Below are 115,343 nucleotides of genomic sequence, written 5' to 3' on the forward strand. Positions count from 1 at the left end.
TTCTCTATTTTCTCTTCATATTTTTTGATATCCGCATCACACTCATCAATGCTCTGCTTGGTTTCATTTAAACTCATTGTGATCTCCTAAGGCTGCAAACCGTCGCACGCGCTATCAACGCCACTTCTCTTGCAAATTTTCGTAATTGGGGGACTGGCTTGCTCGCATAATGATTTTAAAAGATAAGCAACCGCTCCTCTTGAAGGAACGCCATACTTTTCCCAACGCCATACTGTTGATTTGTTGACGCCTAATAACGCCGCCATTTCGTCCTGCGTGAGATTAAGGCGTTTTCTTAGTTCTTTTGCTTCTATCTTATTCATAAAGAAAAATATGCATTACGAGTACTTTAATGTCAAGTCGAAATGCATACCAATTTTATGCAATATGAGTAATATAGGAGATAAACATGCATGACAAAATAACAGACCAATCCTCTAGACTAATGAAAGCGCGTCTAGTACGTGGTTTTAGAAGTGCTAAAGAAGCTGCTAGGTATTTTGGATGGAACTATTCTAGTTATATACAACATGAACAAGGTCTTAGGGGGCTATCACGTGCATCTAAAAAATACGCAAAAGCATTTAGAATTAGTGAAGGATGGTTATTAACTGGAGAAGGAGAAGGTCCCTCCTTTCCAATATCTACAATAGAACAACCCATTGAAGAACAAATCATTGATCTGCTAAAGAAAACAAGTCAGACAGATAAAGAAACAATTCTTCACCTTTTAAGCCGCTTGAATAATGAAGAAAAAAAATGAATGCTTTTTGCCTTTCATAGCTAAAAGTAGAAATTAATTGTATGATTTCATTATTTAATTCTGCATCACTTTTTGTTTTTTTCATACCTTATTCCTCTCTCCTTACAGAGAAATATCAATTAATAGAAATCCAATAAAAGGATTTTTCTCTTGTTATACAAAAAATACTCGTAATGCATATTTTTTATTGACTGATATGCATAATGCGTATATATAGACACCATACCCCGAAAAAAAAAACCTATGTCAAGGCGTTTTTTTCAAAATGTATTTAAATATTTTGATATGGAGGCATTTGTGAATAAACCAGTGTTTATAAATTCTGATGAAATTCTCTTAGTCGTCTGTGAAGATGAAGAGCAAAATCTCGCTAAATACGGTACTTTCTTTGATGAAAAGGAAATTATCAAATTTATAGATCAAGCCGATAATGCTCTTCAAATCTTTCGTGTAGAACCAACCACTAACCGCTGCGAAAATATCTCTGAAGATATCGCAGAGTTATATCTTAAAGAATGTGAAGAACAATGTTTTGAAGGAAATATCCCTCACGACTTTGTTAAGCATAGCTCCGCATACGATTTTTTTTTAGAAGAAATCGAACAGCAGCGATATGAAGATGAAATGTACGGTACTTATGAACAACAGCACCGTTTAACTCTTTGGGATGTCATTCCAAACTACCCAAGCTATACGGTGCGCTTCTAATAGCACTCATTTTCTCAAAAATTATCACGCAAACCAATGCCGTTCTTTTCAAGAGCGGCAAAGGGGGAGTCTAACTTAAAGGAAATAAATCATGGGAAAAAAATACGAACTCACTGATGAGACAACCGAAGTTGGTGATCACACTCTCCACCGTATCCGCGCCTTAAGAGACTTTGGAAACGTTCAAGTTGGTGATCTAGGTGGCTTTATTGAATATGAAGGTAACCTATCTCATCTGGGGAATTGTTGGGTTTATGATGATGCTATGGTTGCTATGAATGCTGTCGTTTCTGAAAATGCCAAGGTTTTTGGGAAAGCCAATGTTTCTGGAAAAGCCGAAGTTTTTGGTGATGCCGATGTTTTTGGGAAAGCCAAGGTTTTTGGGAAAGCCAAGGTTTTTGGGAAAGCCAAGGTTTCTGGTGATGCCAAGATTTTTTATAAAGCGCGAGTTTTTGAAAATGCCAAGGTTTCTGGAAAAGCCATGGTTAATGGAAATGCCAAGGTTTATGGTGATGCATGGGTTTCTGGCAATGCCGAGGTTAATGAGTTTGCCGCGGTTTATGGTGATGCATGGGTTTGTGGCAATGCCAAGGTTTATGGCGATGCCGATGTTTATGGCAATGCTTGGGTTTCTGGTGATACCAAGGTTTATGGCGATGCCAATGTTTCTGGAAATGCCAATGTTTCTGGTGATGCATGGGTTTTTGGCAATGCACAAGTTTTTGGTGATGCACAAGTTTTTGAAAATGCCAATGTTTCTGGAAATGCCAAGGTTTATGGTGATGCGCGCGTTTATGGAAATGCACAAGTTTGTGGTGATGCATGGGTTTTTGGCAATGCCAAGGTTTATGGAAATGCACAAGTTTGTGGTGATGCATGGGTTTCTGGCAATGCCAAGGTTTATGAAAATGCACAAGTTTGTGGTTTTGCCAAGGTTTTTGGCAATGCCAAGGTTTATGGAAATGCACAAGTTTGTGGTGATGCCAATGTTTTTGGCAATGCACAAGTTTGTGGTGATGCCAAGATTTTAAGGTAGGGCGATAATCATGGAAAAAAAATACGAACTCACTGATGAGACAACCGAAGTTGGTGATCACACTCTCCACCGTATCCGCGCCTTAAGAGACTTTGGAAACGTTCAAGTTGGTGATCTAGGTGGCTTTATTGAACATGAAGGTAACCTATCTCATCTGGGGAATTGTTGGGTTTATGATGATGCTATGGTTGCTATGAATGCTGTCGTTTCTGAAAATGCTAAGGTTTTTGGTGATGCCAAGGTTTCTGGAAAAGCCGAAGTTTTTGGTGATGCCGATGTTTTTGGGAAAGCCAAGGTTTTTGGGAAAGCCAAGGTTTATGGTGATGCCAAGATTTTTTATAAAGCGCGAGTTTTTGAAAATGCCAAGGTTTCTGGAAATGCCAAGGTTTATGGCAATGCTTGGGTTTGTGGTGATACCAAGGTTTTTGGAAAAGCCATGGTTTATGGCGATGCCGATGTTTATGGTGATGCATGGGTTTGTGGCAAAGCCAAGGTTTCTGGAAATGCCAAGGTTTATGGTCATGCCCGTGTTTCTGAAAATGCCAAGGTTTATGGTGATGCCGAGGTTTATGGTTTTGCCAAGGTTTTTGGCGATGCCAAGGTTTATGAGTTTGCCAATGTTTCTGGAAAAGCCGAAGTTTTTGGTGATGCCAAGATTTTAAGGTAGGGCGATAATCATGTATAGCTATGAAATTAAACCTACTTGGTGTGTACAGACAGTTGTGAAAAGTGCTCAAAACCTTGGAGAACTTTGTATTACTATCTCTGGATATAAAGATGACCCCTATGTAGATACCATAATTCCTAAAGACGTCATGAAGGACCTTTTAGGTGAAGATAATTTTAAGAAAATGATATCAAATCACACACCTAGATGTACATATGCATCATACGCAAGCAAAGTATTTAGATGCATTGAATTTGATATAGGACGATGTTCTAATGCCAAAGAAAAAATCTTTATTGCACTTAAGTCTAATGATGGACGTAGATTTATATCAATATTAGAAACTGATGACATCATACCGCCTCTGAAATTCAATTTTTAACAACCAAACCAAACAATTTTTAACACATGCGTGATTCACGCCACGGGTGAGTTGCGCGTAAAATAAGGAAACAATAATGACCAATCCCACTTTTTTAACAACCATAGCAAATAAATATGGGTTCTCTCATGACGAGTTTCGAAAGACTATTATCAAAACTTGTATCAATCAGCACTTCTCTGATGAAGAATTCGCTGCTTTTATCTCTGTTGCTAACACTTATGGTCTTAATCCGCTAACAAAAGAAATATACGCACTCCCGAAGAGAGGCGGCGGCATTATACCTGTGGTCTCTATCGACGGGTGGATTAAGATCATTAAATCTAATCCTCAATTTGACGGCATGACATTTCAAGATCAACTCGATAAAGATGGCAATCTCATTGCTATCAAATGTGCTATACGTCTCAAAGGCGTTAAAGATCCTATCGAGGTCACCGAATATTTAAGTGAATGCTTACAAGAGAAAAGTGAACCTTGGAAAAAATATCCTGCTCGTATGTTACGCCATAAAGCTACCATACAATGTGCTCGCTATGCTTTCGGGTTTTCTGGCATTTATGAAGAAGACGAAGCAGCACGTATTAATGACACCACACCTGTACAACTTGTTTCTTATGAGATGCTTGAACAAATCAAAGGGTTAATTAAAGAAACTGGAACAAATGAAGATAATCTTCTCTTTTACGCAAAGGTAGAAAATCTAACAGATCTGTCTTGTGAAAAAGCACAAGAAGTTTTAGGGCTGTTGGAAAAAAAGAAAAATATTCAAAGAGAAAGAGCTCTACAATATCTCCCACAACAAGAGCAAACAGACACACCTATACAAGATGACGAATATATTCATATCCAAGATATTGAATATGCTCCAATGTCTCACGAACAACAAACGGCGGTGTGAAATGCAACAAAGAACTGCAGAATGGTTTCAAGCCCGTTTAGGTAAAGTCACCGCTTCAAATATTTATAACATTCTTAGTAAAACAGCAAAGGGAACGCCTACAAGCAAATATGAAGATTACAAAATTAAACTCATGACAGAGCGTTTAACTGGAGAGATAAGTCAATCTTATATAACACCCGTTATGCAATGGGGCATTGAACATGAAGAAGAGGCACTCAAAGAATATGCTTTCATTTATGATACACAAATCACTCAATGTGGCTTTATTCAACACCCTACAATTCAAATGGCGGGGGCTAGCCCTGATGGCTTTGTTGGAAATGACGGTTTAATTGAAATCAAATGCCCTCAATCAAGCAACCATTTGCGCTTCTTTATGGATAATGAGATCAAACCGGAATATCTTGCACAAATGCAATTCCAAATGGCTTGTACGGGACGCAAATGGTGTGATTTTATCAGTTATGACCCACGTTTTACGAGGGATGCATCTCATTTACGTATGAAAATCAAACGTATCCACCGTGATGACAAACAAATTGAACAAATCAATCAAGCGGTTGAAAGCTTTTTAGTAGAAATAGAACAAGAGATACAAAGAATCTCAACAAAAGCCGCCTGATAGCTTATGGGGGTGCTTTTCTTATGCCTCCTAGCACTCCCACCCTTTCATAAAAAATTTCAATCAATACGTGATTCACGACACGGGTAAATTGCATCTTAAATGTAAGGAGAAATATATGGCGCCTCGTCCAGCTACCATAACACAACCAGCCATTGCACGTGCTTTAAGAGAAGCTAAAAAGCAAGGGTGCGAACTCATAGAAATCAAGCCCACCGGCGAACTGCTTATCTATCTTAAAAACAATATCCCATTACCAAATTCAGCTAATCATCATGATAAATCATGGAATTTGTCACCTGATGATTATGATATCATCTTATAGGGTGTCACCATGCCAAAACCACGCCCCCCTCATCTTGTTAAACAAATTACACAACATGGTAAAATTGTATGGTATGTCCGTATTGGTCATGGACCACGTCGCAGAGTACGTGGAACTTATGGAACGCAGGAGTTTGTTGACAATTACAAAAATGCACTTGCCGAATTACAAGGCATAATCCCTCCTAAAACTAAAGTTGGTAAACTGATTGAAGGGACATTTGCATGGCTGCTAAAACAGTATTTTAACAGCTCTGATTGGTATCGTCTTGCTAAAGCCACCCAAAAACAAAAAGAACTCATTCTTATGAAGGTATGCGATAGCATAGGAAATGTTCCATACCAAGCAATTGATAAGAAACATATTATAGCTGGTGTTGAACGGCGTAAAGATACACCAGCAACAGCCAGGAATTTTTTGAAAGCACTCAATGGACTTTTTAATTGGGCGATTGAACAAGGTCTTTTGGAAAGTAATCCAACAGTAGGTGTTAAGAGACCTCCTCTCAAAAACAAAGAAGGCTTTCCTGCTTGGACAGAAGAAGATGTTGAGAAATATTATCAAAAATGGCATCATGGTACGCATGAACGCGTATGGATTGATGTCCTCTTATATACGGGCTTACGTCGTGGTGATGCTGTTCGCATTGGCTGGAAAGACGTTAAAGATAATATCATTCACCTCAAAACAGAGAAAAGCAAATTCCAAACAGATGTTTTTCTGCCTATTTTACCAGAACTAGCCAAAACTTTTGAAGCTGGTCCTATTGGTGATGAAACATTCATCTGTAGTAAAATTAATCAAAAGTTCACAAAAGAAAGTTTTGGCAATACATTTCGAGACGCTTGTAATGCGGCTGGAATTAAAAAATCAGCACACGGTTTGAGAAAATTAGCAGCAACCCGCGCAGCTAACTCTGGTGCAACTGTCTCACAACTCAAGGCAATTTTTGGCTGGACAGAAGACCAAATGGCATCTCTTTATACCAAGAGCGCAGATCGTAAAAGACTAGCTCTTGAAGCTATAAAAAAGCTCCAAAAAAGTTAGGGATAGAAGCAAAAAAACATAATAGAATCAAGACTCAACTATTCCCTCATTATTACAGTAACATATTAATTTTATTTGCATTCTATTTGCTCTCTGGGGGCACCATTTTTGTTTTTAGCATATTGGGATATGTGGTTTTTTCTTTAAACAGTTATTTTTAGACCACTTTAAGAGCACATCTTGTAGCTTATATAATTTTACCTAATTCTTTCTTATTGGCTCCGTATTTTTCTTTGGAGTGGAGGCTAGAATATCTTTTTTCTCCACCTTACTGTTCTCCCTAACTTATATGGCTCTGGAAATACCCCTTGAAGCACCCAATTGTGAATCTTTATTGTGGTACACTAAAAAGCTGTACACATTCACGGGTTGTTACACATCTATCGTTATCATCAAATATCATCTCATTACCTTTCTATTTTATATTACATAAATGGGCAGAGGTACTGGGAGGAAAGCACCTCCATAACATCAAGTAACTTGTATCAAGATATCCTTTATATCTTGCTCTATTTTCTTAAAAAAAACTTTGACTGCTTGATTGATCTATTTAATTTCTTTCTCATCATAGTTGAAGACGTATTTGAGTTTTTATGCGCAAGTGAAATGATCTGCCTACAAAATGCGAATTTTAGCTAACGAACTTGACCATTTACATCCAGCTCAAACCATTTAAACCAACTACAAAGACAGAGTTTTTTTGGTTTTTAAAATTTTTCCTGTATTGAAGTCTTTTTTCTAGAAACTTTGTCGCTATTTTGCGTTTTCACAGATTTGATGTTTCAGTTTTTATAAGTTTAGCGTTTTTAATAAATCTGGTCTGTATTTTAGTTAAGAGGACTAATTTTTTTTCACACTCTTCAGGAAAGATAGGCAGTCTAGCATTATACCTCAAAAAAATGCTATAAAAGACTATTCGCCCGCATGTTCCTTAATTCTTTTGTAGAGAAATTCATAAAAATTACTTGCATAATACTGAAAATCTTCAGAGGAAAACCTGAGATAGAGTGGGCATTCGCCATTTTGAAATTGAGTATAATCAAAATAAAACATTTCACCAAAATCAGTTGTGCAAACAATAAGCTGATTTGTGTTTATAAACCCATCTCTTCTATCGAGTAAGTTTCGGTAAACAATATCACCAGAAGGAATACCCGCACAGATCTCGTAAATGCTGAATATTTCTTCACCACCAATTTCTCCTCCTCCATAATTTTTCAAAAAACTCTTATAGGACGAAGTGAATTGCAGACCAAGAATTTCCTCAGCCTTTTTAATCCTTATATCATCAACCGCATTATCCGTAGTGCCAAAATTGGTAATATAATTATACACCTTAATGAATTGTGCAACGTCAGATAATGTGAAATTATCCATAAATTATACTCCAAAAATTGTAGAAAATCTTTACTTACGAAGTTTCTATTTATCAAATACTAATCTAGTGATACCCGATTGATAGGAGTAAAATTAATGGCATTGAGTTTAGAAAGAGCTCTTTTCTTGGTAAAATAACTGCATACTCCCTACCATAAACTTCACACTTGCAGCATGTGATAAAAAAATAACAGCTTGTACTATCAATTTCCATAGGAAGTTGTCTTGATATCATGCTTTAAATATTGGCATTAATCATTTTTTTCTTCTTGCTTTTTAGAAAAAAATTTTTGAAAAATCCAACAGTATGTTTTTCGGATAAAATTTGTGTTTGGATGAATATAAGCGACAGAATTCTTCTCTTGATAGAACGAGTAAAGAACCTCCCTTATAGAGCCATTTTGTTCTTGTGTTATAGGATACAACATTATAGGTCTGCAATCGACGCCAATAGGAGCTCTTCCTGATGCCATTCTCTCAATATTCGTACCATATACTATTTGTCCTTTTTCTTTCCAAGAAGAAATCGTCTCAGATTCAAAAAGCTTATCTTCCTGATAAACTTTTTTACCTTTAAATTCAAAAAGCTCAGTCAACTCACGTTTTTTTCTTCATCCATTTCATAATCTATAATCTCCTCAGTTCAATCTAAATAATTATAGATTTTTTGAATAGACTTAAGTTTTTTGAAAGAACATCGTAACTTTCCACTAAAGTATTCTAATTGATCGCTCCCCCCTTCTCAATCAAAGTAGAGCTGATTTATTTAGATTTTGTCACTTCCTTGGCTAAAGTCAGCGCGCTTTCAAGATGAACCTATTGAATATTATTGTTAAAGTCGAGATAATTCCTCGCTTCAAAGATTTTGTGATAAGATTCTAAGGTCTCAACATCGCCTAATAAAGCCAGCAGTATACAAACACGAAATATAGCTATTATGAAAAATCAGTTTTTTTGACTGTTTATTCTAAAAAGTCATTAAGCACATATTTTAAGCGATTTTCTCCCACTTCTGATTTAAACATAAACACTTTGCCTCAAAAATTAAGCTCCTAATCGAATAAATATTCAAAATATGTATAATAAATTACTTTATAAAAAGCAGTAAAATATAGATACTAGTTAAAAAGTAATTATTACATTGCAAAAAATTTTTGGCAATTTCACCGTTATTCGAGCAATTAATAGCGTGCTATATGCTCATCCCCAATCGATTTTGTTAATCGACCTGCTTAAAAATGCTATTATATTCTCCATAATCAATATTATAATTTGTTTCATCACCCCCCCTGTCACATCAACAGGTACTGTTTTAGGAATGGGAAATATTGTTGGAGAAACAATGAAAAAAAATTGAAGCATTTTGGAAAAAACAGTTCGATAATGCCAAGCGAAAGTATCTTCAGTTGTGTATCCACGGTACCGTCCACAAAACCTAGGCAGATCTTCTTAAAGCGCCCTTTGTAAAATTTGAGCTTTTCAACATCCAAATTAGAATAAGAGAAACAAGATGATGCATTACAAAGTCAAGTTTACTGTCTGTGTAGACAAAGGAGCATAATCACAGATGATTTTATTTATATTTTGGCTATGATTCCACTCAAAAGTATCTGTACAAATCTGTTTACTTTCACTCACTTCAACAGGAGAATCTGTATAAGTCTTTTCTGCCGTTTTGAAAGTAATATAAGAGTTATATAGTTGAAATAATTAAAGAAAATATCACAGTGAACAGTGAAAAACAAATGTCAAAAGCGAAGATTTGAAGGGAATTATTAGCCCTTTTCCTTTTGTATCAAGGCTGTACATTATAGTGACGAAATGCTCTTTACTTATAAAATAAGCAGTGTGATTGCAGTTTCTATCCTGATTGGCTGTTTAGCCAATCATTTATAACTTTTAAGAAACTGGATTAAGGAGAGCCAAATCTTGTAAATCAACGCGTACCTCTGTTGCCTCTCACTTCTTTAAAATCATCAGATATTCTTCAATAACTTGAATAGCATGGTTAATATATTTTCTCTCTTTGAAATAGTACTTGGAATGCTCTATGAACTGATATTGTAAAAAAAAAAAAGGAAGAAAAAATGTCATTATCAATGTGCTTGGCTTTAGAAAAGCTTTTTCCACTTTAACATTCTTTTTCAAAAAGATGCGGGCTTTCAACAATAAGCTTTTCTCGCGCTTTTTGTAACTGTTTAATGACTTCATCAATTTTTGATGGAGAATAAAGATATTCTTCGTTATTCAACAAATGCAACCTCTCCTTCTCCTCATATAAACATTGTATTTGAGATTGTAGTATTCTAATTTCTTGAAAGAAAAGACGTCCAGTTTCTTTAAAACCATTGTTAAGTAAAAAAAGTTGATCGGAAATGGAGAGCAGAATTTGTTTCAAAAAGCGCTCATTTTCTTGGCGTTTACGATATTCTAAAATAAGAGCATGGCTTATTTCATCTAATTGTTTTTTTGTAGAATCAATTTGACGCAATAAATTCGGTTTTTCCCCCATATCACCTTTTCTCACCTTCACAAGCATAGCATGAATTTCTAACAACTTAATTGCGGAATGAGATAAATAATCAACAATTGCAGGCCTATTGACATAACTTTTCCGTGCAATCATCATAAATCCATCTAATAATAGTTTTTTTACACCTCATCTCGCTATTTAGTTTTATTTTACAAAGCCATTCTAAAGAAAGTGCTAAAAAATATTCCTTCAATACATTATTTGATAGTTCCCGCTCATCTTTTTTCGCTATCGACCCGGAATCCGTGGAGAGAGAAAACGCAAAGGCGTATAAAGAATAAGATGTGTCGTTTTCTCTAATACAGTGCTACTATCAGCAAGAAGCGCTTGACTAGGTGATAACTCTGTACCCTGCATAATTGTTGAAGCCAATGACCCCTCTCGAGAAAGCGCCATCAACGTCGGTGAAGAAGCAAAAACATCATGCGTTCCACCATCAACATGAGAGAAATCAAGGACAGCTATACCATTTTTACGTAACATTTCAATGTCTGAACCATCTCCCACCCGATGATGTCCACCGGTAAGACGCCCTGAAACAGCGAGTGCTTTATCCGCACGAGATACTAAAATGGCGGTTGGTTGAGGTAATTTTTTAATATCTTTAAGTTGGCGTTCAAATACATCAATATCAATGTCTGGCGCTGCCATTAAAAGACTTGTAATATGACGAATAGGTTCATATTTTCCCTGTAATGCTAAAGTCCTAAATGCTTCCATGATAACGAAGTTGCCCATAGAATGGGCAATAACAGAAATTCGATCTGCCTTGGTTTTACTGATGAGTGTTAAAAGCTCTATGAGTCCATCACGAGCAAAATTGGCGCTATCACGATCATAAATATAAAGAGGTACAGATCCAGCAGAAGGCCAAGAATAATGTACAGTAACAACATCTAAAGAATAATCATATGTAAACTGAGCAGTACGAAATGTGCCATCTGCAAAATTGTTATTATAGCCATGGATAAAAAGAAAAATTTCTCTTTTTCCTTTCGGTTTTTTTTCTAAAGCAGCATTTAATTGTTGTTTAAATTGTTCTTTATTATCATATTTTTGCAATGAGACTGCTGCAAAATATTTATCATGGGTAGGTTTATACGCATTTATTTCAACAAGTCCCTTTACATGTTGCTGAGGAATTCCTACGTCGACGCGATTATAATGTACTTTATTCGATCGCTCTGAGCCATAAGGCTGAGCATAATTATTTTGCATCATACGACTTGTTGCAATATACACTGGAACAATGGCTTTCGGAAGAATTGGCTTGCTTTCAACTTCCTTTTGCACTGCAATCATAGATGGCGTTGCATGTATACCATGCCACAGGACGGCACGTGAATCACTACATGCTGATAATAAAGAAATACAAATAAGAAGTGTAAAATATCTTAGAATCACTCTACTTCTCACCGTAACTCCACCCCAACTATAAAAAATATAACATTTTAAATGTACAAATAAAGTAATAAAATATTAACAAACTATGAACAAAAAAACAAAAATAATACACAAAGAAATATTTTTTTATAATGGGAAAGATTTTTCTAATTTGCATAGACCACCTCTCTTTCTCATTAACAGAGAAATTAATTGCCGATGGTGCGGTCGAGAAGACTCGAACTTCCACGGGTTGCCCCACAGCGACCTCAACGCTGCGCGTCTACCAATTCCGCCACGACCGCACGTGGTTAAGCAAAACATTTTGGCCTTCAGCCTTTAACAAATCACAAAGAAAGGTACAAGCCAATTTTCTCTTTCCCATAATTTATTTTATTCGGACGATTTATAATTTAATAAAGATTACATAAAATATGGGCTTTACGATGATTTTTGAACCATCATCATAAAATGAGCTCGTGCAGCTTGATCTTTTTCATAATAACCATGAAATTTTTTTGTAATTGTTGTAGAGCCCTGCTTTTGGATTCCTCTCATAGCCATACACATGTGCTCAGCTTCGATCAATACGGCTACACCACGAGGTTTCAGGTGCACTTCTAAAGCATGAGCCACTTGTGCTGTCATCGCTTCTTGTGTTTGCAAACGACGAGAAAAAATATCTACAATACGCGCAATTTTTGAAAGACCAACAATTTTTGCATCAGGAAGATAGGCTATATGCGCTTTTCCAATAATCGGAATCATATGATGTTCACAATGCGAATAAAAAGGAATATTTTTTACGATTACCGATTCATTGTATCCTGAAACCTCTTCAAAAACTGTTCCTAAGGTTTCTTCAACTGATTGGCGATAACCATTAAAAAGCTCGCGATATGCCTTGGCTATACGTTTTGGAGTCTCTAAAAGCCCTTCTCTCCTTGGATTTTCCCCGACCCATAAGAGTAATGTACGAATCGCTTCTTCCACCTCTTCAATACTCGGACACTCTTCTTTAGATAAAAAAGAATCTTTTGCACCTTCTTTAACAACATTACGCATTCAAAAACTCCAACCTTACTCTATACAAAAACATTTGCGACAGACCTATTTCATTTTGTATAATCTCTATATAAGCGAATTAAAAGTTTAAACAATCACGTCTTTTAAAATTTCAGGCAATAGCGCATGAGTGGCAATATCTATAATGATAAAATACTTGAATATGCTGCGCATATAAGCAGAATTGGGCGTCTTAATAATCCCGATGCAACATCAAAAAAATATGCACATCCTTGCGGCTCAACAATCACTGTAGATTTAAAAGTGAAAGATTATATCGTGATAGATTTTGCTCACGAAATACATGCATGTGTTCTAGGGCAAGCCTCAGCGTCACTTTTAGCATCTCATATTATCGGACAAACAATACAAGATCTTAAAATATTACGTAAAGTTATCTATCAAATGCTAACGCAGAATGGTCCTTCTCCTCAAGCTCCCTTTGAAGATTTTTCTTGCTTACAGCCCATTAAAAACTATAAAATGCGCCATGCTGCAACACTACTACCCTTTGATGCGACAATAGACTGCATTCAACAAATTGAAGAAAAAAGAAGAAAATAAATGCTCAACTCACAGTTTCGACAAAAAAAAACGTCTCGAAACTACACAGGGACTTGGGAAAAAACACCTGGACGATTACTGGGCATTTTTTTAATACGTTTCTATCAAATAACACTTTCGAGTTTTATAGGCAACCAGTGTCGCCATGCCCCAACTTGTTCAGAATATATATATGAAGCAATCGCACGCCATGGGCTTTGGGCTGGTGGATGGATGGGCCTCTTTCGTATCATACGTTGTGGTCCCTTTGGAACAGATGGTTTTGATCCAGTACCTCCTTCACTTGGAAACTCTTGCTGTTTTTATAAACCTTGGCATTACTGGAAAATTTCTGAAAAACACAACAAATAATCCTTTTCTTTTTTCATATGTATTGATAAAAAATTAATCTATAAGCTTTTTGTTCAGTTTTCACGAAACCATCCGCAATCGTTGGCGGAATTGGATTAAAAGGGTGTTTTTATGTCTTGCTCTATTTCTCTTTCTTTTCCCGATGGTTCAAAACGTAATTACCCTGCCGAAATGACGGGCTTGGAATTAGCGGAATCCATTTCTAAATCACTCGCAAAAAAAGCAGTCGTCTATAGTCTTGATGGCATTATGCGAGATCTATCAGATCCATTAGGACAGTCTGGTCAAGTAGAGATCATTACCCGAGAAGATTCACGGGCTCTTGAACTCATAAGGCATGATTGCGCCCATGTCCTTGCTGAAGCAGTGCAAGAACTCTTTCCTGAAACGCAAGTGACAATAGGTCCTGTGATTGAAAACGGCTTCTATTATGATTTTGCACGCCAACAACCTTTTACGTTAGATGACCTCAGCGTCATTGAAAAGAAAATGCGTGAAATTATCCAACGCAATAAACCTTTTAGAAAAGAAATTTGGTCTCGTGAAAAAGCAAGAAAAGTTTTTTCTGAGAAAAAGGAGTTTTATAAAGTTGAACTTATTGATAGTATCCCTGACAATCAAGATTTAAAAATCTATTATCAAGGGGAATGGTTTGATCTTTGTCGCGGACCGCACATGCAATCTACAGGGCAAATTGGAAATGCTTTCAAATTAATGAAAGTCGCAGGAGCTTACTGGCGTGGCGATGCCAATAACCCAATGCTTACGAGAATTTATGGAACAGCATTTGCAAATGAAAATGACTTAAAAGCCTATCTTCATATGTTAGAAGAAGCTGAAAAACGTGATCATCGCCGCTTGGGACGTGAAATGAACTTATTTCATTTTCAAGAAGAAGGACCTGGAATGATTTTTTGGCATCAAAAGGGCTGGAAAATGTTCCAAAATTTGATCAATTATATGCGTAGACGCCTTGACGATCACCAATATGCCGAAGTAAATGCACCACAAGTTCTCGATAGATCACTTTGGGAAATATCGGGGCATTGGGGCTGGTATAAAGAAAATATGTTCAAAGCAATTCCAGCAGCAGAAGATTCAGACCATGGGAATGTTTATGCCCTTAAACCAATGAATTGTCCTGGTCATGTGCAAATTTTTAAACATGGCTTAAAATCTTATCGTGATTTGCCTATTAGACTTGCTGAATTTGGTCTTGTTCATCGTTATGAGCCTTCAGGATCTTTGCATGGCCTTATGCGTGTGCGTGGTTTTACACAAGATGACGCGCATATTTTTTGTACTGATGAACAATTAGCTGATGAATGTCTCAATATTAATGATCTTATTTTATCAACTTATGCTGATTTTGGTTTTAAAGAAATCAGTCTTAAGCTTTCAACACGTCCAGAAAAACGAGTTGGATCTGATGCATTATGGGATCATGCAGAAAGTATCATGGAATCTGTCCTTAAAAAAATTGAAACAAAGTTTGCGGGACAAATCAAAACAAGTATCCTTCCAGGTGAGGGAGCCTTTTATGGTCCAAAGTTTGAATATACATTAAAGGATGCTATCGGTCGTGAATGGCAATGTGGAACAACACAAATAGACTTTAATCTTCCTGAACGTTTTGGTGCATTCTATATTGATAAAAATTCAGAAAAACGCCAACCTGTTATGATCCATCGTGCCATTTTTGGATCAATGGAGCGTTTTCTTGGTATATTAATCGAAAATTTTGCTGGACACATGCCACTTTGGCTTGCTCCTGAACAAATTGTTGTCGCAACAATTACATCCGAAGCAAATGAATATGCACAGAAAATAACGGCAAGACTTAAAGCTGCTGGGCTTTCGGCAGCAACAGATCTTCGCAAAGAAAAAATTAACTATAAAATACGAGAACATTCTTTACAAAAAGTTCCCGTTATTTTGGTCTGTGGCAAACGTGAGTCTGAAACAAACAGCGTAAATATGCGTCGCTTAGGAAGTCCGAATCAAACCCTTTTATCTGTAGAAGATGCAATTAAGCAACTTTTAAATGAGGCCACGCCTCCAGATTTACAGCGTATAATAAATGCATAAAATCACAGAAGATGGTAAGATATTGTTTTTTTTATTATAAACCGTCAACTTTTGTACAAGATCAAATGTTTTGATAGTGTCGTGTTTTTTGTTTCATACATGATTACCGATTATCAGTAAAGCACGTGATAATATTTTACGAGGTCGGTTGAGGGAAGAGTTTAATGTAAGCACTATAAGCTATTTAAAGGCAATAATTATAACCCATTGAATTTAATGACTAATTTATACATTAATCTTTTATATAATAGGACGATGATGATACTATCCTAGATAGATCATTATGATGTTTAACATCAACATCAAGAAAAAACTAAAAACAAAATTATCATAAATTACTTAAATTAGTTGAATAATGATGTTTCTTATTCATTAAGATATAACTTCATCAAAAAAGGCAATAATTTGATTTATAATGATGACATACAGTTATTTATATTAAACAAGATTCTTAAATATCAGAGGATTCTCTCACTTTAAATCTTTTTATGTGCAGAAATCGAAATCATTCGTTTGCACGTGATAAGCGAGATAAGCCCGTGTGAATAAAAACTATTTAGAAAGAACTAAAAAATGTCTAAACCATTTCAAGTGCCAAGTTTTTATTGCAATATGAGTGCTGACAAAATGTGTAAAGGTACCCAACTTTTTCCTTCACAAACGTAAAATAGTGGTGCTCAATGAATTTAACGTTTTCATCCATGGGAGCTGTCGCAAAATGAGCTTGAGAGCCTTAAGAAAGAGCCCTTTAAAACAAGGACGTGAATGACAACCCAATAGTACTCCATAAAAGCACCTCGCAATCTACACTGATAAAATATCGCTTATAACTTCCCTTGAGAGTTATAAAGCTAAATCAAAGGAGAATGATAAATTTGGTATTCATTCTTTCCTCTCTCCAATATTTGACCAAATTAAAAATTATTTCTAAAAAAATAGCCAACTATGCACATAGAATATATGAGTTGCTCATTTTTATATAGTAATCTCAAACCACATTTATAAAGCGTCTAAATATCTACAAAATACCTTGCAGCGCTAAACACTACATATTGATTTATAAAAAACTTTTAAAACAGGTGTTTTACTAAAAATGGAAAATATTATTGTTATCGTGCTCTATCAAGAACACGCTTACATTCAATGAGTTCAAACAGGATTTCTTGCAATAATGCTTTATCAGTTTTATCTTTGTAAAGGTTCACAGAACCAACAGAGGTTTCCCCCTCATTTTTCATGAAACTCAAAAGCCCAAAAGAAGACTTTTTAGGTTTATTGCTCGTATTTTCAAAAGTTTGTCCTGCATGTTTTTTCTCTATGACAACATTCATAGCATCAAGATCGCCATTACCAAATGCAGACACAAAAGCAACACCATTTTCTTTCAAAAGGCGCTGCACACCTTTTATCGTATAACCCTGATCGTACAATAACTGCTTAATACCATTAAGCAAATCAACGTCGACAGGACGATAGTAACGCCTTCCTCCCCCACGTTTCATTGGTTTAATCTGCCTAAAACGTGTTTCCCAGAATCTTAAAACATGCTGCGGAAGCTCCAATAATTCGGCTACTTCGCTAATTGTGCGAAAAGCATCAGAGCTTTTATCCATTTTGCAACACCTTATCTAAAACACTACAAATGGTTTGATAATGATTCATTACGTCTCAATTTCTCAACAAGATTAGTCAAAAATAGGACCCTGACTACTTACTAAACAGTTTTTTTAAAAACATAAATCTTTATTCTATACATTTTTTAACAAATACCAAACATTACCATGGCATTTATTTATGAGAGATTATTTTTCTGTCTTGCACGATGCGAATCTAAAATTCTCTGTTTAAGGATATTTGCAGCCTTAAACGTCACAACACGTCGCGGCGGAATAGGTGCTTCAACACCTGTTTTGGGATTGCGTCCAATACGCTCATTCTTACTGCGAACCTGAAAAGTTGCAAAAGAAGATAATTTAACCGCTTCACCTCTTACAAGTGAGTTGCAAATCTCATCCAAAACCAATTCGACCAAAGCTGCTGATTCAGTATGTGACAAGCCCACTTTTTTACAAACTACGCTCGCTAAATCTGCACGCGTTACTGTCTTACTTGTCATTATAACCACCTATTAAAATATTAAAAATTACAAAATGACTTATACGTTTTATTCAAATATGGTCAAGTAACCATAATTTACCAACGAATAAGAACTGCTCCCCATGTAAATCCACCTCCCATGGCTTCTAACATAACAAGATCTCCTTTTTTTATTCTTCCATCGCAAAGAGCTGTGGTTAAAGCCAATGGAACTGATGCTGCAGACGTATTACCATGTTGATTAATGGTAATCACAACTTTATCTGGCGAAATTCTCAGTTTTTTAGCAGATGCTTCAATAATACGCTTATTAGCCTGATGAGGCACAAACCAATCGAGTTGTGAAGAATCCATACCTGCAGCGGCGAAACAATCATCAACCACATCCGTTATCATACCAACAGCATATTTAAAAACTTCTCGTCCTTCCATACGCAAATAACCTGTCGTTTGTGTTGTTGAAGGTCCACCATCGACATACAACTTATCGATATAAGCGCCATCAGAACGCAATTTTGAAGATAATATACCACGCTCAAAAGCACCTTGCCTCTCAACCTCTTGTGCTTCCAAAACAGCAGCCCCCGCACCATCACCAAACAAAACACATGTTGTACGGTCTTCCCAATCTAAAATTCGAGAAAATGTATCGGACCCAATCACTAAAATTCTTTTAGCGGCTCCACAGCGTAAATAAGCATCTCCTGTTGTTAAAGCAAAAATAAAACCAGAGCAAACAGCTTGAATATCAAAAGCAAATCCATGGCTCATTCCCAAAGCATTCTGAATTTCAACAGCAGAAGCAGGAAACGTACGATTTGGCGTTGAAGTTGCTAAAATAATACAATCAATATCTTTTATTGTAAGACCAGCATTTATAAGAGCTGCTTGCGCAGCTTCAACGCCTAAAGAAACGGTTGTTTCATTTTCATTGGCAATATAACGTTGATGTATTCCTGTACGTTGAACAATCCATGAATCTGACGTTTCAACAAACTTTGCAATCTCATCATTTGATAAACTTCTTTTCGGCAAAGCACTTCCTACACCACGTATAATTGATCGAATCATTCAGCTCTCACCTTTTCTTCAAACTTTTTATTTCCATTATAAGAGCTCATCATAAGGATTCTCCACTCATCACCACTTCATCTTCCTGATCAAAAAGTGTATCTTTATTCTCATGAAACCGCCGTAAATCAGCCGTTATTTTTTGTAAAAGCCCATTATTAACCATTTCATAACCAACACGGATAGCAGAAGCAAAGCCATTAGCATTTGCACTGCCATGACTTTTTATGACAACACCATTCAAACCTAAAAGAACGCCTCCATTCACCCTATCGGGATCCATTTTATTTTTCAGTGTACGAAAAGCCCCCCGCGATAAAAAATAACCAAGAGATGCTAAAAAAGAACTGCGCAGGGCAGAATTTAAAATCTCTGCTATCTGTCGTGCGGTCCCTTCTGCAGTTTTTAAAGCAATATTACCAGAAAACCCTTCTGTTACAACAACATCAACTGTTCCTTTTCCAATGTCATTGCCCTCAACAAATCCTTTATATTCCAATCCTTCTAATTGCACTTCACGCAGTATCATGCCTGCTTTTTTTATTTCATAAAGTCCCTTAACCTCTTCCACTCCCACATTTAAAAGTCCAACACTTGGTTTTTCCGTATGATATAAAGCGCGAAACATCCCCGCCCCCATAACCGCCAGATCGACTAACTGACGAGCAGATGCACCAATCGTTGCTCCAATATCTAAAACGATACTCTCCCTGCGAAGGGTTGGCCAGATACCCGCAATACCAGGACGTTCAGCCTCTGCCAACATTTTTAAACAAAAATAAGACATAGCCATAAGCGCCCCCGTATTACCAGCAGAAATGCAAGCATCAGCTTCACCATTTTTTACCGCTTCAATGGCATACCACATTGATGATTTACCACGTCCATTGCGAAGGGCTTGGCTTGGCTTTTCATCCATGCGTGTGTAGCTTTCTGTAGAATAAAAGCGCGATACAGAATCTAAACGGGGATATTTTTTTAAAACCGGCCGAACGACCTCTTCTATCCCATAAAATAAAAAATAAACATCTGATAAATATTTTTGGACAATTGCTGCTCCTGCAATAGCTGCTTCTGGACCGTAATCACCACCCATGACATCCACAGAAATTCTAATCACGCTTTCATATCCCACATCTTTTCATTTACATTTTTAAATGCATATTATGATTTTGGGTGACTAAACACTCATAAAACGTATCTTGCAAAAACAGCTCCGCAGAAAATACCGTTTTTATCATAGCATACAATAGATAATTTTTTTATGTTTTTACAATCACTTCCATTTTTTCAAAACAGAAAATGGCGAAAACTTTTTCTCTGCTTCTTCTAAATTTTTAACCACATGCATTTTTATCCCCTCTTTACGTGGATAATGATTAATAGACAACTCAAAAAACTCTTCCATGATTGCGCCAATATCAATTCGATCATTATAAAATACTTCCGGTATATCAAGCCCTTCCACATCTAAAAACAATTCTCGTGTATCTTCTGATATTTTAGGCTTCGTTAAATTTGAATCTTCGGGAACAAAAACAACCTCAATATTTTCACGGAGAATATTTTCTAATGGTTCTAATGTAACAACACATAACTGTACTATATGCGCTTGCAACAAACCTTTTATACGCACACCGCGTTTTTTCCACGGAAGAATATGGAATTTTCCCTCACAAGATTTTACTTCAACTAAATCATGATTTTGAGCTAAATGTGTACATTCTTTTTTGTTTGCACAAAGATGAACTCTTATCCCTTTAGCGGGAAGAGAACGGACGGATATTGGATAGGCCAAAGCAAATGCCATTTGAGAAACGTTTTGAACATCCATTGACAACTCCCAAATATAAAAAACTATAAAACACTGTGCTTTTATTTAGCTCAAGTATATTTCATTCATTTTTTTCTTTTCTAAAGAAATTCTATATGGCATAATTTGCCTTATAACAGGGAAACTCAATGTAAGCTACGGTAGATTAAGCTAAAATTAGAAAAACTTGAGGTTGCCTTCTTGTCGTACATCTCAGTATAAAAAGGAGATATCATTGTTTCAAATGCCTCACATAATGGCCTTAATCAGACGTAAATTGTTGGTTGGTCTATCAATAGCAAGTATCGTAACACTTGCGGGTTGTGGTCTTCTTGATTCTTCAGGGTCAAGCCAAATTTATAGAGAGGGTTATATTCTTGATAAAAATGCTCTAAGTTCTATTTCTATTGGCTCAAGTCAAGAGCAAGTTCTTTTAACTTTAGGAACACCTTCACTAAAAACAAAATATGATAATGAAGTTTTTTATTACATCTCACAAACACGTTATCGTGGGATGCAGTTTATGAAAACAAAGATTATTGACCGAAAAGTTTTAGCTATTTACTTCAATAAAAACAATCAGGTTACAAAAGTTGCTCACTATGGTCTACAGGACGGTCAAGTATTTGATTTCATTACGCAAACAACACCAACTATAACAAAAGAACACCCTTTCTTAATTCAAATTATAAAAGGTCCTGCGAATCCGCCAGCTCCTAATTAAAGTATATTGTCTATTTACTTTTTCGATCTTATTAGGCCTGATATTATCAGGCCTAATAAAGGAAGAACTTTTAAAAACGAACTTTTTTTGCCATACTGTCGAGAACTGCGTTAACAAGTTTTGGCTCATCACCTTCAAAAAATGCTTTGGCTATATCAACATATTCATTCATGACGACCGCAACAGGGACATCTTTACGGTTGATCAGCTCCCATAAAGCGGCTCGTAAAATTGCTCGCAATATAGAATCAAGACGTGAAAGAGACCATTCTGCAGAAAGCTGTTGATGAAGCAGAGGATCAAGCTGCTTTTGGTCTTTTACAACGCCCGTTATAATCGCCAAAAACCATTGAAAATCAGCTTCAAGATACTGGTCTCCATCAATATCTTTTCCCAAACGATAAGCCTCATACTCAGCAGCCGTTTCCATCACTCCCGATCCCACAATATCCATTTGATAGAGAGCCTGAACTGCAGCTAGCCTTGCTGCTCCACGTTTATTAGCTGAACGCGGAAAATCTCTGCTTTTTATATCAGGCATAGTTAATGATTATCTCCAAATCTCTTTTTTAGAGCGATCATGCATAAAGCAGCTTCAGCCGCAAAACCACCTTTATTTTTGTCATCTTGTTTTGCGCGTCTCCATGCTTGCTCTTCATTTTCAACAGTTAAAATACCATTTCCAATAGCTAAGTTCTTATGAACGGCTAAATCCATCAAGGCCCGACAAGAATCATTGGAAACAATTTCAAAATGATATGTTTCACCCCGAATAACACAACCCAGCGCAACATAACCATCATAAGATATCTTATTTTGTTCAGCAAAAGCTATTGCAGCTGGTATTTCTAAGGCTCCTGGAACTGTTATAATATCATAACTTGCTTCAGCTTTTTGCAAAGTACTTACAGCACCTTTCAAAAGTGCATCAGAAATCTGTTCATAAAAACGTGCTTCAACAATCAATACGTGAGGCCTTTTACGTATCTCTTTTACCATAATGGAATTCCAAAAAACGAATCAAAAAACTTAAAGCTATAGAGCATAAAACTCTAAAAACGATCAATAGAATTGTAGTTTATTCATCTTCTCTTTTAAAAGCAAAAAGCTTAGCAGCATAACGAGCAAGTTGGTCAATTTCCAAATTAACCCAATCTCCAATTTTAGCTTGTCCCCACGTTGTCATTTCAAGTGTATGGCGAATAATAAGAACATCAAAAACACAATCTTCAACACTATTAACAGTCAAAGATGTCCCATTAAGCGCAAGTGATCCCTTAGAAACAATAAAAGGCATAAATTTTCTTGAAGCTTTTAAATAAAAACGAATTGCATCCCCTTCATTTTTTTGTTCAACAATTTCAGCTAAGTCATCAATATGACCAGAAACTAAATGCCCTCCCATTTCATCACCCAATCGCAGAGAACGTTCTAAATTAATAAAAGTTCCTTTTTTCCATTGGGAAAGATTTGTTAACCGTAATGTTTCTTCCCACGCCTCAACAGCAAACCAATTGGAATCTCCTTGTTTAAAGCCTCGTTCCACAACTGTCAGACAAATTCCTGAGCACGCAATTGACGCACCAATTGCTAAGCTCTCTATAGGATAGCGTGTAGAAATCTTTACACGCATCCCCTGCTTTAAAGATTGAACATCTTCAACACAACCGATATCCGTTATAATTCCTGTGAACATAATGTCTTACGTCTCCATTTATAAAAACGGTCATTTCCAAACATTTTTGTCTCAACCTCATGAAATTGCGAGAGATAATTTTCAAAATGAGGGGCTTCAATACGTTTTTTTCCTAAAACAACGGGACTATAAAAACATATCAAATGATCAACACAACCAGCATTCAAAAACTTTTCCCCTGTCTTTACCCCCCCTTCCAGTAAAACACTATTAATTCCCTGTTTATAAAGCATCTGTAAAAGAGAAAAAGGCTCTACAAAACCATTATTCATCTCTACCGAATAAACAGACACACCATATTGCTCCAATGCATTTTTTTTATTTTTCTTTGAAAGATTCTCATTACAAATAACCCATGTAGGAATTTTTATGGCTGTTTGGACAACTTTCGCATCAAGGGGGATAGATAAGTCTGCATCCAAAATAATACGAACTGGTGAACGCATTTCCATTCCTGGCAAGCGGCAATTGAGTTGTGGATCATCGGCTAGTATAGTCCCAATACCAACCAGAATAGCGTTGTTTTGAGCCCGTAGAATATGCGTATGGGTACGAGAAAGCGTTCCACTAATTTTTATTCCCCCCTCCTCTCTTTTTCCCACACTATTATCAGCAGAAACTGCCATTTTAAAAGTGACAGCACAACGTTGCAACTTTCTTATACACCAATGCGTCCATACAGCTTCAAAAGCCTCTTCAGCTAAAATACCCTCAACGACTTCAATACCCGCCGCACGTAAAAGAGCAAGACCACGACCATCCATACGCTTGTCACAATCAGTCAGAGCAACAACAACTCGGGAAATACCTGAATCAATAAGTGCACTAACACACGGAGAAGTTTTTCCATAATGTGCGCAGGGTTCTAAAGTCACATAAGCCGTTGCTCCTTGAGCTAGAGAACCAGCCATGCGTAAAGCTTGCACTTCCGCATGAGGCCTTCCATGAAAAGCTGTTACGCCATAGCCAACAATAAATGGCTCCCCACCACCATCATTTTGCACAATTAGCGTACCCACGGAAGGATTCTCACCTGTAAGTCCCACATGACGCTCTGCTAAACGGATAGCGGCAGCCATAAACCGTTCATCTTGCACTTTTTTATTCATCAAAATGAGATTCTGTATCCGCTACACCCTTTGACAACTCATCAATAATATCGTGAAAATCGCTTGCATTACGAAAATCCCGATACACAGAAGCAAAACGGATATAAGCAATATCATCAATCCTTTTTAATGCTTCCATCACAAGATGCCCAATTTTTTCTGAAGAAATCTCTGGTTCCCCCAAACTCTCAAGCTGGCGTACAATGCCAGAGATTGCTCGTTCAATACGATTAGGATCAATATTGCGCTTACGTACTGCTACATCAACTGATCGCATTAATTTATCACGATCAAATGGCTCACATCGTCCACTTTTTTTAGTAACCAAAAGCTCACGCAATTGAACACGTTCAAAAGTTGTAAAACGACCACCGCAAACGGAACACACACGACGGCGCCGAATCACCGCCCCCTCTTCTGCTGGACGTGAATCTTTTACCTGTGTATCCTCATATTGACAGTAAGGACAGCGCATCTATTTTATATCCTTAACGCATGTTAAGATAAGAATAAAGAGGAAATTGATTTGTTATATCGTTCACCTTTTTCTTAACCGCCATTTCAATGGCATGGTTATCTTCATCACTTTTTGCATTTCGAAGACCATCAAGAACTTCTGAAATCAGATGACCAACTTGTGTAAACTCTTTTTCTAAAAAACCACGTGTTGTAGCAGCAGGTGATCCCAAACGAATTCCCGATGTTATAGATGGTGTTTCAGGATCAAAAGGAATGCCATTTTTATTGCAGGTCATATGAGCGCGTCCTAAAGCCAATTCGGCACGTTTCCCTGTTAGATTTTTCGAACGTAAATCAACCAACAATAAATGATTATCTGTACCGCCAGAAACAATATTAAAACCATTATTCTGTAATGTTTTTGCTAAAATTTTTGCATTAGCGACAACATTGGCAGTGTAACTTTTGAAAGAAGGCTGCAAAGCCTCTTCAAATGCCACAGCCTTTGCTGCAATCACATGCATTAAAGGCCCCCCTTGAAGACCAGGAAAAATAGCAGAATTAATTTTTTTGGATAAAGCCTCATCATTTGTCAATATCAAACCACCCCGAGGACCTCGAAGCGATTTATGTGTTGTGGTCGTTACAATATGTGCATGAGCAACAGGGGAAGGATGCACGCCACCAGCAACAAGACCAGCAATATGAGACATATCAACAAGGAGATAAGCACCGACCTCATCGGCAATTTCACGGAATCGTTCCCAATCCCAGAATCGAGGATAAGATGAGCCCCCTGCTATAATAAGTTTTGGCTTACGTTCTTTCGCAAGCCGCTCAACCTCATCCATATCAATAATCTGATCTTCTTGACGCACACCATAAGAAACAACATCAAACCATTTTCCCGACATATTGACAGATGAACCATGCGTAAGGTGACCACCAGCATTTAAATCCAATCCCATAAATGTATCACCAGGCTGGAGTAATGCCAGAAAGACAGCTTGATTCATTTGGCTACCAGAATTGGGTTGTACATTTGCAAAAGCAGCACCAAAAAGCTGTTTTGCTCGTTCAATTGCTAAATCTTCAACGACATCAACAAATTGACACCCCCCATAATAGCGTTTTCTTGGATAACCTTCTGCATATTTATTGGTTAAAACAGACCCTTGTGCTTCAAGAACCGCTCTTGAAACAATATTCTCTGAGGCAATCAGCTCAATCTCGTGTTGTTGCCGCTCAAATTCCCCTCTAATGGCCTTAAAAATTGCACCATCAACTGTCTGTAAATTATCATTAAAAAAGTGCTTTTGTGCGTCATTTTCTTGCTGAGTCATAGAATACATCCCTAACATTGAAAAATAAAGTCACTAAACGATAACACAGCAAATCATGCAAACCAAACATTTTAAACCACTTACACTCAAAAATACTGATACAAATGTCTATCTTATTCCTCGTCATAGAAACAGCAAAAAATTTCGCTCATAATTCGTTCATAAGAAGAGTAAAAAATGAAGTTAAGCTTTTTCTTTACGACCTTATTGATAGCTTTTATAAAAAATATCTATAATCTAAAGAAATTCAATAAGTTAGTGATTATTATTTAAGTTGGTAATGATTTAAAATAATTTATAATGTGAAGAGCTGGATATCATAGGCAAAATTAATATAAGGTAGATTAAGAATGGTAACCAAAGTTTTTATTGATGGTGAACACGGCACAACCGGTCTACAAATACAAAAACGCTTAGAGAAACGTACAGATTTAAAACTACTCTCTCTTGCTCATAAGGATCGCCATAATGTTCATCTGCGGCAAGACTATCTTACTCAAACGGATATTGCTATTTTATGTCTTCCAGATGATGCAGCACGTAAAACTGTTCATTGGCTTAAAAAAAATAAAAACATTAGGATTATTGATAGCTCAACAGCTCACCGTGTTGCACCAAACTGGGTCTACGGTTTTCCTGAAATGACAGCAGGCCAAAAAAAACGCATTCAAGCAGCCCATTACGTCTCTAATCCTGGATGTTATTCCACTGGTGCTATTAGCTTGATTCGCCCCCTTCGCGAAGCAGGAGTACTAGATGCCGATTATCCCATCTCGATTCATGCAATCTCCGGCTATACCGGTGGTGGAAGACAACTGATTACACAAATGGAAAATCAATCTCAAGAAAATATTCAGGAAAATTATTTTATCTATGGTCTCAATCTTGAACACAAACATGTGCCAGAAATTAAACTCCATGGACAAATTAATCAAACGCCACTTTTTATACCTAGTGTTGGTCGTTTTCCTCAAGGAATGATTGTGAATCTTCCACTACACCGTCATTTATTCACAAAATCAGCAAACTGTTCTGATCTGCGTGAAATTCTTACAAACCATTACGAAGGACAAAACATTATTTCAGTTGTATCACAAGATGAAATAGCTTCTCTTCAAAGACTAAATCCAGAATGTTTTGCCAATAAAGATGGTATGAAATTGTTCGTTTTTGGAAATGATCGCGAAGGAATTTTTAATCTCTGTGCGCTCTTCGATAATTTAGGAAAAGGCGCATCAGCTGCTGCTATCCAAAATCTCGATTTAATGCTTTCAGCCAATTAAATGCCATCTAGCTACACACTTTTATTCAACAACGCGATATGCCCCTTTTGTTGCTCGCCAGTGTGCAACCGAAAAACATAATACAGCTAATGCCATACTTTGATGAATGAGCCCTAAACTTATCGGAACCTCATGTAACAGTGTCAAGATACCTAAAAGTGCTTGGATAATGATCATAAAGCAGATAAGAAATGCCCGACGAGAATGGGTTGAATGCGGAACATGTTTTTGTACATAGAAAGCATGAAGAATCGAGATAATAAATAAAAAATAAGCGAAAAACCGATGAATAAATTGAACTGTTAAGGGATTTTCAAAGAAATTAAGCCAAAAAGGATGATGCTGTAATAACCCATCAGGAATAATCTGACCATCCATAAGGGGCCATGTATTATAGACTTTTCCAGCGTGAAGCCCTGCCACCAAAGCTCCTAAATAAATCTCTATCAAGACGAGAATAACGAGCCAAGCCGCAAAATATTGCACCTTTTGATTGGCTGATTTTTCTGAATACTCTGTAAGCCCGCGCGATAAATAAGTAACAAAAATAATAACCAAACATGCTGTTATAAGATGAAATGCCAAACGATATTGACTCACACTTGTTAAATTACTTTGCCCAATTCCTGAAGCAACCATCCACCAACCAATAAAGCCTTGAAAGGCGATAAGGATAGGCACAACAATAAGCGGAAGTAAAATATTTTTTTCAATACGCTTCGTCGCCCAAAACCAAATTAACCCCAATAAAGCGACAAGACCAACAAGACGCCCGAGAATACGGTGCGCCCATTCCCACCAAAAAATGATCTTAAAAGCACTTAAAGTCATATCAGAATTAAGCAACTTATACTGCGCTATTTGTTGATACTTTAAAAATTCCTCTTGCCATTGATCCACACCGATCGGTGGAATAACGCCATGTATTGGCTTCCATTCCGTTATTGATAACCCTGATCCCGTCAAACGGGTTGCACCCCCTACCAAAACAATTGCTAAGCAAAGCAATAAAATAGAATAAAGCCACACCTGAATTTGCTTTCGATTTCTCTTTTGCACAGGTGTTAAAAGGTTATCGTTTAATCTTTTTACTGCCATCTCTGATTGCCCCACGCTTCTCTCCAACTACAATGCATTTTTTAATTTAAAACACAAAATCTTCGTATTCTAGTATGTACTATAACTTTAGCAAAAAACAAGCGTAGCACTATAACATGCGATACATCTTTCTTTTTTACAAAATTCATAATGCAACAACACGATACACAGTCTTTGGAAAGCGACTGACCATCCGCATCATCCAGTCCAATTCATTAAGAACAGTATTAGAAATATAATAGTCCGTTAGCTCTGCAAATTGCTCAAATCCATATTTAGGTTCGCTTGCCATCTCTAAAACGATAAAATCATACTCTTTTTTAAATTCTTGTAATATATGAGAAATATTATTTGAAAAATCTTGTGCAGCAACAGCGCTTGTTAATCCTTGAGGGAGAATATCAACCCCCGTATCATAATCACGGTAAATAACGTCATGCAACTGAGCATTACCGGTTAAAATATCACTCAGCCCCCGATGTGGACCAATGACTTTCTCTATTTGTTGGCCAGAGATATCAACCAACAAAATTGTTTTGTTCTCTTTTGTAAGATGAAGTGAAAGTTTTGCCGCTGTCCGTGCAGCTTCTGGTCCAATGATTGAAATAACAGTTGAAGCACGCCATTTCAAAACATCAGATAATCCCTCTATCGTAATAAAGGCTTCAAGATTTTTCACTTCTTGAGAAACTGAAATATTCTCATTTTTCTTGAGGGCATTTTCTCCAGACTTCAAATCCTCTTCTGAGAGTTGATTTTTTTTGCTTCTAAAGCATGGATAAAATAATACTATTCCGAGCAAAAGAGTAAGGAAGCTCGCCAATGCACTCATGAGAATATTTTTTCCATAAAGAGCCATAAAAGAAATTGGCGCTAACGTTGTTGGCATAACCACTTGAATCTTTGTATTTTGCAAGAGAAGAGAATCATCATTCCCCCCCCGATATAAACCAATAACTTTTTCCTTCCCTTGAGCAGACTTACTCATCGCTTTATTTTGTACATCAATCTCTGCTTTTATTTTACTTTCAAACGCGTTAAAGATTTGATTCAAAGAATGTGATTGATCATTTACAAACAAGCTCACCTTTTTTTTGAGCTGTTTTTCTAACTCCGTTGCAATAATCTCATCTGAATGAATTTGGTCAACAATCTGTGAAATTTTATTTTTTAATTGATAAGAAACCGCCTCTAACTCCGCAGTCATGGCCTTAATTTGAGGATGTGTCCACCCCAATTGCGCAGCCATGTGTGCTCTTTGTGCTTCCAAGAGGTTACGTTTAGATTCCAGAGATACAATTGCTGAATTGCCTGCAATAAATGATAAAGACAGTAAAGACTGCCCTTTTTCACGCATCATGTTAATTGTTGAATTCAAACTTGTTAAATGAATACGCTTTAAAGTTGCTTGCGTTAATTGCAACGAAAGATCATGAAGCTCTGCTTGTTTGACATCATGCTGAATAAAAGAATCAACAGAAGCACGAAATTCCTGCATAACATTAACGATCGCAGTATTATCATATCGCTTGTCTTTTAATTTCTCATTTAACAAAGATTGTTTTTGTCTTACGATTACTTGTGAAAATGTAGAAAACCAAGCTTCCACCCCCCATTGAGCTGCTTCAGGTGTTTCAGCTTCGAAAGTAAGATTAATAAGATCACCATGACGCGATAAACGAATATTTTCCTGTTTTTTTTTCTTATAAGAAGCGCTTAAAGAAAAATGCGAATCATCTAAAAATATAGGCTGTGAAAACAAAAAGGTGATAATATTGTCTTGTTTTTCAATTGGAAGTGGCTTTCCTACAGAATCAGATAATGAAAAGACTATAGTTGCTTGATAACCACGAGGCTGAATAAAATAATAAAACCAAATCAAAGAGATACACAGAATTTGCAGCAGCAAAACAATCAAAGTGTTTCGCCATACTGTACGTACGAACAGTCTTTTATTGCATTTAAGACTCATCTTTATTTTAACCAGCAAAATACTTCTTCATACTGTTTTATTAAAAGAAAGTAGTAACTATCCTCTTAACTTGCTGTCATATTATTTTGAAATAAGAAAAACATAAAATTTGAGTAAAAAAGTTCAACTATAGCTTTTAAAAACTTAATTCATATTTTTTTTGATGTTCTCTAGTTGTTTTTTTGCTTCAGAAGTAAGAACGGCTCTAACGGTAACAGAGCCATCATCATGTCCTTCCTGCTTTATTTCTGCAGAGTTTTCATAAAACCAATCAATAAGCGACATTTCATGAGGTTTTAAAAGATATTCAATGCTTTGTACTTCTCCAAAAATTTTCTTTTCAATAGTTCTTAATAATTGGTCGAGTCCATCCCCTTTAAGAGCTGATACCATGAGAGCAGGATTTAATCGTGTTTTTGTGCTCGTTTGTAAAACATTCAATGCTTGCTCATCTAACATATCAATCTTATTCCAAACTTCTATGATATGCTCTGTATCATCAATATCGATATCAAGGCTTGAAAGCACTTTTAAGACATCTTGGGCATGGGCTCGATGATCAAGATCTGACATATCTCTTACATGCAGAATAAGGTCTGCCTCAACCACTTCTTCAAGGGTTGCTCTAAAAGCTGCAATCAAATTTGTTGGCAAATTAGAGATAAAACCTACGGTATCAGACAAAAGAACAGTTTTTCCATGGGGAAGAACAACTTTGCGCAAAGTCGGATCAAGCGTTGCAAATAACATATTCTTTGCTAAAACATCAGCACCGCTTAAACGGTTAAAAAGAGTTGACTTTCCTGTATTCGTATATCCAACCAAAGCAACAACAGGATAGGACGTTTTTTTTCTTTTTGCTCTATGAAGTGTACGCGTTTTAATAACCGTTTCCAATTCGCGGCGAATACGAATAATTTTTTCTTGTAAAAGACGCCTGTCTGCTTCAATTTGCGTTTCACCAGGTCCACCTAGGAACCCACGCCCTCCCCGCTGCCGTTCCAAGTGTGTCCAACTCCGCACAAGCCGCCCTTTTTGATAGGACAAATGCGCCAATTCTACTTGCAAAACCCCTTCTTTTGTTCGTGCACGATCACCAAAAATTTCAAGAATCAAAGCTGTTCTATCAATAACTTTACAATTCCATAATTTTTCTAAATTACGCTGCTGCACTGGCGTTAAAAAGTGATCTATAATCGCAAGCTCAATAGAATATTCATTGATATAATCGGTAAGAACATCTGCTTTACCTTTTCCAAAGAGCGTCCCAGGACGAGGTGTTGTAATATTAATCGTTTCATAATGAACAACTTCTAATCTTATAGCACGTGCTAACCCCAACGCCTCTTGAACACGAGAAGATATAGAGCACTCTCTCAAAGAGTTTTCAATTCTATTCTCTTGAAAAATCGGTATCAAAACAAGTGTGCGCACTTGTTTTATAATTTGCGAAAATACTCCTCCTAATATCTCATTTTTATTTACCATAGCAATCTAAGTACTTTATAAAATGGGATAAGAGGTTTATCTTAAAATGATGTGTTTACTCAGGACTTTCTCCTTCAAACATCTGTACGGGCTGTCCGGGCATAATTGTAGAAATAGCATGCTTATAAACCAATTGCGCGTGTCCATCTCGGCGCAAAAGGACACAAAAATTATCAAATGAAGTTACAATACCCGTAAGTTTGACGCCATTAACAAGAAAAATGGTAAGGGAAATTTTTTGCTTACGCACCGTATTTAAAAACACATCTTGTAGGTGTTGTGATCGCTCTGCCATTATTCTTACACCTTCATCTCGATTACATAAAACATTCGTGCATGCATATCGACTGAAAAATATCCAATTGTCAACGTAGAAGCTTCAAATTTTACCAACAAATAACTGAAATTAGAGAAAAAACCGCTCTTTAAAGCAATAAAAAAGTACGCCTTATGAAAATCTATCATTAAATTCAAAATCTTTTTCACGTTTACTTTTTATGAACTTAAAGTTAAGAAACAAATTTTTATACATCCTAATCTATATACAGATGATGCACGAGATGATGAATCTCTTTCCTTTAGAATCAGTAAAAGTAAGCAGACAACAACATTTATTATCTAATAACATTTATTATCGAGTATCGATACTCAAAAATGCATTCGCACCGCACGATTTTTTAACATTGACCTATAACTGCAATTTATAACTGCCATTAAATTGTCTTTATCTTAAAGAAAATAAGTTAATAAAGCTTTTTATAAACACAAGTTGTAAACAGTGTTTTTGTCTTTTTAAAAACCAAATAATAAATTGTTTTTATTACATTTTATAACCCTCTTAAACAGAGTATAAGATACCACGTTAACTTTATTTTGATAAGTTTTCAATTTTTTTTCCTCGGCATATTCCTTTCTAAATAATTAACAGCTAGTATGCGGAAATTATGTGGAAGAGCACGTATCCCTTTTTCCGTTTGTAAGAGTACGAGGCGAGTATGGCACGCAGAACCAAATTGCAAACATTTGAAGTTGAAGTTGAAGAAGCCCTCACCAAAGCGATGAACTTTGATTTGGATGACACAGCATTTGAAACAATATCATCCAATAATTCTGAAAATATTGTTAATGTTGATGATTTGATTCAAAAAATTGCAATGGCAGAAGAAGAGTTTTTTGCTGAAAATGGTCCTTCAACTTTTGTTTCTAATATTCATGATGATGCAGTTATTGACAAATCCGTTGTTGGACAGCTTTTTGCTCCAAAACCTTCATCTGATATTTCAGGGGGAACGGTTCACAATACGTTATTGTCAACGAAACTTCTTCCTGCAAATGATGATATAACAAGCCCTGTAAATTTTGGACACTTAAGGCAACGTTCTTCCTCTCGAATCTATTGGTATACAACAGCGCTTAGTGCTTTATGGGTAACAGGAGGAGCTTTTATTGCGCATAAGCTCGCCCCTGCCGGACTCAGTTCCTTGTCTAATATCGGCACTTTTTTGACATCCCCAACAGGACTTGCTGTAGCGGCCGGGACAGCAATTCCTATTCTTATATCTTGGGGCGTTGCTCAATTAACAAAACGTTCAAACGAATTGCATAATATTGCTCTTTTTATGACAAATGCTGCACAGCGCCTTAGTGAGCCACAACAATTATCTGAAAAACAAGCTATTGCTATCGGGCAAACCATTCGTGAAGAAGTCGCGGCAATGAATGAAGGTATTGAACGTACCCTTGGACGTGCTGTTGAACTTGAAGCAATCATACAAGGTGAAGTTCACAACCTAGAACAAGCCTATGCTGAAAATGAATCACGCATTCATACACTCATCAAAGAATTGAGTAATGAACGCATAGCCATTTTGAATCACGCCGATCGTGTACAATCAACAATTAAAGGAACTCAAGAACAACTGAGCGATGAATTTGGTTTGGTTACTTCTAAAATTGTAACCAATGTTGAAAAGCTTGCACAAACTCTTTCTCAAACTTTACAAAAACAAGGTGAAGACCTTGTTGAAAAACTTTCCTATGCTAGTGATGGTGTAACAAATCAGCTTATTGAAAAATTTAACAAAACAACAACAAAAATTCAGCAGAAAAACACAGAATTTTTCGATGAATTAGGAAAAAACTTTGATAGTTTTGCACAACAATTTGATCATAATGAAAAACAAATAGAAAAAACCTTTAATGAAACAGCAACAAAAGCAGAAGTGCATGCTGCCAAAATTGCAACACATATACAAGCAGTAGCAGATCAAACTTTGCACGTTGTCGATGAAAAGTTTAAAGCTTTAGATAAAGCTCTTCTTGATCGCAATAATCAATCTCTACAGAGTTTTGATGAGAAGATTTTAAAGCTTGACGACCAAGCACATAAACTCTCTTCTGAATTTGATAACGTAACCTCGCAAGCAATTGGAGCTTTTGAACAACGCTTAGCAACTGTTGATCTTTCTCTTAAAAAACACAGTAACTCCATTATTGATTCCTTTATAGAACGTAGTCAAGCTTTAGAAAATAATGCTGAAGAACTTGGTAAGTTCTTGGAAGATCATATCTTGAAAATAAATGAAAACCTCCAAGAAAAAACAGCAGACATTACCCATGCATTTACAAATGGACGTGAAACTATTTTGTCTGCAATTGATAAAAGTAAAGAAAATCTAAGAGAAGAAATTCGATATGTCGACAATGCCATTGTTGATATTATACAGGAGCGTTCACAAGATTTTAAATTGCAGCTTTCTGATCAACGAGCTGTCATGGCAGATATGCTTGATAACGAAAAGAATAAAATCGCTGATGCATTAAGAAATCAGATTGATATCTTGGTCCAAAATACTTCTCATATTGAAAAAGTTTTGACTGACAATGCTCAACTCGTTGATAAACAATCTGAAAATCACATTGAAAATATCATTCAATGCACGAACAAACTGCAAGAAGTCATTGTACAAAGCTGCAATACAACGCAAGATGCTTTAGAGGCTCAAGCGAGAAATATTGATATCCGTGCCGATGCTCTGCGTGACTCTTTAGCAATTAATAGCTTTTCTCTCAATGAAGTTCTCGCTGATCAAGCACGTACACTCGAGCAACGCATGGAAACAATCCATAACCTTATCGCAAAAAGTGATATACGGGTCGATGTTGCATTGAAACAACAAATAGATTTAGTTGAGAGTGCAATTATCGCCAATAATAAAAACATTACTGAAACCGTTCAAGATCATATCAAAAGCCTTGAAAGCCATACCGAAATTTTAAAGAATACTCTCTCTCAATCGAGTGGTGTTCTCTTTGAAACCCTTGAAACACGCATGGAATCATTTGATACAAATTTAGAAGGTTGTGCACATAAAATTTTTGAACGGACAACAACGCTAGAGGAAACATTATCTGAAAAATTTAGCCAAGTCTGTGAAGCTATTGATATACAAACATCTGTTATTGAGGAACGTTCTGATACGTTAAAAACGTCTCTCATGCTTAATAATGAGCAAAGTCAGATAATTCAACAAGCGCTGGAAAGCAGTGTTGACAATTTGCGCGTTAGCTTAGAAGATTCTGTTAATACAGTCACTGATAGTCTGCATAATAAGATTATAAAAGCTTCTGATATTCTTTCTTCTAAGGGTGAACAAATTCTCTCTTCTGTTACGAATGTTACCGTGCAAGCTGAAAATATTCTTTCAGAGTCAGGCAATCGCATTGTATCAAACGTTAAGAAAACAGTTTATGATACCAGTGAAAAAGTTCTGTCTGTTTTGTCTGAACAAACAGCGCATACTGTTGAAGCTTTCGCAACAGCCAGCCATAATGCACAAGCATTATTGAATGAGGCAATTCACACATCAACAACCACAATAGAGCAAGTCCTTAACGAACGTTGTGATGTTCTTCATCATTCTATGCAAAGTCTTAAAAATAATTTAGACTATCAGCTTTCTGATGTAACAAGTCGTCTGGAAGATGCGAAGAATCAGACAGTAACACAAATTTCAGAACATGTTGGAAGAATAACAGAGCTAACAAATCACTTAAATCAAGCAGCACAAAGTACAACAGAATCTATTGGTTCTTTAACACAGCATGTCGGTGAACAACTCTCTCTCTCCACACAAGATGCTGAACAAAGAATTTATGCACATAATGAATCTTTAGTGAATAGCTTGAACAAAGCGAACTCTGAAACACTTCAAACAGTAACAGCTATGAAGGAAGAGCTTGTTAATAATGTCTCATCCATCTTACAGCAGTTAAATCAATCAATTTACAACTTCCAAGAGAATAGTAATGTTTTATTATCAGCCGTTCAAAATATTGATGGTCAGTTTAATGAAACTACGAATAATTTTTTCCGCAATACGAACCAAGTAGCAGAGCGTTTATCAGCCTCAAATCAAGCTCTTAATAATAATGTTGAAATTCTACAAGGACTTTCAAACAACACCTTTGAACAAATTAATCATATAACGAACAGTTTTGGTGAACATGCGAAAACACTTTCCCAAACTATTCATGTTCTTGAACAGTCTGAAAATTCACTAAGTGCAACGCTTGAAGAAAAACATAATACACTTTCTGCATTAAGCGATGCTCTTGTTTCAAAGTCTCATGAAATTAATCAAATGATTGAGCATTATGAAAAAATCTTCAACTTAGCCCTTGAACGCTCTGATAAGAATGCGCGTAACGCCACAGATTCATTCCAACAATCCCTTAATAGGCTTATTAGTGAAGCATCAACGCGTTTTTCAGGAGCAGCAGAAGATATACGTCGCTCCGCGGATGAAGTTCGTTTAGAGCTTTCAAAGATTAATAATGATATTCATGAAAATACTAAAAAGCTTCCTGAAAAAACAAAAGAAACAACGCAAACAATTCGTACGGCTTTGAATGAGCAAATTACAGCATTAAAAGATCTCATCAGTGTTATACAAGATGATCAAAAGAACGTAAGAGAATCGTTAACGTCGGCATTTTCTACATCATCAGTGCTTAATGAGAGAAGTGAGAATTCTCCTAAGTTCATTAAAAAGATCATTCCTCCTAAACCTGTTTTACAACAAGATCAAAGTATAAAAAGACCAAATAAATGGGTGTCAAATCTCTTAGAAAGAGCTTCACGGGAAGAAACGTTTTATGATGAGACCCCCAATGATGCTGTTTTAACATCAGTGCAAACAAAACCACGTCCTACAAGCAGTTCTCTTAACGCGTTAGCATCAGGTATCGTGCAAGCGATTAATCACAATGCCATTGTTGAGTTATGGGATCATTATCAACGTGGACAAAAAAACATCGCTACAGAACGCCTTTATACCTTGAATGGAAAAACAATATTTGAAATGATTAAGAAAAAATATATGAGTGATTTTGAATTTAAACGTTCAGTGAATCAATATGTTTCGGATTTTGAAAAGCTCTTACGTGAGATATCGCGCAGTTCTGGTTCTTCCAACTCAGTTCGCAAATACCTGATATCAGATACAGGAAAAGTTTATACCATGCTTGCTCATGCAAGTGGACGAATCCAATAGACAATAAGAAAAGTGGAGAAAATATTTTTCCGCTTTTCTCTTTCCAGTTGTCTTAAGTGTTGATCATAGAGTACTTTGTGATTAGCTGGAGCTTTGTACTTCAAAGGCTGAGATAATTGGTATACAGTTTTTTATGATATTCTAAGCAATACCCCTAAAGAAACGTAAAGGCTATCAAATAACATATCATTCTAAAAATGAGAAAGCTTATAAGAAACACTTCTATCCCTTTATCCACATATTAATTTTGCTTTAAATATGTGAGTAAATATTTTTTATTATAATAGATAGAATTGAAATGAATAAATCTTATTGTATTCAAATTTTCCATTCAGCATACAAACGATTTATCATTAGAGCACCGTGTTATACGGAATATACGAATCTAGGGTAAAATGCGCAATTATAGACGACACAGTGATATCTTCTTTATTAAAGACTTACTTGTCAATATATAGGAAATACCGCTCTAAAAAATTAAGAATTTAATTGAACAATAAAAAACATAACTTCCATTTTCAACGTTCCAATCTCCTTATAAAACAATTTATAATTTTCAAATTGTTTATTCTACCTACGTATAGAAATTTATATAAAATATATATTTTATAAAAACTGGATGAAAATAATATGAAACACTCTTCTATTCTTTCCTTATTTTGTAAGCATTGCAAAAACAATAATGGCTTGGTAATATGAGCATTATTAAATATTTTATTTGTTTATAGACTAATCAATTTTTACGCGTTTGATTAAGGATAAGAAAAACAAATGTGCTACTGTCAATGAAATTATTCATGCGTACAAATGAAAAGAAACATCAAACTGGTTTTACGATCCAGAAAAATTTGCTCATGCTCATGCATTTTGATATTCAGAGGAATGAGGATCTATTAGTGGACAAAACCTTATCGTAGATGAAACACTCATAATAAACACACACTAACTTGGATATCATAAAAATGTCTAGAGAACGAAAGAGTAATTTCAGTTCACCAATAGCTGAACGTGACAGTGCTGCACTTTTTTATCACCAACACCCCAAACCTGGAAAATTAGAAATACAAGCAACAAAGCCTCTTGATAATCAACGTGATTTAGCTCTTGCTTATTCCCCAGGTGTTGCAGCACCATGTCTTGCAATTCATGAAGATCCCAATCTTGCTGCTCAATATACATCTCGTTCTAATTTAGTCGCTGTTATATCAAACGGAACGGCTGTTCTAGGTTTAGGAAACATTGGCCCCCTCGCTTCAAAGCCAGTTATGGAAGGCAAAGCTGTTTTATTCAAAAAATTTGCCAATATTGATGTTTTTGATATTGAGATTGATGCATCCGATATAGAACAAATGGTACAAACGGTATCTACCTTAGAACCTACATTTGGTGGTATTAATCTTGAAGATATTAAGGCGCCTGAATGTTTTGAAATCGAGGAAAAGCTGCGCGCTAAGATGAATATTCCAGTTTTTCATGATGACCAACACGGAACGGCCATTATTGTTTCTGCTGCTGTATTAAACGCCTTAAATCTTTCAGGAAAAAAAATTGAAAATGCAAAAATTGTTACTTCAGGTGCAGGTGCGGCCGCCCTCGCTTGTCTTAATCTTTTGGTCCGTCTTGGAGCAAAAGTTGAAAATATTTGGCTTAGCGACTTAGAAGGCGTTGTTTATGAAGGTCGCCAAACCCTCATGGATCGTTGGAAAGTCAATTATGCACAAAAAACTAAAGCGAGAACTTTATCTGATATTATTGATGATGCAGATATTTTTCTAGGCTTATCGGCGGGAGGAGTTTTAAAGCCTGAATATCTTAAAAGAATGGCTCAAAATCCACTCATTTTAGCGCTGGCTAATCCAGTACCAGAAATTATGCCCGAAGAAGCACATTCTATACGACCCGATGCGATGATCTGCACAGGTCGCTCTGATTATCCCAATCAAGTTAATAATGTCCTTTGTTTTCCCTATATCTTCCGTGGTGCATTAGACGTAGGTGCGACTGCAATTAATGAAGAAATGAAAATGGCTGCTGTTCATGCGATAGCTGCCCTTGCTCGTGAAGAAACTTCAGATGTTGCAGCACGTGCATACGCTAAAGAACCGCCCAGTTTTGGACCAAATTATCTGATCCCCTCTCCTTTTGATCCGCGTTTAATACTACGTATTGCTCCTGCTGTTGCTAAAGCAGCAATGACAACGGGTATTGCACTTCGTCCTATTGAAGATATGGAATCCTACCATGATATCCTCAATCGTTTTGTCTTTCTTTCTGGTTTAACAATGAAGCCTGTTTTTGCTGCTGCAAAAACAGCAAAACGTAAACGTGTCATCTATGCTAATGGTGAAGATGAACGCGTCCTTCGCGCAGCACAAGTTGTCATTGAAGAACAAACAGCAACACCTCTCCTTATCGGACGTCCACATGTCGTAGAAGCAAGATTAAAACGCTTTGGTTTGAAAATTCGCCCTAATATAGATTTTGAATTAACAAATCCTGAAGATGATCCACGTTTTCGTGATTATGTTAATTTATTTTTTCATTATACAGGAAGACGTGGTGTTACGCCTGAAATGGCAAAAACAATAGTGAGAACATCAACAACCGCTATTGCTGCCCTTGCCGTCATGCGTGAAGAAGCAGATGCGATGATTTGCGGTTTAGAGGGGCGTTTTGAACGTCAACTTGAATTGATCGAACAAATTATCGGTCTTGATCCTCATGTTCATCGTTTTTCTGCTATGAGTTTGCTTATCTCTCAACAGCGTACTCTTTTTCTCACAGACACTTACGTTAATGAAAATCCTTCTGCAGAAGAAATCGCTGAAATGACTGTATTAGCAGCTCAAGAAGTTGAAGCATTTGGAATAACACCTAAAGCAGCCTTACTATCACACTCAAACTTTGGTTCTAAAAACACAGAAAGTGCGTGTAAAATGCGCCGTGCAACGGAAATTCTTGCCAAAGAACACCCTCATTTAGAATCAGATGGTGAAATGCATGGTGATGCAGCCCTTTCCAAAGTTTTTCGTGATCGTGTTTTTCCTGATTCTCGTCTCAAAAGTGAAGCAAATTTGCTTGTTTTTCCAACACTTGATTCAGCCAACATCACGCTCAATACTGTTAAAAGCCTTACAAATGCACTTCATGTTGGTCCTATCTTAATAGGGGCAGCACGTCCCGCTCATATACTAACGCCTTCAGTAACGTCACGAGGCGTTGTTAATATAACAGCCCTTGCCGTTCATGCAGCAAATAGAAAAAATAAGCTCGTAAAATAAATGTGCAATAAAACTTCAAAGTTTTTTAAATATTGAGATATAGTATTTCACATACTGTAAAGCTCTTTTCTTTCTAGAAAAGACAGTTATATTCTGGATTAAGGCTTTTTTTTTAAAAGAAAAAAGGCTAGAAGAATGATATTAAATGTATTTTGAATTTGCTAACTCTATAATAAGGAATCCATACATTGCCTTCCACGTTTGATAAAGTTGCTGATATTATTGCAGAAATCAGTGAAATTGATCGCAATACAATCACACCTGAAAGTCATACAATTGATGATTTGGGAATCGACAGTCTTGATTTTCTTGATATTGTTTTCGCTATTGATAAAGCTTTCGGAATAAAAGTTCCCCTAGAACAATGGACGCAAGAAGTCAATGAAGGTACAGTTGCTACAGAAGAATACTTTGTTCTCAAAAATCTTTGTGCAAAAATTGATGATCTCGTTGCCTTAAAACAGGCGGAGTAATTTTTTTTATTATGTATGATCAATCTGTATTCATCACTGGTATAGGTCTCATAAGCTCTCTGGGGGAAGGAACTGATCAACATTGGAAACTCTTAAATGATCCGATCTGTACACCGAACCTAGATTGTACAACTTTTTCGCCCTACACAGTTCATAAATTGCCTGAAATTGATTGGAATTTACAAATTCCTAAGAAAAGTGATCAACGGCAAATGGGAATATGGCAACGTCTTGGTACCTATGCAGCTGGTCTTGCTCTTGATGATGCCGGTATGAAAAATAATGAACAATTCACATCAACAATGGACATGATCGTAGCAGCAAGTGGAGGAGAACGCGATATTACTGTTGATACGCAGATTCTTTCTAAAGCGCGTGCAGTCACAGATCATACCTCTATGTTAAATGTTGCACTTTCAACCGAACTTCGCCCAACATTATTTTTGGCACAACTTTCAAATCTTCTAGCGGGAAACATTTCAATCGTTCATAAAGTTACTGGATCATCTCGCACATTTATGGGAGAAGAAGGCAGTGGACTTTCTTCACTTCAAATTGCTGTAGCCCGTATTAAATCAGGACAAAGTACCCATGCTCTTGTAGGAAGTTCCTATAATGCACAAAGTTATGATATGTTGTTGGCCCATGAACTTGGTGGTCTTTTAACCCATAATGGATGGAGCTCAGTGTGGGATCGTGAAATTCGCCCAGGTGGTGGTATTATTACCGGTTCTGGTGGTGTCTTTCTTGTTCTTGAAAGTGGTGAACATGCAAAAAAACGTAACGCACGTGCTTATGCTGAAATTAGCCAAATTATTACAGACCAAACAGATAGAACCAAAACGCCGCTTAAGGAATCAATTGCAACAATGTTAAAAACAGTGGGCGCTAAAAATTCCTTAGCCATTTCAGCGGCATCAGGTGCTCACGAAGCAACAAAAGCAGAACAAAATGCTCTTGATGATGCCGATCTATCTTACCGAGGTATTACAACATTATTCGGTTATATGCGAGAAGCACAATTTCCTTTAGCACTTGCCCTTGCAGCACTTTCAATTGAAAAAAAACACTGTTTTCCAGCATTAAGTCCTCATGAAAAACCTTTTTCTAAAGAAGTCCATGAAATATTTGTTACCACTATTGGTATAAAAAGAGCTGAAGGTGTTGTACATCTTACGGCTGTTTGAAGGGGAATTTCTATTGTGAAATATCATGATCATTTTGGACGTCCACTTGTAGCCATAACTGGAGCTGGCGTTGTTACATCACTCGGACAAGGGAAACATGAAAATTGGCAAAAATTAACAAACGGTGTAAGCGGTATCCATAAAATAACGCGTTTTCCTGTTGAAGGATTAAATACATATATTGCTGGGACAATTGATTTTCTCAAAGAAAGTACTCTTGGTGCTTCGGCGCTTTCTGAAAAGCTTGCACATCTTTCTGCTGAAGAAGCTTTAGAACAAGCTGCTCTTAATAAAACAAACTTTAATGGACCACTCTTTCTAGCTGCGCCTCCTGTTGAGCTTGAATGGCAAGCACGTTTTAATCTTGATCAAGAGGAAGAACTCAATAATGAGCCTTCTTATGCACATCTTCTTAGAATCTGTAGGCATAAACGCCATGAGGCACTTTTTGAAACCACACAATTTGGTGCCATTGCAGAAAAGCTGCAAAAAACGTTTGGCACAAAGGGACTGCCTGTTACACTTTCCACGGCTTGTGCATCTGGTGCGACAGCAATTCAATTAGGCGTTGAAGCTATTCGACGAGGTGAAACAAATCGGGCTCTTACCATTGCGACAGATGGATCCGTTTCAGCAGAATCTCTCATTCGTTTTTCATTACTCTCTGCTCTTTCCACTCAAAATGAACCTGCAGAAAAAGCAGCAAAACCCTTCAGCCGAGATCGAGATGGATTTGTTATGGCAGAAGGCTCAGGCGCTCTTGTTCTTGAATCTCTTCAAAGCGCATTAAACCGGAATGCTACAGTTTTAGGAATTTTAGCGGGCTGTGGAGAAACGGCCGATGATTTTCACCGTACACGTTCAAAACCCGATGCATCACCAGCCATTGGATCCGTTCGCAAAGCCTTAAATGATGCACAAATAACTATCCATGAAATTGACTATATTAATGCTCATGGAACCTCAACACCTGAAAATGAAAAAATGGAATATCTTGCCTTATCGACAGTCTTCGGTAACGTTCTAGAGCATATTCCTGTTTCTTCTAATAAATCAATGATTGGGCATACCTTAACTGCTGCTGGTGCCATAGAAGCTGTTTTTTCGCTTTTGACCATTCAATCGGGGATACTTCCACCTACAATAAATTACGATAATCCTGACCCTGCTATCCCTTTAGATGTTGTTCCTCATCATAGCCGTAAAGCTAATGTCAATGCGGTTTTGTCAAATTCATTTGGGTTTGGTGGTCAAAATACAAGTCTTGTTCTCACAGCCTATAAAGGATAATCTTTTACGTACTGACCAAAGTTAATCATACTGAAGCAATAGCAATTATCAATTGAAGGGGAATAATAATGCGTGCGCTACAATTGCTAAATGAACGTCAGCTTGAAATCACCAATATTTCCTCACCTCCTTCACCTAGACCAGATGAAGTAACAGTGCGAATCAAAGCCGTTGCTCTTAATCATATTGATGTATGGGGCTGGCGTGGGATGGCTTTCGCGAAAAGAAAAATGCCCCTCATCATTGGTGCAGAAGCTTCTGGTGAGGTTGTACAAGTAGGAGATAATATTGAAAATCTTCAACTTGGACAGATTGTCTCAATTTATGGAGCACAAACCTGTGGGGCATGCCAAGCTTGTCATGAAGGACGGGATAATCTTTGCACGGATGTAAAAGGAGTCTACGGTTTTCATCTTGATGGTTTTTCTTGTGAATTTGTCAATTTACCCGCACGTTTATTGGTTCCAGCCCCTCCCCAATGTGATGAACTTCAAGCCGCTGTTGCTCCAATTACTTTTGGTACCGTAGAACATATGCTTTTCGATAATGCAAAACTACAAGCAGGAGAAACAATCCTGATACAAGCTGGTGGTTCCGGTATTGGCTCTGCTGCCATTCAACTTGCAAAACATATGGGATGTACCGTTATCACGACTGTAGGTTCAGATGAAAAAATTGCAAAAGCACAGTCTCTTGGAGCAGATCATGTGATTAATTATCGTAAAGATCGTTTTGAAGGTGTAGTGCGCAAATTAACCCAAAAAAAAGGTGTTGACGTCGTTTTTGAGCATGTTGGGGTCGATACATGGAACGGTTCTTTATTGTGTATGAAAAAAGGAGCACGTTTAGTAACTTGCGGTTCTACCTCTGGTGTTTCAGCATCAATAAATCTCATGCAATTATTTCAACAACAGCTTAAGATATTTGGTTCATTTGGCTGCCGTATGGAAAATATGAAAAATGCTATGCAAAAAATGGCACAAAAAGCCGTACACCCTGTCATTGATACAATTGTTGGACTTGATGAAATGGATACAGCTTTAAAACGAATGGAAAGCCGTGATGTTTTTGGTAAAATTATTCTTAAAATCAATTAAATCATGATGAAGCTTTCTCTTAAAAATCTCATCTATCATATTAAAGTTATAGCTAAAAAAATATCCTACTTGTTATGGGCTTATCTGCTTTTTGGTTCTTTATTTATTCTAAAATGCTTTCCAGCCAAAATGGGAATTTCTTTTTTTTCTTGGTTAGCAAAAAAAATCGGACCCCTCGTACATCGTCATCAAATAACCCTTGCAAACCTTAGGAAGGCATATCCAGAAAAAACAGAGCAAGAACGCTACGAGATTGCAATCGAAATGTGGGAAAACATAGGACGCTTTCTAGCCGAATATATTTTTCTTGATAAAATTTTTGATTTTGATCCTCATGCGGAAGAGCCAGGTTTTATTGAGGTTAAGGGAATTGAAATCTTTGAACGATTAAAAGAAGAAAAAAAGCCCCATATTTTTTTCACAGCGCATACTGGAAATTTTGAACTTCTGCCTATTTGTGCACAAAGTTTTGATCTAAATGTTACAGTCCTATTTAGACCACCCAATAACCCTCATGTTGCCAAACGAGTCCTTAAAGCACGACAAACTTCTATGGGACATCTTGTTCCCTCAAAAGCCGGTGCAGCATGGGCATTAGCAGGTAAATTAGCAGAAGGTAAAAATGTTGGTATGCTCGTTGATCAGAAGTTTCGCCGCGGTATCATGGGAACATTTTTTAACAGACCCCTTAAAACAAATCCCTTAATTATAAAGCTTGCACGGCAATATAACTGTGATATTTATCCAGCACGTTGTATTCGTCTGCCTGGAGGACGTCATCGTTTAGAATTATATGAACGTGTAGAACTTCCACGAGATGAAAAAAATGATATCGATATCGCTGCTTCTACGCAAAAATTAAATGATATTGTTGAAACTTGGGTGCGTGAATATCCCGGACAATGGATGTGGTTACATAGACGTTGGGACATCTAACATGAGCTCTATTTTTTTACAGAGGAAGTACAAATGTTAGCCTCAAAAAATATCAAAGATCTCACCGCGATTATCACTGCCTTACGAAATCCTGATAATGGTTGTCTCTGGCATAAAAAACAAACTTCTAAATCCCTCATACCCTATCTGCTCGAAGAAGTTTACGAAGTCATCGACGCCATTGAACGAAATAACCAAAAAGATCTCTGTGAAGAACTTGGTGATCTTCTTTTACAGGTTGTTTATCATGCTACCATTGCACAAGAAGAAGGTAGCTTTACTTTTGAAGATGTCGTTTATGCAATTACGGAAAAAATGATTCGCCGCCATCCTCACGTTTTTGGAAATGCCGAGCAAAAAAAACGAGGATTTATAAAAGAAGAATGGGAATATATAAAAAAAGAAGAACGGGCTGAACAAAAGAAATTGAGCAAAGAAAAAAATAATAATTCAAGTATTCTTGCAAAAGTAAAACCGATCCAGCCTGCAGACCAAGAGGCTTTTGCTTTACAAGAAGAAGCAGCTAGAGTGGGTTTTGATTGGCAAGAAAGTGATAAAGTTTTTGCAAAAATAGAAGAAGAACTGGAAGAACTCAAAGAAGCCATCAAAAATAAAAAAAAATTAGAAATAGAGGCAGAATTTGGAGATCTCTACTTTGTTCTTCTGAATCTCGCACGCCACTTAGCAATTGATTCACAAAAAGCATTAAAAAAGACAAATACAAAATTCCGAAATCGTTTTGCCTATATTGAAAAAAAGCTATCCACTCAATCTAAAACACTCACTGACACATCCTTGAAAGAAATGGAAGCACTTTGGAAGGAAGCTAAAAAAGAACAAGCCTTCTAAAATTTCTTTAAGCTTGAATAATTTCACGAAGCTCGATTCGTTTTATATTGATTTTGAGGAACAGGACGGAGTTCTACCGACTCGCCACACCCGCATGCTGAAACTTGATTAGGATTTTTAAAAACAAAACCAGAACGAAGCGTTGTCACTTCATAATCCATCTGTGTTCCTAACAAAAATAACACCGCATCATGCGCAATAAAAACACGAGCACCATTCACTTCAACAACATCTGCATCTATCCCCTCTTCTTTGACAAGAGTAATTGTATATTCCATCCCTGCACAACCGCCTTTTTTGATCCCAACAAGAATACCTCGTGCATCTTTTTCCTCCATAATCGCTTTAACACGATTCACAGCGGCTTGTGTTAAACTTATTACCGAAAAACGACTCATCGTTTACTCTTTTCTTAGCTCAATAGACACTTTAAACATTTTTTCTCTACCATATTCTATCTGGTATTTTAAAAGAAAAACAACAAGACATAAATTAAAACACCCTATCCTTTTTATTGAGATAAAAATTTATTAGAATAGAAATACATCCTCATAAAACACAAAACACCTCTGCTATAAAAACTCTAAACGAAAGAAAACGTTTCAATGCCATACATCCAATTCCAAAGTTTTAAAAATATTCATTTTTTATGACCTATAAGATAAAGAAAATAGATCTTCCCTACTTACGGGAGTTCCTCTCCTTCCCCGCCCCTTCTAAAATCACAAATCTTCTCTCGTCTCAATCTGCAAAAAGAATTAAATGCATAAATCTATTAATTATAGAGCTCAAATTTTAACGATAACAAAGAACTTTACAGATTCATGACTTATCTTGAACGAATAACAATCTATTGGTGGGCGAATTTATTCACTTTCAAAAGTTTTGAGTGTAAGAGCATTTTAGATTTTGTTCTATTTATTTTTTCTCTTGCCTTTAAAGAAACAGTCATTTAATCGTTTCACACGGACTCGGAGCGTAGCGCAGCTTGGTAGCGCACTTGACTGGGGGTCAAGGGGTCGTGGGTTCAAATCCCGCCGCTCCGACCATTTTTTAAACGCTATAAAATAAGCTTATTTTAGAATTTTTTATTTCAATTACACATCCATGATTTTTTTCAGCATAGAATAGTGCAATAAACTTTTATCATCCATTAGAGAGAGAACGTTTTTATGAGAATCGTCTTCATTCTCACGAGCACATACAGGAAACGCGAGATCTTTGCCTCGCGTTACATTATCTTTAAAAACTTATAATTATTTACTTTTCATATTTTTTAAATTTTCTTTATGCGACAACACCGTTGTTATTATTTTCTGGAATGGATGGTGACATTTGCACAGTTATTTTTTTGGGTTTTAATTCAGCTGGCATTTCCCTTTTAAGCTGAATATGAAGGAGACCATCCCCAAGCTCTGCCCCAATAACCTTTACATGATCAGCTAAATGAAAACGTCGTTCAAAAGCACGCGAAGCAATACCTCGATAAAGAAATTCTCGTCCTTCATCATCCTTTTCATGTTTTTTATCTCCCTTAACGATCAGCTGATTACAATGCGTTTCAATATCAATTTCATCTTGAGAAAAACCTGCAACGGCCATAGAAATTCTATAAGAATCTTCGGTTAAACGTTCAATATTATAAGGGGGATAAGAAGAAACTTCTTCTGGTTGTGTTCTTGAATCAAACCAGTTAAAAAGATGATCAAAACCTACTGTGGAACGATAAAATGGTGAAAAGTCTACTTGACGCATGATACTGCCCTCCTCTAGAGCGACTAAAATTTATAATTGATTCACAGAGTTCCCAAATAGCAAACTTACTTGTAAATCCGTGGCCCCATCATGGCGACCACATTGTGTTATCTGGTAATCGTTTTCTCTTATTTCAACTCTTTTATATCTGAATTGATAAAAACTATCTAAAAAAACAACTTACCCCTTTCTTAATCCTTCTTCATCATTACATAAATATCACAAAGCCTTCTCATTATCTCACGTTGAACTTAGCGGCAAATACACTTAAAGGATTTCAATTGAAAACACCTCTTTATCCCATAAACTTGAGTTCTGCTCCTCCTAATATCCATCATGGTACCCTTAAAATAGCGATAGATCGCGAAATTCGTTTTGTAACAACATATCCTGAGGTCAAACAATCTAAGGGAACAATTGTTATTCTTGAAAACAATACAAATGCTTTAGAAACATATTTTTTACCCATAAATGAAATTTCTAAACGCGGTTTTCATACAGCAATATTTGACTGGTTTGATCAAAAAAGAATATCCCTCACAACAAGAAAAAAAAGCCGTCATTATTACTTTGATATAAATAATGATATTAATGACTTATATGAATTTCTTAAAAATATTGTTTATCCTACTTGTCCTCCCCCTTACTCTATGCTCGCCTATGGTATGGGAGGACTGATCGCCCTTAGCGGCTTAGATTTCATTAATCATCAGTTTAACAGATTGCTCTGTATTTCTCCCCTTTTGTCCCCATTTGGCAATAAAACGAATGGTTTTCAACATAAATTAACACAACTTCTTTCTGATATAGGTCTTGGTTTTATACCAGTAAAAAACGGGAAAAAATTAAAAAACACAAACCCAAAAAATATACAATTGGAGCATATGCATCAAGAGCCATTCCCTTCCATTAAGCGCCCAACATCCCGATGGATGGCTTCGGTATTTAATGCGATTGATTCTGTGAAGAAAAATATACGCCACAGACATTTACAAATCCCAACACTCTTTATTCTTGCCAATCAAAACAATCTTGCCAACAACATTGAAGTACGGGAATTATGCCAAAACACTCGTCTGGCAGAAAGTATTACTATTACAGGCGCCGAACTTGATACAATTATGTATAACGAAAATTATAAAAAACAATTTTGGGCGGCATTTGATGCATTTATATGCGATAATGCGTCTATAAAATAATATAAAACCTTAACTTCCATTTCGCTCTGCTAAAAACGAAGATTTCTATCAGAAACATCGTTCTATAATGGATTTCATTTTCTAACCACTTATATGATTCGTTTTATAGGTTTTATAAGCAACCCAAGAAACAAAAATTCATCATAACTCATAACAAAAATAACGAATATATAAATTACATTATCATATCATAACGATAATAATATTATTATCGTTATAAGTAATTTAATAACATAAATATAAAAAATTACTTTAATAAACCGTGATAAATATTTTATAAATACTACATCAAAATAATATTTTTGATGTATAAAAACTCTGAAAATAAAATTTATTTATAACTTTTATTTGCTAATTTCTATGAAAATAGATAATTATAAAAATTCTATTTTTTTAGAATAAAATTTTAAAAAAAATAAATTAATATAAAATTCTTCTAATTTTTCAATATAAAGAATCCCTACAGTAATGGTTTTTATAACTTTTTTAATGGAGTTCTGGTAAGAAACAGATAAATTAAAAGAAAAAATAGCAATGAATCATTTCAAAAAATCTAGATCATCCCTTCTTTTTTCAGTCACATATATTCCGAATTTAACCAACTCACAACGAATATGTTGTATTTTGAGTAAAAATAAAGAATTAACCATTTTGCCATTCATTTCAATTATGAGTATTTTACCATCTTTTTTATAAATACTCTATATTGTATAATTGGTGTGGCAAAAACTTTTACAAATGGAGCCATTGGAACACAATCATGAAACGAATCCTGCTCGCAGAAGATGATAACGATATGCGTCGCTTTCTCGTAAAAGCCCTAGAACGTGCAGGCTATGAAGTTGCCGATTTCGATAATGGTATTAGCGCATACGAACGTTTACAAGAGGAACCATTTTCTCTTCTCCTGACTGACATTGTGATGCCAGAGATGGATGGAATCGAACTGGCACGACGCGCAACTGAGATTGACCCTGATTTACGAGTCATGTTCATTACAGGTTTTGCAGCGGTTGCACTCAATTCAAATAGTGATGCTCCTCCCGATGCAAAAGTTCTCTCTAAGCCATTTCACTTACGTGAACTTGTCAATGAAGTTGAAAAGATCCTTATTGCTGCTTAAGAGGATGTTTTTCTAAATTATTTGTATCTGTTGTTAAGAGAAAATGAAATTAAGCATTGACGTTTGTCATTCTATATGGTGTATGCAACATCGATGAATGGGCGTGTAGCTCAGCGGGAGAGCACTACGTTGACATCGTAGGGGTCACAGGTTCAATCCCTGTCACGCCCACCATTCAGCCTTTATAACATTAATAACTCAGAGGTTTGTCGTATTCTCTTCAAGGTACAGGATGTATGAATAAAAGTAGGGAATAGGATTTTCCAACCCCCCTCTACAAAGCACGTCCTTTTTTGCTAACTTCTTTTAATAATTCTTTGAGTTTTGCTAAGTCCTGTTGTGAAAAGTTCTCTAAAGCTCTAACGAACATACCAGTAATTTCAGAGCAAAATGAATCAGAAGATTTGATTGTAAAACTCTTACGGCAAAAAACAGCCTCTTTTCTTAAGAGAGAAGCCATATCCTGATCTAAATTGTACAACTCTATGATCTTTTCTTCCATACCAACGGGTACAGATTTTTTACCAATTTCAACAGAAGACAAAAGTGCTACAGATATATCTAATTTTAGCCATATCTAAAAGCCGTTCTGAGTGATCAATACGAAGTTTACGTAAAGTTTTACCAAAAGATGTAACCATCTAAAAAGCCCTGTTAGAGAAGAAACATCTCCTCTGGTCCTAACAAATATTTTTCAAACTTTCCTCAATTATTACGAATCAGCACTTCTTTTCGAAGTGTTTTTTTTGCTGTACTTGCTGTCCAAAGGGTCTCTAATTCTAAAAAGTCAAAATCTTTAAAGATCTCTCTAACAACATCACAATCATTCAGACTCAAAACAAATTTGCCTTGAATGCCTTTGAGAACTTTTGCCATATTGACAAAATCATCTTTAACAAAATTTCCAGAGCTATAGCATTTCTTCTTTATAAAATAAGAGGGGGGTAAATAAAATAAACTGTCGGGCGCATCAAATAACTCCACAACACATTCCCATGATAAATTTAAGATAGTGCTATCAAGCAGTTTTTTCCTAACACGCCGCATTCTTGCTAAAAGCTTGTCGGGATTAAACTCTGCCCTCCTTTTTTGCCAAAGCCAAAAGAAATGTAATCTTTTTTCCCATACATGACACAACGTTGGAGAAACAAAAAGCGTGCTGCTCTTTCAACTTTGGTAAGGCTTTTTGAATCAATAGCCGCAAATTAAAAAAACAACTGTCTCAAACAAACAAACCACTCCAATCGTTTGGCTAAATCATCAAAGTCATTTTGAACACATTGAAACAGATTTGTGATCTCACTATTCAAATCATTAATGACGGAATATTTCGCTGGTCGTTTGTTTGAAAAATAACCCCTGAACCTAAAAACGGTTCAATATAGGTTTCATAATCTATATTATTTAAAATCAATATCATTCGCTTGCACGTCAAAACGGGGCTGGCGTGTGGGTAAAAACTGTTAAATAAAGAACTAAAAATGCCTCTTATGAATCGTCTTAATGCAAGAGACGTCGCAACATTGGGAGCTGGCAAATAGTATGATGGTGTCGGCTTGCTTCTTCACAAGCATAAAGATGGCGGTGCTCAATGGCTTTATCGCTGTACCATTCACGGGCGCCGCCGTGAAATAGGCTTGGGAGCGTTGCGAGATGTCTCTTTAAAACAAGCCCGTGAATTGGCAAACCAATAGCGTTCTGTTTTACGTGAAAGGCGTGACCCCATTAAAGAACGTGAAAAACAAAAGCGTGAAGCAATGAGCAATCTCCATTACTTAAAAGATATTACTCTAGATGCTTTTGAAAGTCGTAAAGCTGAATTAAAAGGGGATGGGAAAGATGGACATTGGTTTTTACCTCTACGCCTTCATATTCTCCCTAAATTAGGCTGTCTGCCCGTTTCAGAGATTACCCAAACAGAGATACGCAACACACTTGCTCCTATCTGGCATACAAAAGCTGGAACAGCTCGTAAAGCACTGAACCGTCTTAATCTTTGTCTCAAACATGCGGCTGCCTTGGGATTGAATGTTGATTTACAAGCAACAGAAAAAGCACGCGCGCTCTTAGGAAAACAACGCTATAAAGTCCAAAATTTACCAGCAATGGATTGGAAAGATGTTCCTGCTTTTTATCAAACGCTTTGCGAAGCATCAACCCTAACACAACTGGCTTTGCGTTTGCTTATCCTTACAGGAGTTCGTACACGTCCTTTACGTTATATTCATAAAGATCAAGTTGAGGGGGATATATGGACTATGCCTGCTAAAAATATGAAAGGAAGGCGTGATGCTACAACAGAATTTCGCGTCCCTTTATCTTCTGAAGCATTAGACATTTTGAAATAAGCGCGCTCGCTTTCACGCAATGATTTCTTTTTTTCTGCAACCGGTCGAGGTCCTCTCGCTGATAAGTGTATGGCTCAATATATGAGAGACAATAAACTTGAAACCTGCCCGCATGGATTTCGTTCTAGTTTACGCAATTGGCTTGCTGAAACAACCGATGCCCCCTATGAGGTCGCTGAAACCATTCTAAGTCATACGGTCGGTGGTAAAGTAGAGCGTGCCTATCGTCGGACTGATTATTTAGAACAGCGTCGCATCTATATGGATAAATGGGCGGCTTATGTCACCGGTCAAGCTTAAGATATGGGGTGTAATACCCCATTATCTGTGGATAACTTGCTCTCTCTTCTCTCATTCTTTCTCAATTAAACTCATAAATTATCACATCAGAAAATGTATAATAAAACACTGTTTTCTATAGATTAAATACCTTTCCAATGATTCAAAAATATGGTTAATAAATACTTATGATTTGTTCCCATTTTTTACTCTTGAAAGGAAATTATAATGACAGAAAATGATATTCTTTTAACTGACCGTGAAAGTGCAAAATTGCTTCATATGAGTGTTTCAACATTTCGCCGTCATGTGACCAATGGCTCTCTCCCAAAACCTTTAAAATTTGGTTTTTTATCGCGTTGGTTACAATCAGATCTTTTGAATGTCATAGAGCAAGCCAAACAGCAACGTTATAACGACGTCGCATAAAAGAAAACCTTGTCACGTAAGGACGGACAAGGCTTTCCATTTTCACTCAAAGAATGAATAGCAAAATCCGTCTTGTAACGCAACATTATAGAATTAATAAGTGTATTCCCTGTTGTCATATTGCTTCACAGACAATGCTGAAATGGAAATTGAAGGAACAATCCCCATAGACATGGGAACACATGGCTGTGGGGATTGTACTTTCCACAAACAGCAAAACCTAGGGTTTGCATTCAGGTGCATTTTTATATTTTTTACAAAACGGGCTGTTTAAGCGCCTCTTGACACTGCGCTGTGGAATGACTGCGCCTGGACGACAAATCGGAAGGTTTTCGGCTCTATGATTTCCACACCATCCCCCCCCGACATCATATTTATAGCGAAACCCTGATTGAAGCATACAAGCATCAATGGTTGCCATTTGATTAAAACTGCGATTTTGGTTTTCTGGATCGACATCATAAGGGGTTGGCATGCCACATTCTAAGAGGGCTTTTCCTATCTCTGTAAAATCTGCTCCTGGTTTCTCCCATGCTCCTATAGAAGATACGGGAGGTTTATTAAACTGACATCCAGCTATACTCATTAGAGTTACTGCACCTAATAACTTTAGAGTTTGTTTCATTTTTTACTCCTTGATTTACTTAAAGGTCTTTGTTCTCGATGAGATGAACCATAAAGTGTGTTGCACATAGCATTCGCATGTCCAAGGCAAGTATGGACACTGTTGGGGTCTGTGAACATTTTCCACGCTTCTTTCCAAGCGTTACTACCAGCAGGTGCTGTCTCGTAAGTATAATCATTGCCGCCAATCATTCTGCTGACAAAGTCATATTTATGCCCATCAAAACCAATAGTGGTTTGTTTGCCGTCTCTCAAATACCTTAATAGATCGACTGCAGACAAAACATTAAAGGCTGGTCCATAGAAATTGATATCCGTGTTTTCATTCGCTATTCCATGCACACCTTCTTGTTTGAAAGAATTCAGCATATTCCCCAATGTCATGGTCCCACGGCTATGGCCATAAAGTTCTAACCCTGTAAGTCCATAACCATACATCAGAGCTTTTGCTGTTTGTGTGGAATTGGTCAAACCCCAAAAGTTATTTTCTAAAAACTTCTGATATCCTGCCACCAGAAGTTCTGAAATAGCAGAATCGGCTTCTGGGAATACAACAAAATAAAGCGGATTATTTTTATCCTCCGCATGTTGCTCTGCATAAACAGCCGCCTCCTCTGGTGGAGTAAAAATGCCATTAAAGGACACATGCACCTTGCCATCAGCACCTTCTTGCAAATGCTGCTTTTCTTCTTCCAGTATTCATAGAAATTGGAGGAACAATCCCCATAGATATGGGAATACAGAATGTGGGGATTGAAGCTTCCAAAAACAGCAAAACTTAAGGTTGGCATTTACGGCTATTTTTATATTTTTTACAAAACGGGCTGTTTAAGCGCCTCTTGACACTGCGCTGTGGAATGACTGCGCCTGGACGACAAATCGGCAAGTTTTCGGCTTTATGATTCTCACACCAAGTTCCTCCTCCTACTTTATCACGAAAACCAGCTTGAACCATGCAAGCATAAACTGTTGCTTTTTCATTATAGCTTAACTTTTGATTTTCTGGATCGACATCATAAGGGGTTGGCATGCCACATTCCAACAAAGCTTTTCCTACTTCAGTAAAATCTGCTCCTGGCTTTTCCCAAGCATCCAAAGATGATGTAGAAGGTGTACCTAAATAACATCCAGCCATACTCAATAGCCATATACTACCACTCAATAATTTTAGAGTTTGTTTCATTTCTTGCTCCTTGATTTACTTAAAGGCCTTTGTTCACGATGAGATGTGCCATAAAGCTTGTGGCACATATCATCCACACTCCCCAAACAAGTATGAACATTGCGAGGATCTGTGAACATTTTCCATGCTTCTTTCCAAGCGTTACTACCAGCAGGTGCTGTCTCGTAAGTATAGCCATTGCCGCCAATCATTCTGCTGACAAAGTCATATTTATGCCCATCAAAACCAATAGTGGTTTGTTTGCCGTCTCTCAAATACCTTAATAGATCAACTGCAGACAAAACATTAAAGGCTGGTCCATAGAAATTGATATCCGTGTTTTCATTCGCTATTCCATGCACACCTTCTTGTTTGAAAGAATTCAGCATATTCCCCAATGTCATGGTCCCACGGCTATGGCCATAAAGTTCTAACCCTGTAAGTCCATAACCATACATCAGAGCTTTTGCTGTTTGTGTGGAATTGGTCAAACCCCAAAAGTTATTTTCTAAAAACTTCTGATATCCTGCCACCAGAAGTTCTGAAATAGCAGAATCGGCTTCTGGGAATACAACAAAATAAAGCGGATTATTTTTATCCTCCGCATGTTGCTCTGCATAAACAGCCGCCTCCTCTGGTGGAGTAAAAATGCCATTAAAGGACACATGCACCTTGCCATCAGCACCTTCTTGCAAATGCTGCTTTTCTTCTTCCAGTATTCATAGAAATTGGAGGAACAATCCCCATAGATATGGGAATACAGAATGTGGGGATTGAAGCTTCCAAAAACAGCAAAACCTAGGGTTTGCATTCCGGTGCATTTTTATATTTTTTACAAAACGGGCTGTTTAAGCGCCTCTTGACACTGCGCTGTGGAATGACTGCGCCTGGACGACAAATCGGCAAGTTTTCGGCTTTATGATTCTCACACCAAGTTCCTCCTCCTACTTTATCACGAAAACCAGCTTGAACCATGCAAGCATAAACTGTTGCTTTTTCATTATAGCTTAACTTTTGATTTTCTGGATCGACATCATAAGGGGTTGGTTTTCCGCATTCTAAAAATGCTTTTGCTACTTCAGTAAAATCTGCTCCTGGCTTTTCCCAAGCATCCAAAGATGATGTAGAAGGTGTACCTAAATAACATCCAGCCATACTCAATAGCCATATACTACCACTCAATAATTTTAGAGTTTGTTTCATTTCTTGCTCCTTGATTTACTTAAAGGCCTTTGTTCACGATGAGATGTGCCATAAAGCTTGTGGCACATATCATCCACACTCCCCAAACAAGTATGAACATTGCGAGGATCTGTGAACATTTTCCATGCTTCTTTCCAAGCGTTACTACCAGCAGGTGCTGTCTCGTAAGTATAGCCATTGCCGCCAATCATTCTGCTGACAAAGTCATATTTATGCCCATCAAAACCAATAGTGGTTTGTTTGCCGTCTCTCAAATACCTTAATAGATCAACTGCAGACAAAACATTAAAGGCTGGTCCATAGAAATTGATATCCGTGTTTTCATTCGCTATTCCATGCACACCTTCTTGTTTGAAAGAATTCAGCATATTCCCCAATGTCATGGTCCCACGGCTATGGCCATAAAGTTCTAACCCTGTAAGTCCATAACCATACATCAGAGCTTTTGCTGTTTGTGTGGAATTGGTCAAACCCCAAAAGTTATTTTCTAAAAACTTTTGATATCCCGCCACCAGAAGTTCTGAAATGGCAGAATCGGCTTCTGGGAATACAACAAAATAAAGCGGATTATTTTTATCCTTCGCATGTTGCTCTGCATAAACAGCCGCCTCCTCTGGTGGAGTAAAGATGCCATTAAAGGACACATGCACCTTGCCATCAGCACCTTCTTGCAAATGCTGCTTTTCTTCTTCCGTTAAATAATGAAACTTAGGGATTTTTTGTCCACGAGCGTCTCTTATAGGTACCCCATTTGCATCTGTTTTATAGATTATATTGCCCTGTTCATCACGGTCAACCACAGCGAGAGGATGTTCTTTAAGAAACATGGTTTTATAGGACTCATCGCTGTATTTAAATCCTTCTTCTAAGAGTTGTGTTGCCATTTCACGGTTTTCATGGACGATTTGTTCCAGCTTGCCTACATCGATGGGTGAGACACCCTTATGGGCTGTCACAGTATCACGATTAAGGGAAGCGATTGTTTGTTCCCCATTTTGCCCCGTTAACACTTTCTGCCCTGCTTCATCGGTGATCACAATGGTGCCATCACTGATGGCGGATTTGGTGTAGCCTTCTTCTTCATCATGGGCTTTTGCATGATCTAAGATATTTTTGGCAATGTTTTTTCCAATACCATATTTGCCTTGATCCATCGGACCACCCCCAGAAATGCTTAAACCTTGACTGTTGGCTGTCGCTTCAGCACTGTTAGCAATATCACTCGTCGTAATGCTTCCGGTGGTCAGACTATTTTTATCCGCTGAGGCACTACTTTCAATAATACCTCCGGTCAGGGTTGTTTTGTCTTTAACAGTAATCTCAAAGCCGCCTGCCTCTGCTTTAATGCCGGATTGCTCCACAACACTGTGATAATCACTAGAGGTTTTATTCTTTTGGAAAGAGGCGCTCATGGAACCTCCTCCTCCCGTGCCATAATCGTAGCCAACATTCAGGGAAGACTTTGCGAATGATTTTGCGTTGTTAAGATTGGCATTCATCCGCATTTTTATACCTTTTACAATAAGGGCTGTTTAAGCGCCTCTTGACACTGCGCTGTGGAATGACTGCGCCTGGACGACAAATCGGAAGGTTTTCTTCCTTAAACGTATAACACCAATATGGTCCTCCCCATTTGTAATGAAACCCTGATTGTATCATGCAAGCATCAATGGATGCCTCTGCATTGATGCTTAACTTTTTATTTTCTGGGAAAACATCGTAAGGCGTCGGCATGCCACATTCTAACAATGCTTTTCCTACCTCAGTAAAGTCTGCACCAGGTTTTTCCCAAGCACTCAAAACTCCTGGAGCAGGCTTATCGATATTACATCCCGCTATACTAGACAAAACCATACCACTTAATAATTTCAAGATTTTCTTCATTTTTTTCTTCCTGAATAAATTGAATAAATGGGTGTACGATTAGGTGAACCATAAGCCTGTCGACATATTGGACTCGCATTACCATAACAAGCATGAACACTGGGGTAGCCCTTAAATATTTGAAATCTCTCTTTCCAAGGACCACTTCCAGGAGGAATTTTCTCAAAGGTATAAGGATTTTTGCCAATCTTGACACCAACAAAGTCATATTTATGATTTTCCAAATTGACATAATCCTGCTTGCCATCACTTAAGATATATAACGTATCTGCCATGTCTTGAGTATTAAAAGCTGGTCCAAAGAAATTAATCGTTGTTTCCTTTGCTATACCGTGAACACCATGCTTTGCTAAATTATACGATCCATTGCCCGCTGTCATACTACCACGGCTGTGCCCATCAATATGTAATCCTGTATTGCCAAGGCTATACAACAGATGCTGAAACTTCTTGGTCGAATTGGTCAGACCACCCAAATCTCCTTCCAGAACATACTGATACCCTGCAATAAAACCCTCCACTAACAACGAATCGCTATGTGGAAACACCAAAAAATAGTGCGGACCATTCTTATTATCAGACAACTGGACCGCATTATGAGCTGCTTCATCGGGTGTCGTAAAAATACCATTGAGGAAAACATGTACCTTGCCATCAGAACCTTTTTGTAAATGCTCTTCTTCCTCTGGCGTTAAGTAATGATATAGTGGCTGTGGATTTCCATGGCTATCTCTTATAGGATTTCCATTTTCATCTTTTGCATAGATGACATTGCCATCTTTATCATGTTCAACGGTCGCCAGGTGATGCTCTTTGTAAAACATGTTTTCGAAGCCATGATCAACGATTTTAATTCCTTCATCCAATAAATCATTGGTCATATCTAAGCGATTATGCACGGCTGCCTCAAGCGATGTGGCGTCTATTGGTGCTACAGCCTGGTGGGCTGCTGCGGTGTTGCGGTTGAGAGAGCCAATGATTTCTCCAGCATCTTGCCCCATGGACCTTTGGCCAGTTGTATCGGTTAGGATGATAGTCCCATCACTGATAGCAGATTTTGTTTCCCCTTCTGCATTATCCTTGGCCTTGCCGTGGTTTAAAACATTCTTGGTAATGTTTTTTATCGTGTCATTTCCAGAAAGGCTAAAACCATGGCTGCTGGCTGTCGCATGAGCGCTGTTGGTGATATCACTCGTCGTAATGCTTCCGGTGGTCAGTTTGTTTTTATCTGCTGGGGCAGTGCTGGCAATAATGCCTCCGGTCAGGGTTGTTTTGTCTTTAACAGTAATCTCAAAGCCGCCTGCCTCTGCTTTAATGCCGGATTGCTCCACAACACTGTGATAATCACTAGAGGTTTTATCTTTTTGGAAAGAGGCGCTCATGGAACCTCCTCCTCCCGTTGCTCCACCACCAAAGCCAACAGAAACAGAATTTTGCTTGCTAGTGGTTTGTCCCGTATCACTGAGGCTGGTAATGGTGAGATCACCTCCAACACCCATCTCTACACGGTTTCCAGAAAACACTGCACCTGCTAATGTGGTGTTTTGCCCACTGTTGGTATGGACCGTACCCGTCCCTATAACATGGCTGTTCTTGTGGTGCACTTCATCACTAGAACCTTCCCCTTGACTAAAAGAAGCACTGCCTGTTGCCCCTGCACCCCCCGTGCCAACACTCATGGAAGTGCTTTCATTGTTGTTTTGTGTGCTTTGCGTATTTTGTGCACTTTCAAAGATGATATTTTGCTCCGCTATCATATTAATATTTCCGCTCTGTTCATCATTGATCAGAGGGTTTGTGCCTGCAATAATATCAGTACCAACACCATGGATATTGCCGTTGTGAGCATTTATGTTAACAGAACGCCCCCCTTCTATTGTCGTCGTCGTCGCTGTGGAGACTTGAGAAGAGGCTTCTGCTTTCTCGCTCTTAAAGCCCACGCTCACACTGCCAGATGCACCAGCCATATTGGCAAGAACATCTTTGGTGGAGCCTCCAAACCCTCCTAATGAACTACTCAGTCCTTTGGTTATGTTCCCTCTTTCCCCTGTGTTGCCACTCAGCCAATCAACAAAATTTTTGCCTTTATTAAAGAGGTGATTGATTTTGAGACCTGTTAGTATAGCATTACCAAATTTCCCGTTTCCATCCTTATTATTCATGCGGTCTGCTGAATCTTTTAGACCTTGTACCGTGCCAAGAACACCAATATCCGCAGAGGCTGTCACACCGGCAAAGGTTTTTTCGTGTGTTTCCTTCGCATTAGAGGTATCATCAGCTTCTGAAAAGGTCACGTTATTGCCAGCATCGATATTGACATCACGGTCTGCCGAAACATTTGCCGCTTGAAAATTCGCATCATTGCCGGCATTAAAATTCGCATCATTGCCTGCATGGAAATTCGATGCTGTATTAGTCTTTTCCCATTGATCGCCCGTATCTTTATTGCTCTCAATCCCAACACCAATAGAGGCACCACTTTTGCTCTTTTCAAACTGAATGCCAAAGCCTGTGCGTTCTTCCTTTGAGTTTGCGCTATAACTATTGTGACCAGGTGAAACGTTCACATCATGGGCTGCCGAGACATTAATATTTTCTCGTGCATTAAAGTCAGAGCCGACCACATTCACATCTTCTTTTGTCGCAGTGATGGTAATATTTTTCCCATTGAACGAAGAGCCTTGATGTTCAAAGCTTTCTTCATTCTCTGTCTTTCCCTCACTGCCGTAGATTGAGACAAAGCCCTTGCCTGAGCCCACACCAAAACCAGTTTCATGGGTTTCTGAATGGCTCTTATGATGGTCTGTCATGCCATTAATCGTGACATTTTCTGCTGTAACATTGATGTTTTCATTGGCAATCATATGAGATGCCGTAATCGTGGCATCTTTTTTTGCTTGCAAATCAATATTGCCTGTCGCCCCAAGAATGGAAGAAACCGTTGTGAATGGTACACACTCATGTTTTTTTAGATTTTATTGTGATACCTTTCTGCTTCTTTATTAAAGCTTTTGCAAATACAATGCCCCAATGACTCTGTTATCTGTTACTTTCTACCAGCACCAATTCTCTTTAAAAGAATGATAAAAAACTCCTCCTCTTTACCCCACAGTAATCACAATATCTTTTTAGAGGACGCTACTCTTCTTTACAAGGGGATGCATAAAAATTCCCTCTTCGCTTCTAAAAGGTTAGCGATTTTTTTAATAACAAAATTTAAAAACTTAATTTTTAAACAAGCTTATAAAATAATTTATTTGTCTTAATTGAGTATCAATAAAAAAACATAAATCAAAATATAGAAACAATTCTCACAATAACGTCTCTTATGAAAGAGAACTTAAATAATAAGTTTAGAAAAATATATTTTCTTATAGACTTGTATCTAGTAAAATCTCTTCACATTGTTAGGCATTTTAATACAAAATCATTTTAACATAAAGTACTTATATTGCGGGCACAGCTTACCATCAAAGTCTGATACTTATATGATGGAGTTATTATCATAGGTAATGGCTCACAAAATATTCCAAAGAAAAATGATAACGAGCAGATTATTTTCAATCTAGATTGTTCCAATCTTTGGAGGAAAACGATTAAATACCCGTTCTTCTAAAGACTTCAACTATTTCTTTTTAGTTTAATCTTTATTTATTGCAGTTTCTTTTGCTTAAAATTATAAAGTTTAAGGCTATAAAAACAAATAATAAGCCAAGCAATCCAACTAACACCGACAATTAAAACTGGTCGCGTCTCATCAAAGTACCATAAGAGAATAAAAATAAAAACCATAAATAAAATAGAAAAAATTGATCCTATCGGCCAAAGTGGAATGGGAAAGCTTAAACCTTTCTGTGCTTCTTTAGACATCTTAATCCGCATAAAAATTTGCGAAAGTAGAATCATCATCCAAACAAAAACCGTCGCAAATGTTGCCATTGATGCAATAAGAAAAAAAAGCTTTTCATGATAAAAATAATTAAGGACAGCACCAAAAAGAAAAATAGCGAAGATCACCAAAATAACAAAAACTGGTATACCATTTCTTGATAAATATTGAAACTTCTTTAAAGCATAACCTTCCTGCGATAAACCATGAACCATACGACAAGCACCATACATTCCGCTATTCATTGCCGAAATAGCCGCTGTAACAACAACAATATTTAAAATATTTGCTGCATATGAAATCCCAAGATTTTCAAAAATAGACACAAAAGGACTATCCATAAGACCAATCTCATTCCAAGGATAAAGAGACATTAAAATAGCTAACGTCATGACATAAAAAAGTAAAATACGAACTGGAGTGGAATTAATTGCCTTTGAAATCGTTTGATGAGGGTTTTGAACTTCCATGACTGCCATGCCAATGATTTCTATGCCACCAAAAGCAAAAACAACAACACTAAAACAAGCTAAAAAACCAAACCAACCATTAGGAAAAATACCACCATTTTTCCATAAATTATAAACAGTAACAGTGGAAGAATCTGCACCTTCACCCCACCCCCAAAAAATAATTGCTATTCCTAAAATAATCATCGCAATGATAGCAATAACTTTAATAGAAGATAGCCAAAACTCTAATTCACCGTAAACTTCTACAGCAGCTAAATTAATACCTGTGATAATTAATGTAATACTCAGTGCCCACACCCAAGGAGCAACATCAGGATACCAAAAACCCATATAAGTCGCAAAAGCTGTAATATCAGCCAAACCCACAAGAATCATCTCAAACACATACGTCCATCCGGTTAAAAAACCTGCTAATGGCGATATGTAATTTGCCGCATAACGAGCAAAAGAACCAGGCAATGGATTATAAAGGATCATCTCTCCTAAAGCCCGCATAACCATAAAAATAGCTAAACCAGCAATACAATAGGCAATCAAAACACTGGGACCGGCAAGCTTAATTGCTTGAGCTGAGCCATAAAAAAGACCTGTTCCAATAGCAGAGCCAAGAGCTAAAAAAATAACTTGACGTTTACTCATCCCCCTCTTCAGTTCATTTATTGCCATTTCTTTCCTTTTTTATTGAAATGCTGATAAAATCCACACAACAATAACAACTTTATGATAGATAAAGCTTCATGTTTCTTTCACAAATATATTTCAAAAACATCGAAGACCAACCAGCTCAACACTTTGCTCTAAACAATGAAAAAATACTTTTATGGCGAATTACTCAGCTTTTATAGCCTGCAATTTCGTTAAATAAAGTGATAATGGATTTTTTTATAATTGTCATTTAATTCATTTCGTATTATAGAGTTTTTTACAAAGAAAATTAGCCTTAATGTAGTGTAAATTTTTAGTCTTCTATTTCAATCACTGAAATAGAAGACTAAAAATTCATAACAAGCGATTAACTATGCGTATAATTAATTTTTTGTTACTTTAAGAAAACTTTCTTTTGGCCCACAAAACAAAACTTTTACGCCAATTAAAGAACTCAATCAGTGATAAAGCGAATCTCGCCAATTTTTAAAAGTATGAGAAAGTGTATCTACAGCCCATCTTCTAAGGGCTCCAAGAGCTTTAACAACAAGTTTTCCGATGAAAAAAAAATATACGGTAAAAATAGCATCTTTGACTGTTGGTCCAATAATAGCTCTCTCCTTTCCTCTAGGAGTTTGCCCTGAGATATTAATAAAACCTTTGTTTTTTTCCGAAACGAGAGGCTCTTTCTCTTGAGCCGGTATCATAACAAAAATTTCCTCTGGAAAGCTATCTCTCCTAAAATCTGCATGAACCTCAAGAGTTTGTGAAAAAGAAAAAAGAATTGTTATTAAAATACATAATCTAGCACTTTTAAACATTTATTTCTCCTTTTTTAATTAAAATACAAAAGATGAACTATAAAACTCATAAAGTATTAACAAAGAAGAAGAATATAAAATATTTTTATTTAATATAATTTATAATTATAAAGTATATTATTTCAATTTTACAGATTATAAACTTATGATGATAAAGTTATCACAGTATAAAATAAAACATCTAGTTGGCTACAAAAAGAAGATATATACAGTAAATAAATACATAATCTATTAAGTAATTTAAATATAGTATTTATCTTCTATATTTTTATATGAGGAAGTTTTAAAATTCAATATCCATCCTTCCTCATTAGCCTTAAAACAAATATTATTAAAAACTTAAGGAAGGAAAAATTGTTCCTGGTAAAATAGATAATAAGCGCCCTTCACGTACAAGTACATGTACTTGATGAAGATCTGGAGCCAGATAGCGATCTTCCTTAAGAGAAGCAACATTTTTACGTAAACATTTCATAACAGACTGTAAGAGAGTACTTGTTTTTAAAGGTGTTCGATATTCAATTCCTTGTGCTGCAATAAGCGTTTCAATGCCAATAATTGTAAAAAGGTTTTCACTCATTACCAATAGCCGACGAGCGCCATGGCAAGCCATTGAAACATGATCTTCTTGATTAGCTGAAGTTGGTGTTGAATCAACAGAAGCAGGATGGGCCATTTGTTTATTTTCAGACATTAAAGCTGCTGCAGTTACTTCAGCGATCATAAAACCTGAATTTAGGCCTGCATTGTGCGCTAAAAAAGCTGGAAGACCATAAGAAACTGCTGGATCAACCATAAGAGCAATACGCCGTTGAGAAATAGATCCTATTTCACACAAAGCAAGAGCAATCTGATCAGCAGCAAAAGCGACAGGCTCAGCATGAAAATTCCCACCGGATACAACCTCCCCATTTCTTAAAATCAACGGATTATCTGTAACAGCATTTGCTTCAATAATCAGTGTTTTTGCTGCTGCTAGCAAAATATCAAAACATGCCCCCATAACCTGTGGCTGGCAACGTATACAATAAGGATCTTGTACACGCTCATCACCCCGTAAATGGGCTGCACGAATTTCTGAATCCTCTACAAGTTTTTCTAATGTTTTCGATACGGCAATCTGCCCATAATGGCCTCGCAAAATATGGATATCAGGATGAAATGGCGCCGTTGATCCCATCGTAGCATCTGTCGTTAAAGCCCCTGCCAACAATCCACCACATAATGCACGATAAGCTCGAAAAAGTCCAGCAAGTGCAAGTGCTGTTGATGTTTGAGTCCCATTAATCAGGGCTAGGCCTTCCTTTGCCTCTAAAATAATAGGGGATAACCCTGCTTTCTTTAAGGCAAGTGCTCCACTCATACGAATATTTTGAAAAAAAGCTTCTCCTTCTCCCATCATAACAGCCGCCATATGAGCAAGTGGCGCAAGATCACCTGAAGCGCCAACAGATCCTTTTTCTGGGATGACAGGAATAACACCTTTTTCAAGCATATTTTCCAACAAACTTACCAATTCTAAACGAACTCCTGAGGCCCCTCTTCCCAAAGAGATCAGCTTTAAGCTCATAATCAAACGCACGATATTTTCAGCGAGAGGATCTCCTACCCCACAACAATGAGACAAAATAAGATTTCTCTGTAACACAGTGACTTTATCTGCATCAATTTTAATGGAAGCCAACTTCCCAAAACCAGTATTAATACCATACACAGGCTCACTTCCAGCAACAATTTCAGCAATGCGCTGCGCCCCTTTCTCAATAGCTAAATGTGTATCCTTATGAAGCTTACAAATTTCACCATCAAAATAAATCGCTTCAAGTTCGCTAAGTGTTACCTCACCTGGTTTCAGTATAATCGTCATAATTTTCTTTCTTTTTTAATTAAAATACAATTCTTAACATGATTAATTCATCTATAAAACCTATAAAACAAAAAATATAATCACCCTTTAAGCTAAAATACTTTTTAAGACATTGCTTAGAATAAAGAGAGCATGATATTAGTATTCTCGTTCCCTAAAATTTTAACAATCCTCTCTCATGCAACACCTGTCCCAGCACCTACATCCACAATGGACAAAAGCCCTTTTTTAAAAGGAAGAAACATGGTCTCAAATAAGGTGAGAGGGCAACGAGGACGATAGCGATTATAATCATCAGCTAATCCATCAAACTTTTCACTTTGGAGTTGAACATTTACAACATAGAATTTTTCCTCTTCTTCATAATTGTTGATATCCATAATCTAAAAGCTTTTTTATCCAATAGGTTAAGCATAACTTCTAAAAAAGGGAAAATGGGAACTTCCTTTTCTTTTTATAAGCTTGATACCTACATTTTTCTTTTTACCAATTGTTATTTGCTACATTCTGAAACAGAAAAAATCCTACGAAAATAATATAATCTTTTGTAAGAATAATTGATATGAATAGTGTTGATCTTTCACAAGATAACATCTATATTCTCATTATTGTTTTTATATCAGAAGTCACCTAAGCATTCTAAAAACGCACAGAGATGTCAGTTTATTAATAATAATAGCAGTCTATAAACTTAAAAATACTTTCCACCAGTAAGATAAAACCTATATGATATATAAAATATCTATGGAGACATCTTTATGTTAAATGTACAAACTTCTTCAATGTTTAAAAGATTAAAACAATTTTCAATCGCTATTTTTTTGGCAGGGTTAATACCATTTCTAAGTGGTTGCGGATTTAATACAATACCAACAAATGAAGAAAAAGCACACGCAGCATGGAGTGAAGTGCTCAATCAATATCAACGCCGTACAGATCTCATCCCCAATCTTGTAGAAACAGTTAAAGCTTACGCAGCCCATGAACAAAGCGTTTTCACAAATGTCATTGAAGCACGTGCCAAAGCAACACAAATCAACATTAATGCAGATATGTTGAATAATCCGGAAATTATGCAGCAATATCTCAAAAATCAAGCAAATTTATCAAGTGCACTTTCGCGGCTTATGGCAGTTGTCGAAAACTATCCGGATCTTAAAGCAAACCAGAACTTTCTTGCTCTTCAATCACAACTAGAAGGAACTGAAAACCGTATCTCCGTTGCGCGCCGCGATTACATCGAAACAGTTCGTGCCTACAATACAGCTCTCAAAACAATGCCGACAATGATTTGGGCAAAGTTATGGTTTCGTGATGCTAAACCGATGCCAACTTTTACTATCGATACGGATAGTCAACAAACTCCAAAGGTTAATTTTAATTAATGAAATCATTTCAACACGCTATAAAACGTCGTTTTTTTCGACATTTATGGATTCCTTTGAGCATTCTATACTTGATCATTGCATGGGGGAATGTCTCTTACGCATACACTAAATTCCCTCCCTTAACCGGCTATATCAACGATATAGCTCATTTACTTGACCATGCAACAAAGATAAATTTAACGGAAAAACTTGCTACACTCGAAGAAAAAACAGGAGATCAAATTGTTCTTGTAACGCTTCCTACTCTTTCGGGCAATGATATAGAAACTTACAGTAATTCTCTTTTTCGTACATGGAAGTTAGGCCAAAAACAAATCAATAACGGTGTATTAATCGTCATTGCACCCAATGAACGTGAAGCACGTATTGAGGTAGGCTATGGTCTGGAAGGCGAACTAACAGATGCTATGTCCTCTGTCATCATTAATAGCTTCATGATTCCTAATTTTCGTGAAGGAAATTATCAAAAAGGAATTGTTGAATCAGTTCATGCAATTATTAAAGTGATCACACAAAGTGATGCCGATTTTTCTTATCGAATCAAACAAAAAGCTAAAGCTGTTGAAGAACAACGTAAACAAACTGCAAAAGAAGAAATGATTATAAATACAATTATGTTTTTCATTCTCTTTATAGCAATGGGGTTGCCCGTTCTTGCCATGATTTTTGGTCAGAAAGTAGGTCCACAAAAGTATCTTTGGATGGGTATTGTCTTCACACCTTGGTTTTTAAACTTAAATACGAGGGGTAGAGACTCTGGTGGAATATTTGGTGGGCATTCATCAGGAAGAGGAGGATTCAGAGGTGGTGGTGGTTCATCAGGTGGTGGTGGTGCAACAGGAAGGTGGTAAAAAAACATAACACCTTTTTTAAATAAAATTCATTGCATTTCTCATAAAATGTCCCTTAATCTTACGTTTTTGTTATTTTTCTAATTACAATATAAACTCAAACATTAAGATAAATATTGCCAATGACATTTGAATTGAAACATAGAGATCGTCGTCACTTATCGCATCACTTTAATGCAATTCTAGGAAATCCACCCGTTGAATGGAAAATAAGTGACCATTTGGTTGAATATCCTGAAGCACTGCGTTATATGCGGGAGCGTGTGGAAAAAATTCTTGCAAAAACCGCCCATGAACAAGTTTGGCTACTTGAACACCCTGCCCTTTATACAGCGGGTACGAGTGCAAATAAAAAGGATCTTTTAGCACCTCATTTATTTCCTGTTTATGAAGCAGGACGTGGAGGTGAATTTACTTACCACGGTCCAGGGCAGCGTATTGCTTATATTATGCTTGATCTTAAACGCCGAAAACAAGACATTCGTGCTTTCATTAGTGCATTAGAAGAATGGATCATACAGATGCTTGCAAGCTTTAATATTAAAGGTGAACGCAGAGAAGATCGCGTTGGTGTCTGGGTTAAACAGCCTCATGGCTCATCAAAACACAATGATCTTTCTTCCGAAGATAAAATTGCGGCGATTGGCATTCGAGTGCGCAAATGGATAAGTTTTCATGGTGTTTCTATCAATGTTAATCCTAATTTAGCCCATTACTCAGGAATTGTTCCTTGTGGAATTACAAACCACGGTGTAACAAGCTTTCTTGATCTAGGATACCCTGTAACAATGCATGATATTGATATTGCTCTCAAACAGGCTTTTGAACAAATTTTTGGTCCAACAATTGATGTTTCCTAACTGCATTGATTTTTAAATAAAAAACAGGCATAAAATTTGTTTTAATAAATATTTTATTTATGAGGTAAATAGTTAAACGCTATGAGCGATAACAACAAGGATCTTTTTAGTACTTTAAATAAAACCCAATCTAGGGTAAATACAAAAGAAAGCACTCTGCAATCTCCAATGAAATCAAAAGAAATTATTTCAAAAAAAAGTGCAAAAAGTACGCAAGAAGACGACTATAATGCCCTCTCTATTCGCGTGCTTGAGGGCTTAGAACCTGTACGTTTACGCCCTGGAATGTATATTGGTGGAACAGACAGTAAAGCACTTCACCATTTATTTGCTGAAATTATTGATAATGCGATGGATGAAGCTGTTGCTGGTTATGCAGACTCCATTGAGGTCTCATTAGATAGGGACGGCTACATCACCGTTACAGATAACGGACGCGGTATTCCTGTCGAGAATCATCCTCAAATGCCTGACAAATCAACTCTAGAAGTTATTATGACACAACTCCACTCCGGAGGAAAATTTGATGGCAAAGCATATCAAACCGCGGGCGGGCTTCATGGAGTAGGAATTTCTGTCGTCAATGCTCTGTCAGATGATATGGAAGTTGAAGTTGCACGAGAACGAAAACTTTACCGTCAACGCTTCTCACGCGGTATTCCCCAATCTGGATTGGAAGATTTGGGAGATGTTTATAATCGCCGTGGTACACGTGTTCGTTTTCATCCTGATTTTGAAATTTTTGGTGAAAAAGTAGCTTTTGATCCGGAAAAAATTTATCAGATGGCACGCTCTAAAGCCTATCTTTTTGGCGGTGTAAAAATTCGCTGGACTTGTGATCCCGTCATACTTGAAGGCGTAAAAAATATTCCTGAAAAGGCTATTTTTCATTTTCCCAATGGGCTTAAAGACTATTTACTTGCGTCATTAAAAGATGAATATCGCGTCACATCAGAAATTTTTTCTGGAAAAACACAACAAAACAATGGTCATGGCTGTGTTGAATGGGCCATCGCTTGGCATGGCGGAGATCCTTGTGTGCAATCTTATTGCAATACTATTCCCACCGGAGAAGGTGGAACACACGAAACAGGACTGCGTCAAGCTCTTTTGCGTGGCTTAAAATCTTATGCTGAGTTAACAGGAAACAAGCGCGCAGCAATCATTACATCAGACGATATTATGATTTCAACAGCTGCAATACTTTCAGTTTTCATCAAAAATCCTGAGTTCGTTGGACAAACAAAAGATCGATTAGCAACAATCGAAGCGCAACGTATCGTTGAAAATGCAATCCGCGATCCTTTTGATCATTGGTTAGCAAATTCCCCCCAAGAAGCAACGAAACTTCTTGATTGGGTTATTGAACGTGCTGAAGAACGTGTTAGACGACGTCAAGATAGAGAAATAAGTCGAAAAACAGCTGTCCGTAAATTACGTCTTCCTGGTAAGCTTGCAGATTGTAGCCAAAACCATGCTACAGGTGCTGAATTATTCATTGTTGAGGGAGATTCTGCAGGGGGTTCTGCTAAACAAGCAAGAAATAGAGCAAACCAAGCAATTTTACCTCTTCGTGGTAAAATCCTCAATGTTGCCAGTGCAGCCCATGAAAAAATGAACTCAAGCCAAACAATTAGCGATCTTATCCTAGCTCTTGGATGTGGAACACGCTCTAAATATCGTGAAAAAGATCTCAGATATGAACGTATTATCATCATGACAGATGCAGATGTTGACGGTGCTCATATTGCATCACTGCTCATTACCTTCTTTTTTCAAGAAATGCCTGATCTCATTCATCAGGGACATTTATATCTCGCCGTTCCTCCCCTTTATAGAATATCGCAAGGAGGAAAAGTTGCTTATGCACGTGATGACATCCATAAGGATGAATTGCTTAAAACTGAATTTACAGGAAAAGCTAAAATTGAAATCGGGCGTTTTAAAGGGCTGGGTGAAATGCGCGCGGAACAACTTAAAGAAACAACGATGCATCCTCAAAAACGTACATTGCTTCGTATTTCTATTGATGCCGTTGAAATAGAAGAAACAAAAAAGACCGTAGATAATCTCATGGGAACAAAACCAGAAGCACGATTTCGTTTCATACAAGAAAACTCTACTTTTGCTTCCAATTTAGATATCTAATATAAAAAAATATCTCTTTTAAACTATTGCAGCAGCGTCAATCACACGCAGTTGTGGATTGATCGTCCCATTCCAATAGTTCAAACTAAGATGACCAGCTAAATGAATCATTTCACCAATATTTCTTGACAGAAAATCACCAAGCGATGTCCCTACAGCACGAAAAGCTATACCTTGCAGTTTTTTACCTTCCACATTAGATACAATGAGGCGCAAGTGTCCTTTACCAACTTCAGATAGGTTCATTAATCGATGAGAGGGAAGAACAAAAACAGGTGTTGCATTCCCTGTCCCAAAAGGCCCAGCCTTTTCAAGCAACTCAAATAGTGCTTGATTAACACCAGAAGCAGAAAGAGAACCATCTATACTAAGAGACTTTTTTGCATGTAATTGTGAAACCATAACAGAAACTTTTTCTTCTAGCCATTTTCGAAAGCTTTCAATTTTTGTTGATTGAATTGTAATGCCCGCTGCCATACTATGTCCCCCTCCTTTTTCTAATAAATTGAGTGTAACAGCCTCACGAACGAGTGCCCCTAAATCTATGCCGCTAATTGAGCGTCCCGACCCTACGCCATTTCCATCTTCTTTCAATGCAATAGCAAAAACAGGACAAAAAAAACGCTCTTTGAGGCGGGAAGCAAGAATACCGATAATCCCCGGATGCCATTCTTTATGGGAAATGACAAGTGATAATGGTGTCTCTTGATCTTGATAAAGAGAAGCAATATAAGATTCCGCCTGTGCTAATTGAATGTTCTCCATTTCTTGGCGTTCCTGATTAAGTTGATTTAATTGTTCTGCTATTCTGTCCGCCTCATCTTTATCCTCACAACTGAGCAAACGTGCCCCCAAAGCTTGGTCGCCAATACGTCCTCCTGCATTAATTCTAGGACCTAACAAAAAACCTAAATGAAAACTATTAAGCGGCTCGCCTATCCGTGCAACCTTTGTTAAAGCTGCTATCCCAGGATTATGCATAGAGCGAGCAACTTGAAGTCCTTTCATCACAAAAGCACGGTTAACCCCCTGTAATGGAACAACATCACATATGGTTGCCAAGGCAACAAGATCAAGCATACTGAGAAGATCAGGCAACGGTCCTTCAAATTGTTTTTTTCGTAACAAATGATGAACCCAAGCTAACGTAACAAAGACAACACCCGCCGCACATAAATGCCCTTGTCCAGAAAAATCATCAGGGCGATTAGGATTGACAAGAGCAACGGCTTCTTGATGAACCTCTGACATTTGATGATGATCTAAAATTACAACATCAGCACCTGCAAGTCTTGCTGCTTTGATGGCTTCTGAACTGTTCGCCCCACAATCAACCGTAATAATTAAACGGGCACCTTCTTGCACAAGCATCCTCATTGCTTGTTCATTTGGCCCATAGCCTTCAACAATACGATCAGGAATATAAATTTTGACTTCAATCCCAAAATAGCGAAAAAAACGTGCTATGAGTGCTGATGCGCAAGCGCCATCAACATCATAATCACCAAAAACAGCAACCTGTTCTTGATTAAGAAGAGCCTTAATAATACGCTCTGTCGCGCATTGCATATCAACAAAACTTTCTGGATCAGGCATGAGCGTACGCAGCGTTGGATTAATAAAAGCAACAGCTTCAGTTTCATCCACATCTCTTGCCGAGAGAACACGAGACAATTGATCTGGAAAACCAAATTTTTGAGAAATAGCGCGCGCATTATTGATCCCTTGAATATCAAGAGCATCTAACCAAGCCTGACCACAAGCAGAAGATTCAACATTGAGAAAATAACGAGAGCGCTGCATTACTGCTTATGTTATAATGAAGGCGAATAAAATACAATCACGCGTTCAAGATAAAGCACTCTTTTGCCCCATTCATCCTCAATAAAGTGTACATAAGCGCTTTTCTAATAAGTGGTATCAAGATACCTCATTAATAACGCACTGTTTTATAAAGTTTTTATTTTCTCTTGACGTAAATCAAAAGACATTATATCAGAGAAAATAATACGCGTTAAATACTTCGCTGTACTAACAATTTTCAACGCAAACAATGAAAATGCCCTCATACTACAAGGGCTTCAATTAAAGGATACTTCTATGGCAACTTTTTCACAAAAGCCAACTGAAGTGGTGAAAAAATGGGTTATTATTGACGCAGAAAACCTTGTTTTAGGTCGTCTTGCCACATTTGTTGCGAACCGCTTACGTGGCAAACATAAAGCTACATTTACGCCACATGTTGATGATGGAGACAACGTCATTGTCATCAATGCCGATAAAATAGCTCTTACTGGTAAAAAATATACAGATAAAAAATATTATTGGCATACCGGCTATATTGGTGGAATCAAAGAACGTACAGCGCGTCAGCTTCTTGAAGGACGTTTTCCCGAACGCGTTATTGAAAAAGCTGTAGAGCGTATGATTCCGCGTGGTCCCCTTGGTCGCCGTCAATTGAAGAATCTCCGTGTTTATGCTGGAAGCCAACATCCACATGAAGCACAACAGCCCGAGTCTCTTGACCTTAGTGCTTTAAACCGCAAAAACAAAAGGATTGCTTGATTATGGCTGAAATTAATTCTCTTGCTGAGCTCAGTGTCGTAACAAATACTGTAGAAACTCATGAAAATGTCGCTCCCATCCATGTACAAAAGCTTGATTCACAAGGGCGTGCCTATGCAACAGGAAAACGTAAAGATGCTGTTGCTCGTGTATGGATTAAACCAGGTTCTGGAAAAATTACCATTAACAACAAAGAATTTGACAAATATTTTGCTCGTCCTGTTTTGAGAATGATTCTTCGTCAACCAATTGTTGCAACAAATAGGGAGACCCAATTTGATATTATTGCAACCGTTGCAGGTGGTGGCCTTTCTGGACAAGCTGGTGCAGTACGCCATGGTATTTCAAAAGCTTTAACCTATTACGAACCAGAACTTCGCCCAATTTTGAAAAAAGGGGGATTCCTTACCCGCGATAGTCGTGTCGTTGAACGTAAAAAATACGGTAAAGCAAAAGCGCGTCGTTCTTTCCAGTTTTCGAAACGTTAATTTCAATATTTGTGCAATATATGGAGCCCCGTTTTCATCGGGGCTTTTTTCGCCCTGCTAAAACAGATTTTTAGATAAATGTAGGAATAAATCTATACCGCTTAGAAGAAAACAAGAGCAAAAAACAACCACTTCTCTTAAGACAAAAACTAAAAAATCAAAATTTTCTTTCAATTTTTCAAGTCTGTTTTGATAACTTAAATATATCTACCTGCTAAAATACAAAAATACGTGCACGATAACTTTAGCAACTCATACGCTTTTCAACGTCTTTTTCTATCAGCACTTTAAAAACTCTAGTCCACAAAATGCTTTACCATTGTGATAAAATGGGGGACAGAAATAGGCTTTGACATATATTCTTCACATCCACTGGCACGAATTCGTTCCTCATCTCCCTTCATAGCAAAAGCTGTTACAGCAACAACAGGGATTGATCTCAGTTCCTCATCTTCTTTTAATTGTTTAATAACATCTATTCCAGAGACCTCTGGCAACTGAATATCCACAAGGATAAGAGATGGCATCGATGAACGCGCTAAATCTAATGCCATAAGACCATTACGTGTTTCAACCGTTTCATAGCCACTCGCTTCTACAAGATCACGGAATAACTTCATATTAAGCTCATTATCTTCCACGATCATGACTTTCTTTGACATTCGTATAACTCCGCCCTTCTCAGATAAAATAAAGAAATAGAAATGAATCCACATTCTCTTTGTTTAAGATAAAATGATAAAAAAAATTGTAAACTACAAAGAGACAAAAAGCTTCCAATAAAAGAGTTTTTACGAATATTTGTAAGACGCATCACTATGATTTTTCAGTTTATCAGAATGAAAATTCACAATAACCATGATTATATTGCTCTGTATTTTTTAGTAGATACACAAAGTTTATGGATATCTCAATTAAAGCAGATGATAACCCTGTTACTTTTGCAAAAAGATATATATTTTTATCATAGAAAAAATATCAACTACAAACTTAGTTCAAATGCATATTTTGAAGAGAAAAAAATTAATTAGCTGTTAAAAGCAGCTGATTATTTAAATTTAATCCCCTTTACACTGCTATCATACAAACAATATCTTAATGATATAAAAGGATAAATTTATCAATATCATTAAACATAAAAAATAAATAAACCGTGATTAGACATCACGGTCTATTTAATAAAAAACATTTAATAACAGAATAATTTAAAGCTCATCAAGGATTAAGAGCCCATGCACTATGAGCAATAGCATCAAACGCTCTTCCACCTGTCGCTCTATTAGCGCTCGGTGGCTTTCTCGTAAAGAAATATACAAGATATGCGATTAAACCAAAAAGCGCGGCCTCCATTCCCATTAAAGCTACAACTTTTTGGATATTTTTTTCAGCACCTTGTCCTCCAAATTGATTCATAATCATATTAATAGCTTTAGTAACCCCATTTTCTTGTGTCATTACAGAAATGAAACCAGTATTTTGAAATCGATCATTTAAAGAATCGGCATTAGCACCCAAAACCTGTGAAAAGAAAATAGCCATTGCAACAACATACAATATACAATGCTTAAATATTTTCATCATAACCACCTATATACCATTTAATAAAATAAATTATCTTTACTGTATCCTCTAAACAAAAAACTCCGCATCATCTATTGATAATGTCTATTTATCTTCTGAGAAGAAGAGTATAATACAAAATATTAATAATAAGTTTATTTTAATTATTGTTTTATATTATATAATATTTATAATTAACACAATACATATTTATTTGCCATTGTCAATTATTTAATTTGTGTTTTAATATAATATAGTTAAAATATTATATTGTTGTTTTTTGTTGCACATAATATTTTTTAATATAGAACAATAATTTTTTTATTTATAAAAAATATTTTACTGAAATATTCTAATATAATAATTTTTCTTATTATAGATTGAAAAGAAATAAGCAAATCGCGTAAAACTTAGCGCACACACAAGCTTAGCTCTTTGATTGGAAAAGCTAAAGGAACAAGATGAGAGATGACATTGATAAACACGCCAACTTTAATCCATAAAGCCATTAAAACGTTTCAACAATTTTACGACATTTTGTTTCTACAGGATTACGGAATAACCCTAATTTGAGTTTATTATTTTCCATTATTATGCTTTTGATATCGATATAACTTCATCCTTCTCAAATAAAAGAGAGAAATAGATAATAAATACACACACTCTCCACTCAAGATAAAACGATAAAAAAATCAATAACACCTAATAGAAGCATTTTCTCGTAAATATTTGTAATGCTCAGCATTATGTTTCTTCAGTTTATAACAACAAAATCCACTATAGATGTAAAATTGTTATCGTATATTTTTAGGTAAATATGCAAAATTTATGGTTCCCAATGAATCCATATTTTTATCGTAGAAAAGCTATCAATCATAAAATTTAACTCAAATGTGCACATTGAAAAAGAAAAAACTTAAGTAACTTTGATATACATAGAGTTTTTTGATTTGTAAGCAACCGGTAGTTTATATGCTAATCAAAATTTATTCTTATGTTCTCTTAAACGTTTTTATTATACATCAATATGAGCTATGTAATAATAAATCAAAAAAGAGCTTACTATATAATTTAAAATAAAACTTCAGAATGAATCACACACTATCCATACACTGTTAAAAGCAAAAGTAGTCATAATACTGGAAAATAGAAAGCTCATTATAAATACTCATATTGCCACGGTATTTATTTTTTCCTTATATAATTTTTAAAAATTTTAGTAAAAAAATATAAATGATACGCGAAAAAATTCTCAATCTTTTCAAGATTTATATCTAAAATCACACCATTTTAATACTAACCATTAAAATTATATGATCATTTATTTTACAACATAACATGAAAGCATTATTTTTGTTTAGTAAAAAAGAAACTGTCTAGATTTATTTTTCTATTTATTTCTTTAGTAAAAATTAAAAACATAATTTTATTATTTATTACTGTAATCTATATATTAACAATAAAAAATAAATAACAATTATCGATTTTTTTATAAAGTTATTTTTACTATAAAATTCATGAAATGATGACTCACCTCAATAAGTTTTTATCCTTCTCTTGGTTTACAAAAAACACTAGAAATACATTTTTATGACGTTATTGAATCAATCTTGTTACAATTCATCGTCTTACCATTCGTTTTTGGCATCAAACTGCCATCTAACTCAAATAAAATTGATCTGAAATCAAGCCATTATCTCTGGCTTCTGTTCTCCCTTACTAACAGCTGTGAGAACATGCCAATATTACTCATCAATATATTTAACAAAAAAACACCGCTGTATAAATTTTATAGGCCTTATAGCGTCGGCATAAATAACAATATTTTACAGCACAATAAAATTATTCGCTCAATTTTTTATTTTTATACATCAGGCAGACTTTTGCATTATCCCCCTAATCCATTAAATTTACGCATTGTTTTCTTATAGACCATAAAAGTCATGGCAATAGAAAGAAAAGTGCTCAACAGAAGATATCCGATATTCCATTCATTTTTACCAAAAAGGAATGATACAGGAAGGGAAGCAGAAAAAGCTAGAGGCAGCAAAAACAGCAGCCATTTCACAAGATTTAAGGGATAGATTGCTATGGGGATAAAGGAAAGTTGGTAAAGCATTGCATGAAAATAAGCGACAGGCATCTTACGGTTGGTCATGAATGTTATAAAGTTGAACATCATGAAAAAGCACATGTTTACGATAAAGGCACAACCAATTGCAATGATAAAGGAAAACCATTTCAGCTTTATTTCCGACATATCTGGTAGAGAGACAAATGAATAAGCACTCACACCAACAATCGAAAATTTGATCAGATAAAGAGGTCTGCACCAGCCAAGCAAGATTAACAGCCAAATTGAAACAGGCTTTGTCAAATAGCCCTCAATTTTACCTTCTGCTACTTTTTCAAAAAATGTTTCAATAGAACTGGTAAAAATATTCAAAAATATTCCAAGTAAAATGAAGACAACAAAGATAAAATGAATTTCATCTCTGCTATAGCTCCCAATATTTCCTGAAAAGCAAGAAATTCTGTCAATAAAGGTGAATTGAATAAAATAATAGCACAGAGAAAGAATAAATTCTCCAATGAAGTTTTTACCGTAAACAAGTTGTCGGCGCATATTCATACCGATAAAATAAAGAATTATTTTCATCTCATCCCCCTGCTCCATGATACGCTTTCATTCCTTTTTTCCAGACAAGATGAATAAAAAATAAAAGACACAAAATATAAAAAGTACTCCCCAACATAAATTGTTGAAACACAGCTAGTTTTTTTGTGGAGAGGAATTCAGCAGGGGCTGATATGATGAAACGATAAGGATTAAACTGCATCAATGGAATAAGCCATGTTGGCCAAAAAGAGGGAGGTAAAAGGGTACCGCCAAGAAGTGCTGAACTGAGAATACTAAAAGAGAGCAAGATATTGTATTCAATCACCCAGAAACTCAATAAGGCAATGGCAAAGGAGAGAAAAAAACACAGCAATTGTGAGAGAACAAAAATGAGAAAAAATAACAGAAAAGCTATGATCAATCCTAAAATATTTTCATAGGATAAAATAAGCTTTATAGTAAAAAGAGCGATTAAAGGAATGGTATAGAGCACACTCTCACCCAAAAAGGGCAACAGCATTTGTGTCATGTAACTGAATGGTTTGGTGAGATAGACTTCTAATTGACCTTCTTTCACATGTTTAGAGAAAGATTGAATAATTCCATAACCATTATTTAAGCGTGAGAATACTAAGGCAAAGGCGTAATAATACATCATATCATGAAAGCCAAAACCGTTTATGTTGTCGCCCGTATCAGAAAAAAGTGCATTCCACAACAGAAGTTGAATCATGAAAGGCGAGAGCGTCCCCATGACAAAATCAGTAAAAAACATTGCTCTGTCACTGAGGATGGTGAGCAGTCCGTTTTTGGCAAAGAGAAACAGAGCAAAGCAATGGTTAGATAAATTCTTTAAATTTAACACGGAGCATCTCTTCAAGTGAGGGAGTGAATACAGAAAACGGACAGTTAAGTTCTGTTACGATTTCTCTTATGAAACGTGAAACATCTTCATGCAACAGTGAAATCTCGAGTGTACATTTTTCATTGTTAAAGTGTTTCTCTTGTAAAGGAGCAGACAATTTTATGGCGAGTTCATCAATATTTTTTATAAGGGTTGAGGGTGTTGGCAAATGTTCACAAAAAACAGTTATTCTCACACAAGAAGGGATCATCTCTTTAAGCCTATCCATAGTGCCATGAAACTGCTTCTTTCCTTTATGCAAAAGAATAATATCATCAACATAGCCATCAATATCTCCCATATCATGACTGGTGATGATATATCCTAAACCTTGCTCTCTTTTTAGTTTTTTAAGCAGCTCTCTGATTTCATGTTTGGAGGTAATATCAAGACCAATGGTTGGTTCATCTAAAAACAACAGCTTAGGTCTAAAGGACAAATTAAACGCCAATTCACTTTTTACTCTCTCACCAAGGCTTAGCATACGCACGGGTTTATCCATGATATGCTCAATGTCTAATAACTCTGTGATTTCTTTAAGATCACGGATAAAAGAGTTCCGTTTAAGGTCTATAAGGGTTGAACCATTCCTAGACTATAGCGTAAGGGTAAATCCCACCATAAGCAATTTTTGTGACCAAAGACTACGCCAAGAGACTTAAACAAATCTTTTTTCGTTTTATAAGGATTAACTCCTAAGACTTTGACATCCCCCTCATCAGCGGCTTGTATACCAGAAAGTATTTTAATCAATGTTGATTTTCCGGCTCCATTAGGTCCAACAATGGCGAGTGATTGCCCTGAAAAAAGGGTGAAACTAATATCTTTTAGCACGTGATGATTTCTATAGGTTGGCTTAAAAAGAGAAACCACCTTGTTTATAAAACCAGGTGCACTGTCTACGCTGCGGTATATTTTTGAGACCTTGTTAAGATTAATCAATAATGATCTCATCAGACACTCCTCATTTCAACTTATCCCTCTTGGAACATTTCCATAATCTTTCAGAAAAACGAACAGAAGAATAATTGATCATTGAAAGGTGCACTTTGCTCATAAGTTCTCATTGTATAAGCAAAGGTACAAACCGTAAATCTATAGATATACTCAACCCCACCGCTAGCAGGATAAACTTCCTTGAAAACAACAATTTGTTGAGAAGCTGTTCTCCCTAAGAGTTCCTGTAAAAGTCTTCAATTATTTCCCATGAAAAAATTAAAAATTGCCATCACTTTTTCAGTCAATATCCTTCAGACTTTATCTCATTCATCTTCCTGAACCAACATGCCTCCCCAATATATCACCTCTATAGATAATTCAAAAGAGCAGCTTCATAAGCCCAAGATTATCGAAGATACACCAATTTAGAAATAACAATACAACCAATATGGACAAAGAACTGTAGGAATAAAATTGATAATATTTAAAAGTTCATCACTCAAAAACAAATGAAGTTTTTTTATTCTGTTTCAGCATCACTCTCATTAAAAGACAAAAGATTAAAACTTTGGACCATATGAGGGGGTAAAGGTGCAACAATATCCAATATGCCTCCTGAAGGATGAGGAATACGAATACGACGTGCATGAAGGTGAAGGCGGTTTTGTATGCCTCCTGGTAATGTCCAATTACTATCAGAAAAAAAATACTTTGAATCGCCAATGATAGGATGATCCATATGGGCAGCATGCACACGGAGCTGATGTGTTCTCCCCGTATAAGGTTCCATTTCAAGCCACGAAAGAGCCCGTCCACGCGACTCTAAAACGCGGTAATATGAAACCGCATGATGCGAATCCGGCTCCCCATGGTCACAAACACGCATTTTATCACCTTGTGCCGTCATTTCCTTAACCATCCACGTTGAAATTTTATCCTGTTTTTTTTTAGGAACACCCCGAACCAACGCCCAATAAGTCTTTTTTGTTTCCCGCTCTCTAAAAGCAGCTGTTAAGGCCTGTGCAGCTCCCCTGGAGCGAGCAACAATAAGCACCCCCGATGTCTCACGATCAAGACGATGAACCAAACGTGGCTTTTCACCTTTTTTATTGCGCCATACCTCAAGCATACTGTCTATATGACGTGTTAAACCAGAGCCTCCTTGTACAGCAAGACCTGCTGGTTTGTTAAAAACAAAAACCTTTGGATCTTCATAGAGCAACATTTTTTTTAAAATGACTCCATCATCTTTCCCACGAATTGTCTTATCCGTTATAGGAAGGCTTATCGTATCATCAAGAGGGAGAGGTGGAACACGAACAGACTGTCCCATACAAAGACGCGTATCGGCTTTAACACGTCCACCATCAACCCGTATCTGGCCAGAACGCAACAATTTTTGCAAAGCTCCAAATCCAAGTCCTGGATAATGCGCTTTAAACCAACGATCTAAACGCATTCCATTTTCATCTGTCTCAATTTTTTTTATTTCTACGCCTGCCATAAAAGTTCCCTTACCTGATAATTTTCACCGCCCAATATTTATTTTTTTCTGATAATTTTATTGATCTATTTTTTCATCTTTATAAACACAAAAATTCATATTCTCGTTGGCTTTATCACACCATATTACAATGAGTATCCAAATTTGCCTTTTCTTAACGTTCAATTTTTATTAGCTAGAAATTCAAGTGTTATAAAAATCAACAGCCTTTACGCTTAACAGCGAATGGAGATTATTAATAGTGTCCTTATTCAAAACCTATGCACGTGTTCTCAGTTACCTAAAGAGAGAGAAAAATGCATCCCTTTTGATCTGTAATGCTAATGTTATGTTAGCGATCATCACCATTGCAGAGCCTATTTTATTTGGACACGTTATTGATTCTATTACAGAAAAAACAGGGATCATCCCTACCCTTGCCATTTGGGTTTGTTTTGGTCTTTTCCATATTATCGCTTATGTCCTTGTTGCTCGTGGTGCAGACCGCTTAGCCCATAGACGCCGTTTAATGGTTCTAACAGAATCTTTTGAGCGTATCATTGCCATGCCTTTAATTTGGCATCAACAATGCGGAACATCCAACGCACTCCATACACTTTTGCGCGCAACAGACACTATGTCAAGCATATGGCTTGATTTTATGCGTCAACATCTCTCAACACTTATCGCCTTATTGATCCTCATCCCCACAGCCTTTAACATGAATTGGCGTCTCTCAACAGTCTTAGTTGTACTTGCCATCATCTATGTCTTAATTGCTCGTTTAGTGATGCGAAAAACAAAAGACGGACAAGCCGCTGTAGAATGCTATCATCATAACCTTTTTAAACATATCAGTGATTCAATCTCTAATGTTTCTATAGTACAAAGTTATAACCGAATAAAAGAAGAAACGTCCATACTGCACCAACATACAAATGACCTTCTTAAAGCACAAAATCCTGTTCTCAATTGGTGGGCGCTCGCCAGTGGCTTAAATCGAATGGCTTCAACAGTTTCAATCGTTTGTGTTCTTCTCCTTGGAGCTTTTTTTGTTGCAAGAGATCAATTAAGGGTAGGTGAAGTCGTTGCTTTTATCGGATTTGCACAACTCATGATTAGCCGTCTAGATCAAATGAGCAATTTTATTAATTGTGCAATATCCTCACAAGCAAAACTGCAAGAGTTTTTTGAAATGGAAGACTCAACTTTTTCTATCAACGAACCACAAGATCTCCCTTCCCTCCAAAATGTTAAAGGTGCTATACAATTCCACCACGTTACCTATAAATTTCCAAATTCTTCTCAAGGTGTTTTTGACATTTCCTTTGAAGTTGAAGCAGGAAAAACTGTTGCGATTGTAGGACCAACAGGAGCTGGAAAGACAACATTAATCAATTTATTGCAGCGTATATACGATCCTACCTTCGGACATATCTCCATTGATGGAATAAATATATGCTCGATCAATCGCGAATCTTTACGAAAATCTCTAGCAACAGTATTTCAAGATGCGGGCCTTTTTAATCGCAGTATTCATGACAATATTTCAATAGGAAAAGCAAACGCAACAAACGAAGAACTTTATGAAGCAGCAAAAATAGCAGAAGCTCACGATTTTATTCTAAAAAAAGCTGATTGTTATAACACAATGGTGGGCGAACGAGGAACTCGATTATCAGGTGGAGAAAAACAACGGTTAGCAATTGCACGTGCTATTTTAAAAAGTGCCCCCATTCTCATTCTCGATGAAGCAACAAGTGCTCTTGATGTTGAAACAGAAGCACGTGTCAAAGATACTCTTGAGAGCATAAGCCATAATCGCACCACTTTCATTATAGCACATCGCCTCTCAACAATACGCAATGCTGATGTGGTACTCTTTCTGGAACAGGGTTATTTAATTGAAAAAGGAAGCTTTCAAGAATTGATCGATAAAGGGGGCCGTTTCTCTAAATTTTTAAAAGCAAGCAATTTAACAATCACGCCACCAAAAAGAGAAGGAGAAAATGAAAACGTCGTCCCCTTACATGAAGCCATAGCATCATAAAAAATAATTACTCTTCACAAATCTCATGTAAAAAAATATCCCCATGCAAAAAAACGACAAAAACACCTTGTTCGTGCAAATGCAGTAAGTGCACACAGAAAAACTTGAATTAATATAAATCTTAATTTATATTATTAATATATGCCTTATAACTTTCAAGAAAAACCTATTCTCTTACATATGAGCTGCAAAGGGAACCAATAAAGCAGCTCTAAAAATGGGCTTCTTATGAAGAGCGAACTGTAATTTAAGCAATTTGAAACGAAAAAATATATATTACAACTTCATAAGCTTAAGAAACTGTTCTGTAATAAATCTTTCGTTATCCTCTTCACAATTTTTATTGTGAAATAGCATAGAGATGTTTTTTTTAATAAATATAATAGATGCCATACTTCATGAAATATATGTGATCCGTCCAGCTCATAAACAAAAGCATGAATCACCCCACAATCTTGCTAACGAACACCCTTTTTTATCTTTACGGTTTTATCTCTCTCAATGAGACTGTATCTATATTCCAGCAATACACCAAACAGATATCCGTTTAGATGCCAATCCAACATACCAATGTAAAAACACCAATAAGAAAATTTTTTACTTTTTAAATTTTTCTAGAAAGTCTTTTAGTGCTGCAAATGCCTCATAAGCCTTGTTCCCCTCAGGACCACCAGCCTGCGCCATATCAGGACGCCCTCCACCACCTTTCCCACCAAGAATGCTGGAAAGAATACGCACCAAATCAACAGCATTTAACTTATCTGTTAAATCATTCGTAACGCCAACAACAGCACTCCCCTTGCCATCCTCTGAAACACTAATAAAAGCAACCACTCCAGATTCAATCTGCTTTTTGCCAGAATCGACGAACGCCTTAAGATCCCGTGCTAAAATATTGTTCACAACACGTCCCATAAAAGAAATACCATTGATGATACTAATATCATCTTGACCATCTCGCTTTGTTTCACCACTCAGCAGCATTTTTTTGCGCACATCATTCAACTCTTTTTCAAGTTTACGGCGCTCTTCAAGCAAATTCTCAATCCGTTCTTCTACACCCGTAACAGAAGTTTTTAAAAGATTAGCAATTTCACGGATACGCGCCTCTTGGCATCTCAGATAAAGACGTGCTGCTGTGCCTGTTAAAGCTTCAATACGACGCACTCCAGAAGCGACAGAACTTTCAGAAACAATATGAATCAAGCCAATATCCCCTGTTCTCTCCACATGTGTTCCTCCACAAAGCTCAATGGACCAACGCCTTTTTAAGTCTCCTTTTTCAAGCAGGTCTCCCATCGAAACAACACGTACTTCGTCACCATATTTTTCACCAAAAAGTGCCATTGCCCCTTCAGAAATTGCATCATCCACCAACATAAGGCGCGTTGTTACCTCGCTATTTTGCAAAACAATATCATTTGCTAAATCTTCTATTTTTTTCAATTCTTCTACAGAAATAGCTTTTGGATGAGAAAAATCAAAACGCAACCGCTCCGGTGAGACAAAAGAGCCCTTCTGTGTAACATGAGATCCCAATATTTGTCGTAAGGACTCGTGTAACAGATGGGTAGCAGAATGATTGGCCCGGATTTTTTTACGACGCACACCATCAACACTTAATTCTACACAATCAGAGATCTTAGCATGACCAGATTTAACTTCTCCAAGATGAATAAAAACACCATCAGCCTTTTTTTGAGTATCATGCACCTCAAAAATAAAGTTTTCACCAGATATAATACCACTATCACCAATCTGCCCACCAGATTCACCATAAAAGGGTGTCTGATTTAACACAAGAATGGCCTCCTGCCCTGCAGAAACCTCATCAACAATTTTACCATCACACACAAGAGCTGTAAGAATGCCTTTAGCTTTTTCTGTTTCATACCCTAAAAATTCTGTAGCGCCAAACTTCTCACGAATAGAAAACCAAATTGCCTCTGTTTTAGCTTCACCTGAACCAGACCAATTGGCACGTGCTTCTTCTTTCTGACGTTCCATTGCTTTATCAAAAGCATCAACATCAACAGAAACTCCACGACGCCGAAGAACATCCTGCGTTAAATCAAGTGGAAAGCCATAGGTGTCATAAAGCTTGAAAGCAACTTCACCATTTAAATCATCCCCTTCTTTAAGATGAGCACTTGCTTCATTTAACAAACCAAGTCCTCGTTCAAGAGTCTTGCGAAAGCGCACTTCTTCTAACTTCAAAGTTTCTGCAATCAAAGATTCAGCACGCACCAATTCTGGATAAGCTTGTCCCATTTCGCAGATAAGAGCAGGCAAAAGCCGCCACATTAAGGGTTCTTTAGCACCAAGCAGATGTGCATGACGCATAGCACGACGCATAATACGACGTAAAACATATCCCCTCCCCTCATTAGAAGGAAGAACGCCATCCGCAATCAAAAATGCGCATGAGCGAAGATGATCAGCAATAACACGATGGCTCGCAATAAAATCACCCTTTGCCTCAATCCCTGTCATTTCTTGTGATGCACCAATTAATACACGAAAAAGATCAATGTCATAATTGTCATGTACCCCCTGTAAAACAGCAGCAATACGCTCTAATCCCATACCAGTATCGATAGAAGGATGAGGCAGTTCAATACGCTCTTCTTTACTAACTTGCTCATACTGCATAAAGACAAGATTCCAAATCTCAATAAAACGATCACCATCTTCATCCGCACTTCCAGGAGGTCCCCCAAAAATTTCATCACCATGATCATAAAAAATCTCTGAACAAGGACCACAGGGACCAGTTTCTCCCATCGACCAAAAATTATCTGCTGTCGCAATACGGATAATCTTTTCGTCTGGAAGACCTGAAATTTTACGCCATAACTGTGCCGCAACATCATCACTCTGATAAACAGTTACCAACAATTTATCTTTAGGAAGACAAAACTCCTTTGTTAAAAGATTCCATGATAAAAAAATGGCTTCTTCTTTGAAATAGTCACCAAAAGAAAAATTACCCAGCATCTCAAAAAACGTATGATGGCGTGCTGTATAGCCAACATTGTCAAGATCATTATGCTTTCCCCCCGCACGAACACATTTTTGTGCCGTTGTTGCCTTTTTATAAGAACGCTGTTCAAGTCCAGTAAAAACATTTTTAAACTGTACCATTCCTGCATTTGTAAACATGAGTGTGGGATCATTACGTGGAACAAGGGGGCTAGAAGAAAGAACTTTATGCCCATTACGATAAAAATAATCCAAAAATGTTGAGCGGATATTATTAACACTATTCATATCAATACCTGCAGAATACAGCACCAAACCATAAAAGAAAAATCCCCCCTCATTAAATATCCTCTTTGCCACGCATGGAGTTAATTTAATCAAAGAATAGAATATTTATTTAAAAAAATTGAGAAAAAAATGACTGTATATTTAAAACTCAAACAAATAAAAATAGAAAAACCTTAAATAAAGCACTTAATGCTCAAATAAACATAGCATCAAATTGCTTCATCACTTTCTGTCACATCTTCTCCTGCATTTTCTAACAATTCAATAGCAATCAAACCAGCATTTTGACGCAAAGCTGTTTCGATTTCTGCAGCAATTTCCGGGTGCTGGCGCAAAAACTGCTTCGCATTTTCACGTCCCTGCCCTAAACGTTGAGAATTATAAGAAAACCACGAGCCAGATTTTTCCACAATACCAACTTTGACTCCCAAATCAATCAACTCACCTAATTTGGAAATCCCCTCACCATAAATAATATCAAACTCAACTTGTTTGAAGGGAGGAGCCAATTTATTCTTCACCACTTTAACACGGGTCTGATTACCAACGATCACATCCCGATCTTTAATGGAGCCAATGCGGCGAATATCCAAACGAACAGAAGCATAAAACTTTAAAGCATTCCCACCTGTTGTTGTTTCAGGAGAACCAAACATCACACCAATTTTCATGCGAATTTGATTAATAAAGATCACCATACAGTTAGAGCGGAAAATTGAAGCCGTAAGTTTCCGCAAAGCTTTACTCATTAAGCGTGCTTGCAATCCAGGTAAAGCATCACCCATTTCACCATCAATTTCTGCACGCGGTGTTAAAGCTGCCACAGAATCAATAACAAGCACATCAACAGCACCAGAACGCACCAACGTTTCTGTAATTTCCAACGCCTGCTCACCGGTATCTGGCTGAGAAATAAATAAATTTTCTAAATCAACGCCGAGCTTTCGTGCATAAATAGGATCAAGGGCGTGCTCAGCATCAATAAAAGCACAAATTCCACCAATTTTCTGTGCTTCAGCAATAGCATGAAGAGCCAATGTTGTCTTTCCGGAACTTTCTGGTCCATAAATCTCAACAATCCTCCCTTTCGGTAATCCACCGACACCCAAAGCAATATCCAAGGACAATGAACCCGTTGGAACTGTTTCAATTTCAACAACTTGCTCCTTTTGCCCAAGACGCATAATGGAGCCTTTACCGAAAGAACGTTCAATTTGAGCGAGAGCAGCATCGAGAGCTTTTGTTTTATCCACGATTATATCCTTGACGATTCATAATGATCTAATACTTAAACTGTACATTGTACTTTTAACTTAACTAAAGCTTTAAGTTTAGATTTTCACAGACTATTTTCATCCTTACCCTTACGTTATGCCTATAACATATCATAATCAAAAAAATAAAGAACTGATCTTCCCTATCTTATGACACAACATAAAATCCAAATAAAATAACACTTCTACACGAGAGAAAGTTAACATATTTATCTCTCTCTAGAAAAGAAACAATTTAAATTTCAACATAATGTTTAATCTTTCTGCCTACCCCTTGATTGTCTAAGAGACAAACTCTCCCCTTAATCATACAAAAACGCCTCATTAATCAAAACCACACCCTATTGCATCGAAAAACAAAACACTTTTATGTTGCATATTTACTTACTTGTTTTAAAAAAGCATCTTCCAACGCTCGTTATACCCATTTTGTGGCGGCACTCGTGAAATGGTATAAATCCATTGCTTTATGCTCAGTACCATGATCATTACACCACCACCCACTTTTCCCGCCCCCAATGTTGCGGTAGCTCTCAATACTTGAAACTCTTCATAAGAGTCATTTTTATTTTTTTCTTGTACAGTTTTTATCACACATTAATCCAGCATGTAACATACAAGCGAATGGCTGTGATTGATGAGATTGGAAATGAGAAAATCGTATAGTATCTGGAATTCTCCATTCAACATACAAAGCAGTGGATAATCAATATCTTACTCAATTAAAATCATAAAAATAAAATAGCTTTAAGAGTTGAATGACCTATTTCTTAAAAACAAGGTATAAAAAATAAATCTAAGTTCAATAAAAAACATGTTTTAACTCAAATTTTATGGTTGATTTTTACGTTTTTTTCGCAATTGTTTCCACCATTCAAGACGTTTCACAATTTCACGCTCAAATCCACGCTCAACTGGTTTATAATAACTCTGGCGCCCAAGTTTTTCGGGAAAATATTCTTGTCCAGAGAAAGCATCTGGTTCATCATGGTCATAACAATAACCATCTCCATACCCTTCCTCCTTCATCAATTTCGTTGGTGCATTAAGGATATGTTTAGGAGGTGGTAAAGAACCATTTTTTTGTGCACAACGCAATGCAGCCTTATATGCAAGATATGTCGCGTTTGACTTTGGTGCTGTTGCAACATAAAGACATGCCTGTGCCAAAGCCAATTCTCCTTCTGGTGATCCTAAATAATCATAGGCATCTTTTGCCGCGTTACAAATGACAAGAGCTTGGGGGTCCGCCAAACCAACATCTTCAACAGCCATACGAACCAATCTTCGCCCAATATAGAGAGGATCTTCACCAGCATCCAACATACGTGCTAAATAATAAAGCGCCGCATCAGGATCAGAGCCACGAACAGATTTATGCAACGCTGAAATAAGATTATAGTGTCCATCTCGTCCTTTATCATAAATGGGTGCACGACGCTGAATAACTTTTTGCAACGCATTAGCATCAAGGATTTCTCCCGAGCTCACAACAGACCAAACTTCCTCTGCTAATGTCAATGCTACCCGTGCATCACCATCAGACATCCCTATCAAAACATCTCTGGCCCCATCATCCAAAGGAAGCAACTTTCCTACCACCTTTTCAGCACGCTTCAAAAGCATCCCTAAACTTTCATGATCATGAGAAAGAAATGTTAAAACCCGCGCACGCGAAAGAAGAGCAGCATTAAGTTCAAAAGAAGGGTTTTCAGTTGTTGCACCGATAAGAACCACCGTACCATCTTCCATCACAGGAAGAAAACTATCCTGCTGTGCACGATTAAACCGATGAATTTCATCAACAAAGAGAAGCGTTTTATCCCCAGACATAAAACGCCTCTGTGCAACTTCAAAAATCTTTTTAAGTTCAGAAACACCTGTAAAAATAGCAGAAACTTGTTCAAATGCGAAATTTGTTTCAAGTGCTAACAAACGTGCAACTGTTGTTTTTCCCGTCCCTGGAGGCCCCCAAAAAATCATCGATCCAATTGAGCCTGCTGCCACCATCCGTGAAAGAAGACCATCCTCTCCAATTAAATGCCTTTGTCCCACAACTTCATTGAGAGAACAAGGACGCATTCTCTCCGCAAGTGGCTGATTTTTATTAAGTTTAGGATCAATCGACGAAGTAAAAAAATCTTTCTTCAAAAAAAGCCTCAACGAATAAATTGGCGAATATACATACCATCGCGTTCATATTCCAATTGCCAAGTACGCGAACGCGTTTGCATAAGAATCTTTTTCAACTGATGAACTGTTTGAATCTTATAGCCATTAACAACACGTAAGATATCTCTGGGCCGAAAAATTCCCGCAGCATTGCTCATTTCATCAAGACTGGTAATCACAACACCTTTTGCCGATATAGGAAGATGAAAACGTCGACTATTTTGCGGTGTTAAATCTAACACTTCGGCACCAGCAAGAGGACTATCACCTGTAATTTTTTCAGATTTTAAAAATGCAGTTTCTGATATTGATGCAACCTTTATCTGTGTTTTTAAAGTTTTTCCATTTCGTAAATATTCTAAAGCAAGACTATGGCCAACGTCCGCTGTCATTAAACGATACCCAAGACTATCTGGACTATCAACGCGCACCCCCTGTACACTCAAAATAACATCACCTACTTTCAAACCGGCTTTTTCAGCAGGACTGTCTTTGATAACTTCAATAATAAGGGCACCATAAGGGCGTTCTAAACCTAAACCACCAGCAATATCAGATGTAATATTCTGAAAGGATGCCCCAATATAAGGTGGTACAAAATATTTTCCTCCACGTTTAACTGTATCAAGCATCACTTTTACAAGATTAACTGGAATAGCAAAACCAATCCCTACAGAACCACCGGAACGTGAATAAATAGCCGTATTAATTCCGATTAATTGCCCCTTCATATCAATTAAAGCGCCACCAGAATTTCCTGGATTAATGGCTGCATCTGTTTGAATAAAAAAGTCAAAATCAGAAATCCCAACACGTGTACGCGCTTGCGCTGAAACAATACCACTTGTAACCGTTTGACCAACACCAAAAGGATTACCAATAGCTAAAACAAGATCACCAACTTCAACAGTATCAGAATCCCCCAAAGGAAGAACAGGAAACTGTGTATCTTTTACATCAACTTCCAAAATAGCAATATCGGTTGCTTCATCTTTGAGTACGACCTTACTCTCAAATTCTCGCCCATCAGAAAAAGCTACCTTAATTTCGCTTGCATCTTTAATGACGTGGTAATTTGTAACAATCAAACCACGCACATCAACAATCACTCCTGATCCTAATGATGACTGCTTACGAACAGGAAAATTATTTTGCAAACGACCAAAAAATTGCTCAAAAAATGGATCACCCTCAAAAGGTGAACGCGCTCTAATTTGTCGAGCTGCATAAATATTGACAACAGAGGGAACGGTCTTTTTAACTAAAGGAGCAAATGAAAGAGTGATTTCTTTTTGTGTTTGAGGAACATGAGCATAGACATGATCAAACGACATCAGCATCATAATTGCAAAAAAAAGCCGCACCCCAAAAGAATACCTCATAATCTACTCCTTATAAAATCAGCCCATTCTATTGAAAATTCATAGAATTTTTTAAAAGCATCCCCGCAAATAAAGGATTTCTATTAATATTTCATAATAGAGAATAAAAACAACCTATTTAAACAGTAAATATTATAAAAATCAAACAATTCAATATCCTATAATTTTCTCTCAGCATCTATTTCTCAAGTAAAACAAACTTTAAAAACACGCATAAAAAAACCGCCTAAGACAAGGCGGCCTTTAAAACCCCAATAAAATAAAAAACTTATGAGGACGAGCCCTTGTCATTTTCTGAAGCTTCCATACGAGCACGATCCCCTGCTCCCTTTGCTTCAACATCACGATCAACAAATTCTATAACAGCCATGGGCGCATTATCACCGGTACGAAACCCCGCTTTCATAATACGCAAATATCCACCGTTGCGTGAAGCATAACGCGGCGCAAGTGTATCAAATAACTTTGCAACCTTTTCTGTATCACGAAGTGCTGCAATTGCTTGTCGACGCGCGTGCAAACCACCACGCTTACCAAGAGTAACAAGTTTTTCAACAATAGGACGAATTTCTTTAGCCTTTGGAAGTGTTGTCACAATCTGCTCATGCTCGATCAACGAAGTTGCCATATTTGCAAACATCGCTTTACGGTGACTGGCAGTCCGGTTCAACTTTCGGCCTGACTTACTATGGCGCATAAGTCCTCTCCTTAAATTCTAATTTTAATACTGATCTTCATAACGTTTAGCAAGATCATCAATGTTTTCAGGCGGCCATGCAGGAATTTCCATTCCAAGATGTAACCCCATACACGCCAAAACTTCTTTAATCTCATTCAATGACTTACGACCAAAATTTGGTGTCCGAAGCATTTCAGATTCTGTTTTTTGAATAAGATCACCAATATAAACAATATTATCATTCTTAAGACAATTTGCCGAACGAACGGAAAGTTCTAATTCATCCACTTTTTTGAGAAGTGCCGGATTAAAGGAAAGCTCAGAATCCGCCTCTTCAACAGGTTCTTTCTGTGGTTCTTCAAAGTTAATAAATAATGATAATTGATCCTGAAGAATGCGCGCCGCAAAAGCAACAGCATCTTCTCCATTAACAGCACCATTTGTTTCGATCGTCAACGTCAATTTATCATAATCGAGAACTTGACCTTCACGTGTATTCTCGACTTTATAAGATACTTTACGAATTGGTGAATAAAGACTATCAATTGGAATTAGTCCTATGCGCCCATCATCGACACAATTCCGATCAGATGGAACATACCCTTTCCCCGTGTTGACAATAAATTCCATACGAATCTCAGCATCTTCATCAAGGGTACAGATAACATGATCTGGATTGAGGATTTCCATATCCCCAACGATACTGATATCCCCTGCTTTCACAACACCAGGCCCCTCTTTATAAACGACGAGACGTTTAGGTCCTTCTTCTTCCATACGAAGTGCAATTTCCTTGATATTCAGAATAATATCTGTAACATCCTCACGGACACCTGGAATTGATGAAAATTCATGTAAAACACCATCAATCTGCACAGCAGTAATAGCAGCGCCACGAAGCGAAGACAACAACACACGACGAAGTGCATTTCCTAAAGTCAAACCAAATCCCCTCTCAAGAGGCTCAGCTATTACGCTTGTAATATTTGGATTATCATGCGTATACGATTCAACCTTATTGGGTTTAATAAGTTCCTGCCAGTTTTTCTGGATCATATTTTCATTCCCGTTCTTTAGTTCCGTTACCATTCAATCGTAACGACCAATGTGAACATCAGAGAAATCTCCGACAATAAAAAACAACACCCAATTAAACACGCCGCCTTTTACGCGGACGACATCCATTATGAGGAATTGGTGTTACATCACGAATAGAAGTAATGACAAAACCAACAGATTGCAACGCACGTAAAGCAGATTCACGCCCTGCCCCAGGACCACAAACTTCAACTTCCAAAGAACGCATACCATGTTCCTGTGCTTTTCTCGCACAATCTTCCGCAGCCACTTGAGCGGCAAAAGGTGTAGATTTACGCGCCCCTTTAAACCCTTGAGCACCAGCAGATGACCAAGCAATTGCATTCCCCTGAGCATCGGTAATGGTAATCATTGTATTATTAAATGTTGAATTTATATGAACAACACCTGATGAAATATTCTTACGTTCGCGACGACGAACACGTGTGGCTTCCTTGGCCATATTTTTCCTTTCAACGATCTCAACACTGCCGTAACATCAGCAGCTCCACCTTCTTTTTCTTGTCAAACCGCTTTCAACAAGAAACAGAATATATAAATAAACTTTCAAAAAGCTTCTTATTTCTTCTTACCAGCAATTGCCTTAGCAGGTCCCTTACGCGTACGAGCATTTGTATGTGTACGCTGTCCCCGGACAGGCAAAGACCGACGATGACGCAATCCGCGATAACAACCAAGGTCCATCAAACGCTTAACATTCATAGCAACTTCACGACGAAGATCACCTTCAACTTGATATCCCTGATCTATCGCCTCACGAATCTGCAACACCTCAGCGTCTGAAAGCTCATGCACACGACGCCCCGCAGGAATACCAACCTTTTCAATAATTTCTTGAGCAAATTTTGGTCCAATCCCGTGGATATATTGAAGCGCAATGATTACACGCTTATTTGTCGGGATATTGACGCCAGCAATACGAGCCACGCCTACTCTCCTTAGTTATGTTGACAAATTGTTATAAAATACCTGATGTACCTTACAGAAAAAAATAGACTCAGAACGAAACTTTTCCGAATCCGCTTATTTAACTTAAATAAATTAAAATTGTTTGTGATAGATTTTATCTCAAAAGTCAACTCTTTTCATTTACTTCTAAAAAAAATCTCATGAAAGAAAACCTTTAATCATACGTGTCACTTCAGCAATACCAATCATTCCATCAATGACCTTCAACATTCCTCTCTCTGAATAAAATTCTGATAAAGGAGAAGTTTTTTCACGGTACTCTACTAATCTTTTTGCAAAAGCAACAGGGTTATCATCTAAACGAACCTGCCCACCGGTCGCTATTGTCTCCTGAACACGTTTTTTCATACGTTCAATCAATGCGTCTTCATCAACACACAACTCAATAACAGCATCAAGACTCATATTTTTTGACTCAAGTATCTGTTGCAACGCTTTTGCCTGCCCTACCGTCCTTGGATATCCATCCAAAATAAAACCGTTTACACAATCAGCTTCATCAATCCGATCTGACACGATTTGATTAACAAGACTATCAGGGACCAAAGAACCAGAACTTATAATAGCTTTAGCTTTTTTACCCACTTCTGTTTCTTTAGCAATAACCTCACGCAACATATCCCCTGTTGATAAATGAGGAATATTATATTCCTCAGTTAGCATTTTAGCTTGCGTGCCTTTTCCTGCTCCAGGAGGACCTAAAAGAACCACTCTCATCGATTTCTTCGACCTCCACGAAGTTTTGATTTTTTTATCAAGCCTTCATATTGGTGTGCAACAAGATGCCCCTGGATTTGAGCAACTGTATCAAGAGTAACAGTCACAACAATCAACAAAGACGTTCCCCCAAGATAAAAAGGAACTTGGAATGCGGATATCATAAATTCAGGGAGTAAACAAACCAAGATAATATAAATAGCGCCCACAACAGTAATACGCGTCAAAACATAATCAATATATTCCGCTGTACGCTCACCTGGACGAATTCCTGGAATAAAACCAGAATGTTTTTTCAACTGATCCGCAGTATCACTCGGATTAAACACAATAGCCGTATAAAAAAAGCAAAAAAACGCCATTAAAAATGCATAAACAATCATATAAAGTGGCTGCCCATGGCCAAGAGAATAAGAAATAGTTTGCATCCATTGTGGCATTTTATCAGAAAAGTTATTAATAGTGGCGGGTAATAATAATAAAGATGAAGCAAAAATAGGCGGAATAACACCAGCAGTATTCAATTTTAAAGGAAGATGCGACATATCGCCTTGAAACATTTGGTTACCAACCTGACGTTTCGGGTACTGAATAATAATCCGCCGTTGCGCACGTTCTATAAAAACAATAAGTCCGATAACCAAAACAGCAATAAAAACGATCGCTATTAAAAGAAAAGTTGATAAATCAGCCTGACTATGCGCGGTCAAAAGCTGAGCAAAAGTAGAAGGAAAGTTGGCTACGATCCCTGTAAAAATGATGAGAGAAACCCCATTACCAACACCGCGTGACGTAATTTGCTCACCAAGCCACATAAGAAACATTGTCCCGCCAACAAGCGTAATAACAGAAGAGATACGAAACATGAGACCTGGTTCTAGAACAATTTGAAGTCCTGTCCCTATACCGCTTTCAAGCGCAACCGCAATACCAAAAGCTTGCAGAATAGCCAATACGACTGTCACATAGCGCGTATATTGATTAATCACCTTACGACCGACCTCACCCTCCTTTTTAAGAGTTTCCAAAGAAGGAATAACGGACGTGAGTAATTGTACAATAATAGATGCCGATATATAGGGCATAATTCCTAGCGCAAAAATTGCCATACGCCCAACAGCACCTCCAGCAAACATATTAAAAAGTCCTAAAACACCTGATGCATGATGTTCAAACGTTTGCCGCAAAGCATCAATATTAATCCCTGGAAGAGAAATATAAGTGCCAAAACGATAGACAAGAAGCGCTGCCAGAGTAAACCAGATACGTTTCTTTAATTCAGTTGCACGCGAAAAAGTTCCGAAGTTTATATTGGAAGCAAATTGCTCTGCTGCTGATGCCATAAAACGTCTCCACTTCACACTTCAGTTCTTTAAATCACAGAACTATAACTCTAAAATTCATATCTTTATACACAAATAATTGCAGAACTTAAACAGTTCCCTACAAAATATTCAAAAGAATAGATGTACCTCTTCTTTAAATCATAACTTATATCAAAAAAATTATTGAACAACATCAGGAAAAATAACCTGACCACCCACTTTTTCAATTTTAACACGAGCAGCTTGTGAAGCTCCAGAAACATGAAAGGTAATCTTAGCTTTTAAATCGCCATCAGAAAGAAGGCGAACCCCATCTTTCTCGCGACGAATAATACCAGCCTCTTTCAAAGCAATCATATCAACAGGTTTTTCAATGTTCAACTTACCTGCATCAACGGCCAACTGAACACGTCCCAAGGACACTTCATTATAGGCTTTAGAAAAGAAATTTTTAAATCCACGTTTTGGTAAACGCCGATAGATAGGCATTTGCCCACCTTCAAAACCATTAAGAGAGACACCAGAGCGGGATTTTTGCCCTTTTACACCACGACCACCGGTCTTACCAGTACCTGAACCAATACCACGTCCAACACGCTTACGACTTTTTGTTGCGCCTTTGCAATCACGTAGTTCATTGAGTTTCATATCTAATACTCCTGCAACCCTTAATCTTCATCTATAACGCGAACAAGATGCTGAACTCGAGCAATCATACCCCGTACACAAAGTGTATCTTCTAAAACGCGCCGGCGACGCATTTTATTAAGCCCAAGCCCCTTCAAGGTTGCACGCTGAATCCGTGAATTTCGAATAGGGCTTCCAATTTGCTCTACTGTCACAGTTTTACCACTCTGAGATTTTTTCTGAACCATTTCCTAATTCCTTTTCTGACAATCTCAGAAACTACCCTTCTACATCGACTAAATGACGACGACGCGCCTGCAAAGTCGAATATTTGATACCGCGCTGAGCGGCAATATCTCTCGGATGCATTTGATGTTTCAGTGCATCAAATGTTGCACGAACCATGTTATAAGGATTTGATGATCCTAGTGATTTTGCAACAACATCCTGCATACCAAGAGCCTCAAAAATAGCACGCATCGGTCCTCCAGCAATAATACCAGTACCAGCAGACGCTGAGCGGAGCAAAACACGCCCAGCTCCGTGACGACCTTCAAGATCATGATGCAATGTACGTCCAGACCGAAGTGGGACATAAATCATTCCACGCTTTGCAGATTCCGTTGCTTTACGAACGGCTTCAGGAACTTCACGAGCTTTACCGTGTCCAAAACCCACACGCCCTTTCTGATCTCCAACGACAACAAGAGCAGCAAAACCAAAACGCCGACCACCCTTTACAACTTTAGCAACACGATTAATATGAACGAGCCTATCGACAAACTCATTATCGCGTTCTTCTCTTTCACCACGTTCTTTTTGTGCCATTCCTCATTCCTTTTTCTTTTCCGGAAGCACGATAACAAAGCTCTTCATAAAGTCGGAAGAACTTAAACGAAATGCTCTAAAGTGTCCAGCCCCATCTATAAGGAGGAAACTTTAAAAGTTCAAACCACCTTCACGAGCAGCTTCAGCCAAAGCTTTGACACGACCATGATACACATAAGCACCACGATCAAAAACCACTTCATTGACACCAGCTTGCTTCGCACGTTCAGCAATTAACTTACCCACAGCGAAAGCGGCTTCTTTATCAGCTCCACTTTTTAAGGATTTTTTCAAATCACTCTCAAGAGTAGAAGCTGAAACAAGTGTACATCCCCGTAAATCATCAATAACTTGCGCATAGATGTTCTGATTTGAACGATAAACGCTAAGCCGCGGACGATCATGAGAAACCATCTTTATTCTACGACGAACACGTCTTGCGCGACGCTGGATAATGTCCTTAGATGAAACCATAATACAAAATCCTTATTTCTTTTTACCTTCTTTACGGAAGATACGTTCATCTGCATGCTTAACACCTTTACCTTTATAAGGCTCAGGCCTACGATACTCACGAATCTCCGCTGCAACTTGTCCAACTTGCTGTTTATCAATTCCAGAAATAACAATCTCTGTAGGCTTAGGAACAGTTACAGTAACACCCGACGGAACTTTATAAACCACATCATGCGAAAAACCTAGAGAGAGTTGAATATCTTTACCCTGCAAAGCAGCACGATAACCAACCCCATTGATCTCTAACCTTTTTTCAAAACCATCCTTTACACCACAAAAAATATTTTCAATCATTGAGCGTGACATCCCCCATTTAGAGCGCGCATCTTTTGATTGATCTCGCGGCATAACTGATATGACATTATCCTCGAATTTAACTAAGACTTCATCATTTACAACGTAACTTAGCTCACCTTTCGGACCTTTTGCTTTGACTAGCTGACCTTCAACAGTTGCGGTAACTCCAGAAGGAATTGAAATGGGCTTTTTTCCAATACGAGACATTGTTCTAACCTATTTTTCTTCTGTTTTCTTGGACATAACTTAGAAAACACGACAAAGGAGTTCTCCACCAACATTCTGTTCACGCGCTTCATGATCAGCCATAACGCCTTTAGGAGTCGATAAGATCGAAATACCTAAACCATTTGCCACCTGAGGAAGTGACTTAGCAGAAACATACACACGACGACCAGGCTTTGATACACGCGAAATTTCACGAATAGCAGCCATTCCTTCAAAATACTTCAATTCGATTTCAAGCTCAACTTTTCCGTCACCCAAATCAACTTGATTATATCCGCGAATATAACCTTCCGACTTAAGAACATCAAGAACGTGTGCGCGAAGCTTTGAAGCTGGAGTAACCACTTTGCCTTTTTTACGACCAAGCGCATTACGAATACGTGTTAACATATCACCAAGAGGATCTGACATAGACATTAAATAATCTCCTCTTACCAACTAGACTTTACAATACCAGGAATATGGCCAATAGAGCCAAGTTCACGCAATGCAATCCGTGACATTTTTAACTTACGATAATAAGCCCGCGGACGACCTGAAACCTCACAGCGATTACGAACGCGAACTTTCGAAGAATTACGCGGCAATTCTGCCAACTGAACAGAAGCCTTAAAACGTTCCTCAAGAGAAACCTTCTGATCCATAACGATTGCTTTCAAACGTGCACGACGCGCAGCATAACGCTTCACCATCACCTCACGACGCTTATTTTTTTCAACGGCACTTACTTTGGCCATAATTTCACCTCGCTACGTTTGCCGTTACGAACGAAAAGGAAAATTAAAAGCACGCAATAACTCACGCGCTTCATCATCCGTTTTCGCTGTCGTACAAACGATAATATCCATGCCCCAAATTTGATCAACTTTATCATAGTTAATTTCTGGAAACACAATGTGTTCTTTAATACCCATAGCAAAATTACCACGACCATCAAAGCTTTTTGGATTTAAACCCCGAAAGTCACGAACGCGCGGAAGAGCAATCGTAACAAGACGATCTAAAAACTCAAACATACGATCTTTACGCAATGTCACTTTAGCTCCAAGAGGCATTCCTTCACGAACCTTAAAGGTTGCAATAGAATTACGCGCACGGGTAATAACAGCCTTCTGACCTGTTATGAGTCCTAAATCCTCAGCAGCAAGAGAAGGCTTCTTTGAATCAGCAGTTGCTTCACCTATCCCCATATTAACTACAATTTTATCAATCCGCGGAATTTGCATTGTATTTTTGTAATTAAACTTCTCTTGAAGCGCCTTACGAATCACTTCAAAGTAATACGCTTTCATACGCGGTATTTGTCTTTCCTCAGCCATTAATCAACTCTCCCGAACGCTTGGCAAAACGTACCTTATTACCATCTGCATTCACACGAAAGCCCACACGTGTAGGCTTACCATCTTTAGGATCAGCAATCGCCAAATTAGACAGATGAATCGGAGCTTCTTTAGAAATAATTCCAGCTTCTTGCTTCTGTGTTTGACGTTGATGACGTTTAATCATATTAACCCCACGAACAAAAGCCTTATTCTCTTTTGGACTAACCTTAATTACTTCACCACTCGAACCTTTATCCTTACCGGATAAAACGACAACTTTATCACCTTTTCGAATCTTCTGCATAACATTAACTCCTTATAGCACTTCAGGAGCAAGTGAGATGATCTTCATATGATTCCTCCCACGCAATTCACGGGGAACAGGCCCAAAAATACGCGTACCGATCGGCTCTTTTTTATTATCCACTAAAACCGCAGCATTACTATCAAAACGAATGACACTACCATCTGCGCGACGAATATCCTTAGCAGTACGCACCACAACAGCTTTCATAACATCACCTTTTTTAACACGGCCACGAGGAATAGCATCCTTAACCGAAACAACAATAATGTCACCGACCGAAGCATATTTCCGCTTTGAACCGCCTAACACCTTGATGCACATGACACGACGAGCACCAGAATTATCAGCAACGTCGAGGTTTGTTTGCATCTGAATCATGACTGGCCACCTTTTCTTAACATATATATCCGCCTGTACCTTTTATACACTCAGATTTGCCTGCCAAATAAACATAAAGCCACCGTCTTCAAATTTATCAACGAAAAACCACTGTTAAATTCTAAAACAATAAACTTAGCTCATTACGCTACATTGTCTTTTACAACAATCCAACATTTATCTTTTGAAATTGGTCTAGATTCCTGAATAGAAACCTGATCTCCAATCTTGAATTGGTTGTTTTCGTCATGCGCTTTATAATTTTTAGACTGCCGAACAGTCTTCTTAAGAAGCGGATGAGAATAACGACGCTCAACTTTTACAACGACAGTTTTATCGCTTTTGTCGCTAATAACAACACCCTGCAAAACGCGTTTAGGCATCTCTTATTTCCTTAAACCTTACTTTCACTTAACTTTTGACGAAGAAAAGTCTTAATGCGCGCAATATCACGACGAACTTGTCTAACACGTGCAGTCTTTTCTAATTGACCTGTTGCTTTTTGAAAGCGCAAATTAAATTGCTCTTTCTTCAATTTAGCCAATTCATCTTTCATTTGGTCGAGCGTTTGCGCCCGTAATTCTCTGGCTCTCATCGCTTAACCTCTTTATTCAGCAATACGCTGGATGAAACGCGTTTTGATAGGCAACTTTGCAGCACCCAACCTTAGTGCTTCACGTGCAACATCCTCAGGAACCCCATCAAGCTCAAACATGACGCGCCCAGGAGCAACACGTGCCGCCCAATAATCAACACTTCCCTTACCTTTACCCATACGAACTTCCGTCGGTTTAGATGTAACTGGAAGATCTGGAAAAATGCGAATCCATACACGACCAGAACGCTTCATATAACGCGTAATCGCACGACGCGCCGCTTCAATTTGACGAGCAGTAACCCGCTCCGGTTCAACAGCTTTCAAACCGTAGGCACCGAAATTCAAATCCGTACCACCCTTCGCAACACCGTGAATACGGCCCTTGAACTGCTTACGGAACTTTGTGCGCTTTGGCTGCAACATTGTTCTCTACTCCAAATTTTAGTTCAATTTCAAAAACTAAGCATTTTCGCGGCGACGATTCGATGAAGAACCAGATTGATCAGCTTCCGTAGCACGACGTTCCGAAGCCATCGGATCATGTTCAAGAATCTCACCCTTAAAGACCCAAACTTTAATACCACAAATACCGTAAGCGGTCTTAGCTTCTGCTGTACCGTAATCGACATCAGAACGCAAGGTATGAAGTGGAACACGACCTTCACGATACCATTCCATACGAGCAATTTCAGCACCACCAAGACGACCAGAACAATTGATACGAATACCCTCTGCACCAAGACGCATAGCTGACTGAACAGCACGCTTCATTGCGCGACGAAAAGCAACACGACGCTCTAACTGTTGAGCAATTGATTGTGCAATAATCGTCGCATCAATCTCTGGCTTACGAATCTCCACGATATTCAATGAAGTTTCAGCATTAGTCATTTCTGAAAGCTTACGACGAAGCTTCTCGATATCAGCACCCTTTTTACCGATAATCAAACCAGGACGTGCAGAATGAATCGTAACACGACATTTTTTATGGGGGCGCTCAATAACAACCTTAGAAATCGCAGCCTGTTTAAGCTCTTCAAGCACATAAGAGCGAATTTTCAAATCTTCATGAAGAAGACGTCCATATTCACCACTATCAGCATACCAACGAGAATCCCAGGTCCGATTAACACCAAGACGAAGTCCTATTGGATTGATCTTCTGACCCATTACGCGGCCTCCACTTTTTCGCTAACTTCACGAACAACAATAGTAAGATGTGAAAATGGACGCTCAATTCGACTAGCACGCCCGCGACCACGAACATGAAAGCGCTTCATCACTATCGACTTACCAACATAAGCTTCTGCTACAATAAGCGAATCAATGTCAAGATCATGATTATTCTCTGCGTTTGCAATCGCTGATTCAAGCGTTTTTTTCACAGTAGCAGCAATACGTTTACGTGAAAACGTCAAATCAGCAAGCGCTACATTAACCCTTTTACCGCGAATCATTTCAGCAACTAAATTAAGCTTCTGCGGACTAACACGAATTGTCCGTGTGACAGCTTTTGCTTCATTATCTTTAAGCTGGCGCGGAACCTTAGCTTTTCCCATTCCTACTTCCTCTTCGCTTTTTTATCGGCACCATGACCATAATAAGTCCGGGTAGGAGCGAACTCACCAAACTTATGTCCAACCATCTCTTCAGAAACAGAAACAGGAATATGCTTATTGCCGTTGTAAACACCAAAAGTCAAACCAACAAATTGCGGCAAAATAGTAGAGCGACGACTCCATATTTTTATAACTTCATTGCGCCCACTTGCACGTACCTTCTCTGCTTTACCAAGAAGATAGCCGTCAACAAACGGACCTTTCCAAACTGAACGAACCACTTCAGACTACCTTTCTTACTTCTTGCGCTGATGACGCGTACGCATAATAAATTTATCAGTGGCTTTATTGGAGCGCGTACGCTTACCTTTCGTAGGTTTACCCCAAGGAGACACTGGATGACGCCCCCCCGATGTACGACCCTCACCACCACCGTGTGGATGATCAACAGGGTTCATAGCAACACCACGAACATGTGGACGCTTACCACGCCAACGTGACCGACCTGCCTTACCATCATTAATATTCCCATGATCAGGATTTGAAACAGCACCAACCGTTGCAAAACAGCTGCTAGAGACCATACGCTGCTCCCCAGAATTTAAACGAAGGATAGCCATACCATGATCTCGCCCAACCAACTGTGCATAAGCACCCGCTGAACGTGCAATCTGCCCCCCTTTCCCAGGCTTCATTTCAACATTATGAATGATTGTCCCTACTGGCATATTACCAAGGGGCATAGCATTCCCTGGTTTAACATCAACATTTAAACCAGCAACAACAAAATCACCAACACCAAGACGCTGTGGTGCAAGAATATAACTCAATTGTCCATCCTCATAGCGAATGAGTGCAATAAAAGCAGTGCGATTAGGATCATACTCCAAACGCTCAACTTTTGCCGAAACATCACGCTTAAGACGCTTAAAGTCGACAAAGCGGTAACTACGTTTATGGCCACCACCCTGAAAACGAGCAGTAACACGACCGCGATTATTACGCCCACCCTTTGAGGACAAACCTTCCGTCAACATCTTTACAGGTTTTCCCTTATAAAGACAAGAACGTTCCACAATGACAAGCTGACGCTGCCCAGGTGTTGTTGGATTAAATTGCTTAAGTGCCATTATTCCTATCTCCGAGCCTCTCTAAAGACCTGTCGAAACGTCGATAGACTGACCAGCAGCCAGTGTCACGATCGCTTTTTTGACATCACTCTGCCGACCAACAATACCTTTAAAACGTTTCACTTTACCCTTACGGACTATCGTGTTAACTGCTTTTACTTTTACGCTAAAAAGCGCTTCAACCGCAGCCTTAATTTCAGGTTTTGTCGCTTTCGGCGCAACATTAAAAGCAACTTGATTATATTCAGAAATCATAGTCGACTTTTCAGTAATAACTGGACTAATAATTACATCATAATGGCGAAGATCTGTCATTTAAAACGCTCCTCAAGAGCCTCAACAGCTGCCTTTGATAAAACAAGTTTGCTGCGACGCAAAATATCATAAACATTAATTCCCTGAATAGGCAAAATATCAATATTAGGGATATTCGATGCTGCACGAAAAAAGTTAATATCAATCTCTTTACCACCAATCAACAGAGCATTATTAAAGCCAAGTTTAGAAAAATGAGAAACAAGCTTTTTCGTTTTAGCATCCTTAACAGTCAACTCATCCACAATAATTAAATCTTTTGCTTTTAATTTTGCAGATAAAGCAAGACGTAACCCAAGGGCACGAATCTTTTTAGGAAGATCATGCGCATGGCTACGAACCACCGGCCCATGTGCTTTACCCCCACCCCGAAACTGTGGTGCACGAGCAGACGAATGCCGAGCACGTCCAGTTCCCTTTTGTTTAAACATCTTTGCTCCTGTTCGTGATACATCAGAGCGCCCTTGTGATTGATGAGTTCCCTGTTGACGACGGGCCAATTGCCAACGAACAACACGCTGCAAAATGTCCTCTCGCGGAACAAGATCAAAGATAGATTCTGAAACTTTCAATTTACCAGTCTCATGACCATCAAGCGTTTTAATTACAAGATCCATTATTAGGCTCCCTCAACTTCAGAGGTTTCCGTCACCGGAGTAACCATTTCCGTTTTCTCCTTCACAAGACGGCGAATACCAGCAGGCTTTGGAGCATTATCAGGGAGAGGTTTCTTCACGGCATCCCTTACCAAAATCCAAGAACCCTTCGAACCAGAAACAGCACCACGCACTAAAATTAAACCACGTTCAATATCAGTGGAAACAACTTCAATATTTTGTGTTGTTACACGCACCTGCCCCATATGGCCAGCCATTTTTTTCCCTTTAAATACTTTACCAGGGTCTTGGCACTGTCCCGTAGAACCATGAGCACGATGTGTAATCGAATTACCATGGGATGCACGATGCCCGCCAAAGTTATGCCGTTTCATAACACCAGCAAACCCCTTACCAATACTGGTACCAGTCACATCAACTCTCTGCCCTGGAACAAAATGTTCCACTGTAATCTCTGTACCGATATCAAGAAGATTATCGGGGCTCACACGAAACTCTGCTATTTTAGCTTTAGGCTCAACGGAAGCCTTAGCAAAATGTCCACGAAGAGCTTGTGAAGTATTCTTAACCTTAGCAAAGCCTACACCTAATTGAACAGCAGTATAACCATTCTTTTCAACTGTACGCTGAGCAACGACTTGACAATTCTCCAAACGAAGTACTGTCACTGGCACATGCTCACCAGCATCATTATAAATACGGGTCATGCCCAGCTTCTGTGCTATTACACCTGAACGCATCGGGTCTGTTCCTTCTGTCCTCAAACCTCAGAGCTTAATTTCTACATCCACACCAGCAGAAAGATCGAGCTTCATAAGCGCATCCACTGTTTGCGGCGTTGGATCAACAATATCAAGAAGACGCTTATGCGTACGCATTTCAAACTGCTCACGACTCTTCTTATCAATATGCGGTCCACGATTAACCGTAAATTTCTCAATCCGCGTCGGAAGCGGAATAGGACCACGGACATTTGCACCGGTCCGCTTAGCAGTCGATACAATCTCACGCGTCGATGTATCAAGAATTCTGTGATCAAACGCTTTCAAGCGAATGCGAATATTTTGACTGTTCATGCTCTTTATTTCCCTGTCATGCAAAACGCCTTTAACAACAAAGGCGCTTTTCAATAACCATTATTTACTCAATGATTTTAGAAACGATACCGGCACCAACAGTACGACCACCTTCACGAATAGCAAAACGAAGCTTCTCTTCCATTGCTATCGGGACAATCAGCGACACATCCATCGCAACATTATCCCCTGGCATAACCATTTCCGTTCCTTCTGGAAGCGTCACAATACCCGTAACATCTGTGGTACGAAAATAAAACTGAGGACGATAATTCGTGAAAAAAGGCGTATGACGACCTCCTTCATCTTTCGTTAAAATGTAAGCCTCTGCTTTAAATCTCGTATGGGGAGTAACAGAACCAGGCTTCGCCAAAACCTGTCCACGCTCAATTCCTTCACGATCAACACCACGAAGCAATGCACCAATATTATCACCCGCTTGTCCTTGATCTAAAAGCTTGCGGAACATTTCAACACCCGTGACCGTCGTCTTAGATGTTGGACGAATACCAATAATCTCAATTTCCTCGCCAACTTTAATAATACCACGCTCAACACGACCCGTAACAACCGTTCCACGTCCCGAAATCGAAAATACATCTTCTATCGGCATCAAAAATGGCTGATCAACAGGACGCTCAGGGGTTGGAATATAATTATCAACCTCACTCATTAAAAGACGAACAGCATCTTCACCTATGCTTTTATCCTTATCCTCAAGGGCTGCTAACGCAGAACCTTTTACAATCGGGATTTCATCTCCTGGAAAATCATATTTCGATAAAAGCTCGCGAACCTCAAGCTCTACAAGCTCCAAAAGCTCTGCATCATCAACCTGATCAACTTTATTAAGAAAAACAACAATTGCTGGAACACCAACCTGACGAGCAAGCAAAATGTGCTCACGGGTCTGAGGCATGGGACCATCAGCCGCAGAAACAACCAGAATAGCACCATCCATCTGCGCTGCCCCTGTGATCATATTTTTCACGTAATCTGCGTGTCCAGGACAATCAACGTGGGCATAGTGACGATTCTCCGTTTCATACTCAACGTGTGCCGTAGAAATGGTAATACCACGGGCACGCTCTTCTGGTGCTGCATCAATTTGATCATATGCTTTAAACTCACCAAAAAATTTCGTAATCGCTGCTGTCAACGAAGTCTTCCCATGATCAACGTGACCAATCGTACCAATATTAACATGCGGTTTTGTACGTTCAAATTTGCTCTTCGCCATTTGAGCTCTCCATTTTCCGTCCAAGCCAAGGACTAAGTTAAAAATTAATTTACCAACCTGAAATTACGCATATTTCTTTTGAATCTCCAAAGCAACAGCGGAAGGAACAGGTTCGTAATGATCAAACTGCATTGTATACTGCGCACGCCCCTGGCTCATAGAGCGAAGCGTATTCACATAACCAAACATATTTGCCAATGGAACCATCGCATTCACAACCGTTGCAATACCGCGCGCTTCAGTTCCTGAAATCTGCCCCCGACGAGAATTGAGATCACCAATAACATCACCAACATAATCATCCGGTGTAACAACTTCCACCTTCATGATCGGCTCAAGAAGCTGTGCACCTGCCTTCTTTGCACCATCACGAAAAGCTGCACGAGCAGCAATCTCAAAAGCCAATACAGACGAATCAACATCGTGATAACCACCATCGATAAGAGTAGCTTTTACACCAAGCATCGGGAATCCTGCAAGAGGACCTGACCCCATGACACTTTCAATCCCCTTTTGAACGCCCGGAATATATTCTTTAGGAACAGCACCACCAACAATCTTCGACTCAAAAATAAAATCATCACCTTCATGAGGCTCAAAAATAATTTTCACACGAGCAAATTGACCAGCACCACCCGATTGCTTTTTATGGGTATAATCAATCTCTGCCATTTTAGTAATTGATTCACGATAAGCAACCTGAGGCTGTCCAATATTCGCTTCAACCTTAAATTCACGCCGCATACGATCGACAATAATATCAAGATGAAGCTCACCCATTCCAGCTATAATGGTCTGACCTGATTCCTCATCTGACTTAACACGAAATGAAGGATCTTCCGCGGCCAAACGATTAAGTGCAATACCCATTTTTTCCTGATCTGCTTTTGTTTTCGGCTCAATCGCAATCTCAATAACAGGCTCAGGAAATTCCATCCGCTCTAAAATAACAGGCTTTAAAGGATCACAAAGTGTATCACCCGTTGTCGTCTCCTTAAGACCCGCAAGAGCAACAATATCACCAGCAAATGCCTCTTCAATATCCTCACGAGAATTTGAATGCATCTGAAGCATACGTCCTAAACGCTCTCTCTTCTTTTTCACAGTATTCTCAAGAGAAACACCTTTGTGAACTTTACCAGAGTAAATACGACAGAAAGTCAACGAACCAACAAAAGGATCATTCATAATTTTAAAAGCAAGCATAGAGAGCGGAGCTTCATCAGAAGATTCGCGTGTCGTCTCAGTTTCAGTCTTCACATCGATACCCTTAATCGCAGGAATATCAACCGGAGAAGGAAGATAGGAAACAACAGCATCCAAAAGCGGCTGCACACCCTTGTTTTTAAAAGCTGTACCACAAAGAACAGGATGAAACTGAACCTCTACAGTTCCCTTACGAATAAGAGAAACAAGTTGCTCGTTGGTTGGCATAACACCTTCCAAATAAGCCTCCATAGCAGACTCATCAACTTCCACAGCCATTTCAATGAGTTTTTCGCGATATTCCTCAGCCTTTTCTTTTAAGTCAGAAGGAATTTCACTTATCACCGCTGAAGCACCAATAGAACCATCCCACCTTAAAGCCTTCATCTCAACAAGATCGACAACACCTTCAAAGTCATTTTCTGCACCGATAGGCAATTGCAAAACAAGTGCTTTAGCCCCTAATCGCGAACCAACCATTTCGACACTACGGTAGAAATCAGCACCTATTTTATCCATTTTATTAACAAAAACCATGCGCGGGACACGATATTTCTCAGCCTGCCGCCAAACCGTTTCTGTCTGAGGCTCAACACCAGCATTAGCATCTAATAATGCTATCGCCCCATCGAGAACACGCAAAGAACGCTCAACCTCAATAGTAAAATCAACGTGCCCTGGCGTATCAATGATATTAAAGCGACGCTTACGGCCATCACGCCCTTCCCAAAAGGTCGTCGTTGCAGCAGATGTGATGGTAATGCCGCGCTCTTGTTCCTGCTCCATCCAATCCATCGTAGAAGCACCATCATGGGTCTCACCGATTTTGTGACTCTTACCCGTATAGAACAGAATACGCTCAGTCATCGTAGTCTTACCGGCATCAATATGTGCCATAATACCAAAATTACGATAATCTTCAATTTTATATTCGCGAGCCATTATATTTGCCTTAGTTTAAAACTTCTACCAGCGATAATGTGAGAATGCACGGTTAGCCTCAGCCATACGATGGACATCTTCACGCTTTTTCACAGCAGAACCACGATTATTAGCTGCATCCATGAGTTCAGCAGACAAACGCTCAATCATCGTCGTTTCATTCCGCCCACGCGCTGCCGAAATCAACCAACGAATCGCAAGAGCCTGACGACGATCAGGACGAACATCAATCGGAACCTGATAAGTAGCTCCCCCAACACGACGAGAACGAACCTCAATATGAGGAGCAACATTCTCTAAAGCTCTATGAAAGAGATCTACTGGATCTGTCTTTACTTTTCTCTCCACAGAATCAAGCGCACCATAAACAATACGCTCTGCAACTGACTTTTTACCATCAAACATAATGGCATTCATAAATTTTGTAATAACCAAATCACCAAATTTAGGATCTGGATTAATCTCACGTTTTTCTGCTCTATGACGACGGGACATTGACTTTGTCTCTCAATATTATTTCGGACGCTTCGCGCCATACTTTGAACGACGCTGTTTACGATTCTTGACACCTTGAGTATCAAGCAAACCACGAATAATGTGATAACGAACCCCTGGCAAATCTTTCACACGACCACCACGGATCATCACAACAGAGTGCTCTTGAAGATTATGTCCCTCTCCAGGAATATAACCAATCACTTCAAATCCATTTGTTAAACGAATTTTAGCAACTTTACGAAGAGCAGAATTAGGCTTCTTCGGCGTCGTTGTATAAACACGCGTACAAACACCACGCTTCTGCGGATTCGACTGCAAAGCAGGAACCTTATTACGTTTAACTGGCACTACACGCGGCTTGCGAATCAACTGGTTTACGGTAGGCATGCAACCTTCCTCTTTTAGATCTACACTCGTCTCACCCAATCGGGTATTTCTATTTCTGTTTCCACCCACCCCAACAGAACTGGAATAGATGTCTAATTCTACACACAAAATCGGGCACAGCTGCTAAAAACAGTCTACCCGATCATAAGCAGAGAAGGCAATAGCCTTTTGCACTAGCATTTGCTTTTAATCCTCTTAACACCCGTTTAAATGATCTTTTGCTTCATATCCAAAATAAATGATCATCTCCACATCGGTTATGTCCGTGTCTAATAGCGAGAACACAGACATTCGTCAAGAACTAAACAGCAGAAAGTTTTTAAAAATCAAAATAAATTAAATTTTAAAACTTTAAATTTGCTTTTATTGGGTCTCTTGATAAATCAATTTACCATAGTAATATCGACCTATAAATAAAAAACAATAATGTGACTGCGATAAAATATTAACGCAGTAAATTAAATTGCGTATTTGATATCGAATGATGAGTACCATGAAAATAGCAACGTGGAATATTGCCGGAATAAAAGCACGACATGAAACATTATATCAATGGCTACAGCAAAGTCAGCCAGACATAGTCTGTCTACAGGAAATTAAAAGTATTGATGAAAATTTTCCACGTAATGCAATAGAAAATCTAGGTTACCATATAGAAACACACGGACAAAAAAGCTTTAATGGTGTTGCGATTCTTTCTAAAAAAACACCAGATGAAGTAATCCGTCGATTACCAGGTAACGATAACGATGAACAAACACGTTACATCGAAGCGGTTTATTCAACAAACAAAGGTGTTGTGCGTATTGCATCTCTCTATTTGCCAAATGGAAATCCTATTGAGAGTGAAAAATATTCCTATAAAATGGAATGGATGGAAAGATTATATGCACATGCAAAATCATTGCTTGCATACGAGGAACCCCTTATTCTAGCCGGTGATTATAATGTCATCCCTACCTCACTCGATGCAAAAAAACCTCAAGAATGGAATCAAGATGCCTTATTTCTTCGAAAAACAAGAAAAGCATTCCAGCGTATCCTTCATTTAGGTCTTTACGATGCTATCCGAAATGTTACCGATACACCCTCCTTCAGTTTTTGGGATTTCCAAGCTGGAGCATGGCCTAAAAATAACGGGATTCGCATTGATCATTTACTCTTATCACCAGAAGCAGTTGATCACCTTATTTGCGCTCATAGTCAAACAGAAGTAAGGGGATACCCAAAACCATCCGACCACGTTCCTGTTTGGATTCATCTTAATATCAATTAAGGAAGTATAGCCATTACTTCATAAGACAACAAAAAAAATTCCATTCAGAAGAATAACTATGCTACACCATTCAAACAGTATATCTTAAGTAACTAAAATAAAAATGAATAAATGGAGGACATAAATGAAGAAATCATTGTTAATGTTTATTGCAGCAGCAACCATGGGACTCATAAGCGTCGCGCATGCTGAAAATGATACGCTTGAAAAAATAAAACGAACAGGGGAAATCACTTTAGGAGTCCGTGAATCATCTGGTTTGGCCTACGCCCTTGGTAATAATAAATATGTAGGCTTTCATACAGAAATGGCAGAACGTATCATTGATGATATCTCAAAAAAAATTGGTAAACCGATTAAAATCCATTATCTTCCCATCACATCTCAAAATAGAATTCCTCTCTTAAAAAATAAAACCTATGATTTTGAGTGTGGCTCAACAACAAATGATATTGCTCGCAGTAAAGAAGCAGCATTTGCTTATACGACATATGTTGAAGAAGTTCGGATTGCTGTAAAGAAAAACTCTAACATTAAATCTCTTGACGATTTAAATGGAAAAACAGTTGCCACGACCACCGGTACGACATCTGTTCAACTTATTCGTAAAAATAAACGCGCAAAAAACATCAACTTTAAGGTCGTCAAAGGAAAAGATCACGGAGATAGCTTCTTATTACTCGAATCAGGTCGTGCCGATGCATTTGTTATGGATGCCTCAATTCTTGCAGGACATATTGCAAAATCAAAAAATCCATCGGATTATGTCATTCTTGACACCGTACTTTCAGTTGAACCCATCGCCTGCATGTTAAGGTTACATGACAAAAAATTTGAACAAGCAATCAATGACAGTATCCTACGTCAGATTAAAGACGAATCACTTGAAAAGCTTTATAATAAGTGGTTTATGAAACCGATTCCTCCTGCTAATACTGTTATGAACCTTCCCTTATCAAAACAGACAAGATATGCTTGGGATCATCCAAACAATAAACCTCGCGAAAGCTACACAGAAAAAGATTTATAGAATTTGAAAAGAAAAACCACACTCTTTAAAAATTGAGTGTGGTTTATATTTTAGTTCACTTTTTAATAAATTCTGCTTATGTAGATAGACTTGATTTATCGCTCTGTTTGTGAATGACTAATTTGAGGGAATATCAATTAATGGACTTTTCTTTCCTTTGTAGAGATGACCTGACTCAGGCGCTGGTAACAGGATGCTTGGGCACGCCCGGCGTGAGTCATACTTATTTAGATACACTTCTTGATGGCTTTAAAAATACGGTTATATTGTCCATCGCTTCACTTATATTAGCTATATTTTGTGGTATCATTATAGGAACAATGCGCACTTTACCTAAAACATCCATCATCAATTGTGTCGTTCACACTATCGGTACTATTTGGGTAGAAATTATGCGTAACATTCCCCTTCTTGTACAGGTATTTTTATGGTATTTTGTTGTTCCTAAGATTTATCCACCAGCGATGAAATTTTCCCCCATTCTCTTAATAACATGTGCATTGGGATTCTTTACATCGGCACGTATCGCAGAACAGGTTCGCTCAGGCATTGAAGCCATTTCTTCAGGACAGCGCTATGCTGCTATGGCAATGGGATTTACAACTTATCAAAGTTATCGCTATATCATATTACCACGTGCTATTCGTACAATTATGCCGCCGCTTACTTCAGAAGCAATGGGCATTGTAAAGAATTCGTCTATAGCATTCGCCGTTTCAATAAATGAGCTCATGCAATTTCAATACCAAGCAATTGAAGAGGTAAGTCATGTTTACGAAAACTATTTACTTGTTACGATTCTTTATATTCTCATAGCCTTATTCGTATTCATTGTGATGACAGTTATTGAACAAATGCTCAAAATTCCTAATCTTTAAACAAAGGGAAATTGAATATGATAAATTTCATAAGCTCTCGGTTTGGACTTTATTTTCCTTTCAATTTTTCCGATTTTGATTTTTCCTTTTTTACCTTTGATGTATTTCGTTCTTACATTTTATCAGGTTTGCTCTTTAGCGTTTTTCTAACGCTTTTTGCAACGGTGTTAGGATTTGTTTTCGGCACACTTTTAGCGATGATGCGCCTTTCTTCCATAAAACTTCTTTCTTGGGTTGCAATCGTTTACATAACAGCGATGCGTTCAATACCACTTGTGATGGTTATCTTATGGTTTTTTGTGCTTCTACCTTTTTTAACGGGGACATCTATCGGAGCCAATAAATCAGCACTCATTACCTTTACCGCATTTGAAACGGCTTATTTTGCTGAAATTATGCGGGCTGGTATCAATTCGGTTTCGCAAGGACAAAAATATGCAGGACAAGCTCTTGGGATGACATATTGGCAAAGTATGTACATTGTCATTCTGCCTCAGGCCTTTAGAGATATGCTGCCAGTCTTTTTAACGCAAGTCATTATCCTTTTTCAGGATACAACCCTTGTTTATGCTATCAGCGGTCATAGCCTTTTGAATGGTTTTGATATTGCTGCTAATAACTTTGGTGTAAAGCAAGAAGCTTATATTTTAGCAGCTATTTTCTATTTTATTATCTGTTTTACACTGTCACAAATCGTTTTGTATGTACAAAAAAAAGTATCCATTATTCGCTAACAGGAAAAAAAATGTCTACTTATATGATCGAAATAAAAAATGTTTCTAATTGGTATGGCGAAATTAACGTTCTTAAAAACTGTACAACCAATATCAACAAAGGAGAAGTTGTTGTAATTTGTGGGCCATCAGGCTCAGGAAAATCAACACTCATTAAAACGATTAATGCTCTCGTCCCTTTTCAAAAAGGTGAGATTTGGATTAATGGAACACCAGTTCATTCAAAAACAACGAATCTGCCTAAATTGCGCAGCCGTGTAGGAATGGTCTTTCAG

At 37.7% G+C, this 115,343-nt stretch carries 115 protein-coding genes, 3 tRNA genes and 6 pseudogenes (2 of these 124 cut by a window edge); 40 read left to right on the forward strand and 84 right to left on the reverse strand.

The window, feature by feature from the left end; all coding sequences use genetic code 11:
* Positions 1-77, reverse strand: the 5' end (the start) of a protein-coding gene (locus tag D1092_RS04690) for a hypothetical protein (protein WP_120122396.1). It extends 253 nt beyond the left edge of the window; only the first 77 of its 330 coding nucleotides appear in the window; its start codon is at positions 75-77; its stop codon lies off the left edge, out of view.
* A gap of 9 nt (positions 78-86) precedes the next feature.
* Entirely contained in the window at positions 87-323 is a 237-nt protein-coding gene (locus tag D1092_RS04695) for a helix-turn-helix domain-containing protein (RefSeq protein WP_120122397.1), read from the reverse strand.
* Between the two features lie 86 nt (positions 324-409).
* On the opposite strand from D1092_RS04695, the gene D1092_RS04700 reads away from it, so the two are divergent.
* The 9 genes from D1092_RS04700 to D1092_RS04740 all read left to right on the forward strand — a co-directional run bounded on the left by D1092_RS04700 (position 410) and on the right by D1092_RS04740 (position 6,454).
* Entirely contained in the window at positions 410-763 is a 354-nt protein-coding gene (locus D1092_RS04700; protein WP_120122398.1) for an XRE family transcriptional regulator, read from the forward strand.
* Between the two features lie 297 nt (positions 764-1,060).
* Positions 1,061-1,471: a hypothetical protein gene (locus tag D1092_RS04705; RefSeq protein WP_120122762.1), complete on the forward strand. Its 411-nt coding sequence runs from the start codon at positions 1,061-1,063 to the stop codon at positions 1,469-1,471.
* 91 nt (positions 1,472-1,562) lie between these two features.
* Positions 1,563-2,507: a hypothetical protein gene (locus D1092_RS04710; protein ID WP_174767362.1), complete on the forward strand. Its 945-nt coding sequence runs from the start codon at positions 1,563-1,565 to the stop codon at positions 2,505-2,507.
* A 10-nt stretch (positions 2,508-2,517) separates the two neighbouring features.
* Positions 2,518-3,174 carry an LbetaH domain-containing protein gene (locus D1092_RS04715; RefSeq protein ID WP_120122399.1) on the forward strand — a complete coding sequence of 219 codons (657 nt, stop codon included), beginning with the start codon at positions 2,518-2,520 and terminating at the stop codon, positions 3,172-3,174.
* A gap of 10 nt (positions 3,175-3,184) precedes the next feature.
* Complete coding sequence (locus D1092_RS04720) at positions 3,185-3,556, forward strand: hypothetical protein (protein ID WP_120122051.1); 372 nt, start codon at positions 3,185-3,187, stop codon at positions 3,554-3,556.
* Between the two features lie 76 nt (positions 3,557-3,632).
* The gene (gene bet, locus D1092_RS04725) at positions 3,633-4,457 is read left to right on the forward strand and encodes a phage recombination protein Bet (protein ID WP_120122400.1); all 825 of its coding nucleotides are present in this window, start codon (positions 3,633-3,635) and stop codon (positions 4,455-4,457) included.
* 1 nt (position 4,458) lies between these two features.
* Positions 4,459-5,082, forward strand: a complete 624-nt coding sequence (locus tag D1092_RS04730) for a lambda exonuclease family protein (protein ID WP_120122049.1) — start codon at positions 4,459-4,461, stop codon at positions 5,080-5,082.
* 118 nt (positions 5,083-5,200) lie between these two features.
* Positions 5,201-5,407, forward strand: a complete 207-nt coding sequence (locus tag D1092_RS04735) for a hypothetical protein (RefSeq protein ID WP_120122401.1) — start codon at positions 5,201-5,203, stop codon at positions 5,405-5,407.
* 9 nt (positions 5,408-5,416) lie between these two features.
* Entirely contained in the window at positions 5,417-6,454 is a 1,038-nt protein-coding gene (locus tag D1092_RS04740) for a tyrosine-type recombinase/integrase (protein WP_120122402.1), read from the forward strand.
* Positions 6,455-6,655: 201 nt separating this feature from the next.
* Here D1092_RS04740 and D1092_RS09820 read toward each other — a convergent pair.
* The 7 genes and pseudogenes from D1092_RS09820 to folE form a co-directional block, all read right to left on the reverse strand.
* Positions 6,656-6,857 (reverse strand): annotated as a pseudogene (locus tag D1092_RS09820) (helix-turn-helix transcriptional regulator).
* 509 nt (positions 6,858-7,366) lie between these two features.
* On the reverse strand, positions 7,367-7,831 hold the full coding sequence (locus D1092_RS04750; RefSeq protein ID WP_120122403.1) for an SMI1/KNR4 family protein: 465 nt from the start codon (positions 7,829-7,831) through the stop codon (positions 7,367-7,369).
* Between the two features lie 251 nt (positions 7,832-8,082).
* The gene (locus D1092_RS04755; RefSeq protein WP_120122404.1) at positions 8,083-8,427 is read right to left on the reverse strand and encodes an HNH/ENDO VII family nuclease; all 345 of its coding nucleotides are present in this window, start codon (positions 8,425-8,427) and stop codon (positions 8,083-8,085) included.
* Between the two features lie 1,535 nt (positions 8,428-9,962).
* Complete coding sequence (locus D1092_RS04760) at positions 9,963-10,457, reverse strand: hypothetical protein (RefSeq protein WP_120122789.1); 495 nt, start codon at positions 10,455-10,457, stop codon at positions 9,963-9,965.
* Between the two features lie 135 nt (positions 10,458-10,592).
* Positions 10,593-11,780: an alpha/beta hydrolase gene (locus D1092_RS04765; RefSeq protein WP_120122405.1), complete on the reverse strand. Its 1,188-nt coding sequence runs from the start codon at positions 11,778-11,780 to the stop codon at positions 10,593-10,595.
* A gap of 187 nt (positions 11,781-11,967) precedes the next feature.
* Positions 11,968-12,052, reverse strand: a tRNA-Leu gene (locus tag D1092_RS04770).
* Positions 12,053-12,188: 136 nt separating this feature from the next.
* Complete coding sequence (folE, locus tag D1092_RS04775) at positions 12,189-12,812, reverse strand: GTP cyclohydrolase I FolE (protein WP_120122406.1); 624 nt, start codon at positions 12,810-12,812, stop codon at positions 12,189-12,191.
* A gap of 126 nt (positions 12,813-12,938) precedes the next feature.
* Here folE and D1092_RS04780 point away from each other — a divergent pair, with 126 nt between their 5' ends.
* From D1092_RS04780 to thrS, 3 genes are all read left to right on the forward strand, one after another.
* Positions 12,939-13,376 carry an iron-sulfur cluster assembly scaffold protein gene (locus tag D1092_RS04780; protein ID WP_120122407.1) on the forward strand — a complete coding sequence of 146 codons (438 nt, stop codon included), beginning with the start codon at positions 12,939-12,941 and terminating at the stop codon, positions 13,374-13,376.
* Positions 13,377-13,727 (forward strand): membrane protein insertion efficiency factor YidD, encoded by a 351-nt coding sequence (gene yidD / locus D1092_RS04785; RefSeq protein WP_120122408.1) that lies wholly within the window; start codon positions 13,377-13,379, stop codon positions 13,725-13,727.
* A 111-nt stretch (positions 13,728-13,838) separates the two neighbouring features.
* The gene (gene thrS, locus D1092_RS04790; protein WP_120122409.1) at positions 13,839-15,815 is read left to right on the forward strand and encodes a threonine--tRNA ligase; all 1,977 of its coding nucleotides are present in this window, start codon (positions 13,839-13,841) and stop codon (positions 15,813-15,815) included.
* Between the two features lie 1,109 nt (positions 15,816-16,924).
* Here the strand turns inward: thrS and D1092_RS04795 are convergent.
* From D1092_RS04795 to D1092_RS04815, 5 genes are all read right to left on the reverse strand, one after another.
* Complete coding sequence (locus tag D1092_RS04795) at positions 16,925-17,428, reverse strand: MerR family transcriptional regulator (protein ID WP_120122410.1); 504 nt, start codon at positions 17,426-17,428, stop codon at positions 16,925-16,927.
* 179 nt (positions 17,429-17,607) lie between these two features.
* Complete coding sequence (locus D1092_RS04800; protein ID WP_005773477.1) at positions 17,608-17,931, reverse strand: integration host factor subunit alpha; 324 nt, start codon at positions 17,929-17,931, stop codon at positions 17,608-17,610.
* Between the two features lie 77 nt (positions 17,932-18,008).
* The gene (locus D1092_RS04805) at positions 18,009-18,983 is read right to left on the reverse strand and encodes a beta-ketoacyl-ACP synthase III (protein WP_120122411.1); all 975 of its coding nucleotides are present in this window, start codon (positions 18,981-18,983) and stop codon (positions 18,009-18,011) included.
* 49 nt (positions 18,984-19,032) lie between these two features.
* Positions 19,033-20,103 (reverse strand): phosphate acyltransferase PlsX, encoded by a 1,071-nt coding sequence (gene plsX / locus D1092_RS04810; protein ID WP_120122412.1) that lies wholly within the window; start codon positions 20,101-20,103, stop codon positions 19,033-19,035.
* Positions 20,104-20,259: 156 nt separating this feature from the next.
* Entirely contained in the window at positions 20,260-20,817 is a 558-nt protein-coding gene (locus tag D1092_RS04815; protein WP_120122413.1) for a YceD family protein, read from the reverse strand.
* A 223-nt stretch (positions 20,818-21,040) separates the two neighbouring features.
* Between D1092_RS04815 and D1092_RS04820 the strand changes: the two genes are divergently transcribed.
* Positions 21,041-21,520, forward strand: a complete 480-nt coding sequence (locus D1092_RS04820; protein WP_120122414.1) for an outer membrane protein assembly factor BamE — start codon at positions 21,041-21,043, stop codon at positions 21,518-21,520.
* Positions 21,521-21,590: 70 nt separating this feature from the next.
* Here the strand turns inward: D1092_RS04820 and nusB are convergent, their stop codons facing one another.
* The 6 genes from nusB to glyA all read right to left on the reverse strand — a co-directional run bounded on the left by nusB (position 21,591) and on the right by glyA (position 26,127).
* Complete coding sequence (nusB, locus tag D1092_RS04825; protein ID WP_120122415.1) at positions 21,591-22,061, reverse strand: transcription antitermination factor NusB; 471 nt, start codon at positions 22,059-22,061, stop codon at positions 21,591-21,593.
* 2 nt (positions 22,062-22,063) lie between these two features.
* The gene (locus D1092_RS04830) at positions 22,064-22,519 is read right to left on the reverse strand and encodes a 6,7-dimethyl-8-ribityllumazine synthase (protein ID WP_120122416.1); all 456 of its coding nucleotides are present in this window, start codon (positions 22,517-22,519) and stop codon (positions 22,064-22,066) included.
* A gap of 79 nt (positions 22,520-22,598) precedes the next feature.
* Positions 22,599-23,216: a riboflavin synthase gene (locus D1092_RS04835; protein ID WP_120122417.1), complete on the reverse strand. Its 618-nt coding sequence runs from the start codon at positions 23,214-23,216 to the stop codon at positions 22,599-22,601.
* Positions 23,198-24,325 (reverse strand): bifunctional diaminohydroxyphosphoribosylaminopyrimidine deaminase/5-amino-6-(5-phosphoribosylamino)uracil reductase RibD, encoded by a 1,128-nt coding sequence (gene ribD / locus D1092_RS04840; protein WP_120122418.1) that lies wholly within the window; start codon positions 24,323-24,325, stop codon positions 23,198-23,200. The genes D1092_RS04835 and ribD overlap by 19 nt, the downstream gene beginning before the upstream one ends.
* Positions 24,318-24,800: a transcriptional regulator NrdR gene (nrdR, locus tag D1092_RS04845; protein ID WP_120122419.1), complete on the reverse strand. Its 483-nt coding sequence runs from the start codon at positions 24,798-24,800 to the stop codon at positions 24,318-24,320. Before nrdR ends, ribD begins: the two co-directional genes overlap by 8 nt.
* Before the next feature lie 13 nt (positions 24,801-24,813).
* Entirely contained in the window at positions 24,814-26,127 is a 1,314-nt protein-coding gene (glyA, locus tag D1092_RS04850) for a serine hydroxymethyltransferase (protein WP_120122420.1), read from the reverse strand.
* 350 nt (positions 26,128-26,477) lie between these two features.
* Here glyA and argC point away from each other — a divergent pair, with 350 nt between their 5' ends.
* Positions 26,478-27,410, forward strand: a complete 933-nt coding sequence (argC, locus tag D1092_RS04855; protein WP_120122421.1) for an N-acetyl-gamma-glutamyl-phosphate reductase — start codon at positions 26,478-26,480, stop codon at positions 27,408-27,410.
* A gap of 21 nt (positions 27,411-27,431) precedes the next feature.
* Here argC and D1092_RS04860 read toward each other — a convergent pair whose 3' ends face one another.
* From D1092_RS04860 to hfq, 4 genes are all read right to left on the reverse strand, one after another.
* Entirely contained in the window at positions 27,432-28,523 is a 1,092-nt protein-coding gene (locus D1092_RS04860) for a COX15/CtaA family protein (protein ID WP_120122422.1), read from the reverse strand.
* 130 nt (positions 28,524-28,653) lie between these two features.
* On the reverse strand, positions 28,654-30,480 hold the full coding sequence (locus D1092_RS04865) for a hypothetical protein (protein ID WP_120122423.1): 1,827 nt from the start codon (positions 30,478-30,480) through the stop codon (positions 28,654-28,656).
* Between the two features lie 144 nt (positions 30,481-30,624).
* Complete coding sequence (hflX, locus tag D1092_RS04870; RefSeq protein WP_120122424.1) at positions 30,625-31,968, reverse strand: GTPase HflX; 1,344 nt, start codon at positions 31,966-31,968, stop codon at positions 30,625-30,627.
* A gap of 55 nt (positions 31,969-32,023) precedes the next feature.
* A complete protein-coding gene (hfq, locus tag D1092_RS04875) occupies positions 32,024-32,263 on the reverse strand; it encodes an RNA chaperone Hfq (RefSeq protein WP_005773461.1) in 240 nt (79 codons plus the stop codon).
* A gap of 700 nt (positions 32,264-32,963) precedes the next feature.
* On the opposite strand from hfq, the gene D1092_RS04880 reads away from it, so the two are divergent.
* The 8 genes from D1092_RS04880 to mazG all read left to right on the forward strand — a co-directional run bounded on the left by D1092_RS04880 (position 32,964) and on the right by mazG (position 46,636).
* The gene (locus tag D1092_RS04880) at positions 32,964-37,523 is read left to right on the forward strand and encodes a coiled-coil domain-containing protein (RefSeq protein ID WP_120122425.1); all 4,560 of its coding nucleotides are present in this window, start codon (positions 32,964-32,966) and stop codon (positions 37,521-37,523) included.
* A gap of 962 nt (positions 37,524-38,485) precedes the next feature.
* The gene (locus D1092_RS04885) at positions 38,486-40,804 is read left to right on the forward strand and encodes an NADP-dependent malic enzyme (protein WP_120122426.1); all 2,319 of its coding nucleotides are present in this window, start codon (positions 38,486-38,488) and stop codon (positions 40,802-40,804) included.
* A gap of 188 nt (positions 40,805-40,992) precedes the next feature.
* Entirely contained in the window at positions 40,993-41,277 is a 285-nt protein-coding gene (locus D1092_RS04890) for an acyl carrier protein (RefSeq protein ID WP_005773457.1), read from the forward strand.
* An 11-nt stretch (positions 41,278-41,288) separates the two neighbouring features.
* On the forward strand, positions 41,289-42,464 hold the full coding sequence (locus D1092_RS04895) for a beta-ketoacyl-ACP synthase (protein ID WP_120122427.1): 1,176 nt from the start codon (positions 41,289-41,291) through the stop codon (positions 42,462-42,464).
* A 15-nt stretch (positions 42,465-42,479) separates the two neighbouring features.
* Positions 42,480-43,754, forward strand: a complete 1,275-nt coding sequence (locus D1092_RS04900) for a beta-ketoacyl-ACP synthase (RefSeq protein WP_120122428.1) — start codon at positions 42,480-42,482, stop codon at positions 43,752-43,754.
* A 68-nt stretch (positions 43,755-43,822) separates the two neighbouring features.
* The gene (locus D1092_RS04905; RefSeq protein ID WP_120122429.1) at positions 43,823-44,851 is read left to right on the forward strand and encodes a zinc-binding dehydrogenase; all 1,029 of its coding nucleotides are present in this window, start codon (positions 43,823-43,825) and stop codon (positions 44,849-44,851) included.
* 6 nt (positions 44,852-44,857) lie between these two features.
* Entirely contained in the window at positions 44,858-45,787 is a 930-nt protein-coding gene (locus tag D1092_RS04910; RefSeq protein WP_120122790.1) for a lipid A biosynthesis lauroyl acyltransferase, read from the forward strand.
* 33 nt (positions 45,788-45,820) lie between these two features.
* Positions 45,821-46,636, forward strand: a complete 816-nt coding sequence (mazG, locus tag D1092_RS04915; protein WP_120122430.1) for a nucleoside triphosphate pyrophosphohydrolase — start codon at positions 45,821-45,823, stop codon at positions 46,634-46,636.
* Positions 46,637-46,659: 23 nt separating this feature from the next.
* Here the strand turns inward: mazG and D1092_RS04920 are convergent, their stop codons facing one another.
* A complete protein-coding gene (locus tag D1092_RS04920) occupies positions 46,660-47,034 on the reverse strand; it encodes an iron-sulfur cluster assembly accessory protein (protein ID WP_120122431.1) in 375 nt (124 codons plus the stop codon).
* A gap of 574 nt (positions 47,035-47,608) precedes the next feature.
* Between D1092_RS04920 and D1092_RS04925 the strand changes: the two genes are divergently transcribed.
* A tRNA-Pro gene (locus D1092_RS04925) sits at positions 47,609-47,685 on the forward strand.
* Between the two features lie 238 nt (positions 47,686-47,923).
* Here the strand turns inward: D1092_RS04925 and D1092_RS04930 are convergent.
* Positions 47,924-48,391 (reverse strand): Hsp20 family protein, encoded by a 468-nt coding sequence (locus D1092_RS04930; RefSeq protein ID WP_120122432.1) that lies wholly within the window; start codon positions 48,389-48,391, stop codon positions 47,924-47,926.
* Between the two features lie 281 nt (positions 48,392-48,672).
* Between D1092_RS04930 and D1092_RS04935 the strand changes: the two genes are divergently transcribed.
* From D1092_RS04935 to D1092_RS04945, 3 genes are all read left to right on the forward strand, one after another.
* Entirely contained in the window at positions 48,673-49,590 is a 918-nt protein-coding gene (locus D1092_RS04935; protein WP_120122433.1) for a serine aminopeptidase domain-containing protein, read from the forward strand.
* Positions 49,591-50,350: 760 nt separating this feature from the next.
* Positions 50,351-50,713 (forward strand): cell cycle two-component system response regulator CpdR, encoded by a 363-nt coding sequence (gene cpdR / locus D1092_RS04940; protein ID WP_005773448.1) that lies wholly within the window; start codon positions 50,351-50,353, stop codon positions 50,711-50,713.
* Between the two features lie 99 nt (positions 50,714-50,812).
* Positions 50,813-50,887: transfer RNA gene (locus tag D1092_RS04945), tRNA-Val, on the forward strand.
* Positions 50,888-50,987: 100 nt separating this feature from the next.
* Here the strand turns inward: D1092_RS04945 and D1092_RS04950 are convergent.
* Together D1092_RS04950 and D1092_RS04955 are read right to left on the reverse strand one after the other, a co-directional pair.
* Positions 50,988-51,354, reverse strand: a pseudogene (locus D1092_RS04950) (XRE family transcriptional regulator).
* A gap of 64 nt (positions 51,355-51,418) precedes the next feature.
* A pseudogene (locus D1092_RS04955) lies at positions 51,419-52,196 on the reverse strand (DNA adenine methylase).
* A 73-nt stretch (positions 52,197-52,269) separates the two neighbouring features.
* On the opposite strand from D1092_RS04955, the pseudogene D1092_RS09825 reads away from it, so the two are divergent.
* Both D1092_RS09825 and D1092_RS04965 read left to right on the forward strand, forming a co-directional pair.
* Positions 52,270-53,361, forward strand: a pseudogene (locus D1092_RS09825) (tyrosine-type recombinase/integrase).
* 207 nt (positions 53,362-53,568) lie between these two features.
* Positions 53,569-53,769, forward strand: a complete 201-nt coding sequence (locus tag D1092_RS04965) for a helix-turn-helix transcriptional regulator (protein WP_007347430.1) — start codon at positions 53,569-53,571, stop codon at positions 53,767-53,769.
* 220 nt (positions 53,770-53,989) lie between these two features.
* Here D1092_RS04965 and D1092_RS04970 read toward each other — a convergent pair whose 3' ends face one another.
* The 12 genes and pseudogenes from D1092_RS04970 to D1092_RS05025 form a co-directional block, all read right to left on the reverse strand.
* Positions 53,990-54,394, reverse strand: a complete 405-nt coding sequence (locus D1092_RS04970) for a hypothetical protein (protein ID WP_120122434.1) — start codon at positions 54,392-54,394, stop codon at positions 53,990-53,992.
* A complete protein-coding gene (locus D1092_RS04975) occupies positions 54,391-55,068 on the reverse strand; it encodes a filamentous hemagglutinin (RefSeq protein ID WP_241435852.1) in 678 nt (225 codons plus the stop codon). Before D1092_RS04975 ends, D1092_RS04970 begins: the two co-directional genes overlap by 4 nt.
* A 103-nt stretch (positions 55,069-55,171) precedes the next feature.
* Entirely contained in the window at positions 55,172-55,576 is a 405-nt protein-coding gene (locus D1092_RS04980; RefSeq protein WP_120122436.1) for a hypothetical protein, read from the reverse strand.
* Positions 55,573-56,250 (reverse strand): filamentous hemagglutinin, encoded by a 678-nt coding sequence (locus tag D1092_RS04985; protein ID WP_241440123.1) that lies wholly within the window; start codon positions 56,248-56,250, stop codon positions 55,573-55,575. Before D1092_RS04985 ends, D1092_RS04980 begins: the two co-directional genes overlap by 4 nt.
* 103 nt (positions 56,251-56,353) lie before the next feature.
* Positions 56,354-56,758: a hypothetical protein gene (locus D1092_RS04990; protein ID WP_120122438.1), complete on the reverse strand. Its 405-nt coding sequence runs from the start codon at positions 56,756-56,758 to the stop codon at positions 56,354-56,356.
* On the reverse strand, positions 56,755-58,257 hold the full coding sequence (locus D1092_RS04995; protein ID WP_479385960.1) for a filamentous hemagglutinin: 1,503 nt from the start codon (positions 58,255-58,257) through the stop codon (positions 56,755-56,757). Before D1092_RS04995 ends, D1092_RS04990 begins: the two co-directional genes overlap by 4 nt.
* A complete protein-coding gene (locus D1092_RS05000) occupies positions 58,241-58,642 on the reverse strand; it encodes a hypothetical protein (protein WP_120122440.1) in 402 nt (133 codons plus the stop codon). The genes D1092_RS04995 and D1092_RS05000 overlap by 17 nt, the downstream gene beginning before the upstream one ends.
* Positions 58,639-61,587: pseudogene (locus tag D1092_RS05005) on the reverse strand (hemagglutinin repeat-containing protein); the annotation flags it as partial. The gene D1092_RS05000 and the pseudogene D1092_RS05005, both read right to left, overlap by 4 nt.
* Positions 61,588-62,293: 706 nt before the next feature.
* Positions 62,294-63,670 (reverse strand): amino acid permease, encoded by a 1,377-nt coding sequence (locus D1092_RS05010; RefSeq protein ID WP_120122441.1) that lies wholly within the window; start codon positions 63,668-63,670, stop codon positions 62,294-62,296.
* A gap of 437 nt (positions 63,671-64,107) precedes the next feature.
* Positions 64,108-64,470, reverse strand: coding sequence for a hypothetical protein (locus D1092_RS05015; protein WP_120122442.1), 363 nt, complete (start codon positions 64,468-64,470; stop codon positions 64,108-64,110).
* A 331-nt stretch (positions 64,471-64,801) separates the two neighbouring features.
* Positions 64,802-66,337 (reverse strand): histidine ammonia-lyase, encoded by a 1,536-nt coding sequence (hutH, locus tag D1092_RS05020; RefSeq protein ID WP_120122443.1) that lies wholly within the window; start codon positions 66,335-66,337, stop codon positions 64,802-64,804.
* A gap of 102 nt (positions 66,338-66,439) precedes the next feature.
* Positions 66,440-66,717 (reverse strand): annotated as a pseudogene (locus tag D1092_RS05025) (class I SAM-dependent methyltransferase); the annotation flags it as partial.
* Positions 66,718-67,095: 378 nt separating this feature from the next.
* Between D1092_RS05025 and D1092_RS05030 the strand changes: the two are divergent.
* The 4 genes from D1092_RS05030 (at position 67,096) to parE (ending at position 71,584) form a co-directional block, all read left to right on the forward strand.
* The gene (locus D1092_RS05030) at positions 67,096-67,722 is read left to right on the forward strand and encodes a LemA family protein (RefSeq protein ID WP_120122444.1); all 627 of its coding nucleotides are present in this window, start codon (positions 67,096-67,098) and stop codon (positions 67,720-67,722) included.
* Complete coding sequence (locus D1092_RS05035; protein WP_120122445.1) at positions 67,722-68,576, forward strand: TPM domain-containing protein; 855 nt, start codon at positions 67,722-67,724, stop codon at positions 68,574-68,576. The genes D1092_RS05030 and D1092_RS05035 overlap by 1 nt, the downstream gene beginning before the upstream one ends.
* A 122-nt stretch (positions 68,577-68,698) precedes the next feature.
* On the forward strand, positions 68,699-69,436 hold the full coding sequence (gene lipB / locus D1092_RS05040; RefSeq protein ID WP_120122446.1) for a lipoyl(octanoyl) transferase LipB: 738 nt from the start codon (positions 68,699-68,701) through the stop codon (positions 69,434-69,436).
* An 81-nt stretch (positions 69,437-69,517) separates the two neighbouring features.
* The gene (parE, locus tag D1092_RS05045; RefSeq protein WP_120122447.1) at positions 69,518-71,584 is read left to right on the forward strand and encodes a DNA topoisomerase IV subunit B; all 2,067 of its coding nucleotides are present in this window, start codon (positions 69,518-69,520) and stop codon (positions 71,582-71,584) included.
* Positions 71,585-71,602: 18 nt separating this feature from the next.
* On the opposite strand, the gene recJ is transcribed toward parE, so the two are convergent.
* Positions 71,603-73,387, reverse strand: a complete 1,785-nt coding sequence (gene recJ, locus D1092_RS05050; protein ID WP_120122448.1) for a single-stranded-DNA-specific exonuclease RecJ — start codon at positions 73,385-73,387, stop codon at positions 71,603-71,605.
* Positions 73,388-73,684: 297 nt separating this feature from the next.
* Here recJ and rplM point away from each other — a divergent pair, with 297 nt between their 5' ends.
* Entirely contained in the window at positions 73,685-74,149 is a 465-nt protein-coding gene (gene rplM, locus D1092_RS05055; protein ID WP_120122449.1) for a 50S ribosomal protein L13, read from the forward strand.
* Between the two features lie 2 nt (positions 74,150-74,151).
* Positions 74,152-74,637, forward strand: coding sequence for a 30S ribosomal protein S9 (rpsI, locus tag D1092_RS05060; protein ID WP_120122450.1), 486 nt, complete (start codon positions 74,152-74,154; stop codon positions 74,635-74,637).
* Positions 74,638-74,933: 296 nt separating this feature from the next.
* Here the strand turns inward: rpsI and D1092_RS05065 are convergent, their stop codons facing one another.
* From D1092_RS05065 to D1092_RS05090, 7 genes are all read right to left on the reverse strand, one after another.
* A complete protein-coding gene (locus tag D1092_RS05065) occupies positions 74,934-75,299 on the reverse strand; it encodes a response regulator (protein WP_005773308.1) in 366 nt (121 codons plus the stop codon).
* 553 nt (positions 75,300-75,852) lie between these two features.
* Positions 75,853-76,215 carry a hypothetical protein gene (locus tag D1092_RS05070; protein ID WP_120122452.1) on the reverse strand — a complete coding sequence of 121 codons (363 nt, stop codon included), beginning with the start codon at positions 76,213-76,215 and terminating at the stop codon, positions 75,853-75,855.
* A gap of 1,870 nt (positions 76,216-78,085) precedes the next feature.
* Positions 78,086-78,874 carry an ABC-2 family transporter protein gene (locus tag D1092_RS05075; RefSeq protein WP_120122453.1) on the reverse strand — a complete coding sequence of 263 codons (789 nt, stop codon included), beginning with the start codon at positions 78,872-78,874 and terminating at the stop codon, positions 78,086-78,088.
* Positions 78,858-79,592: an ABC-2 family transporter protein gene (locus tag D1092_RS05080; RefSeq protein ID WP_120122791.1), complete on the reverse strand. Its 735-nt coding sequence runs from the start codon at positions 79,590-79,592 to the stop codon at positions 78,858-78,860. The genes D1092_RS05075 and D1092_RS05080 overlap by 17 nt, the downstream gene beginning before the upstream one ends.
* Positions 79,593-79,656: 64 nt before the next feature.
* Positions 79,657-80,223 carry a hypothetical protein gene (locus D1092_RS10025; protein ID WP_277623126.1) on the reverse strand — a complete coding sequence of 189 codons (567 nt, stop codon included), beginning with the start codon at positions 80,221-80,223 and terminating at the stop codon, positions 79,657-79,659.
* A 68-nt stretch (positions 80,224-80,291) separates the two neighbouring features.
* A complete protein-coding gene (locus tag D1092_RS10030; RefSeq protein WP_277623127.1) occupies positions 80,292-80,675 on the reverse strand; it encodes an ATP-binding cassette domain-containing protein in 384 nt (127 codons plus the stop codon).
* Between the two features lie 505 nt (positions 80,676-81,180).
* On the reverse strand, positions 81,181-82,164 hold the full coding sequence (locus D1092_RS05090; protein WP_120122454.1) for an RluA family pseudouridine synthase: 984 nt from the start codon (positions 82,162-82,164) through the stop codon (positions 81,181-81,183).
* Positions 82,165-82,405: 241 nt separating this feature from the next.
* On the opposite strand from D1092_RS05090, the gene D1092_RS05095 reads away from it, so the two are divergent.
* Positions 82,406-84,193 (forward strand): glucan ABC transporter ATP-binding protein/ permease, encoded by a 1,788-nt coding sequence (locus tag D1092_RS05095; RefSeq protein ID WP_148255614.1) that lies wholly within the window; start codon positions 82,406-82,408, stop codon positions 84,191-84,193.
* A 597-nt stretch (positions 84,194-84,790) separates the two neighbouring features.
* On the opposite strand, the gene alaS is transcribed toward D1092_RS05095, so the two are convergent.
* The 36 genes from alaS to rpsL form a co-directional block, all read right to left on the reverse strand.
* On the reverse strand, positions 84,791-87,463 hold the full coding sequence (gene alaS / locus D1092_RS05100; protein ID WP_120122792.1) for an alanine--tRNA ligase: 2,673 nt from the start codon (positions 87,461-87,463) through the stop codon (positions 84,791-84,793).
* Between the two features lie 209 nt (positions 87,464-87,672).
* Entirely contained in the window at positions 87,673-88,716 is a 1,044-nt protein-coding gene (recA, locus tag D1092_RS05105; RefSeq protein ID WP_120122456.1) for a recombinase RecA, read from the reverse strand.
* A gap of 414 nt (positions 88,717-89,130) precedes the next feature.
* The gene (locus D1092_RS05110; RefSeq protein ID WP_120122457.1) at positions 89,131-89,331 is read right to left on the reverse strand and encodes a hypothetical protein; all 201 of its coding nucleotides are present in this window, start codon (positions 89,329-89,331) and stop codon (positions 89,131-89,133) included.
* Positions 89,332-89,568: 237 nt separating this feature from the next.
* Positions 89,569-90,888, reverse strand: a complete 1,320-nt coding sequence (locus D1092_RS05115; RefSeq protein WP_120122458.1) for a replication-associated recombination protein A — start codon at positions 90,886-90,888, stop codon at positions 89,569-89,571.
* A gap of 8 nt (positions 90,889-90,896) precedes the next feature.
* Positions 90,897-92,291, reverse strand: a complete 1,395-nt coding sequence (locus D1092_RS05120) for a DegQ family serine endoprotease (RefSeq protein WP_120122459.1) — start codon at positions 92,289-92,291, stop codon at positions 90,897-90,899.
* A gap of 268 nt (positions 92,292-92,559) precedes the next feature.
* Positions 92,560-92,988, reverse strand: coding sequence for a 50S ribosomal protein L17 (gene rplQ / locus D1092_RS05125; protein WP_120122460.1), 429 nt, complete (start codon positions 92,986-92,988; stop codon positions 92,560-92,562).
* A gap of 24 nt (positions 92,989-93,012) precedes the next feature.
* On the reverse strand, positions 93,013-94,026 hold the full coding sequence (locus D1092_RS05130; RefSeq protein ID WP_120122461.1) for a DNA-directed RNA polymerase subunit alpha: 1,014 nt from the start codon (positions 94,024-94,026) through the stop codon (positions 93,013-93,015).
* A gap of 94 nt (positions 94,027-94,120) precedes the next feature.
* Positions 94,121-94,510, reverse strand: a complete 390-nt coding sequence (gene rpsK / locus D1092_RS05135) for a 30S ribosomal protein S11 (protein ID WP_005773294.1) — start codon at positions 94,508-94,510, stop codon at positions 94,121-94,123.
* A gap of 116 nt (positions 94,511-94,626) precedes the next feature.
* Positions 94,627-94,995: a 30S ribosomal protein S13 gene (gene rpsM, locus D1092_RS05140; RefSeq protein ID WP_120100749.1), complete on the reverse strand. Its 369-nt coding sequence runs from the start codon at positions 94,993-94,995 to the stop codon at positions 94,627-94,629.
* A 180-nt stretch (positions 94,996-95,175) separates the two neighbouring features.
* On the reverse strand, positions 95,176-95,754 hold the full coding sequence (locus D1092_RS05145) for an adenylate kinase (protein ID WP_148255615.1): 579 nt from the start codon (positions 95,752-95,754) through the stop codon (positions 95,176-95,178).
* Positions 95,751-97,097, reverse strand: coding sequence for a preprotein translocase subunit SecY (gene secY, locus D1092_RS05150; RefSeq protein WP_120122462.1), 1,347 nt, complete (start codon positions 97,095-97,097; stop codon positions 95,751-95,753). Before secY ends, D1092_RS05145 begins: the two co-directional genes overlap by 4 nt.
* Before the next feature lie 162 nt (positions 97,098-97,259).
* A complete protein-coding gene (gene rplO, locus D1092_RS05155) occupies positions 97,260-97,727 on the reverse strand; it encodes a 50S ribosomal protein L15 (protein WP_120122463.1) in 468 nt (155 codons plus the stop codon).
* Between the two features lie 20 nt (positions 97,728-97,747).
* Positions 97,748-97,954: a 50S ribosomal protein L30 gene (gene rpmD, locus D1092_RS05160; protein ID WP_120122464.1), complete on the reverse strand. Its 207-nt coding sequence runs from the start codon at positions 97,952-97,954 to the stop codon at positions 97,748-97,750.
* A 31-nt stretch (positions 97,955-97,985) separates the two neighbouring features.
* Positions 97,986-98,534 (reverse strand): 30S ribosomal protein S5, encoded by a 549-nt coding sequence (rpsE, locus tag D1092_RS05165; RefSeq protein WP_005773287.1) that lies wholly within the window; start codon positions 98,532-98,534, stop codon positions 97,986-97,988.
* 111 nt (positions 98,535-98,645) lie between these two features.
* On the reverse strand, positions 98,646-99,008 hold the full coding sequence (gene rplR, locus D1092_RS05170) for a 50S ribosomal protein L18 (protein ID WP_120122465.1): 363 nt from the start codon (positions 99,006-99,008) through the stop codon (positions 98,646-98,648).
* 12 nt (positions 99,009-99,020) lie between these two features.
* Positions 99,021-99,554 carry a 50S ribosomal protein L6 gene (gene rplF, locus D1092_RS05175; protein WP_005773285.1) on the reverse strand — a complete coding sequence of 178 codons (534 nt, stop codon included), beginning with the start codon at positions 99,552-99,554 and terminating at the stop codon, positions 99,021-99,023.
* Positions 99,555-99,593: 39 nt separating this feature from the next.
* Positions 99,594-99,992 carry a 30S ribosomal protein S8 gene (gene rpsH / locus D1092_RS05180; RefSeq protein ID WP_120122466.1) on the reverse strand — a complete coding sequence of 133 codons (399 nt, stop codon included), beginning with the start codon at positions 99,990-99,992 and terminating at the stop codon, positions 99,594-99,596.
* A 14-nt stretch (positions 99,993-100,006) separates the two neighbouring features.
* Positions 100,007-100,312, reverse strand: a complete 306-nt coding sequence (gene rpsN, locus D1092_RS05185; RefSeq protein WP_120122467.1) for a 30S ribosomal protein S14 — start codon at positions 100,310-100,312, stop codon at positions 100,007-100,009.
* Positions 100,313-100,336: 24 nt separating this feature from the next.
* Positions 100,337-100,894 (reverse strand): 50S ribosomal protein L5, encoded by a 558-nt coding sequence (rplE, locus tag D1092_RS05190; RefSeq protein WP_120122468.1) that lies wholly within the window; start codon positions 100,892-100,894, stop codon positions 100,337-100,339.
* Entirely contained in the window at positions 100,887-101,201 is a 315-nt protein-coding gene (gene rplX, locus D1092_RS05195) for a 50S ribosomal protein L24 (RefSeq protein WP_120122469.1), read from the reverse strand. The genes rplE and rplX overlap by 8 nt, the downstream gene beginning before the upstream one ends.
* Positions 101,202-101,213: 12 nt before the next feature.
* The gene (rplN, locus tag D1092_RS05200) at positions 101,214-101,582 is read right to left on the reverse strand and encodes a 50S ribosomal protein L14 (RefSeq protein ID WP_004855715.1); all 369 of its coding nucleotides are present in this window, start codon (positions 101,580-101,582) and stop codon (positions 101,214-101,216) included.
* Positions 101,583-101,725: 143 nt separating this feature from the next.
* Positions 101,726-101,965: a 30S ribosomal protein S17 gene (gene rpsQ, locus D1092_RS05205; RefSeq protein ID WP_012231991.1), complete on the reverse strand. Its 240-nt coding sequence runs from the start codon at positions 101,963-101,965 to the stop codon at positions 101,726-101,728.
* An 11-nt stretch (positions 101,966-101,976) separates the two neighbouring features.
* The gene (gene rpmC, locus D1092_RS05210; RefSeq protein WP_120100732.1) at positions 101,977-102,177 is read right to left on the reverse strand and encodes a 50S ribosomal protein L29; all 201 of its coding nucleotides are present in this window, start codon (positions 102,175-102,177) and stop codon (positions 101,977-101,979) included.
* A 12-nt stretch (positions 102,178-102,189) separates the two neighbouring features.
* Positions 102,190-102,603, reverse strand: coding sequence for a 50S ribosomal protein L16 (gene rplP, locus D1092_RS05215; protein ID WP_005773276.1), 414 nt, complete (start codon positions 102,601-102,603; stop codon positions 102,190-102,192).
* Positions 102,604-102,639: 36 nt separating this feature from the next.
* The gene (gene rpsC / locus D1092_RS05220) at positions 102,640-103,350 is read right to left on the reverse strand and encodes a 30S ribosomal protein S3 (protein WP_005773275.1); all 711 of its coding nucleotides are present in this window, start codon (positions 103,348-103,350) and stop codon (positions 102,640-102,642) included.
* Positions 103,350-103,739 carry a 50S ribosomal protein L22 gene (gene rplV / locus D1092_RS05225; protein WP_120122470.1) on the reverse strand — a complete coding sequence of 130 codons (390 nt, stop codon included), beginning with the start codon at positions 103,737-103,739 and terminating at the stop codon, positions 103,350-103,352. Before rplV ends, rpsC begins: the two co-directional genes overlap by 1 nt.
* 2 nt (positions 103,740-103,741) lie before the next feature.
* The gene (gene rpsS / locus D1092_RS05230; RefSeq protein WP_004855734.1) at positions 103,742-104,020 is read right to left on the reverse strand and encodes a 30S ribosomal protein S19; all 279 of its coding nucleotides are present in this window, start codon (positions 104,018-104,020) and stop codon (positions 103,742-103,744) included.
* A gap of 15 nt (positions 104,021-104,035) precedes the next feature.
* Positions 104,036-104,869: a 50S ribosomal protein L2 gene (rplB, locus tag D1092_RS05235; RefSeq protein WP_120122471.1), complete on the reverse strand. Its 834-nt coding sequence runs from the start codon at positions 104,867-104,869 to the stop codon at positions 104,036-104,038.
* Positions 104,870-104,890: 21 nt separating this feature from the next.
* Positions 104,891-105,184 (reverse strand): 50S ribosomal protein L23, encoded by a 294-nt coding sequence (locus D1092_RS05240; RefSeq protein WP_120122472.1) that lies wholly within the window; start codon positions 105,182-105,184, stop codon positions 104,891-104,893.
* Positions 105,181-105,801 (reverse strand): 50S ribosomal protein L4, encoded by a 621-nt coding sequence (gene rplD / locus D1092_RS05245; RefSeq protein ID WP_120122473.1) that lies wholly within the window; start codon positions 105,799-105,801, stop codon positions 105,181-105,183. The genes D1092_RS05240 and rplD overlap by 4 nt, the downstream gene beginning before the upstream one ends.
* A 2-nt stretch (positions 105,802-105,803) precedes the next feature.
* Complete coding sequence (gene rplC / locus D1092_RS05250) at positions 105,804-106,541, reverse strand: 50S ribosomal protein L3 (RefSeq protein ID WP_039758110.1); 738 nt, start codon at positions 106,539-106,541, stop codon at positions 105,804-105,806.
* Positions 106,542-106,568: 27 nt separating this feature from the next.
* Complete coding sequence (rpsJ, locus tag D1092_RS05255; RefSeq protein ID WP_005773267.1) at positions 106,569-106,877, reverse strand: 30S ribosomal protein S10; 309 nt, start codon at positions 106,875-106,877, stop codon at positions 106,569-106,571.
* A 64-nt stretch (positions 106,878-106,941) separates the two neighbouring features.
* Complete coding sequence (gene tuf / locus D1092_RS05260; RefSeq protein WP_120122039.1) at positions 106,942-108,117, reverse strand: elongation factor Tu; 1,176 nt, start codon at positions 108,115-108,117, stop codon at positions 106,942-106,944.
* Positions 108,118-108,180: 63 nt separating this feature from the next.
* On the reverse strand, positions 108,181-110,265 hold the full coding sequence (fusA, locus tag D1092_RS05265; protein ID WP_120122474.1) for an elongation factor G: 2,085 nt from the start codon (positions 110,263-110,265) through the stop codon (positions 108,181-108,183).
* 24 nt (positions 110,266-110,289) lie between these two features.
* Entirely contained in the window at positions 110,290-110,760 is a 471-nt protein-coding gene (gene rpsG / locus D1092_RS05270; protein WP_120122475.1) for a 30S ribosomal protein S7, read from the reverse strand.
* 18 nt (positions 110,761-110,778) lie between these two features.
* Positions 110,779-111,150, reverse strand: a complete 372-nt coding sequence (rpsL, locus tag D1092_RS05275) for a 30S ribosomal protein S12 (RefSeq protein WP_006589495.1) — start codon at positions 111,148-111,150, stop codon at positions 110,779-110,781.
* A gap of 493 nt (positions 111,151-111,643) precedes the next feature.
* On the opposite strand from rpsL, the gene xth reads away from it, so the two are divergent.
* The 5 genes from xth to D1092_RS05300 all read left to right on the forward strand — a co-directional run.
* Complete coding sequence (gene xth / locus D1092_RS05280; RefSeq protein ID WP_120122476.1) at positions 111,644-112,426, forward strand: exodeoxyribonuclease III; 783 nt, start codon at positions 111,644-111,646, stop codon at positions 112,424-112,426.
* A gap of 124 nt (positions 112,427-112,550) precedes the next feature.
* Positions 112,551-113,456 (forward strand): transporter substrate-binding domain-containing protein, encoded by a 906-nt coding sequence (locus D1092_RS05285; RefSeq protein ID WP_120122477.1) that lies wholly within the window; start codon positions 112,551-112,553, stop codon positions 113,454-113,456.
* Between the two features lie 140 nt (positions 113,457-113,596).
* Positions 113,597-114,334: an amino acid ABC transporter permease gene (locus D1092_RS05290; protein WP_120122478.1), complete on the forward strand. Its 738-nt coding sequence runs from the start codon at positions 113,597-113,599 to the stop codon at positions 114,332-114,334.
* 17 nt (positions 114,335-114,351) lie between these two features.
* A complete protein-coding gene (locus tag D1092_RS05295) occupies positions 114,352-115,068 on the forward strand; it encodes an amino acid ABC transporter permease (protein ID WP_120122479.1) in 717 nt (238 codons plus the stop codon).
* Positions 115,069-115,079: 11 nt separating this feature from the next.
* Positions 115,080-115,343, forward strand: the 5' portion of a protein-coding gene (locus D1092_RS05300) for an amino acid ABC transporter ATP-binding protein (RefSeq protein ID WP_120122480.1). It continues 483 nt past the right edge of the window; 264 of the gene's 747 nt are visible here — the first part of the coding sequence; the start codon lies at positions 115,080-115,082; its stop codon lies off the right edge, out of view.

The sequence above is a fragment of the Bartonella krasnovii genome (assembly GCF_003606345.3).
Taxonomy (GTDB): domain Bacteria; phylum Pseudomonadota; class Alphaproteobacteria; order Rhizobiales; family Rhizobiaceae; genus Bartonella; species Bartonella krasnovii.

Excerpts from the sequence above, each read along its gene's own strand:
- D1092_RS04695 (WP_120122397.1), bottom strand. The coding sequence starts at position 323 with ATGAATAAGATAGAAGCAAAAGAACTAAGAAAACGCCTTAATCTCACG.
- D1092_RS04700 (WP_120122398.1), top strand. The coding sequence starts at position 410 with ATGCATGACAAAATAACAGACCAATCCTCTAGACTAATGAAAGCGCGT.
- D1092_RS04710 (WP_174767362.1), top strand. The coding sequence starts at position 1,563 with ATGGGAAAAAAATACGAACTCACTGATGAGACAACCGAAGTTGGTGAT.
- D1092_RS04715 (WP_120122399.1), top strand. The coding sequence starts at position 2,518 with ATGGAAAAAAAATACGAACTCACTGATGAGACAACCGAAGTTGGTGAT.
- D1092_RS04720 (WP_120122051.1), top strand. The coding sequence starts at position 3,185 with ATGTATAGCTATGAAATTAAACCTACTTGGTGTGTACAGACAGTTGTG.
- bet (WP_120122400.1), top strand. The coding sequence starts at position 3,633 with ATGACCAATCCCACTTTTTTAACAACCATAGCAAATAAATATGGGTTC.
- D1092_RS04730 (WP_120122049.1), top strand. The coding sequence starts at position 4,459 with ATGCAACAAAGAACTGCAGAATGGTTTCAAGCCCGTTTAGGTAAAGTC.
- D1092_RS04735 (WP_120122401.1), top strand. The coding sequence starts at position 5,201 with ATGGCGCCTCGTCCAGCTACCATAACACAACCAGCCATTGCACGTGCT.
- D1092_RS04740 (WP_120122402.1), top strand. The coding sequence starts at position 5,417 with ATGCCAAAACCACGCCCCCCTCATCTTGTTAAACAAATTACACAACAT.
- D1092_RS04750 (WP_120122403.1), bottom strand. The coding sequence starts at position 7,831 with ATGGATAATTTCACATTATCTGACGTTGCACAATTCATTAAGGTGTAT.
- D1092_RS04760 (WP_120122789.1), bottom strand. The coding sequence starts at position 10,457 with ATGATTGCACGGAAAAGTTATGTCAATAGGCCTGCAATTGTTGATTAT.
- folE (WP_120122406.1), bottom strand. The coding sequence starts at position 12,812 with ATGCGTAATGTTGTTAAAGAAGGTGCAAAAGATTCTTTTTTATCTAAA.
- D1092_RS04780 (WP_120122407.1), top strand. The coding sequence starts at position 12,939 with ATGAGTGGCAATATCTATAATGATAAAATACTTGAATATGCTGCGCAT.
- yidD (WP_120122408.1), top strand. The coding sequence starts at position 13,377 with ATGCTCAACTCACAGTTTCGACAAAAAAAAACGTCTCGAAACTACACA.
- thrS (WP_120122409.1), top strand. The coding sequence starts at position 13,839 with ATGTCTTGCTCTATTTCTCTTTCTTTTCCCGATGGTTCAAAACGTAAT.
- D1092_RS04795 (WP_120122410.1), bottom strand. The coding sequence starts at position 17,428 with ATGGATAAAAGCTCTGATGCTTTTCGCACAATTAGCGAAGTAGCCGAA.
- D1092_RS04800 (WP_005773477.1), bottom strand. The coding sequence starts at position 17,931 with ATGACAAGTAAGACAGTAACGCGTGCAGATTTAGCGAGCGTAGTTTGT.
- D1092_RS04805 (WP_120122411.1), bottom strand. The coding sequence starts at position 18,983 with ATGATTCGATCAATTATACGTGGTGTAGGAAGTGCTTTGCCGAAAAGA.
- D1092_RS04815 (WP_120122413.1), bottom strand. The coding sequence starts at position 20,817 with ATGGATGTTCAAAACGTTTCTCAAATGGCATTTGCTTTGGCCTATCCA.
- D1092_RS04820 (WP_120122414.1), top strand. The coding sequence starts at position 21,041 with ATGCCTCACATAATGGCCTTAATCAGACGTAAATTGTTGGTTGGTCTA.
- nusB (WP_120122415.1), bottom strand. The coding sequence starts at position 22,061 with ATGCCTGATATAAAAAGCAGAGATTTTCCGCGTTCAGCTAATAAACGT.
- D1092_RS04830 (WP_120122416.1), bottom strand. The coding sequence starts at position 22,519 with ATGGTAAAAGAGATACGTAAAAGGCCTCACGTATTGATTGTTGAAGCA.
- D1092_RS04835 (WP_120122417.1), bottom strand. The coding sequence starts at position 23,216 with ATGTTCACAGGAATTATAACGGATATCGGTTGTGTTGAAGATGTTCAA.
- ribD (WP_120122418.1), bottom strand. The coding sequence starts at position 24,325 with ATGAATAAAAAAGTGCAAGATGAACGGTTTATGGCTGCCGCTATCCGT.
- nrdR (WP_120122419.1), bottom strand. The coding sequence starts at position 24,800 with ATGCGCTGTCCTTACTGTCAATATGAGGATACACAGGTAAAAGATTCA.
- glyA (WP_120122420.1), bottom strand. The coding sequence starts at position 26,127 with ATGACTCAGCAAGAAAATGACGCACAAAAGCACTTTTTTAATGATAAT.
- argC (WP_120122421.1), top strand. The coding sequence starts at position 26,478 with ATGGTAACCAAAGTTTTTATTGATGGTGAACACGGCACAACCGGTCTA.
- D1092_RS04865 (WP_120122423.1), bottom strand. The coding sequence starts at position 30,480 with ATGAGTCTTAAATGCAATAAAAGACTGTTCGTACGTACAGTATGGCGA.
- hflX (WP_120122424.1), bottom strand. The coding sequence starts at position 31,968 with ATGGTAAATAAAAATGAGATATTAGGAGGAGTATTTTCGCAAATTATA.
- hfq (WP_005773461.1), bottom strand. The coding sequence starts at position 32,263 with ATGGCAGAGCGATCACAACACCTACAAGATGTGTTTTTAAATACGGTG.
- D1092_RS04880 (WP_120122425.1), top strand. The coding sequence starts at position 32,964 with ATGGCACGCAGAACCAAATTGCAAACATTTGAAGTTGAAGTTGAAGAA.
- D1092_RS04885 (WP_120122426.1), top strand. The coding sequence starts at position 38,486 with ATGTCTAGAGAACGAAAGAGTAATTTCAGTTCACCAATAGCTGAACGT.
- D1092_RS04895 (WP_120122427.1), top strand. The coding sequence starts at position 41,289 with ATGTATGATCAATCTGTATTCATCACTGGTATAGGTCTCATAAGCTCT.
- D1092_RS04905 (WP_120122429.1), top strand. The coding sequence starts at position 43,823 with ATGCGTGCGCTACAATTGCTAAATGAACGTCAGCTTGAAATCACCAAT.
- D1092_RS04910 (WP_120122790.1), top strand. The coding sequence starts at position 44,858 with ATGAAGCTTTCTCTTAAAAATCTCATCTATCATATTAAAGTTATAGCT.
- mazG (WP_120122430.1), top strand. The coding sequence starts at position 45,821 with ATGTTAGCCTCAAAAAATATCAAAGATCTCACCGCGATTATCACTGCC.
- D1092_RS04920 (WP_120122431.1), bottom strand. The coding sequence starts at position 47,034 with ATGAGTCGTTTTTCGGTAATAAGTTTAACACAAGCCGCTGTGAATCGT.
- D1092_RS04930 (WP_120122432.1), bottom strand. The coding sequence starts at position 48,391 with ATGCGTCAAGTAGACTTTTCACCATTTTATCGTTCCACAGTAGGTTTT.
- cpdR (WP_005773448.1), top strand. The coding sequence starts at position 50,351 with ATGAAACGAATCCTGCTCGCAGAAGATGATAACGATATGCGTCGCTTT.
- D1092_RS04965 (WP_007347430.1), top strand. The coding sequence starts at position 53,569 with ATGACAGAAAATGATATTCTTTTAACTGACCGTGAAAGTGCAAAATTG.
- D1092_RS04970 (WP_120122434.1), bottom strand. The coding sequence starts at position 54,394 with ATGAAACAAACTCTAAAGTTATTAGGTGCAGTAACTCTAATGAGTATA.
- D1092_RS04980 (WP_120122436.1), bottom strand. The coding sequence starts at position 55,576 with ATGAAACAAACTCTAAAATTATTGAGTGGTAGTATATGGCTATTGAGT.
- D1092_RS04990 (WP_120122438.1), bottom strand. The coding sequence starts at position 56,758 with ATGAAACAAACTCTAAAATTATTGAGTGGTAGTATATGGCTATTGAGT.
- D1092_RS04995 (WP_479385960.1), bottom strand. The coding sequence starts at position 58,257 with ATGAATGCCAATCTTAACAACGCAAAATCATTCGCAAAGTCTTCCCTG.
- D1092_RS05000 (WP_120122440.1), bottom strand. The coding sequence starts at position 58,642 with ATGAAGAAAATCTTGAAATTATTAAGTGGTATGGTTTTGTCTAGTATA.
- D1092_RS05010 (WP_120122441.1), bottom strand. The coding sequence starts at position 63,670 with ATGGCAATAAATGAACTGAAGAGGGGGATGAGTAAACGTCAAGTTATT.
- D1092_RS05015 (WP_120122442.1), bottom strand. The coding sequence starts at position 64,470 with ATGTTTAAAAGTGCTAGATTATGTATTTTAATAACAATTCTTTTTTCT.
- hutH (WP_120122443.1), bottom strand. The coding sequence starts at position 66,337 with ATGACGATTATACTGAAACCAGGTGAGGTAACACTTAGCGAACTTGAA.
- D1092_RS05030 (WP_120122444.1), top strand. The coding sequence starts at position 67,096 with ATGTTAAATGTACAAACTTCTTCAATGTTTAAAAGATTAAAACAATTT.
- D1092_RS05035 (WP_120122445.1), top strand. The coding sequence starts at position 67,722 with ATGAAATCATTTCAACACGCTATAAAACGTCGTTTTTTTCGACATTTA.
- lipB (WP_120122446.1), top strand. The coding sequence starts at position 68,699 with ATGACATTTGAATTGAAACATAGAGATCGTCGTCACTTATCGCATCAC.
- parE (WP_120122447.1), top strand. The coding sequence starts at position 69,518 with ATGAGCGATAACAACAAGGATCTTTTTAGTACTTTAAATAAAACCCAA.
- recJ (WP_120122448.1), bottom strand. The coding sequence starts at position 73,387 with ATGCAGCGCTCTCGTTATTTTCTCAATGTTGAATCTTCTGCTTGTGGT.
- rplM (WP_120122449.1), top strand. The coding sequence starts at position 73,685 with ATGGCAACTTTTTCACAAAAGCCAACTGAAGTGGTGAAAAAATGGGTT.
- rpsI (WP_120122450.1), top strand. The coding sequence starts at position 74,152 with ATGGCTGAAATTAATTCTCTTGCTGAGCTCAGTGTCGTAACAAATACT.
- D1092_RS05065 (WP_005773308.1), bottom strand. The coding sequence starts at position 75,299 with ATGTCAAAGAAAGTCATGATCGTGGAAGATAATGAGCTTAATATGAAG.
- D1092_RS05070 (WP_120122452.1), bottom strand. The coding sequence starts at position 76,215 with ATGAAAATATTTAAGCATTGTATATTGTATGTTGTTGCAATGGCTATT.
- D1092_RS05075 (WP_120122453.1), bottom strand. The coding sequence starts at position 78,874 with ATGGAGCAGGGGGATGAGATGAAAATAATTCTTTATTTTATCGGTATG.
- D1092_RS05080 (WP_120122791.1), bottom strand. The coding sequence starts at position 79,592 with ATGTTTTTTACTGATTTTGTCATGGGGACGCTCTCGCCTTTCATGATT.
- D1092_RS10025 (WP_277623126.1), bottom strand. The coding sequence starts at position 80,223 with ATGGATAAACCCGTGCGTATGCTAAGCCTTGGTGAGAGAGTAAAAAGT.
- D1092_RS10030 (WP_277623127.1), bottom strand. The coding sequence starts at position 80,675 with ATGAGATCATTATTGATTAATCTTAACAAGGTCTCAAAAATATACCGC.
- D1092_RS05090 (WP_120122454.1), bottom strand. The coding sequence starts at position 82,164 with ATGGCAGGCGTAGAAATAAAAAAAATTGAGACAGATGAAAATGGAATG.
- alaS (WP_120122792.1), bottom strand. The coding sequence starts at position 87,463 with ATGAATAGTGTTAATAATATCCGCTCAACATTTTTGGATTATTTTTAT.
- D1092_RS05120 (WP_120122459.1), bottom strand. The coding sequence starts at position 92,291 with ATGAGGTATTCTTTTGGGGTGCGGCTTTTTTTTGCAATTATGATGCTG.
- rplQ (WP_120122460.1), bottom strand. The coding sequence starts at position 92,988 with ATGCGCCATAGTAAGTCAGGCCGAAAGTTGAACCGGACTGCCAGTCAC.
- D1092_RS05130 (WP_120122461.1), bottom strand. The coding sequence starts at position 94,026 with ATGATCCAGAAAAACTGGCAGGAACTTATTAAACCCAATAAGGTTGAA.
- rpsK (WP_005773294.1), bottom strand. The coding sequence starts at position 94,510 with ATGGCCAAGGAAGCCACACGTGTTCGTCGTCGCGAACGTAAGAATATT.
- D1092_RS05145 (WP_148255615.1), bottom strand. The coding sequence starts at position 95,754 with ATGAGAGTGGTTCTTTTAGGTCCTCCTGGAGCAGGAAAAGGCACGCAA.
- secY (WP_120122462.1), bottom strand. The coding sequence starts at position 97,097 with ATGGCATCAGCAGCAGAGCAATTTGCTTCCAATATAAACTTCGGAACT.
- rplO (WP_120122463.1), bottom strand. The coding sequence starts at position 97,727 with ATGAAACTCAATGAACTACGTGATTGCAAAGGCGCAACAAAAAGTCGT.
- rpmD (WP_120122464.1), bottom strand. The coding sequence starts at position 97,954 with ATGGTTCAGAAAAAATCTCAGAGTGGTAAAACTGTGACAGTAGAGCAA.
- rpsE (WP_005773287.1), bottom strand. The coding sequence starts at position 98,534 with ATGGCACAAAAAGAACGTGGTGAAAGAGAAGAACGCGATAATGAGTTT.
- rplR (WP_120122465.1), bottom strand. The coding sequence starts at position 99,008 with ATGGTTTCATCTAAGGACATTATCCAGCGTCGCGCAAGACGTGTTCGT.
- rplF (WP_005773285.1), bottom strand. The coding sequence starts at position 99,554 with ATGTCTCGTATTGGAAAAAAGCCCATTTCAATTCCTTCTGGAGTTACC.
- rpsH (WP_120122466.1), bottom strand. The coding sequence starts at position 99,992 with ATGTCTATGTCAGATCCTCTTGGTGATATGTTAACACGTATTCGTAAT.
- rpsN (WP_120122467.1), bottom strand. The coding sequence starts at position 100,312 with ATGGCCAAAGTAAGTGCCGTTGAAAAAAATAAGCGTCGTGAGGTGATG.
- rplE (WP_120122468.1), bottom strand. The coding sequence starts at position 100,894 with ATGGCTGAGGAAAGACAAATACCGCGTATGAAAGCGTATTACTTTGAA.
- rplX (WP_120122469.1), bottom strand. The coding sequence starts at position 101,201 with ATGCAGAAGATTCGAAAAGGTGATAAAGTTGTCGTTTTATCCGGTAAG.
- rplN (WP_004855715.1), bottom strand. The coding sequence starts at position 101,582 with ATGATTCAGATGCAAACAAACCTCGACGTTGCTGATAATTCTGGTGCT.
- rpsQ (WP_012231991.1), bottom strand. The coding sequence starts at position 101,965 with ATGCCTAAACGCGTTTTGCAGGGTGTTGTTATTAGCGACAAAAGCGAT.
- rpmC (WP_120100732.1), bottom strand. The coding sequence starts at position 102,177 with ATGAGAGCCAGAGAATTACGGGCGCAAACGCTCGACCAAATGAAAGAT.
- rplP (WP_005773276.1), bottom strand. The coding sequence starts at position 102,603 with ATGTTGCAGCCAAAGCGCACAAAGTTCCGTAAGCAGTTCAAGGGCCGT.
- rpsC (WP_005773275.1), bottom strand. The coding sequence starts at position 103,350 with ATGGGTCAGAAGATCAATCCAATAGGACTTCGTCTTGGTGTTAATCGG.
- rplV (WP_120122470.1), bottom strand. The coding sequence starts at position 103,739 with ATGGGAAAAGCTAAGGTTCCGCGCCAGCTTAAAGATAATGAAGCAAAA.
- rplB (WP_120122471.1), bottom strand. The coding sequence starts at position 104,869 with ATGGCACTTAAGCAATTTAATCCAACAACACCTGGGCAGCGTCAGCTT.
- D1092_RS05240 (WP_120122472.1), bottom strand. The coding sequence starts at position 105,184 with ATGACAGATCTTCGCCATTATGATGTAATTATTAGTCCAGTTATTACT.
- rplD (WP_120122473.1), bottom strand. The coding sequence starts at position 105,801 with ATGGATCTTGTAATTAAAACGCTTGATGGTCATGAGACTGGTAAATTG.
- rplC (WP_039758110.1), bottom strand. The coding sequence starts at position 106,541 with ATGCGTTCAGGTGTAATAGCACAGAAGCTGGGCATGACCCGTATTTAT.
- rpsJ (WP_005773267.1), bottom strand. The coding sequence starts at position 106,877 with ATGAACAGTCAAAATATTCGCATTCGCTTGAAAGCGTTTGATCACAGA.
- tuf (WP_120122039.1), bottom strand. The coding sequence starts at position 108,117 with ATGGCGAAGAGCAAATTTGAACGTACAAAACCGCATGTTAATATTGGT.
- fusA (WP_120122474.1), bottom strand. The coding sequence starts at position 110,265 with ATGGCTCGCGAATATAAAATTGAAGATTATCGTAATTTTGGTATTATG.
- rpsG (WP_120122475.1), bottom strand. The coding sequence starts at position 110,760 with ATGTCCCGTCGTCATAGAGCAGAAAAACGTGAGATTAATCCAGATCCT.
- rpsL (WP_006589495.1), bottom strand. The coding sequence starts at position 111,150 with ATGCCTACCGTAAACCAGTTGATTCGCAAGCCGCGTGTAGTGCCAGTT.
- xth (WP_120122476.1), top strand. The coding sequence starts at position 111,644 with ATGAAAATAGCAACGTGGAATATTGCCGGAATAAAAGCACGACATGAA.
- D1092_RS05285 (WP_120122477.1), top strand. The coding sequence starts at position 112,551 with ATGAAGAAATCATTGTTAATGTTTATTGCAGCAGCAACCATGGGACTC.
- D1092_RS05290 (WP_120122478.1), top strand. The coding sequence starts at position 113,597 with ATGGACTTTTCTTTCCTTTGTAGAGATGACCTGACTCAGGCGCTGGTA.
- D1092_RS05295 (WP_120122479.1), top strand. The coding sequence starts at position 114,352 with ATGATAAATTTCATAAGCTCTCGGTTTGGACTTTATTTTCCTTTCAAT.